Annotated in this window: 68 protein-coding genes and 1 tRNA gene; 37 read left to right on the top strand and 32 right to left on the bottom strand. The window is 63.9% G+C overall.

What is annotated here, in order from left to right:
- Nucleotides 1-106: 106 nt before the first annotated feature.
- Genes AC0L3A_RS03030 through AC0L3A_RS03040 form a run of 3 tightly spaced genes read left to right on the top strand, consistent with a single transcriptional unit; the run spans nt 107 to nt 2,690 of the window.
- The gene (locus AC0L3A_RS03030) at nt 107-583 is read left to right on the top strand and encodes a hypothetical protein (protein ID WP_473253579.1); all 477 of its coding nucleotides are present in this window, start codon (nt 107-109) and stop codon (nt 581-583) included.
- Nucleotides 522-1,889, top strand: coding sequence for an LLM class flavin-dependent oxidoreductase (locus tag AC0L3A_RS03035; RefSeq protein ID WP_007597009.1), 1,368 nt, complete (start codon nt 522-524; stop codon nt 1,887-1,889). Before AC0L3A_RS03030 ends, AC0L3A_RS03035 begins: the two co-directional genes overlap by 62 nt.
- A 15-nt stretch (nt 1,890-1,904) precedes the next feature.
- Nucleotides 1,905-2,690, top strand: coding sequence for a fumarylacetoacetate hydrolase family protein (locus tag AC0L3A_RS03040; RefSeq protein ID WP_473253580.1), 786 nt, complete (start codon nt 1,905-1,907; stop codon nt 2,688-2,690).
- Nucleotides 2,691-2,843: 153 nt separating this feature from the next.
- Here AC0L3A_RS03040 and AC0L3A_RS03045 read toward each other — a convergent pair whose 3' ends face one another.
- Nucleotides 2,844-3,299 (bottom strand): Lrp/AsnC family transcriptional regulator, encoded by a 456-nt coding sequence (locus tag AC0L3A_RS03045; RefSeq protein WP_007597013.1) that lies wholly within the window; start codon nt 3,297-3,299, stop codon nt 2,844-2,846.
- A gap of 152 nt (nt 3,300-3,451) precedes the next feature.
- Between AC0L3A_RS03045 and AC0L3A_RS03050 the strand changes: the two genes are divergently transcribed.
- Nucleotides 3,452-6,901, top strand: a complete 3,450-nt coding sequence (locus AC0L3A_RS03050; protein ID WP_007597015.1) for an indolepyruvate ferredoxin oxidoreductase family protein — start codon at nt 3,452-3,454, stop codon at nt 6,899-6,901.
- 75 nt (nt 6,902-6,976) lie between these two features.
- A complete protein-coding gene (gene iaaH, locus AC0L3A_RS03055) occupies nt 6,977-8,401 on the top strand; it encodes an indoleacetamide hydrolase (RefSeq protein WP_007597017.1) in 1,425 nt (474 codons plus the stop codon).
- Here iaaH and AC0L3A_RS03060 read toward each other — a convergent pair.
- On the bottom strand, nt 8,396-9,307 hold the full coding sequence (locus tag AC0L3A_RS03060) for a LysR family transcriptional regulator (RefSeq protein WP_007597018.1): 912 nt from the start codon (nt 9,305-9,307) through the stop codon (nt 8,396-8,398). The two genes, iaaH and AC0L3A_RS03060, sit on opposite strands and share 6 nt — an antisense overlap.
- A gap of 274 nt (nt 9,308-9,581) precedes the next feature.
- On the opposite strand from AC0L3A_RS03060, the gene AC0L3A_RS03065 reads away from it, so the two are divergent.
- From AC0L3A_RS03065 to AC0L3A_RS03075, 3 genes are all read left to right on the top strand, one after another.
- Nucleotides 9,582-10,763, top strand: coding sequence for an HlyD family secretion protein (locus tag AC0L3A_RS03065; RefSeq protein WP_007597019.1), 1,182 nt, complete (start codon nt 9,582-9,584; stop codon nt 10,761-10,763).
- 117 nt (nt 10,764-10,880) lie between these two features.
- Nucleotides 10,881-12,500 (top strand): MDR family MFS transporter, encoded by a 1,620-nt coding sequence (locus tag AC0L3A_RS03070; protein ID WP_007597022.1) that lies wholly within the window; start codon nt 10,881-10,883, stop codon nt 12,498-12,500.
- Between the two features lie 29 nt (nt 12,501-12,529).
- The gene (locus AC0L3A_RS03075) at nt 12,530-12,991 is read left to right on the top strand and encodes a carboxymuconolactone decarboxylase family protein (RefSeq protein ID WP_007597023.1); all 462 of its coding nucleotides are present in this window, start codon (nt 12,530-12,532) and stop codon (nt 12,989-12,991) included.
- Nucleotides 12,992-13,147: 156 nt separating this feature from the next.
- Here AC0L3A_RS03075 and AC0L3A_RS03080 read toward each other — a convergent pair whose 3' ends face one another.
- The 6 genes from AC0L3A_RS03080 to AC0L3A_RS03105 form a co-directional block, all read right to left on the bottom strand.
- Nucleotides 13,148-14,008 (bottom strand): D-amino-acid transaminase, encoded by an 861-nt coding sequence (locus AC0L3A_RS03080; protein ID WP_007597025.1) that lies wholly within the window; start codon nt 14,006-14,008, stop codon nt 13,148-13,150.
- Between the two features lie 187 nt (nt 14,009-14,195).
- The gene (locus AC0L3A_RS03085; RefSeq protein ID WP_007597027.1) at nt 14,196-14,927 is read right to left on the bottom strand and encodes an amino acid ABC transporter ATP-binding protein; all 732 of its coding nucleotides are present in this window, start codon (nt 14,925-14,927) and stop codon (nt 14,196-14,198) included.
- Between the two features lie 8 nt (nt 14,928-14,935).
- Nucleotides 14,936-15,628, bottom strand: a complete 693-nt coding sequence (locus AC0L3A_RS03090; RefSeq protein WP_007597029.1) for an amino acid ABC transporter permease — start codon at nt 15,626-15,628, stop codon at nt 14,936-14,938.
- Between the two features lie 4 nt (nt 15,629-15,632).
- Nucleotides 15,633-16,364 (bottom strand): amino acid ABC transporter permease, encoded by a 732-nt coding sequence (locus AC0L3A_RS03095; protein ID WP_007597031.1) that lies wholly within the window; start codon nt 16,362-16,364, stop codon nt 15,633-15,635.
- 115 nt (nt 16,365-16,479) lie between these two features.
- Nucleotides 16,480-17,391 (bottom strand): amino acid ABC transporter substrate-binding protein, encoded by a 912-nt coding sequence (locus tag AC0L3A_RS03100; protein ID WP_035995282.1) that lies wholly within the window; start codon nt 17,389-17,391, stop codon nt 16,480-16,482.
- 99 nt (nt 17,392-17,490) lie between these two features.
- On the bottom strand, nt 17,491-18,900 hold the full coding sequence (locus AC0L3A_RS03105; protein ID WP_007597034.1) for a M20 family metallopeptidase: 1,410 nt from the start codon (nt 18,898-18,900) through the stop codon (nt 17,491-17,493).
- A gap of 241 nt (nt 18,901-19,141) precedes the next feature.
- Here AC0L3A_RS03105 and AC0L3A_RS03110 point away from each other — a divergent pair, with 241 nt between their 5' ends.
- Nucleotides 19,142-20,521: an LLM class flavin-dependent oxidoreductase gene (locus AC0L3A_RS03110; RefSeq protein ID WP_007597036.1), complete on the top strand. Its 1,380-nt coding sequence runs from the start codon at nt 19,142-19,144 to the stop codon at nt 20,519-20,521.
- 161 nt (nt 20,522-20,682) lie between these two features.
- Here the strand turns inward: AC0L3A_RS03110 and AC0L3A_RS03115 are convergent, their stop codons facing one another.
- From AC0L3A_RS03115 to AC0L3A_RS03130, 4 genes are all read right to left on the bottom strand, one after another.
- On the bottom strand, nt 20,683-22,344 hold the full coding sequence (locus AC0L3A_RS03115; protein WP_007597037.1) for a thiamine pyrophosphate-binding protein: 1,662 nt from the start codon (nt 22,342-22,344) through the stop codon (nt 20,683-20,685).
- Between the two features lie 105 nt (nt 22,345-22,449).
- Nucleotides 22,450-22,953 carry a GFA family protein gene (locus tag AC0L3A_RS03120; RefSeq protein ID WP_473253581.1) on the bottom strand — a complete coding sequence of 168 codons (504 nt, stop codon included), beginning with the start codon at nt 22,951-22,953 and terminating at the stop codon, nt 22,450-22,452.
- A gap of 155 nt (nt 22,954-23,108) precedes the next feature.
- Nucleotides 23,109-24,236, bottom strand: a complete 1,128-nt coding sequence (locus AC0L3A_RS03125) for an alkene reductase (RefSeq protein WP_007597041.1) — start codon at nt 24,234-24,236, stop codon at nt 23,109-23,111.
- 121 nt (nt 24,237-24,357) lie between these two features.
- Complete coding sequence (locus AC0L3A_RS03130; RefSeq protein WP_007597043.1) at nt 24,358-25,854, bottom strand: aldehyde dehydrogenase family protein; 1,497 nt, start codon at nt 25,852-25,854, stop codon at nt 24,358-24,360.
- Between the two features lie 196 nt (nt 25,855-26,050).
- On the opposite strand from AC0L3A_RS03130, the gene AC0L3A_RS03135 reads away from it, so the two are divergent.
- On the top strand, nt 26,051-26,896 hold the full coding sequence (locus AC0L3A_RS03135) for an SDR family NAD(P)-dependent oxidoreductase (protein WP_007597044.1): 846 nt from the start codon (nt 26,051-26,053) through the stop codon (nt 26,894-26,896).
- Between the two features lie 132 nt (nt 26,897-27,028).
- On the opposite strand, the gene AC0L3A_RS03140 is transcribed toward AC0L3A_RS03135, so the two are convergent.
- The 6 genes from AC0L3A_RS03140 to AC0L3A_RS03165 all read right to left on the bottom strand — a co-directional run bounded on the left by AC0L3A_RS03140 (nt 27,029) and on the right by AC0L3A_RS03165 (nt 31,166).
- On the bottom strand, nt 27,029-27,235 hold the full coding sequence (locus tag AC0L3A_RS03140) for a hypothetical protein (protein ID WP_007615092.1): 207 nt from the start codon (nt 27,233-27,235) through the stop codon (nt 27,029-27,031).
- Between the two features lie 71 nt (nt 27,236-27,306).
- Nucleotides 27,307-27,720 (bottom strand): Rieske (2Fe-2S) protein, encoded by a 414-nt coding sequence (locus AC0L3A_RS03145; RefSeq protein WP_007597046.1) that lies wholly within the window; start codon nt 27,718-27,720, stop codon nt 27,307-27,309.
- A 15-nt stretch (nt 27,721-27,735) separates the two neighbouring features.
- Nucleotides 27,736-28,848, bottom strand: a complete 1,113-nt coding sequence (locus AC0L3A_RS03150) for an amidohydrolase family protein (protein ID WP_007597047.1) — start codon at nt 28,846-28,848, stop codon at nt 27,736-27,738.
- Nucleotides 28,849-28,862: 14 nt separating this feature from the next.
- Entirely contained in the window at nt 28,863-29,927 is a 1,065-nt protein-coding gene (locus AC0L3A_RS03155) for an amidohydrolase family protein (RefSeq protein WP_007597048.1), read from the bottom strand.
- A gap of 227 nt (nt 29,928-30,154) precedes the next feature.
- Complete coding sequence (locus AC0L3A_RS03160; protein ID WP_007597050.1) at nt 30,155-30,430, bottom strand: YiaA/YiaB family inner membrane protein; 276 nt, start codon at nt 30,428-30,430, stop codon at nt 30,155-30,157.
- Nucleotides 30,431-30,470: 40 nt separating this feature from the next.
- Nucleotides 30,471-31,166 carry a PspA/IM30 family protein gene (locus tag AC0L3A_RS03165; protein WP_473253582.1) on the bottom strand — a complete coding sequence of 232 codons (696 nt, stop codon included), beginning with the start codon at nt 31,164-31,166 and terminating at the stop codon, nt 30,471-30,473.
- A gap of 101 nt (nt 31,167-31,267) precedes the next feature.
- On the opposite strand from AC0L3A_RS03165, the gene AC0L3A_RS03170 reads away from it, so the two are divergent.
- The 3 genes from AC0L3A_RS03170 to AC0L3A_RS03180 all read left to right on the top strand — a co-directional run bounded on the left by AC0L3A_RS03170 (nt 31,268) and on the right by AC0L3A_RS03180 (nt 35,159).
- Nucleotides 31,268-31,876: a TetR/AcrR family transcriptional regulator gene (locus tag AC0L3A_RS03170; RefSeq protein WP_007597053.1), complete on the top strand. Its 609-nt coding sequence runs from the start codon at nt 31,268-31,270 to the stop codon at nt 31,874-31,876.
- Nucleotides 31,877-31,989: 113 nt separating this feature from the next.
- Nucleotides 31,990-33,444, top strand: coding sequence for a dihydropyrimidinase (gene hydA, locus AC0L3A_RS03175; RefSeq protein WP_007597060.1), 1,455 nt, complete (start codon nt 31,990-31,992; stop codon nt 33,442-33,444).
- A 95-nt stretch (nt 33,445-33,539) separates the two neighbouring features.
- Nucleotides 33,540-35,159, top strand: a complete 1,620-nt coding sequence (locus tag AC0L3A_RS03180) for an ABC transporter substrate-binding protein (RefSeq protein WP_473253583.1) — start codon at nt 33,540-33,542, stop codon at nt 35,157-35,159.
- Here the strand turns inward: AC0L3A_RS03180 and AC0L3A_RS03185 are convergent.
- Nucleotides 35,156-36,499, bottom strand: a complete 1,344-nt coding sequence (locus AC0L3A_RS03185) for a glycoside hydrolase family 3 N-terminal domain-containing protein (RefSeq protein ID WP_007597063.1) — start codon at nt 36,497-36,499, stop codon at nt 35,156-35,158. The two genes, AC0L3A_RS03180 and AC0L3A_RS03185, sit on opposite strands and share 4 nt — an antisense overlap.
- Before the next feature lie 182 nt (nt 36,500-36,681).
- Between AC0L3A_RS03185 and AC0L3A_RS03190 the strand changes: the two genes are divergently transcribed.
- The 3 genes from AC0L3A_RS03190 to AC0L3A_RS03200 are packed head-to-tail and all read left to right on the top strand — an operon-like array spanning nt 36,682 to nt 40,479.
- Nucleotides 36,682-38,172 (top strand): DUF4153 domain-containing protein, encoded by a 1,491-nt coding sequence (locus AC0L3A_RS03190; protein ID WP_007597065.1) that lies wholly within the window; start codon nt 36,682-36,684, stop codon nt 38,170-38,172.
- 19 nt (nt 38,173-38,191) lie between these two features.
- Nucleotides 38,192-38,896 carry a response regulator gene (locus AC0L3A_RS03195; protein ID WP_007597067.1) on the top strand — a complete coding sequence of 235 codons (705 nt, stop codon included), beginning with the start codon at nt 38,192-38,194 and terminating at the stop codon, nt 38,894-38,896.
- Nucleotides 38,893-40,479, top strand: coding sequence for an ATP-binding protein (locus tag AC0L3A_RS03200; protein ID WP_007597069.1), 1,587 nt, complete (start codon nt 38,893-38,895; stop codon nt 40,477-40,479). Before AC0L3A_RS03195 ends, AC0L3A_RS03200 begins: the two co-directional genes overlap by 4 nt.
- On the opposite strand, the gene AC0L3A_RS03205 is transcribed toward AC0L3A_RS03200, so the two are convergent.
- On the bottom strand, nt 40,476-40,616 hold the full coding sequence (locus AC0L3A_RS03205) for a hypothetical protein (protein ID WP_007597071.1): 141 nt from the start codon (nt 40,614-40,616) through the stop codon (nt 40,476-40,478). The genes AC0L3A_RS03200 and AC0L3A_RS03205 overlap by 4 nt on opposite strands.
- 70 nt (nt 40,617-40,686) lie before the next feature.
- Between AC0L3A_RS03205 and AC0L3A_RS03210 the strand changes: the two genes are divergently transcribed.
- The 7 genes from AC0L3A_RS03210 (at nt 40,687) to AC0L3A_RS03240 (ending at nt 49,757) form a co-directional block, all read left to right on the top strand.
- Nucleotides 40,687-41,265: an alpha-ketoglutarate-dependent dioxygenase AlkB gene (locus AC0L3A_RS03210; RefSeq protein WP_007597072.1), complete on the top strand. Its 579-nt coding sequence runs from the start codon at nt 40,687-40,689 to the stop codon at nt 41,263-41,265.
- 231 nt (nt 41,266-41,496) lie between these two features.
- Nucleotides 41,497-41,991, top strand: coding sequence for a hypothetical protein (locus AC0L3A_RS03215; RefSeq protein WP_007597073.1), 495 nt, complete (start codon nt 41,497-41,499; stop codon nt 41,989-41,991).
- Nucleotides 41,992-42,125: 134 nt separating this feature from the next.
- Nucleotides 42,126-43,055 (top strand): alpha/beta hydrolase, encoded by a 930-nt coding sequence (locus AC0L3A_RS03220; RefSeq protein WP_354128670.1) that lies wholly within the window; start codon nt 42,126-42,128, stop codon nt 43,053-43,055.
- A 212-nt stretch (nt 43,056-43,267) separates the two neighbouring features.
- Nucleotides 43,268-44,272, top strand: coding sequence for a TRAP transporter substrate-binding protein (locus AC0L3A_RS03225; protein WP_007597075.1), 1,005 nt, complete (start codon nt 43,268-43,270; stop codon nt 44,270-44,272).
- 5 nt (nt 44,273-44,277) lie between these two features.
- Nucleotides 44,278-46,281: a putative bifunctional diguanylate cyclase/phosphodiesterase gene (locus tag AC0L3A_RS03230; RefSeq protein WP_354201666.1), complete on the top strand. Its 2,004-nt coding sequence runs from the start codon at nt 44,278-44,280 to the stop codon at nt 46,279-46,281.
- A gap of 153 nt (nt 46,282-46,434) precedes the next feature.
- Nucleotides 46,435-47,817, top strand: coding sequence for an HlyD family secretion protein (locus AC0L3A_RS03235; protein WP_035993653.1), 1,383 nt, complete (start codon nt 46,435-46,437; stop codon nt 47,815-47,817).
- On the top strand, nt 47,814-49,757 hold the full coding sequence (locus tag AC0L3A_RS03240) for a glycosyltransferase (RefSeq protein WP_473253584.1): 1,944 nt from the start codon (nt 47,814-47,816) through the stop codon (nt 49,755-49,757). The genes AC0L3A_RS03235 and AC0L3A_RS03240 overlap by 4 nt, the downstream gene beginning before the upstream one ends.
- 604 nt (nt 49,758-50,361) lie before the next feature.
- Here AC0L3A_RS03240 and AC0L3A_RS03245 read toward each other — a convergent pair.
- Nucleotides 50,362-50,568 (bottom strand): response regulator, encoded by a 207-nt coding sequence (locus AC0L3A_RS03245; RefSeq protein WP_354128673.1) that lies wholly within the window; start codon nt 50,566-50,568, stop codon nt 50,362-50,364.
- Between the two features lie 404 nt (nt 50,569-50,972).
- On the opposite strand from AC0L3A_RS03245, the gene AC0L3A_RS03250 reads away from it, so the two are divergent.
- Complete coding sequence (locus tag AC0L3A_RS03250; protein WP_354128684.1) at nt 50,973-52,196, top strand: ABC transporter substrate-binding protein; 1,224 nt, start codon at nt 50,973-50,975, stop codon at nt 52,194-52,196.
- A 393-nt stretch (nt 52,197-52,589) separates the two neighbouring features.
- On the top strand, nt 52,590-53,681 hold the full coding sequence (locus AC0L3A_RS03255; protein ID WP_354128674.1) for an enolase C-terminal domain-like protein: 1,092 nt from the start codon (nt 52,590-52,592) through the stop codon (nt 53,679-53,681).
- Here the strand turns inward: AC0L3A_RS03255 and AC0L3A_RS03260 are convergent.
- Together AC0L3A_RS03260 and AC0L3A_RS03265 are read right to left on the bottom strand one after the other, a co-directional pair.
- Nucleotides 53,678-54,952 carry a lipase family protein gene (locus tag AC0L3A_RS03260; RefSeq protein WP_473253585.1) on the bottom strand — a complete coding sequence of 425 codons (1,275 nt, stop codon included), beginning with the start codon at nt 54,950-54,952 and terminating at the stop codon, nt 53,678-53,680. The genes AC0L3A_RS03255 and AC0L3A_RS03260 overlap by 4 nt on opposite strands.
- A gap of 202 nt (nt 54,953-55,154) precedes the next feature.
- Nucleotides 55,155-55,397, bottom strand: coding sequence for a hypothetical protein (locus tag AC0L3A_RS03265; RefSeq protein ID WP_035995285.1), 243 nt, complete (start codon nt 55,395-55,397; stop codon nt 55,155-55,157).
- A 100-nt stretch (nt 55,398-55,497) separates the two neighbouring features.
- On the opposite strand from AC0L3A_RS03265, the gene AC0L3A_RS03270 reads away from it, so the two are divergent.
- A complete protein-coding gene (locus tag AC0L3A_RS03270; protein WP_354201669.1) occupies nt 55,498-56,196 on the top strand; it encodes a DUF4440 domain-containing protein in 699 nt (232 codons plus the stop codon).
- 190 nt (nt 56,197-56,386) lie between these two features.
- Here the strand turns inward: AC0L3A_RS03270 and AC0L3A_RS03275 are convergent.
- Both AC0L3A_RS03275 and cpdR read right to left on the bottom strand, forming a co-directional pair.
- Nucleotides 56,387-56,461, bottom strand: a tRNA-Val gene (locus AC0L3A_RS03275).
- Between the two features lie 74 nt (nt 56,462-56,535).
- Nucleotides 56,536-56,895, bottom strand: coding sequence for a cell cycle two-component system response regulator CpdR (cpdR, locus tag AC0L3A_RS03280; protein WP_007597092.1), 360 nt, complete (start codon nt 56,893-56,895; stop codon nt 56,536-56,538).
- Between the two features lie 401 nt (nt 56,896-57,296).
- Between cpdR and AC0L3A_RS03285 the strand changes: the two genes are divergently transcribed.
- The 3 genes from AC0L3A_RS03285 (at nt 57,297) to AC0L3A_RS03295 (ending at nt 60,549) form a co-directional block, all read left to right on the top strand.
- On the top strand, nt 57,297-58,187 hold the full coding sequence (locus tag AC0L3A_RS03285) for an N-formylglutamate amidohydrolase (RefSeq protein WP_219680662.1): 891 nt from the start codon (nt 57,297-57,299) through the stop codon (nt 58,185-58,187).
- A gap of 538 nt (nt 58,188-58,725) precedes the next feature.
- A complete protein-coding gene (hisN, locus tag AC0L3A_RS03290) occupies nt 58,726-59,508 on the top strand; it encodes a histidinol-phosphatase (protein WP_219680659.1) in 783 nt (260 codons plus the stop codon).
- A gap of 75 nt (nt 59,509-59,583) precedes the next feature.
- Nucleotides 59,584-60,549, top strand: coding sequence for a Bug family tripartite tricarboxylate transporter substrate binding protein (locus AC0L3A_RS03295; protein WP_219680655.1), 966 nt, complete (start codon nt 59,584-59,586; stop codon nt 60,547-60,549).
- A gap of 8 nt (nt 60,550-60,557) precedes the next feature.
- Here the strand turns inward: AC0L3A_RS03295 and AC0L3A_RS03300 are convergent, their stop codons facing one another.
- Nucleotides 60,558-61,448: a LysR substrate-binding domain-containing protein gene (locus AC0L3A_RS03300; protein WP_007597112.1), complete on the bottom strand. Its 891-nt coding sequence runs from the start codon at nt 61,446-61,448 to the stop codon at nt 60,558-60,560.
- A gap of 89 nt (nt 61,449-61,537) precedes the next feature.
- Here AC0L3A_RS03300 and AC0L3A_RS03305 point away from each other — a divergent pair, with 89 nt between their 5' ends.
- Nucleotides 61,538-62,290, top strand: a complete 753-nt coding sequence (locus AC0L3A_RS03305) for a sulfite exporter TauE/SafE family protein (RefSeq protein WP_007597114.1) — start codon at nt 61,538-61,540, stop codon at nt 62,288-62,290.
- 6 nt (nt 62,291-62,296) lie between these two features.
- On the opposite strand, the gene AC0L3A_RS03310 is transcribed toward AC0L3A_RS03305, so the two are convergent.
- Nucleotides 62,297-62,929 (bottom strand): LysE family translocator, encoded by a 633-nt coding sequence (locus AC0L3A_RS03310; RefSeq protein ID WP_219680653.1) that lies wholly within the window; start codon nt 62,927-62,929, stop codon nt 62,297-62,299.
- 246 nt (nt 62,930-63,175) lie between these two features.
- Here AC0L3A_RS03310 and AC0L3A_RS03315 point away from each other — a divergent pair, with 246 nt between their 5' ends.
- Together AC0L3A_RS03315 and AC0L3A_RS03320 are read left to right on the top strand one after the other, a co-directional pair.
- On the top strand, nt 63,176-64,972 hold the full coding sequence (locus AC0L3A_RS03315; RefSeq protein WP_219680650.1) for an adenylate/guanylate cyclase domain-containing protein: 1,797 nt from the start codon (nt 63,176-63,178) through the stop codon (nt 64,970-64,972).
- Nucleotides 64,973-65,147: 175 nt separating this feature from the next.
- A complete protein-coding gene (locus AC0L3A_RS03320; protein WP_473253586.1) occupies nt 65,148-67,913 on the top strand; it encodes a di-heme-cytochrome C peroxidase in 2,766 nt (921 codons plus the stop codon).
- Between the two features lie 196 nt (nt 67,914-68,109).
- On the opposite strand, the gene AC0L3A_RS03325 is transcribed toward AC0L3A_RS03320, so the two are convergent.
- Nucleotides 68,110-69,057, bottom strand: a complete 948-nt coding sequence (locus AC0L3A_RS03325) for an alpha/beta fold hydrolase (protein WP_473253587.1) — start codon at nt 69,055-69,057, stop codon at nt 68,110-68,112.
- Nucleotides 69,058-69,276: 219 nt separating this feature from the next.
- Between AC0L3A_RS03325 and AC0L3A_RS03330 the strand changes: the two genes are divergently transcribed.
- Complete coding sequence (locus AC0L3A_RS03330; RefSeq protein ID WP_007597127.1) at nt 69,277-69,738, top strand: Hsp20 family protein; 462 nt, start codon at nt 69,277-69,279, stop codon at nt 69,736-69,738.
- Nucleotides 69,739-69,965: 227 nt separating this feature from the next.
- On the opposite strand, the gene AC0L3A_RS03335 is transcribed toward AC0L3A_RS03330, so the two are convergent.
- Complete coding sequence (locus tag AC0L3A_RS03335) at nt 69,966-70,712, bottom strand: hypothetical protein (protein WP_473253588.1); 747 nt, start codon at nt 70,710-70,712, stop codon at nt 69,966-69,968.
- A gap of 492 nt (nt 70,713-71,204) precedes the next feature.
- Between AC0L3A_RS03335 and gltB the strand changes: the two genes are divergently transcribed.
- Entirely contained in the window at nt 71,205-75,938 is a 4,734-nt protein-coding gene (gene gltB / locus AC0L3A_RS03340) for a glutamate synthase large subunit (RefSeq protein WP_473253589.1), read from the top strand.
- Nucleotides 75,939-76,081: 143 nt separating this feature from the next.
- Nucleotides 76,082-77,533 carry a glutamate synthase subunit beta gene (locus tag AC0L3A_RS03345; RefSeq protein WP_007597139.1) on the top strand — a complete coding sequence of 484 codons (1,452 nt, stop codon included), beginning with the start codon at nt 76,082-76,084 and terminating at the stop codon, nt 77,531-77,533.
- A gap of 214 nt (nt 77,534-77,747) precedes the next feature.
- Here AC0L3A_RS03345 and AC0L3A_RS03350 read toward each other — a convergent pair whose 3' ends face one another.
- Nucleotides 77,748-79,529: an outer membrane beta-barrel protein gene (locus AC0L3A_RS03350; protein WP_354129627.1), complete on the bottom strand. Its 1,782-nt coding sequence runs from the start codon at nt 79,527-79,529 to the stop codon at nt 77,748-77,750.
- A gap of 191 nt (nt 79,530-79,720) precedes the next feature.
- Between AC0L3A_RS03350 and AC0L3A_RS03355 the strand changes: the two genes are divergently transcribed.
- Nucleotides 79,721-80,728 carry a KpsF/GutQ family sugar-phosphate isomerase gene (locus AC0L3A_RS03355; protein WP_354129628.1) on the top strand — a complete coding sequence of 336 codons (1,008 nt, stop codon included), beginning with the start codon at nt 79,721-79,723 and terminating at the stop codon, nt 80,726-80,728.
- A 108-nt stretch (nt 80,729-80,836) separates the two neighbouring features.
- Here the strand turns inward: AC0L3A_RS03355 and AC0L3A_RS03360 are convergent, their stop codons facing one another.
- Nucleotides 80,837-81,388, bottom strand: a complete 552-nt coding sequence (locus AC0L3A_RS03360; RefSeq protein ID WP_473253590.1) for a carboxymuconolactone decarboxylase family protein — start codon at nt 81,386-81,388, stop codon at nt 80,837-80,839.
- Nucleotides 81,389-81,460: 72 nt separating this feature from the next.
- Between AC0L3A_RS03360 and AC0L3A_RS03365 the strand changes: the two genes are divergently transcribed.
- On the top strand, nt 81,461-81,799 hold the full coding sequence (locus AC0L3A_RS03365; RefSeq protein ID WP_473253591.1) for a winged helix-turn-helix transcriptional regulator: 339 nt from the start codon (nt 81,461-81,463) through the stop codon (nt 81,797-81,799).
- Between the two features lie 88 nt (nt 81,800-81,887).
- Here AC0L3A_RS03365 and AC0L3A_RS03370 read toward each other — a convergent pair.
- The coding region (locus tag AC0L3A_RS03370) for an IS3 family transposase (RefSeq protein ID WP_473253592.1) at nt 81,888-82,231 on the bottom strand (344 nt) is incomplete at its 5' end.

Genomic DNA, 82,231 nt, shown 5'->3' on the forward strand with positions numbered 1-82,231 from the left:
TTTGCAGCCCTGTATTGGTTTACGGGAGATTGATATCGCACCGGTGCTTTGAGACGATGGCTTCCAACAGGCACAGCCCGCCAAGGGCGAGACCTGAGGAAACGCCATGCCGATCGTCCAGGCCGACCGCCTCACGCGCATCAGCGCCGCGCTGCTTCGTGCCGCCGGAGCTTCCGCGGAAGAGGCCGACGCGATCGCATGCGACTGCGTCAACGCCAATCTCGCCGGCCACGATTCCCACGGCGTGATCGCTGTTTCCGCTGATGGCGATGCGCGAAGGCATGATCGGGATCGCGACGGCGGATTCCGGCCGCTCGCGGAAGCACGTGGCGGCCTTCGGCGGCAAGGAGGCACGGCTCGGCACCATCCGATCTCGATTGCGGTGCCGTCCGACCTCGATGCGCCGTTCTACCTGGACATGGCGACCTCTGCGGCGCGCGCTGGCGCGCGAGTACAGGCTCGATACGATCCTCGACCTGGCCTGACGGATTTCGGCCTGACGCAATTCGGAGAACAGCAGCATGACGCGGCAGATGGTACTGGTCGGCTTCCTTCAGGCCCAGAACTGCACGAATTTGCCTAGCTCGTGGCGGCATCCGGACTCGCGCGACGATTCGATGTCGGCGGACTATTATCAGGAGATCGCCAAAATCCTCGAAGCCGGCAAGTTCCACATGGCGTTCTTCGACGACCGGTTGGCGATGCCGGACCGCTACGGCAACGATCACGCCCACACCGTCGAATACGGCATCCGCTGCGTGAAGATGGATCCGCTGATCGTGCTGACCACGATGGGCATGGTTACGGAGAAGCTCGGGTTGGGGGCGACCGGCTCGACGACTTATTTCGAACCTTTCGACATCGCCCGCCGCTTCGCAACGCTCGACCTGATGTCCGGCGGACGCGCCGGGTGGAACGTCGTCACCTCGCTCAACGACGGCGAGGCACACAACATGGGGCGCGACTCTCATCCCGAACATGATTCCCGCTACGACAAGGCCGACGAATTCATGGAGGTCGTGCTCGGCCATTGGGACACTTGGGAGGACGGCGCGCTCATCATGGACAAGACGAGCGGCCGCTTCGCCGATCCAGCCAAGGTGAAGCGGCTCGATCACAAGGGCCCATTCTACAAGTCGCGCGGTCCCTTCACCGTGCCGCGCTCGGATCAGGGCCATCCCGTGATCATCCAGGCCGGCGCGTCCGGACGCGGGCAGCGCTTTGCAGGACGATGGGGCGAAGTAATCTTTACCGCTGCACGTAACCTCTCCGCCGCCAAGGACGGCTATGCGGCGGTGCGTAACGAGGCCGCGAAAGTCGGCCGCGATCCGGAGGCGATGTTCCTCTGCAACCTGACGACGCCGGTTTGCGCCGCGACCAAAGCCGAGGCCGAAGATAAGATGGCGCTGATCAACAAGCTGCCGCTGCAGATCGATGCGCTGTCGCTGCTGGCCGAAGCACTCAACTACGACTTCGCCTCCAAGGATCTCGACGAGCCGCTGACGACTGAGGAGTTGAAGAGCATGCAGGGCATTCTGGGCATCCGGGACGGCGTGCTCAAGAACTCCGGTAAAAGCAATCCGAGCGCGCGCGACTTCGTCACCTTCTCCGGCCGCGGTCAGGTCCAGGATGCGATGGTTGGCGGCCCCAAGGAGATCGCGGACAAGCTCGAAGAAATGTTCGTCGAGCACGGCTGCGACGGTTTTGTCATCGCCGCGACCTATGTGCCCGGCTCCTATGCGGATTTCGTGCAATATATCGTCCCGGAATTGCAGCGGCGCGGATTGTTCCAGAAGGAATATCGCGGCAAGACGCTGCGGGAAAATCTCGGGCTGAAGCGGCCGGCGGCCGGCGACTGGAAAGTGCAGCCGCGCGATGCCGCGGAATAACAACGGAGACACGGCATGCGCTGGCTGACATTCACGGCCGCGGACAAGACGTCCTGGGGATTCGTCGAGGGTGACCAAGTGATTGCGGTCGACGGCGATCCCTTCGGCGAATGGCAGCGGACCTCGCGCACGCATCCGCTGTCGCAGGTCAGAATCGAGCTTCCGCTGATTCCGCGCACCTTCTACTGCGTCGGCCTGAACTATCTGAAGCACCTGAAAGAGGCCGCCGACAAGCGGGGCGAAGTGCCGGCAGTGCCGGACAGACCAGAGATCGGCTATCGCGCTCAGAATGCGCTGATCGCACATGACGAGGACGTCGTGATCCCGTCCTTTGCGACGGACAAGATCCACTACGAAGGCGAACTCGTCGTCATCATCGGCAAGAAGGTCAAGCATCTCACGAAGCAGAATGCGATGGATTGCGTGTTCGGCTACACCATCGGCAACGACGTCGGCGAACGAAGCTGGCAGAAAGCCGACCGCAGCCTGTGGCGGTCGAAGAACGCCGACACGTTCAAGCCGATGGGCCCGTGGATCGAGACCGAAGTCGACCTCGCCCGTATGGAGACCATCGTTCGCGTCAACGGCGAGGAAACCAACCGCTTCCGCACCAACGACATGATCTTCGGCGTGGTGCCGTTCCTTGTCGAGCTATCCAAATACTTTACGTTATGGCCCGGCGACATGATCTGGATGGGCACCGACGGTGCGTCGCCCGACATCAAGCACGGCGATGTCGTGGAGATCGACATCACCGGCATCGGCACGTTGCGGAATAGATTCGTGCGGGAGGAGCGGTAGCCCACGTTGCACCAACAGTGTCGTCCCGGCGAAGGCCGGGACCCATGCGCCGCAGCAGATTTTTGATTAGGACTCGTCGTTACGGCTTCGCAAGGCAATTGGCATTCGTGGTTATGGGTCCCGGCCTTCGCCGGGACGACGAAGCGCTGCCTCTCAAAACGGTAGGATCACGCTGGTCTTGATCTCCTTCAGCACCACATTGCTTCTGACATAGCGAATGCCGGGAATGCGGAACATGAACTCGTCGAGAAATTTGTTGTAGGCCGTCATGTCCTGCACGACGACGCGCAAATGGTAATCGGCATCGCCCGTGGTCGCAAAGCACTCCAGCACCTCACGCCGCGTGGTCACCCGCGCGACGAACTCGTCGACGAATTTTGCGTCGTGCCGTTCCAGCGAGACGTGGAGGATCGCGGACATCGCGAAGCCGGCCTGCTCGCGCGCGACCAGGGCCGCATAGCCCTGGATGGCACCGCTCTCCTCCAGCGCGCGCACCCGGCGCCAGCAGGCCGAGGTGGACATGCCGACCGCGTCGGCGAGCTGCTGGTTGGTGGCGCGGCCGTCCTTCTGGAGATAGGCGAGAATCCGCGCGTCTTGGTCTTCGATCATGGAAAGCACCAAAATGGATTACTCTACCGCTTTGTAGATTATAACGGACAATTCTACCACAATGGATATCCTATTCGGGAAAATAGGTAGGACCTACCAGTTGCCGAGGCCTACCCTTCTCCCATCCGGCAAGGATGCCGCGGGAGGTCCGCATGGACGCCATTTCCTCACTCGACGCCTACCAGCTTTCCGACCGCTACGATCGCGAAGAAGGCCGCGTCTTCCTCACCGGCACGCAGGCCATCGTCCGCATCGCGCTCGACCAGGTGCGGCGCGACCGTGCCGCCGGGCTGAACACGGCGGGCTTCATCTCGGGCTATCGCGGCTCGCCGCTCGGCGGCATCGATCTCGAACTGTGGCGCATCCAGGAGCGGCTGAAGCGGGACCGCATCGAATTCCTCCCCGCGGTGAACGAAGACCTTGCCGCGACGGCGGTGCTCGGGTCGCAGCAGGTCGAGACGCAAGCTGACCGCGAGGTCGATGGTGTGTTCGGGCTCTGGTACGGCAAGGGTCCCGGCGTCGATCGCTCCGGCGATGCGCTGAAACACGGCAATGCCTACGGCTCCTCACCGCATGGCGGCGTTCTGGTGGTCGCTGGCGACGACCATGGCTGCGTCTCGTCCTCGATGCCGCACCAGTCCGACGTCGCTTTCATGAGCTGGTTCATGCCGACGCTCCACCCCGCAAGCGTCAGCGAGTATCTCGAATTCGGTGAATATGGCTATGCGCTGAGCCGCTTCACCGGCATGTGGGTCGGCTTCAAGGCGATCTCGGAGATCGTGGAATCCGGCGCCTCCGTCGCGCTGCGCCCGCCGCGCGCCTTCCACACTCCGGACGTCACGCCGCCACCCGGCGGCTTGCACTATCGCTGGCCCGATCTGCCGGGGCCGCAGATCGAGGAGCGGCTGGAGGCGAAGAAGCACGCGGTCTACGCCTTCGCAAAGGCCAATCCGATCGATCGTCACATCTACGATATCCCGGGCGCTACCTACGGCATCGTCACCACAGGCAAAGCCCATCTCGATCTGATGGAAGCGTTGCGGTTGATGGATCTCGACGAAGCGGCCTGCCGCAGCATCGGCATCGACATCTACAAGGTTGGCATGGTCTGGCCGCTGGCGCTGCATGACGCGATGGCCTTCGTGAAGGGCAAGCGCGAGATCCTCGTGGTCGAGGAGAAGCGCGGTATCATCGAAAGCCAGTTCAAGGAATATTTTTACGATTATCCGGGCGAAAAACCCGAGCGCATGGTCGGTAAGCACGACGAAACCGGCGCGCGGCTGATCTCCTGGATCGGCGAATTGTCGCCGCGCGCGCTCGCTGGGGTGCTTGCACGCCGTCTCGATCCGATGTTCCCAAGCCTTAATCTCGCCGCGCGCGCAGCCGGCTTGATGCCTGAGGCTGCGCGCACGATCAACGTCAGCGGTGCGACGCGCACGCCGTATTTCTGCTCCGGATGCCCGCACAACACATCGACAAAAGTGCCGGAGGGGTCGAAGGCGCTGGCCGGCATCGGCTGTCATTTCATGGCGAGCTGGATGGACCGCGAGACATCGTCCCTGATCCAGATGGGCGGCGAAGGCGTGAACTGGGCCGCCTCGTCACGCTTCACCGGCAACAAGCACGTGTTCCAGAATCTCGGCGAAGGCACCTATTATCATTCGGGCTCGATGGCGATCCGGCAGGCGATCGCGGCCAAAGCCAACATCACCTACAAGATCCTGTTCAACGATGCCGTCGCCATGACCGGCGGCCAACCCGTCGACGGCCCGATCAGCGTCCACGCCATCGCGCACAGCGTCCGCGCCGAGGGCGTTGCGCGCATCGCGTTGGTGTCGGACGATCCAGCGCAATTTTCGCCAGGCGACCTGCCGGTCGGCGTGTCCATCCATCCGCGCGAAGAGATGGACGATGTACAGCGCGAGCTGCGCGAGATTCCCGGCGTCTCGGTTCTGATCTATCAGCAGACCTGCGCGACAGAGAAGCGGCGTCGTCGCAAGCGTGGGCAGATGATCGATCCCAAACGCTTCGCCTATATCAGCGATCTCGTCTGCGAAGGCTGCGGCGACTGCTCGGTCGAATCCAACTGCCTCAGCGTCGAGCCCAAGGAGACACCCTTCGGCCGGAAGCGGCGGATCAATCTCTCGTCCTGCAACAAGGACTTTTCCTGCCTCAACGGGTTTTGCCCGAGCTTCGTCACCGTTGAGGACGCGACGCGCCGGAAGAAGGGCGCAAGCCGGACCGACGCGGTCGGCCACGCGGCCACACTTCCCCTGCCCACTCTCGCAACGCTCGACCGTCCCTATGATCTGCTCGTCACCGGCGTCGGCGGCACCGGCGTGATCACGGTCGGCGCGCTGATCGGCATGGCGGCGCATCTCGAACGAAACGGCGTCTCGGTGCTGGATTTTACCGGCTTTGCGCAGAAATTCGGGCCGGTGCTGAGCTACATCCGGTTGGCCGCGTCCCCCGACGCATTGCATCAGGTCCGTATCGACCAGGGCGCGGCCGATGCGCTCATCGGTTGCGACCTCGTCGTCAGCTCCTCGCCGAAGGCGTCCGGCACCTATCGGAAAGGCACGCGAGCCGCGGTCAACACCGCGGAGATGCCGACCGGCGAGGTCGTCCGCTTCCGCGACGCGGATCTCGCCTCACCCGCCCGCCTGCGCGCGATCGGCCAGGTGATCGGCGACGGCAATCTCGACACCATCAACGCCAACGCACTGGCGGAGCGTCTGCTCGGCGATGCCGTCTATGCCAACATCGTCATGCTGGGCTTTGCCTGGCAGCGCGGGCTGTTGCCGGTCTCGCTGTCGGCGCTGTTGCGCGCGATCGAGCTCAACGGCGTCGCGGTCGAAAGCAACAAGCAGGCTTTCGCCTGGGGCCGGATTGCAGCGGCCGACCCTGACTTCTTGCCGAAGGTGGACGAAGCGCCCAAGGCCGAGACGCTCGACCAGCTGATCGACCGCCGCGCCGACTTCCTCGCGGCTTATCAGAACGATGCCTATGCAGCGCGCTATCGAGCACGCGTTGCAAACGTTCGCAATGCGGAAGCCAACCTGAATAGCGAGAAGTTGACCGAGGCGGTTGCGCGCGCCCTGTTCAAGCTGATGGCCTACAAGGATGAGTACGAGGTGGCGCGCCTGCACATGCAGAGCGGCTTCCTCGACGAGCTGAAGCGCGAGTTCGAGGACGGCTTCAGCGTCAAATACCATCTCGCTCCGCCCTTCCTGCCGTCCGAGCGCGACGCCCGCGGCCGGCCGCGCAAGCGCGCCTTCGGCCAGTGGATCCAGCTGCCGCTCGCCGCGCTCGCGCGACTGAAAGGGTTGCGCGGGACAGTATTCGATCCGTTCGGCTACACCGTCGAACGCCGCACCGAGCGAAACCTGATCGCCTGGTATGAGGGCGTGATCGAACGGATGCTCGGCGAACTCGATGCGGCGCGCCTGCCCGATCTCGTCGTGATCGCCAAGGCGCCGATGGAGATCCGCGGTTACGGGCCGGTGAAGGACATCGCGATCGCGAAGGTGAAGCCGGCGGTCGAACGGCTTCTCGCCGATGTGATCGCAGCGTCGCAGGCAAAGTTGCGCGCCCACGGTTGACGTGATGCCGGCGAGGCTTCAGCCTCCTCGAATTCGAGGGCTCCATGATGGAGCCGGGCAAGCGGGTGACGCATCATGGATTTCGATCAGTTGACCCTGACCCAGGCCGCCGCCGACCTCCGCGCCGGCAAGGTGACGAGCACAGCACTCACGACGGAAGCGCTTGCCCGCGCCAAAGCCAATGCCGACCTCAATGCCTTCGTCACCCTGGACCAGGCCGGCGCCCTGAAGGTTGCTGCCGCATTCGACGCGACGGGCGACCGGACAAAACCGCTTGGCGGCGTGCCCATCGTGATCAAGGACAACATCGAGGTTGCCGGGCTGCCCTGTAGCGCGGGCACGCCGGCCCTGAAGGATTACGTTCCCACGGCCGACGCGCCAGTTGCGGCAAAACTGCGGGCCGCAGGCGCGGTCATCATCGGCAAGACCAGCATGCACGAGCTCGCCTTCGGCATCTCCGGCTACAACACCGCATTCAAGACCGCTGCCGAGTTCGGCGTGCGCAACGCCTATGACCGCGCCCTGATCGCCGGCGGCTCTTCCTCCGGGACCGGTACCGCGATCGGCGCGCGCATCGTGGCAGGCGGGCTCGGCACCGACACCGGCGGATCGGTCCGGGTGCCGGCTGCGCTGAATGGATGCGCCTCGCTGCGCCCGACCATCGGACGCTATCCGCAAGCTGGAATTGCGCCGCTCTCGCACACCCGCGACACCGCGGGTCCCATGGCCGCGACCATGGCGGATGTCGCGCTGCTCGACCGCGTCATTGCAGGCGGCGATGCCATCGCGCCGGCCGATCTGAAGCTGGTGCGGATCGGCATCGTAAAGGCGATGCTGAGCAATCTCGACGCCGACACCGACGCCGCATTCGAGGCGGCCGTCACGAAAATGAAGGCGCAGGGCGTCACCGTCATCGAAATCGAGATGCCGCTGCTCGCCGAACTCAACGGCCAAGTGAGCTTTCCCGTCGTGCTGTATGAGGCCTATGACGACATGGTCGCGTATCTCAGACACACCGGTACCGGCCTCAGCATCGCGGCGCTGGCAGCGGAGATATCCAGCGCAGACGTCAAGGGTACCTATGATGGGCTGGTGATCCCGCGCAAACTGCCCGCCCCCGATGGCACGCTGATTGACGCCAAGCCGATCTACGACGCCGCGATCAACACAGCGCGCCCCGCGCTTCAGGCGCTCTACAGCAGGACTTTCGCCGACAACCGGCTCGATGCCATCGCCTTCCCGACCACGCCGCGCGTCGCCATTGCCTCCAATCCCGATTCCAGCAGCCTCGAAAATTTCGGCCTGTTCATCCAGAACACCGATCCAGGCAGCAATGCCGGAATTCCCGGAATCCAGATCCCGATTGCGCTCGGCCCGGTCAGCAAGCTCCCGATCGGGCTCGAGCTGGATGGCCCGTCCGGAAGCGATCGCCGCCTACTTGCGGTCGGGATGGCACTTGAAAAAGTGTTCGGACGGCTGCCGGCGCCGTCCCGATCATGAATAGGGATTGATCAGCTTCTGCTGCTCAGCGCTATGATGCACGAGCATGTCGATGAAGGTCCTGACCTTTGCCGACAGATGATGGCGGTGTGGATAGACGGCATTCATCGACATCTCGACTGGACGATATTCGGGCAAGAGGCGCACGAGCCGACCGGCCTCGAGATCGTCGCGGATCAGAAATCCGGCCATCAGGCAGACGGCAGCGCCTTCCAGCGCCACCTTTCGCAAGGCCTCACCGCTGTTGGTGATGAAGCTGCCGGAGATGCGCACCGATGCCGGCGCGCCCTTGCGATCGAAGAAGCGCCAATCGTCGCCGAACGGATAATTCAAATGGCGCCCGCAATTGTGCGCGGCGAGCTCGTCGAGCTTCTGCACGCGACCGTGCTTGTCGAGATAGTCGTGCGAGCAGCACAGGACGTGGCGCCAGGTGGCCAGGCTGCGGACGATCAGGCTCGAATCCGGCGGCGCGGTCATGCGCAGAGCAACGTCATAACCTTCTTCGATGAGATCGATGTCGGCCTCGCCCATGCGCAGATCGATCTTGAGCTCCGGATAGGTCGACAGGAGCCTCGCCACCACGGGCGCGACGAACGGCACCATATGCGTGGCGACGTGGATCCGTAGCGTGCCGCGCGGCACCGACTGCAATTCGCTCGCGATGTCGTCGGCCTGTTTGATTTCGGCGAGTATCTGGATGCAGCGGTCGTAATAGGCCTTGCCGATGTCGGTGAGGCTGACCTTGCGCGTGGTGCGCTGAAGCAGCCTCACCCCGAGGCGGTCTTCCAACGCCTGGACGTGATTGCTCACCATGGTGGTCGACATGTTGAGCTTGCGGGCTGCTGCAGAGAAGCCGCCGGCCTCGGCCACCCGGCTGAAGACTTCGAGACTTGTCAATCGGTCCATACCGACTGATTATCCGCTCTTGGTCGATAATCGCAAGAAATTCTGTCCGATTATCCATCAGATCGTCTCGCGCGCGGATGGCGGACGGGTTAGCCGCAATCGCTCGACAGAGGCGGCAATCGCTCTGGGGCAGTCGCACCTCCGGCTCGGTAGACCATACGCGAAGGCGGGTCCCCGGACTATCCACTCTCAGCGGATAATCCTTCCGGTATTTCGCCGATTATCGATCGAGCGAAGAAGACCGATAGTCTCAGCCACCAGACAGGAGACTGCCATGTCCGAGATGCCCCGCACCGAAAACTTCCAGCAAGCGACTGAGATACTGCAAGCTTCTCCGCCGGTGCCGGTGCGTGGTCCGACCCGGAATATGGTCCGGCGGGCGGCGTTGGCGCTCGCGTTCCTCGCGGGCACAGCAGCGATTGTCCATTACGGACACGACTACTGGGTCAACGGCCGTTATCTCGAGACAACCGACGACGCCTATGTGAAGGCCGACTCCACGATCGTCGCGCCAAAAGTCTCGGGCTACATCGCCAAGGTGCTGGTCAGCGACAACGAAAAGGTCAAAGCGGGCCAGGTGCTGGCGAAGATCGACGACCGCGACTTCAAGGCGGCGCTCGACCAGGCCCGCGCTGATGTCGCTGCGGCGGAAGCATCGGTGCGCAACCTCGACGCCCAGCTCGAACTCCAGCAGCCGATCATCGAGCAGAGCACGGCCGATGTCGCTGCTGCGGACGCGAATCTGAAATTTGCGCAGGAGGAGCGCGCCCGCTACGACGATTTGATGAAGTCGGGCTCCGGCACGATTCAGCGCGCACAACAGACTGACGCTGCGTTGCGCGCCAGCAATGCACAGCTGCAACATGCCAGGTCGGGCCTCGTGGCCGCGCAACGCAAGGTCGACGTGCTCACCACCCAGCGCGCGCAGGCTACGGCCCAACTCGAACATGCGCGCGCGGTCGCGGAGCAGGCGACGCTGAATCTCTCCTACACCGAGATTACCGCGCCGGTCGACGGCACGGTCGGCGCCCGCTCATTGCGCGTGGGACAGTTCGTGCAGGCCGGCACGCAATTGATGGCGGTAGTGCCGCTCGATGCGGTCTATGTCGTGGCAAATTTCAAGGAGACGCAACTCACCCATGTCCGCTCCGGCCAGCCGGTCGAGCTGCACGTCGACAGCTTCCGCAACCAGACCCTGCGCGGCCATGTCGACAGCCTGTCGCCGGCGAGCGGCCTTGAATTCGCGCTGCTGCCGCCCGACAACGCCACGGGCAATTTCACCAAGATCGTGCAACGGGTGCCGGTGAAGATCGTGCTCGACGACCACAGCCTGACCGGCCTGCTGCGCCCCGGCATGTCCGCGGTGCCGACCGTCGACACCAAACAGGCCGTCATGGCCGAGCGCGAGACGGCAAAGCATCTCGCCGACAACGCGGCCCGTCCTAACGGCGGCTGAAGCCGGGAGGGTCCCGTGGGATTTTCAAATCCTGCCGGATGATCCTTCCTGCGCTTCTCCGATTATCGAAACCAACTGCTTGATCCATCCTGTCTCCGTAACCGAGACGAGGCCTCCATGAGCACGCTCCAAACGACCGTCAACGCCGCCTCCGCCGCCAAAATCCCCGCTTCAGTCGCGGCCCCCATAACGCCTGCCGTGTCGACCAAGACCTGGATTGCCGTGATCGGCGCGACGCTCGGCGCCTTCATGGCGGTGCTGAACATTCAGATCGTCAACGCGTCGCTCGCCGACATCCAGGGCGCGATCGGCGCCGGCATCGACGATGGCGGCTGGATCTCGACCTCTTATCTGATCGCGGAGATCGTGGTGATCCCGCTCTCGGGCTGGCTGGCGCAGGTGTTCTCGATCCGCATCTATCTCCTCACCAACGCGGTCCTCTTCCTGGTCCTATCGGCCGCCTGCGCGTTGGCGCAGGACCTGCCGCAGATGATCGTGCTGCGGGCGGTGCAAGGTTTTACCGGCGGCGTGCTGATTCCGATGGCGTTCACGCTCATCATCACATTGCTGCCGCGCGGAAAGCAGCCGGTCGGCCTCGCGCTGTTCGCGCTGTCGGCGACGTTCGCGCCCGCGATTGGCCCCACCATCGGCGGCTATCTCACCGAGAATTTTGGCTGGCAGTACATCTTCTACGTCAACGTCGTCCCGGGCGGGATCATGGTCGGCATGCTCTGGTACGCCCTCGATGCAAAGCCCATGAAGCTGTCGCTGCTGCGCGACGGCGACTGGGCCGGCATCATCACCATGGCGATCGGACTGTCGGCGCTGCAGACAGTGCTCGAGGAAGGCAACAAGGACGACTGGTTCGGCTCGCCCTTCATCGTCAAGCTGTCCGTCATCGCGGCCGTGGCCCTGATCGCCTTCCTGATCATCGAGCTCACGGTGAAGAAGCCGCTCCTCAACCTGCGTCTGCTGGTCCGCCGCAACTTCGGCTTCGGCATGCTCGCGAACTTCCTGCTGGGGATCGCACTCTACGGCTCGGTGTTCATCCTGCCGCAATATCTGGCCCGCATCCAGGGCTACAATGCCGAGCAGATCGGCATGGTGCTGGCCTGGACCGGCCTGCCGCAACTTCTGCTGATCCCGCTGGTGCCGCGGCTGATGCAGACGCTCGATGCGCGGCTCATCATCGGCGTCGGCTTCGTCCTGTTCGCGGCCTCCAACTTCATGAATATCTATATGACCGGCAACTATGCCGCCGATCAATTGCTCTGGCCCAATGTGGTCCGCGCGATCGGCCAGGCGCTGGTGATGGCGCCGCTGTCCGCGGTGGCCACGGCCGGCATCGAGGCGGAGAATGCGGGCTCGGCGTCCGGCCTGTTCAACATGATGCGCAATCTCGGCGGCGCCGTCGGCATCGCGCTGTTGCAGACCCTGCTGACCAAACGCGAGCAGTATCACTCCAACGTGCTGATGCAGTCGGTCTCGGTATTCGAGCAGTCCACCCGCACGAGACTGGAACAGCTCACGCAATATTTCATCAATCACGGCGTGCTCGACCGTGCGGATGCCGCGCATCGCGCCTATGTCGCGATCGGTCACATCGTCCAGAAGCAGGCTTACATCTTCGCCTTCAGCGACACCTTCTATCTGCTCGGCATGGCGCTGATCGTGGCGCTCGCCGCCGTCCTGTTCTTGAAGAAGCCCGGCCATGCCTCGGCCGGCGGCGCCCACTGACATCAACCCGGCAACCAAGGAGAACGACCATGAAACCCCGCATGAATTTCTACCAGGCCGCACCCGACACGATGAAGGCCCTGATGGGGCTGGAAGAGCAGATCCAGTCGACGGGCCTTGAGAAATCGCTGATCGAGCTCGTCAAGATCCGCGCGTCACAGATCAACGGATGTGCCTTCTGCATCAACATGCACACCGAGGACGCGCGCAAGCGCGGCGAGACCGAGCAGCGCATCTATCTGCTCAACGCCTGGCGCGAATCCCCGCTCTACACCGACCGCGAGCGCGCCGCACTGGCCTGGACCGAGTCGGTGACGCTGATCTCCGAGACGCACGCGCCCGATGACGTCTACGAGCAGGTCCGCGCGCAATTCTCCGATGCGGAGACGGTGAACCTGACCATGCTGATCGGCGCCATCAATGCCTGGAACAGGATCGCAATCGCATTCCGCGCGGTTCACCCGGTGAAGGTGAAGGCGTCGGTGGCCTGAGGTGCTGACGCATGAGGCCAAACTGCCTCCATGCATTCGACTGTCATGCCCCGGCTTGACCGGGGCATCCAGTACGCCGCGGCTTCTCGAGTCAAGCACTCCCGTCACGGCGTACTGGATCGCCCGGTCAAGCCGGGCGATGACGGCGGTGGACGGCTAAACCGCCGTCGCCTTGGCGAACTCCACGTAGATCTCGCGCAACCGCGCGGCAAGCGGGCCGGGCTTGCCGTCGCCGACCTTCTTACCGTCGATCGCAACCACCGGCTGGACGAACAACGACGCCGAAGTGGCAAAGGCTTCCTTGGCGGCGAGCGCCTCGGCGACCGTGAAGGAACGCTCTTCGACGCGGAGCTGGCGCTCTTCCGCCAGCGCCACCACCGCCTTCCGGGTGCAGCCCGGCAGGATCGCGTTGGAGTTCTTGCGGGTCACGATGACGTCGTCCTGGGTGAGGATGAACGCCGAGGACGAACCGCCTTCGGTGACGTAGCCGTCTTCGAGCATCCAGGCTTCGCCCGCGCCGGCCTCGGCCGCGGCCTGCTTTGCCAGCACTTGCGCGAGCAGTGCGACGCTCTTGATGTCGCGCCGCTCCCAGCGGATGTCGGGCACGGTGATCACGTTGATGCCGGTCTTGGCCGAGGCGGCGTTGATGATGTCCTTCTCCGACGTGAACATCACCAGGCTCGACTTGACGTCGCCCTTGGGGAAGGCGAAATCGCGGCCCTTGTCGGCGCCGCGGGTGACCTGGAGATAGACGAGACCGTTCTCGACCTGGTTGCGCGCGATCAGCTCTTTCTGGAGCTCGGTGATACGCTCGACCGTCTCGGGCAGCTTCAGCTGGATCTCGCCGACCGAGCGCTCCAGCCGCGCCAGATGCGAGGCATTGTCGATCAGCTTGCCGTCGAGCACGGCCGAGACCTCATAGATGCCGTCGGCGAACAGGAAGCCGCGATCGAGGACCGAAATTTTGGCGTCCGAGAGCGGGACGAATGAGCCGTTGACATAGGCGATCGGATCCAAGGCAGGTCTCCTGGGGAGGAAGGGATTTGGCGCGCTTATACGTGAAATGGGGGCGGCGATCACCCCTCTATTCGTCATTCCGGGGCATTCGCGCAGCGAATGAGCCCGGAATCCATTTCGCCTCGTACAATGCCGCCCGATGGATTCCGGGCTCGCGACTTCGTCGCGCCCCGGAATGACGGCGGAGTTAGTGGGAGAGAATCTTCGACAAGAACTTCTGCGCGCGGTCGCTGCGGGGCTTGCCGAAGAAATCGTCCTTCGGGGCGTCCTCGACGATCTCGCCGCGATCCATGAAGATCACGCGGTTGGCAACCTTGCGGGCAAAGCCCATCTCGTGCGTCACGACCATCATGGTCATGCCCTCATGGGCGAGGTCCACCATGACGTCGAGCACCTCGCTCACCATTTCGGGGTCGAGCGCCGAGGTCGGCTCGTCGAACAGCATGACAATGGGATCCATCGCGAGCGCGCGAGCGATCGCCACCCGCTGCTGCTGGCCACCGGACAGGTTCGCGGGATACTTTTGCGCCTGTTCCTTCAGGCCGACGCGCTCCAGCAGCTGCATGCCTTTCGCCATCGCCTTGTCGCGCGACCGGTCGAGCACCTTCTGCTGTGCGAGGCAGAGATTGTCGATGATCTTCAGATGCGGAAACAGCTCGAAGTGCTGAAACACCATGCCGACACGCGAGCGCAGCTTGGGCAGATTGGTCTTGGGATCGTTGACCTTGGTGCCATCGACGCTGATGTCGCCTTTCTGGAACGGCTCCAGGGCGTTGACGCATTTGATCAGCGTCGACTTACCTGATCCCGACGGGCCGCAGACCACGACCACCTCGCCCTTGGTGACGCTGGTGGTGCAGTCGGTCAGCACCTGGAAGCTCGGGCTGTACCATTTGTCGACGTGGCTGATCTCGATCATGACAGACTCTATCGAATGATGGCGATGCGCGCCTGCAGGCGGCGAACGCCGAAGGACGCAACACAGGAAATGGTGAAGTAGACGATTGCTGCGAACAGATACATTTCGACCAGACGGCCGTCGCGCTGCGCGACCTTGCTTGCCGCACCGAGGAAGTCGGTGATCGACAGCACGTAGACCAGGGAGGTGTCCTGGAACAGCACTATGGTCTGCGTGATCAGCACCGGCAGCATGTTACGGAAGGCCTGCGGCAGCACGACGTAGCGCATGGTCTGGGCGTAAGTCAGGCCAAGGGCGTTGGCTGCGGCCGGCTGGCCGCGCGAGATCGACTGGATGCCGGCACGCATGATCTCGGAGAAGTACGCGGCCTCGAACATGATGAAGGTGATGAGCGAGGATGCGAACGCGCCGACGCTGATCGGGCGCGACGCGCCGGTCACCCACTGCCCGATATAGGGCACCAGGAAGTAGAACCAGAAGATCACCAGCACCAGCGGCAGCGATCGCATGAAGTCGACATAGACCCCGGCGATTCGGCCCAGGATCTTGAAGCCAGACAGCCGCATCAGCGCGATGGCCGTGCCAAAGATCAGGCCGCCGAGCGCCGCAAGACCCGTAAGCATCAGCGTGAACGTCATGCCCTCGTAAAACAGATAGGGCAGTGCGCGACGGATGACCTCGAAATCGAAATTGCTGAACATGGTGTTATTTCCCCGTGATGTAGCCGGGGATCGCGACGTAGCGCTCGAGGAAGCGCATTGCGGTCACGACGACGGCGTTGACGAGGAGATAGAGAAGGGTCGCGGCGGTGAAGGCCTCGAACACCTGGAACGAGAATTCCTGCATGGAGCGCGCCTGCCCGGTCAACTCAAGCAAGCCGATGGTGATGGCCACAGCCGTGTTCTTGATGGTGTTGAGGAACTCGGACGTCAGCGGCGGCAGGATGATGCGGAACGCCATCGGCAGCAAAATGTAGCGATAAGCCTGCAAGGTCGTCAGGCCGAGCGCGGTCGCCGCCATCTTCTGGCCGCGCGGGAGCGATCCGATGCCGGCCTGCAACTGCACGGCGACGCGCGCCGACATGAAGAAGCCGATGCCGATCGCCGCCGTCCAGAACGGCGCATTGGGCAGCTGCTTCAGCCAGAGGCCGGCAGATCTCGGCAGCAGTTCCGGCAGCACGAAGAACCACAGGAAGAGCTGCACCAGCAGCGGCATGTTGCGGAAGAATTCGACATAAGCAAAGCCGAACCAGTACGCTCCCTTCGACGGCAGCGTGCGCATCACGCCGACGATCGAGCCCATGATCAGCGCGATGATCCATGCGAGCGCACCCGTCTTGAGGGTCAGCACCAGGCCCGACAACAGCATGTCGAGATAGGTGCCGGTCCCCATCGGGTTGGGCTCGAAGAAAATTCCCCAGTTCCAGTGGTAGTTCACGTGTCCCCCGCGCGAACGCGCCAGTCATGGATGTCCCGGCGCCTATGCAAATGTCCGGCCACCTTGGAGTCAAGATGGCCGGACACGATCCGGATCGAAAGATCGCGGTTATAGCTTACTTATAATCGTCCGGGTTCGGCGAGTCGGTTGGCTTGGCGAACTCGTTCTTCAGCTCGGCCGAGATCGGGGTGTTGAGATTCAGACCCTTCGGCGGGATCTTCTGGGTAAACCACTTGTCGTAGATCTTCTGGCCTTCGCCAGAGGTGTAGAGCGCGGCGGTCGCCGCATCGACCACCTTCTTGAACGGCGCGTCGTCCTTGCGCAGCATGATGCCGTAGGGCTCAGGCTTGGAGAACGCGTCCTTGGAGATGACGTAGTCGTCGGGCGACTTCGAGCCGGCTACGAGGCTCGCGAGCAGGATGTCGTCCATCACGAAGGCGACGGCACGATCGGTCTCGACCATCAGGAAGGATTCGGCGTGGTCCTTGGCCGGGATGATGTTGGCGCCGAGGCCTTTCGCAACATTGGCTTCGGTGAGCTGTTTGATGTTGGTGGTGCCGGCGGTCGAGACCACGGTCTTGCCCTTGAGATCGTCGATCGACTTCAGGCCGCTCGACTTCTTGAAGACGTAGCGGCTGGCGGTCAAATAATGGGTGTTGGTGAAGGCGACCTGCTTCTGGCGCTCGGCGTTGTTGGTGGTCGAACCGCATTCGAGGTCGATGGTGCCGTTCGCCATCAGCGGAATACGGGTCGCCGAAGTCACCGGGTTGAGCTTGACCTCGAGCTTGTCGAGCTTGAGCTCCTTCTTCACGGCGTCGACGATCTTGTAGCAGATGTCCATCGCGAACCCGATGGGCTTCTGGTTGTCGTCGAGATAGGAGAACGGGATCGAGGAGTCGCGGAAGCCGAGCGTAATGGCGCCGGTGTCCTTGATGTTCTTCAGCGTGCCGGTGAGCTCCTCGGCCCCGGCCTGGCTGACAGCGAAGGTCGCGGCGAGCGCGAGGCCGATGCTACGGAAATGTTTCACTTTTTGGTCCCCTTTCAGGATGATGCCGGCGGGATGCAAGCACAAATTGGGTTGGAATAGAATGTGACTTTTGGCTGGATCGCGGCTCCGGTTAACGGCTCAGGCCGGCGGGCGCGTTAGCGGTCTTGTTAGCGCGCTTGGCAATTCCCCGAGATCCCAGAACAGGCCGGCCATCACCGTCAAGGCCTCTTCGGTCAATGGCAGCAGGATGTGCTCATTGGGCGCATGCTGGGAGCAGCCGGGATAGGAGTGCGGCACCCAGATCGTCGGCAGGCCCAATATCTCGGAGAACACGTCGTTGGGCAACGAGCCGCCGAAATTCGGCAGCACCGCCGGCGCTTTGCCGGTGGTCTGGCGCACCGAATCCGCCGCCCATGTGATCCAAGGGCTGTCGAAATCCGTGCGCGAGGCGGCAAAGCTCTGCGCCGCCCGGACCTCGACCATCGGAAAGCCCTTCTGCACCAGGTGCGCGCGAACCGCCTCGATCAGCCCATCGATCTTGGTGCCGACCACGAAACGCAGTTGCAGCACGGCATTGGCGTGGCCGGGAATGGCGTTGGCCGGCTTCTCGATATTGCCCGACGACATCGCCAGCACTTCGAGCGTGTTCCAGGCATAGAGCCGCTCGGCCGCCGAAAGACCCTCCTCGCCCCAGTTCTCGGCTAACGCCGGCTCGTCCTCGGTCGGCACCACCTGCACGTCCGCAAGATAGCTGCGGATCTGGTTGGTGAGGCGCGGCGGCTTCAGCGCGTCCAGCTGAAGGCGGCCGTGGCCGTCGACCAGCGTCGAGATCGCGTTGACCAGAATGGTCGCGGGGTTGGCGAGCACGCCGCCCCAATTGCCGGAGTGATGGCCGCCGTCGCGAAGGTTCACATCGAGATGAATGCGGATGCCGCCACGGCAGCCGAGGAACAGGGTCGGACGGTCGGCGGACAGGCGCGGCCCGTCGGAGGCCATGAACAGATCGGCCTTGAGCGCATCGCGATTGAGATCGCAGACCTTGCCGAGATCCGGCGAGCCGATCTCCTCGCCCATCTCGAGGATGAACTTGGCGTTGAAGCCGAGCTTGCCGCCGCGGGCCTCGCGCACCGCGCGGAGTGCGGCCATGTTGATACTGTGCTGGCCCTTGTTGTCGGCGGTGCCGCGACCGTAAAGACGCGTGCCCGAAACCGTGGTGCGCCAGGGATCGCGGCCATCACGCCACTCGCCTTCCATGCCGTCGACGACGTCGCCATGGCCGTAGATCAGCACGGTCGGCGCCGTCTCGCTCTCGCGGTGTTCGGCGAACAGGAACGGCGCCTTGCCGCTGGGAGATTCGATCATCCGGCTTTCGAAATCGAGCGCGGCGAAAGCGGGCACCATCTCCTGTTCCAGATAGGCGCGCAGCTCGACGCTCCGGTTCGGATTCTGGCTCTCGGTCCGATAGGCGACGCGACGGTCGAGTTCAGCGAGGAACGCGCCGGATTTGAAATCGTCACGGGCGCGGGCGATGGCATCGGCTCTGGTCATTATTTTCTTTTTTAGGTTGCGAGACGAAGGAGCATACCCGATACGGGCAGGCCTCCGAAAGTGGCGGGGACTTCGATAGTCTTGGGATTTCGTTCTTGCTCTCTTGAGATTGGCTTGCCAAGCGCGGCAGCGCCGCTGATTTTGGCCTTGCCAACGTCGCGCTATATGCAAGAACTTCGCCAAGTTCGGGCGCAGCTCTATCATTCGAAGAGTGCCCGGTACAGGGCGCCGGGGGACCATCATGGCCAAGCAGATCAGGCTCAATGCATTTGCGATGAATTGCGTCGCGCACCAGTCACCGGGCCTTTGGACCCATCCGCGCGACCGCACTGCCGAATATACCCGCCTGCCCTACTGGATCGATCTTGCCAAAACGCTGGAGCGCGGCCGTTTCGACGGGCTGTTCCTGGCCGACGTGCTCGGCGTCTATGACGTCTACGGCAACAGTCCTGACGCAGCCTTGCGCAACGCGGCCCAGTCGCCCTCGAACGATCCGCTGCTGCTGCTGTCGGCAATGGCTGCGGTGACGCAGAATCTCGGCTTCGGCGTCACCAGCAATCTCTCCTTCGAGCCGCCCTATCCGTTCGCGCGGCGGATGTCGACGCTCGATCATCTCACCGAGGGACGTATCGGCTGGAATGTCGTCACCGGCTATCTCGACAGCGCCGCGCGCGGCGCCGGCAAGGACAAGCAGATCGGGCACGACGACCGCTACGAGATCGCGGACGAATATATGGAGGTCGTCTACAAGCTCTGGGAAGGGAGCTGGGAAGACGACGCCGTGCTGCGCGACCGCACGCGCGGCATCTTCACCGATCCCTCAAAAGTTCATCGCGTCAACCACGAGGGCGCGAACTGGCGCATCAACAACACCATTCATCTCAGCGAACCGTCGCCGCAGCGCACGCCGGTGCTGTACCAGGCCGGCACCTCGCCGCGCGGACGGAAGTTCGCAGCACAGCACGCCGAATGCGTGTTCATGTCGGGACCGTCGGCCAAGGTGATCGCGCCGCGCGTGTCGGCGATCCGTCAGGAGGCCGCCGCGTTCGGCCGCAATCCGGCGGAAATCCTGATGTTCTCGATGATGACGATCATCCTCGGGCGGACGGAGGCCGAGGCGAACGAAAAATATGCCGACTATCGCCGCCACATCAGCCCGGAGGGCGCGCTGGCGCTGATGTCGGGATGGACCGGAATCGACTTCTCCGGCTACGAGCTCGACCAGCAGGTGCGTCATGTCCAGAACGACGCCGGTCGCAGCGCACTCGATAACGTCACCCGCGCCGATCCCGATCGCGTCTGGACCGTGCGCGACGTCATCGAGCATGTCGGCGTCGGCGGCGCCGGCCCCGTCGTGGTCGGCACGCCGGAGATGGTCGCGGACAAGATCGAGGCGTGGTTCGAGGCGACCGATGTCGACGGTCTCAACGTCGCCTTCGCGATCTCACCTGGCGATTTCGAGGACATCGCCGATATGCTGGTGCCGGAGCTGACGCGCCGTGGGCGGTACAAGGCGGAGTACGCGCCGGGCACACTGCGCGAGAAGCTGTTCGGTGACGGGCGTGCAAGGCTGGGGGCGCCGCATCCGGCGGCGGGGTTCAGGGTGGGGAGGAAGGGGTAGCGTCTTAAGGTACGCTGTCATGCCCCGGCTTGACCGGGGCATCCAGTACGCCGCAGCGTCTCGACTCAATCACCGCCGCCTCTGGAATACTGGATCACCCGCCTTCGCGGGTGATGACGACTGAGAACGTGGCGGGCATCAGCGCCGCAAGTGACGCTGCCTCACACCTTCCCGTCCACCATCACCTCGATCAGTTTCGTCCCCGGCCGGCCAAACGCCGACGCCAGCGTCGCCTTCAACTCGCGGGGATCGCTGACCTTGATCGCCTCGCATCCCAGTGCCTTCGCCACGCCCGCGAAATCCACCGGCGGATCGACAAAATCCATGCCGACGTAATTGTCGTCGCCATGGAAGGCGAGCAGACGCTGCTTGATGATGCGATAGCCGCCATTGTTGGCAATGACCACATTGAGCGGCAGCTTGTGATGCGCTGCCGTCCACAGCGACTGGATTGAATACATCGCGCTGCCGTCGCCGGAGAAGCAGACCACGGGGCGATCGGGATTGGCGATGCTGGCGCCGACGGAGGCCGGCAGGCCCCAGCCAATGCCGCCCGAGGCAAGGCCATGATAGCCAAAGCGGTCGCGGTGCGCACGGAGCGCCGTGATCTGGCGGCTCGAGGTGAGGCCTTCGTCGACGAGGATGGCATTGGCGGGCATGGCCTCCACCATTTGCAGCACCAGCCAGTCCGGATCGATGGGGCTGCGGTCCGCGGCCTTGCCGATCTGCTCGACCAGCGCGGTGCGCCGCGCGGTCCAGTTCTTCGGCGCAAGCTCGGCGAGACGTTGCTTCGCACGTTGCGCCAGGGCAGCGCCGCCCATCTCCTTCAGCACCGGGATCAGCGCGCGCAGCGTTTCCTTCAAATCCGCCTTCAGCGCGATCTCGGCACCGTAATTCTTGGCGATCTCCCAATCGCCGAGGCCGATCTGCACGATGCCAAGGCCCTCCGGCAGCGCATCGACCTCGCTGTAGACCGACATTCGCAAGGGATCGCCGCCGAGCGCGATCAAGAGGTCGTAGGCCGCAAGTGTGTCGCGCGCGACTTTCTGGACACGTGCCAACGTGCCGACGAAGCTCGGGCTCTCCGAGAGGAAGTGCGAGCCATAGGGCGTCGAGGATTGGTAGGCAGCCGCACCGAGCACCTCGGCGAGTTCGGCGGCCTCCTTCAGCGCGTCGCTCTTCACCACCTCGTCCATGGTGACGATCACGGGACGCTCGGCCCTGAGCAGCCGCGCGGCGAACGCGTTTAGTGCCTCATCCGATGGCCTTGTGCGGGCATCAATGCGGGTGGAGCGGCCGAGATCGATCCCGGCCTCGCTGTTGAGGATGTCGCCGGGCAACGAAATGAACACCGGCCCGGTCGGCGGCGTGGTCGCGACTTTGGCGGCGCGGCGCACGATGCGCGGCAGATCCTCGAGGCGCGTCACCTCGACCGCCCATTTCACCAGCGGCTCGGCCATGCGGACCAGCGGTCCGTACAGCACCGGCTCCATCAGGCCGTGGCCCTGCTCCTGCTGACCCGCGGTCAGGATCATCGGCGTGCCCGTGAACTGGGCGTTGTAGAGCGAGCCCATCGCGTTGCCGAGGCCGGGCGCAACATGGACGTTGCAGGCGACGAGCTTTCCGGAGGCGCGGCTGTAGCCATCCGCGATCGCCACCACCAGACTCTCCTGCATCGCCATCACATAGGTGAGATCAGGATGGTCCTTCAGCGCATGCATGATCGGTAGCTCGGTGGTGCCGGGATTGCCGAACAGATGCGTGATGCCCTCGTCCTTGAGCAACGCGAGAAAGGCGGAGCGGCCGGTGATCTTGTTCTTCATGCTTCCTCCAGAGGCGGACGTTGCCGCAAGGACGGGCGCATGATGGCCGAAATCGCGGGAGGCGCGCAAGGAAGCGCAGTCATGGCTGCGTTGCGTGGGCGGGCGCTACATCTCCTCGCGCCCCAGCTCGAACGGATCCTCCCCGCCCGCCCGCTTCTTCTTTTTCGAGCGCTGCCAGACCACACCGGGAAAACCTTTCAACGGCACCAGCGGCTCGCCGGTATAGGCCCATTCCTGCAGCTCTTCGATGGCGATGTGATAGAGCGGCTGGCGGCCGGTGCGTTCCCTGAACAGCGCACGGGGGATGTTGACCATATGCGGCCCGCGCGGGCGCTCGTACGTGATCGGCGTGCCGCAATGCGCGCAGAAGCTGCGCGCGGTCTTCGTTGCCTTGTCCTCGTAGCGGGTCAGCGCCGTCTTGCCTGCGGTGATGCGAAACCGCTTCTTCCAGCTTCCGACATAGGTTGCATAGGCGGCGCCGTGGGCGCGACGGCTGGGGGCGGAGTGATCGTGCCAGGCCCAGCGTGCGGGCACGTCGATCTCGAAGGTGACCTTGCCGCAGAGGCATTGCCCGGTGGCTATACCTGCGGCGGCTGCGGCTTTGGCCATAGCACTTCCCCCATCGCTCGCAATGACGAAATTCGTGGTGTCCGTCGGGGCAACACAATAACTCCGTAGCCCGGATGAGCGAAGCGACATCCGGGAAGACCAGAGCTTGGGTGAAGACCCCGGATATCGCTTCGCTCATCCGGGCTACAGCAGTGTCAGACCGGCGTCAGTTCGTCATACACGGGATAATCCGTATAGCCCTTCTCCTCGCCACCATAGAATGTCGTACGGTTATACGGCGTGAGAGGGTAATCGTGCTGCAGGCGCCGCGGCAGATCGGGGTTGGAGATGAAGATGCGGCCGAAGGCGATGAGGTCGGCGTGGCCATCGGCGATCGCCGCATTCGCGGTTTCGCCGCTGAAGCCACCGGCCGTCATCAGCACGCCGCCGTAGAGCGGCCGGAACAGCAGCATCGCCGAGGGCACGTTCTGCCAATTGACTTCTGCGCGCCCCGAGCCGCTGGAGCGCGGTTCGATGAAATGCAGATAGGCTAGACCGAGCTTGTCAAGCGCCTTGACCACGTGCGTGTAGAGCGGCATCGGATCGGGCTCGCCGGAATCATTGGCAATGCCGTGGGGCGACAGCCGCACGCCGACGCGGCCCGCGCCCCAGACCTCGATCGCGGCCTCGGTCACTTCGAGCAGAAGCCGCGCGCGGTTCTCGATCGAACCGCCATATTGATCGGTGCGCTGGTTGCTGCGTGATTGCAGGAATTGCTCGAGCAGATAGCCGTTGGCGCCGTGGATCTCGACACCGTCGAACCCGGCGGCCAACGCGTTCTTCGCGCCCTGCCTGAACGCCTCGACGATGCCCTTGACCTCGTCCGTGTCCAGCGCGCGCGGCGTCTCGTAGTCGGAGATCTTGCCGTCGGCGGTCATTGCCTTCATGCCTTCGGCCCTGATCGGGATCGCCGAGGCCGAGACCGGCAGCTCCCCGCCGTGGAAGGAGGAATGCGAGACGCGGCCGACATGCCAGAGCTGGAGAAAGATGATGCCGCCCTTGGCGTGCACGGTGTCGACCACCTTGCGCCAGCCCGCGATCTGCGTCTCCGAATAGATGCCAGGCGTCGCCGGATTGCCGCGGCCGTGCGAGAGCACGGGCGAGGCCTCGGCGATGATCAGGCCGCCTTGAGTGGCGCGCTGACCGTAATATTCGGCGTTGAGCGGCCGCGGCGAAAAGCTCTCGCGCTCGGCCCGCATGCGCGTCAATGGCGCCATCGCGACGCGATGCGCGAGCTTGTACGGACCGACCTGCAACGGTTGAAACAACGCCTCGAATTTCATGCTGGTTCCAGAATGGCTAAGGAAGGATGCGCGTCATATAGCGAGGGGCGGCCACCCGAAAAGGCGCCGCCCCCACAAAAGCAGATATTCCCTGCCACGGAATCCGCGAAGAGAACAGGCCTCAGCCCGTCTTGATCCACACCGCCTTCACGTTGAGATATTCCTCGACGTGCTGCTTGCCGGATTCGCGGCCGTAGCCGCTCATCTTGTAGCCGCCGAAGGGGACTGCAGGGTCCATCGCCTGGTAGCAATTCACCCACACCGAGCCGGCGCGCAGGCGCTTCGCAACCGCATGCGCCTTGCTGACGTCCCGTGTCCACAGGCCCGAGCCAAGACCGAACGTGGTGGCGTTGGCGCGCTTGACCAGCTCGTCCATGTCCTTGAATGCGATCGCGGAGATGACGGGTCCAAAGATCTCCTCCTGCGCGATCCGCATATTGTCCTGGACGCCCGCGAACACCGTCGGCGAGACGAAGAAGCCTTTTGAAAGCGCGCCTTCGGTGACGCGGCCACCGCCGGCGAGCGCCTTGGCGCCTTCCTTCTGGCCGATGTCGAGATAGCTGGTGACGCGCTCGAGCTGCTGCTCGGACACCAGCGGTCCGATCTGGGTGTTGGGGTCGAGACCGTTGCCCACTTGCAGCTTCTTGCCGAACTCGGCGACGCGGCCGACGAACTCCTCGTAGATCGACTGCTCGACGAACAGCCGGGTGCCGGCGCTGCAGATTTGCCCCGAATTGGCGAACACCGCCATCGCGGCGCCCGGCACGGCGGCATCGAGATCGGCGTCCGCGAACACGATGTCCGGCGACTTGCCGCCGAGCTCGAGCGAGACACGCTTGAGGTTGCCGGCCGAGGCGCGAATGATCGACTGGCCCGTGACATGCGAGCCGGTGAAGGCAACCTTGTCGACGTCGTGATGTGCGGCAAGCGCCGCGCCCGCGGTCTCGCCAAAGCCAGGCACGACATTGATGACGCCGGGCGGGACGCCCGCTTCCATCGCGAGCTCGGCGATGCGCAGCGACGTCAGCGGCGCTTCTTCGGCGGGCTTGAGCACGACGGTGCAGCCGGTCGCGATCGCCGGGCCGATCTTCCAGATCGTCGCGGTCAGCGGACCATTCCAGGGAATGATGGCGCCGACGACGCCGATCGGCTCCTTCAGTGTGTAGGAGAAGATTTCGCCGGGCAGCGAGTTCTCGATGGTCTCGCCATGGATCGCTGTGGTCTGGCCGGCATAATAGCGCAACATGCCGACGGCGCGCAGACGATAGGCGCGGGTACGGCTGAGCGGCGCGCCCATGTCGAGCGTGTCGAGCTGCGACAATTCGTCGAAATTCTTCTCGACGAGGTCGGCAAGCTTCAGCAGCAGGTTCTGCCGCTCGAACGGCTTGACCTTGCTCCAGGGCCCTTCGAAGGCGCGGCGAGCGGCAGCGACCGCACGGTCGATATCTTCCTTGTCGCCCTCGGCAACGGTTGCGAGCAGTTCGCCGGTCGCGGGGTTATGGGTCTCGAAGCGCTTGCCGGAGGCAGCATCGACCCACTTCCCGTCGATCAGCATCTGCTTGTAGGACCCGTTGGCGAACGGGTGGCGCGTGATTGGAATAGCCTGCGACACAGCCATGGCTGAACTCCCTGTCAATGATTGATTGGTTCGATCTGGGCGGGATCGTTAGGTCGATAGAATACTGCGGTGCCGGACAGGCGTAAAGGAGAGGCGCAAAGTCGGTGCGGAACGAAGACCTCCCATGCCGACTTGTGCAGGGTCGCGCAAGTGTCGTGTTATGTCACGACCGAGCCCCTCCCCCGGAGACCGAACCATGCCGCATCCCGCGATCGTCAAAGACAATGTAGCCGTGATCACCGGCGGTGCGTCCGGCATCGGATTCGCCGCCGCAGCAGCCTTCGCGCGGAACGGCATGAAAGTGTGTATCGCCGATGTGGATCAAACGCGGCTGGCGGACGCCGCAACAAGACTCTCATCCCTGACGTCCGCCACACATGTGATGCCCTTCGCGATCGACGTCAGCAAGGCCGAGAGCGTGGCGGAACTCGAGCGCGCCGTGCGCGAGCGCTTCGGCGGCACCGACATCCTCATGAACAATGCGGGCATCCAGCCCGGCAGCACGTTGTTCGGCGAACCCGACAATTGGCAGCGCATTATCGGCGTCAACATGTGGGGCATCATCACTGGCTCGCGCATCTTCGCGCCCAACATGATCGCGCGCGGCAGGGCGGGGCTCATCATCAACACCGGCTCGAAGCAGGGCATCACCACCCCGCCCGGCGATCCCGCCTACAACGTCTCCAAGGCCGGCGTGAAGGCCTTTACGGAAGCGCTGCAGCACGAGTTGCGGAACACTGCGGGTTGCCGCATCACCGCGCATCTGCTGATTCCCGGCTTCGTCTTCACGGCCCTTACCGCGAAGGGCCGGACAGAGAAGCCGGCCGGCGCCTGGACGGCCGAGCAGACCGTGGATTTCATGTTGGCGCGGCTGGAGGCCGGCGATTTCTACATCCTGTGCCCGGACAACGACGTCCCGCGCGCGCTCGACGAAAAGCGCATGCTGTGGGCCGCCGGTGACATCGTGGAGAACCGCCCGCCGCTGTCACGCTGGCATCCGGACCATGCGGATGCATTCGCGAAGTTCGTGAAGGGGAATTAGGCTGTTTGATCCTCATGGTGAGGAGCGCGGAACGCGCGTCTCGAACGATGCAGGCCCGGTTGGGGCCCTCGACCCTTCGAGACGCCCGCTTCCGGCGGGCTCCTCAGGATGAGGGTTTACACAGGGGGCGCTCTACAGCGTCTCTTGCTGATGCCCGCAATTCTTGCAGGCGAACTTGATGCGGGTCTGGCCCTTTGGCGCCTGCACACGGTTCGGGGCGCCGCATTTACCGCAGACGGCCTCGATGCGGGTATCACCCTGCTTGACGACGACGGTTTTCTTTTCCATCGATTCGCGGATCAGGCGCTCAGCCTCCTCACGCAGGGATTGTTTCGACAAAGCTCGTCTCCGCCATAAATGCGGGCGAGGCTTATCCCACCTGCGGCAAAATCACAATCCGAAACGGCTGCTCAGACCTCCACAATCACGTAGCTGTCCTCGACATGCACCGGAAAGGTCTCGGCAACATACGGGCCTTTCTGGAGTTCCTCGCCGCGCTCCACAGCGACCGGATATGACCTTATCTTGACGCGCTTCGGATCGAACCACGACTGGCCGTTGCGCATGTCGAACTCCCAGCCGTGCCAGGGACAGCGCAGCATCTCGCCGACGCGCGAGCGCTGATAGATGCCGGGCTCGGGCGAGGTCAGCCGCGCCACGCACGCCGCTTTCTCCAGCGGCGCGCCTTCGTGCGGGCAGCGGTTCAGCAGCGCGAAGAACTCGCCATGGACGTGGAACACGACGATGTCGCGGCCCGCGACATCGACCACCTTGTTGCCACCGGGTGGGATCTCCGAGGTGGACGCGACGATGTGACGGGCCATACCGTGCAGACCTTCTCAGAACTTGTAGACCGCGCGGGCATTGGTGCTGAAGATCTTCTTTCGCTCGGCCTCCGTCAGCGGCGTCTTGAAGGCGAAGCGCGGATCGTCGAAATCCCAGTGCGGATAGTCCGACGAGAACAGGAGACGATCGATGCCAACCCATTCGATCAGAGAGCGCAGGTGGCGGGCTTCGTCAGGCTCGTCGATCGGTTGCGTCGTGAACCAGAAATGCCCGCGGACATATTCCGACGGCTTGCGCTTGAGATGCGGCACCTCGCTGCGGAAGCGCTCGAAATGCTGGTCCATTCGCCACACCGCGGACGGAATCCAACCGAAGCCGCCCTCGATGAAGACAAACTTCAATTTCGGAAAACGCTCCGGCACACCCTCGATCACGAGACTGGCAAGCTGCGCCGCAATGGTGTGCGCGTTGGACTGGTGTTCCTCGACGTAATAGGACGGCCAGCCGCCACCGGTCGGCGCATGCCCGCCATAGCCGCCGACATGGATGCCGAGCGGCAGACCTAGTTCCTGGGCACGCTCGTAGATCGGCCAGTAGCGGCGACGGCCCAGCGGCTCGTTGGCGCGCGGCGAGACGTTGATCTGGACGTATTCGCCGATTTTCGCGCAGCGTTCGATCTCGGCGATGGCGAGATCAACACCGTCCTGCCCGACCAGGATCGAAGCCTTCAGGCGCGGGTCGCGATGCGACCAGAACGCCAGCTGCCAATCGTTGATGGCACGCTGGATTGCGGCGCCGAATTCGAGGTTCTGCTGCGAGAAGATGAAGAGATCGAGCACCTGCAAAATCCCGAACTCAACGTCGAGCGGATCGAGATGCTGCTTCTGCATGAAGGCGAGATCCGAACCGGGCGGCCCGCCCGTCGGCGGCCACGCATCGCGGCGCGCGATCAGCGGCGAAGAGCGCGGATAGGGCGTGGTGAACAGATAGGGCGTGCGCAAATGGCTGCCATATTCCTTCAGATGCTGCTGCCAGCGCTTTGGCAGGAACTCGTTGAGATCGTCGAACGAATGCAGACTCGGATGGACGTCGCAATCGACGATGCGCAGCCGCGAAGCGGCGGGCTTCTCGTCTTCCCGCAGCGGGCGGTCGATGACCTCACTCATGCAAACCTCCAAGGTCAGTTAGCGAGCGACAGCCGCGGAAACGTCTCCAGCGGGTTGTCCACGCACATCTTCGAGATGATGCTGTTCGGCAGGTTCGGCGGGATCGGATCGTCGCCGTCGAACTGCCAATGCGGATAGTCGGACGCGAACAGGAACATCTTCTCAGAACCGATCTGGTCGATGATCTCCTCAACGCTTCTGACGTCACCCGGCGCATCGAACGGCTGCATGGTGACGCGAAAATTGTCGCGAATAATCGCAGCCGGCTCGCGCTCGACCCAGGGCACCTCGACGCGCACCCCGCGCCAGGTCTTGTTGGCTCGCCACATGAAGGCCGGCAGCCAGCTCACGCCGGATTCCATCAGCACGACTTTGAGATTCGGAAACTTGCCGAACACGCCCTCATAGATCAGGCTCAAGATCTGCGCCTGAAATGCCTGTGCCTCGACGAAGTAATATTCGTAGCGGTGCGACGGCCATCCGGCCGAGCTCGGCGCCTGCCGATATTGCGTGCCGGCGTGGATCGCGAGCGGCAGCTTGTACTTTTCCGCGAGCCGATAGACCGGCCAGAAATGCCGCCGTCCCAAGAGCGTCTCGCCCTGCGCCAGCACGAGGATAGAGACGAAGCGGTGATCGCCGGCGCGGCGCTCGATCTCCTCGACCGCCAGATCCGGGTCCTGCATCGGCACCACGATCGAGGCACGCAAGCGCGGATCGCGCGACAGCCACTCAGTGGCGATCCAGTCGTTGATCGCCTTGCAGAAGTCGGCCGCCATGTAGGGGTCGAACACGGCCTGCGCGCCATAGAGCACGTTGATGATCGCGTGACTGGCACCCAACTGCTCGAACGCGCCCTTCTGCACCATCGCGAGATCGGAACCGGGCTTTGTGCCGTTCGCCGGACGCCAGTCGGCGCGGCCGCTTAGCGGCATGCTGGGCGGATAGGAGGTGAGATCGAGCCCGTCGATGGCGCGGCTCACGACCTGCTCTTTCCAGTGATCGCTGAGATAGGGCAGTAGCGTCGTGCGCGTGCCACCAACCGCCGGGTGGATGTCGCAGTCGATCCGCGTCGCTGCCATGAGGTTCCTCGCCGAGATCTTGTAAGCACATCTTATTGGCGGCGTTCTTGTGCGCCGCCTGTGAAGACTGCCCCTGCCCGTGCGGTTGCGCAAGAGCGCACGCCCGCGCGATCGTCATGGCTCTGTTGCATTTCGCAGGCGCGATATGAGGTGTCGCGAACTGCGTTCCGGCGCCGAAGCCGCGGAGCGCATTGCTCCGCTGCTTCCTTGCGGATTGTCTATGCCCGTCAAGCGGCCTTGGAGACTTCCATCAGCAGACGTTCCGCCTTGGCATCCTCGATGCGGTTCACCATCCGGCTGCTTTCGTGATTGTCGCGGATGGTCTTGGTCAGGGTGACGCAGGTCTGGATCAGCATCACAACCCCCATGGTGAGATAGCCCTTCATCCAGAAATCGATCGGCAGGAAGAAGATGCCGATGGCGACGAGGAAGGCGGAGGCTGCAAAGGACACGTAAGTGAAGGTCACCCAGGCGCCGCTGTGGGGCTGGCCATTCTGGTTCATGATGGTCTCCTGTTGGTTCGAATGATGATGGGGATTGGGATCAGACAGTCGGCGTGCGCTTGGACTTCAACCGCGCCAGCACGTCGTCTGCGGTCGTCTTGAGCCGGGGGCCAAAACCCTGCTCGGCGAGTTTTTCGGCGGTGGCGCGCGGGCCGGTGGCCGCGTCGAGCTCGACCAGCGCGTCGTCAGCGGCCTGGGCTTCCATCTGCCGCTCACGAAGACGCCTCAAAGTGCTCTCCGCCTCCGGCAGCGTGGATTCGTAGGGGCGTGCCGCCTCGATGCCGCTGCGGCGAAGCGAGCGCACCGCTTCCGAGGCACGGGCGACGCGGCGGCCGCGGTCGAGCTCGGTGATGCGGGCTTGCGCGCTTGCGACGTGCCGCTTCAGCCGCGCAATCTCGGTTGCGAACAAGGCGCGTGCCGTCAGCGCTGCATCGCGATCGGCCTCCACGCCTGCGATGACTTCGGCGGCATCGTTGGCGAGATCCTCGCGGCCGCCGTCGAGCGCCGCAACCGCGCGCGTCTCGAGATCGGCGATGCGGGCGACGGTCGCCTCGAGCTTGCGACCTTCTTGCTGGTCCTGCGCGATCGCCAGCGCCAAGGTCCGTTTGCCACGCTCGAGGGCGGCTGCCGCGTCGCGCATCTGTTGATCGAGGATCAGAAGGGCCGTCCGGTCTTCCAGCTCCTCGCCGGCGGCGGCCACGCTGCCGCGGAAAAGTGTCACTACGGTCTTGAACATTGTTGGCTCCCTGTTATGAGCGCTGCTCACGTTTGTTTGTAGCAAGAAACTTGAACTTCGTTCAAGAAATGTTTGAGCAGCGCTCAGAAATTTGATTGCAAATGGCTAAGGCATTGGAACGCAGAGAGAAACTTCGATCCGATCTGATCTTGGCGGCGGAACGAATGATCGCCGAGAAGGGATTGGCGGGCCTGAAAACCCGCGATCTCGCCCGCGAGATCGGCTGCGCCAACGGCGCGGTCTACAATCTCGTCGCCGATGTGGACGAGCTGATCCTGCGCGTGGGCTCGCGCACTTTGCTTCGGCTCGACCAGGCCCTGAGCACGGCGGAAAGCGCGGGCGAGCCGTCGCCGCAGGGGAGGCTGGTCCGCATCGCCCTCGCCTATTGCGATTTCGCCGCGGAAAATCTCGAACTGTGGCGCGCTCTGTTCGAGCACCGCATGGACGCCGACAAGCCCCTTCCTGATTGGTCCATCGACGACCAGATGCAGCTGTTCCGCCACGTCCACGAGCCGCTGGCCGCGCTGTTTCCAAAACGCGGTCGGGAGGAGCTCGGCATCACTGCGCGCAGCCTGTTCTCGGCGGTGCATGGCATGGTGGCGCTGGGGCTGGAGCAGAAGCTGGTCGCGGTACCGCTACCGGCGCTTCGGGCGGAAATCGCGGGCTTGGTGCGCGCGATGATCGACGGGCTGATCGCGCGGGCGGCGTAGAGGCTGAGAGCGCACAGCTCAACTGTCGGCGGCGACTGGCTAAAATTTCACCTGTCACATCCCATGCAGCGCGCTTAGCTTCGCGAGGTCCACTTCCCTCTCCGGAGCATCCAATGCCCCTCCTCATCCGCGGCGGCACCGTCGTCAATCATGATCATTCGCGCCGCGCGGACGTGCTAATCGACGGCGCGACCGTCGTCGCGGTCGGGCAATCGCTCGACGCGCCCACCGGCAGCGAGATCATCGATGCCGGCGGCGCCTACGTCATCCCGGGCGGCATCGATCCGCACACCCATCTCGAAATGCCGTTCATGGGCACTGTCACCGCGGACGATTTCGAATCAGGGACTAAGGCGGCGCTGGCCGGTGGCACCACCATGGTGGTGGATTTCTGTCTGCCCGATCCCGGCCAGTCGATGCTCGCGGCCTATCAGGAGTGGCGGCACAAATCCGAGAAGGCGGCCTCCGACTACGGCTTCCACATGGCCGTAACATCCTGGTCGAAGCAGATCCATGACGAGATGGAGACCGTGGTCAAAACCTACGGCATCAACACCTTCAAGCACTTCATGGCCTACAAGGGCGCGCTGATGGTGAACGACGACGAGCTCTACAACTCGTTCGCCCGCTGCGCCCATCTCGGCGCCATGCCCGTCGTGCATGCGGAGAACGGCGACGTCGTCGCCCTGATGCAGGAGGCGCTGATCGCGCGCGGTGTCACCGGGCCAGAGGGACACGCGTATTCACGGCCACCGGAGGTCGAGGGCGAAGCCACCAACCGCGCCATCATGATCGCCGACATGACGGGGACGCCAGTCTACATCGTACACACGAGCTGCCGCGAAGCGCATGAGGCGATCGCGCGGGCACGCGCAGCTGGCAAGCGCGTCTATGGCGAGCCGCTGATCCAGCACTTGCTGCTGGACGCCGGTGAATATCAGAACAAGGATTGGGATCATTCCGCGCAGCGCGTGATGTCGCCGCCGTTCCGCGACAGGTCGCATCAGGATAGTCTTTGGGCCGGTCTCCAAGCCGGCTCGCTGCAAGTGGTCGCGACCGACCACTGCGCCTTCACTACCGAGCAGAAACGATTCGGGCTCGGCGATTTCAGAAAGATCCCGAACGGCACCGGCGGCCTCGAAGATCGTCTTGCGCTGCTGTGGACAGCGGGCGTTGCAACAGGACGGCTGACCAAGGAAGAGTTCGTCGCGGTGACCTCGGCGAACATCGCCCGCATCCTCAACATCTATCCGCGCAAAGGCGCGGTCGCCGTCGGATCGGACGCGGATGTCGTGGTTTGGGACCCCAAGGCGAGCAGGACCATCAGCGCGAAGCGGCAGATGAGCCGGATCGACTACAACGTGTTCGAGGGCTTTTCCTGCACCGGCGGACCGGCGGCGACGCTGTCGCGCGGCCGAATCGTCTGGAAGGATGGCGATCTGCGCGCCGAGGCCGGTGACGGCCATTATGTCGAGCGCCCGGCGTTCTCGCCGGTGCATGTCGCCAATTCCACTTGGAAAGAGCTGACCGCCCCGCGCGCCGTGCGCCGCGGAGCGGTGACGCCGTAGGACTGAGATCCGCACGGGATGCGACGCCGTGAAGCGCGGCCGATGGCATGCGCCTTGCCTCTTTATGGTGCAAATTTCTCAAGAGTGGGGCACCCATGAGCGCATCATCATTCGAACTAAACCGTCGCGGCGTGCTCGGCGGCCTCGGCCTCGCCGGAATGACCGCCCTCGCTCCGCGCTTTGCCACGGCGCAAGGGCGCAGCGAGACGCTGCTGGTGGTGCAGGAACTCGGGCCGAACTCGCTCGACATGCAGGGCGTCGGCTCCAACCAAACCGTGAACGGGCTGTCCTGGAATTGCTACGATCGCCTGCTGAGCTACGCCTCCAAGACGCTCCCCGACGGCACGCTGTCCTATGACCGCGAAACGCTCGCGCCTGAACTCGCCGAGAGCTTCGAGGTTGCGGCCGACGGCATGTCCTGCACTTTCAAATTGCGAAAGGACGCGAAATTCCACGACGGCACGGCGGTCACCGCGAAAGACGTCAAATGGTCGTTCGACCGCGCGGTGAAGGTCGGCGGCTTTCCGACCTTCCAGATGTCGGCGGGATCGCTGGAAAAACCCGAGCAGTTTGTCGTGGTCGACGATCACACCTTCCGCATCGACTATGTGCGCAAGGACAAGATGCTGCTGTTCAACGTCGCGGTGGTCGTGCCCTTCATCATCAACTCGGAGCTTGCGAAAAAGAACGCGACGGCGGAAGACCCGTGGGCACTGGCGTGGCTCAGGAACAACGAGGCCGGCGGCGGCGCTTACAGGATCGAAAGCTGGAAACCGGGCAGCGAGACCGTGCTGGCGCGCTTCGACGATTGGAAGAGCGGACCTCTCCCGAAGCTCCGGCGCGTGATCGCGCGCGACGTCCCTTCCGCCGGCACCCGCCGCGCCATGCTGGAGCGGGGTGATGCGGACATTTCCAGCGGCTTTGCACCGCGTGACTTCGAGCAGATCATCAAGGAGGGTAAGGTCAAGGTTTCGGGCGTGCCGATCCCGAACGCGCTCTGGTCCGTCGCGCTCAACACGGCAAAGCCGCCGTTCGACAATGTGAAGCTGCGCCAAGCCGTCGCCTGGGCGATGCCGTATGAGCAGATCCAGAACAGCGCGTTCTTCGGGCGTGCCGTTCCCATGTATGGCGGAGCAGCAGACGTCTCAAAGCCGGTCTGGCCGCAGGCGTTTCCCTACGTCACCGATCTCGACAAGGCCAAAGCGTTGATGAAGGAGGCGGGATTCGAAAGCGGCTTGGAGACAACGTTGTCGCTCGACACCGGCACCGCCACGGTCGGCGAGCCGACCGCGATCCTGATCCAGGAAAGTCTCGCCAAGATCGGCATCAAGGCGGCGATCGAGAAGATCCCCGGCGCGAACTGGCGCACGACGCTGAACAAGAAAGAGCTGCCTCTGGCGCTCAACCGCTTCAGCGGCTGGCTCGATTATCCCGAATACTACTTCTACTGGAATTTCCACGGCAACAATTCGATCTTCAACATCTCCTCCTACCAGAACAAGGAAATGGACGCGCTGATCGACAAGGCACGGTTCACCACGGATGCTGCCGAGTACGAAAAGGCTGTGAAGGATTTCATCGCGCTCTGCATGCGCGATGTTCCCATCATTCCGCTCAACCAGCCGATCCACGATGTCGCCATGCAGAAGGCCATCACCGGTTACGAGTTCTGGTTTCATCGCGAGCCGGACTACCGTCAGTTCGCGAAGGGCTAGTTTTGGCGGGCGACGCTCACGGGGCGTGAGGCGGCTCGCGCCTGCTCGGACGGGAAACCCCGCGCGAGCCGCGCGTGGCTCGCGCGCAGCATCGCCGTATCGAGCTTGCCCTGCCGCGATCCATCCAGGGCGCAAGCGAAAATCCGGTAGAATTGCGCGCCGTCATAGGCGACCAGCAGCAGATCGACGCCCGCGTTGATGGCCTCGACAACGGCCCGGCAGACGTCGTTCTGGTAGATCGCCCCCATCACGAAATCGTCGGTCATGACGACGCCCTGGTAGCCCCATTTGTCGCGAATGATCCCCTCGACGACGCGCTTCGAATGCGAGGCAGCTCGGTCGGGATCGACGGCCGTGAGCGTGACGTGCCCGACCATGAGCGCGCTGCGCGAATGCGACAGCACCTCGCGGAACGGAAGCCAGTCGGTTGCTTCCAACTCCTTCACCGGCGTGTCGAGATTGGCGCTGAAATGATGCGTGTCGGTGCGAACGCGGCCGATGCCGGGAAAATGCTTGAGCGTGGCACCGACGCCGGATTCTTCCAGCCCACGCACATAAGCGCTCGCGATCGCGCCGACGACGGCCGGATCGGTCGCAATCGCGCGCTGACCGATGAGTGTGTGAAAGTCGAGGCGATTGCGCCGGACCGGCGGTTTGAGATCGAGCACTGGTGCAAGATTGAGGTTGACGCCGAGCCCGGCGAGTTCACGTCCGTGGATGCGGCCGAACCCTGCCGCTTTGGCCTGCTGGTCATCGGGGGCAAGCCCGGCAAGCGTCGCCAGCGCCGGCAGCTTCGTCAACGGCGGCGCAAGATGCCCGACGATGCCGCCCTCCTGGTCCGCGGCGACGACCAGCGCCGGCAGGCCGGCGGCTCGCCGCTTGTCCTGGAGCGCCGCGATCTCGGCACGCAGCGCCTCCACGGTCCGCCCCCGGATGTTGTGCCGGGTGACGTAGATGCCGCCGATCAATCCTTGCTCGGCAAGGCGCGCGATCTCCGGGAAGGAGGAATAACCGACCATGAAGTGAGGTCCGAGCTGACGCGCCTCGGCCGCACTGACGGCAAGAACATCGTACTTGCGCAGTTCGAATTTCAGGTGCGCCGCCGACATCAGGAGCGGCGGTACGCACCAGACTATGACAAGGAGCCGGCCGGCGATCGTGCGCCAACGCCCGCTACGCAGCAGGATGAGCACAATCACGATGCTTGTGAGGACAAGCGCGATGTTTCCGGCGCCCCGCAGCACGAGCAGATAAGGATCGTTCTTGTTCGCGGCCGCAAATGCGACGAGAGGCGCGGCCAACCAGAGCAGGATGAGACCGATGCGATTGAGGAATTGCATGATGCGTCACGCCCAAGGTGATGAACGCACCTATCAAAGTGATTCGCGCCGCGTAAGGACCAAAAGGGCGCCTGCACATAATCTGCAAAAGACTCCTGAAATCGTGCAGACGACGATCCCGCCTTCTGCACAAACGACGTTCAAACTTCGTGATGCCGCCCATCACGAAAGGTCTTCCGGACATGACGAGCCTGGCTACGACGATCACCTCGGACCTCCAGCCGATCAGGCCTTCCTCGATTCCGCCCAAAGTCGGCCTCGCGCTGGTTCTCGCCGCGCTCGCCGACTGGCTGTTCTACGGCCAGCGGATCGGGCTATCGCTGACGCTCTTTGCGATCGCGACGGCTTTGGTATCGGCGCTCTTCAATCATACGACCCTGGATTTGCGGCGCGCCACGATCGGCGGGAGTATTCTCGTCGCCGGCCTCGTCCCGGCCATCGAGGAGGTCAACACGCTGTCCTTCCTGATCCTGCTCGCGTCACTAATGATTGCGCTCCTGCTCGCGACCAATCCGGAAACGACCGGGCTCCCTGAACGTGCCCGCGCGCTGCGCAACCTCTTCCTGCTCGGGCCCTTCAGGTTCTTCCTCGACGCGCTGCATATCTTCAGCATGTCGGGGTTCACCCGCGGCATCGCACTCTGGCTGATGCCTGCTGTGCTGAGCACCGTCTTCGTCGCGCTGTTCGCGGCCGCCAATCCGGTGATCGAGCAGTGGGTGTCTCTGCTCAATCCAAAGCTCATCCTCGACTATGTCAGCATCCCGCGCGTGCTGTTCTGGACCATGATGCTGGCGCTGGTCTGGCCGTCCATCCATGTGCGCTGGCGGCGCAAGACGATTGCCACAACGACGATCGTCGATGGCCCCGTGCCGCCGCCACTGCCGTCCCAAGTCTCGGCTGAGTTCCTGGGCCCCTCCACCATCCTGCGCTCGCTGATCCTGTTCAATCTGCTGTTCGCGGCACAGTCCATTCTCGACGGCATCTACCTCTGGGGCCATGTCGCGCTGCCGGCCAACATGACTTATGCGGCCTACGCCCATCGCGGCGCCTACCCGCTGATCGCCACCGCGCTGCTTGCCGCCGCCTTTGTGCTGGTCGCGATGCGTCCGGGCGGGCCGGCGGAGAAATCGAAGATCATGCGGCCGCTGGTTTATCTCTGGGTGGGGCAGAACGTTCTTCTCGTCGCCTCCTCCATCCTTCGCCTCGATCTGTACGTCGACATCTACATGCTGACCTATTGGCGCATCGCGGCCTTCATCTGGATGGGGCTGGTGGCGCTCGGACTGATCCTGATCGTCGCCCGCATCGTGCTCGACAGGTCAAACCAATGGCTCGTCGGCGCCAATCTGATCGCGTTAACGATCACGCTGTATGGCTGCTCGCTGGTGAACTTCGATGCGTTCATCGCCGACTATAATCTGAGCCACAGCAACGAAATGTCGGGTAAGGGCTTGAACATCGATGCCAACTACCTCTTCACACTTGGACCGCAGGCGCTGCCTGCCCTCGACAAGGTCATCGCTCATCGGTCGGACGACAACTGCCTTGTGTCGCGGCGCGATCGGCTTGTAGAAGTCCAGCTTCAGGATCTGGCCTGGCGGAGCTGGGGCTTCCGGAATTGGCGACTCCAGCGCAGGCTGGACGCGCTGGCGAAAGCTCGGCCGACGGGCTAACGAGGCAGCGGAGAGATTCTTGGCGCACCGCATTCTCATCGTCGACGACGAGGGTCACATCCGCGAGGTCATCCGCGTTGCCTTGAAGAAAGCCGGCATGGACGTGATCGAGGCGCGCGACGGCAAGGAGGCGCTGAGCCGCTTTGCCGCCGACAAGCCCGACCTGATCGTACTCGACATCGGCATGCCCGAGTTCGACGGCCTCGACGTCTGCCGCGAGGTGCGCAAAGCCTCTGACGTGCCGATCCTGTTTCTGTCGGCCCGCGACGAGGAGATCGACCGCATCCTCGGCCTCGAGATCGGCGGCGACGACTACGTGACGAAACCGTTCAGCCCGCGCGAGCTGGTGGCGAGGGTCAACGTCATCCTGCGCCGTCTCGGCCCGCGCAATGGCGAGGCCAAGGCGGGGCCGTCGGCCCTCGCGCAAGGCGGCCTTCTGGTCGATCCCGAGCAGCATGTCGCGTCCTTCGCCAGCACGCCGCTGAAGCTGACCGCGATCGAGTTCGGCATTTTGCGCGCGTTCCTGACTCGGCCGACCTCAGTGTTCAACCGCGAGCAGCTGATGCGGGCCGCCTATCAGCTCAACATCCAGGTCTCCGACCGCACCATCGACAGCCACATCCGCAACATCCGCGCCAAGCTCGCGGCGCTGGCCTGTGACAACGTCATCGAGACCATTCACGGCGTCGGCTTCAAGCTCGGCCGCTGCGAGAAGGACGCATGAGCGCGGCGCCCGACAAATGGCGGCCGTCGCTTACCCTGGTGATCTTCACGGTGCTGGCGACCGTCGGCGTGCTGCCGCTGGTCGGCCTGTTCTTCTTCCGTCTCTACGACAACCAGCTCATCCGCCAGACCCAGGCCGAGCTGATCGCGCAGAGCCGCGTGCTCGCGACGATCTATGCGCAGGAGGTCACGGCAAGGCTCGACAGTGGCCTCACGCTCGGCGCCGAGGTGCCGCCGAACGTGCTGCCTGACCCCGGCGACCAGGTCACCCCGATCCGCCCCGCGCTCGACCTCACCGCCAATGACTTGCTGCGGCGGCGACCCGAGGCGCTGGCGGCGGCCCAGCCGGCGCAACCCGCCTATGTCGAGATCGGCGCGAAGCTGACGCCGATCATCCGCGAGACCCAGAAGGTGACGCTGGCAGGCTTTCGCATCCTCGATCCCCAAGGCGTGGTGATCGCCGGGCGGCAGGAGGTCGGGCAATCGCTCGCCCATATCGAGGAGGTCGCCGACGCGCTGCACGGCCAATACCGCGCCACCTTGCGCAACCGCGTGCCGGACAAGCCGCCGCCGTCGATCTATTCCTTCAGCCGCGGCCTCGGCGTCCACGTGTTTTCGGCGATGCCTGTCATCGTCAACAACCGCGTCGCGGGGGTGATCTACACGACGCGGACCCCAAGCAACATCTTCGACCATCTCTACCAGGAGCGGGCCAAGTTCGTGCTGGCGGGGCTTGCCGTGATTCTCGGCACCATCGCGATCGGCCTCGTATTCTCGCGCACCATCACGCTGCCGATGCGCGAGCTGATCGATCGCGCCACCAGAATAGGCCGCGGCGACCGCGAGGCGTTCAGGCCGCTCCGACATTACGGCACACGCGAGTTCGCGCAACTCTCGCACAGCTTTCTCGGCATGGCCGAGCAGCTCGCAAGGCGCTCGGACTATATCGCGACCTTCTCGGCCCACCTCACCCACGAACTGAAATCGCCGCTGACCTCGATCAAGGGCGCCGCCGAGCTGTTGCAGGATTCGGTTCAGGGCAAAGCGGGAAGCCTGACGCCCACCGAGCAGGAGACGTTCATCGCCAATATCCTGTCCGACACAAAGCGGCTGGAAGCGATGGCGCAGCGGCTGCGCGAACTCGCGCGTGCCGAAAGCCTGCCGCAAAACGAACGCACCGAATTGGCGCCCGTGATTGCCGACCTCAGGAGCCGGTTTCCAGCGAGCTCAATCGAGGCCAGCGGCAGCCTTGACCTGATGATCGGCATGTCGGCTGAGAAGGCGCTGATCGTGCTGTCGCACCTCGCGGACAATGCGATGCGGCACAACGCCGGGACAATCAGGCTGGAGGCGATCGACGAGCGCACGACCCTGCTTCTGACTGTGAGCAATGACGGGGAGCCGATCTCGTCGCCGAACCGCGACAGGATCTTCGACGCGTTCTTCACCACCCGCCGCGACCAGGGCGGCACCGGGATGGGGCTCGCGATCGCGCGCGCGGTGATGGCGAGCCATGGCGGCTCGATCAGGCTCAAGCCGACCGAGGACGGCGCGGCATTCGAGCTCCAGTTTCCAATGGGCTAGATCGCGAACACCCAGGCGGCGACGATGGTGCCGATCGTGACCAGACCGGCGATGGTCCAGCCGGCGGCGTATTCCAGCTCAGGATGACCGGTCGCCCGCATGATCTCTGCCGGATCGGCGGTATGCTTCTCTGCCATGACAGCCTCGCACGTTACTTTCCGCGTCATATGTAAGTCGCATCAGCCACCATTAGGTTCCATCACGGAAATGCGAGGAAGGACGCAGCTTGGTTTGTTCGCCGATCCGCAAGCAGGGCCTGCCGGCCTTCGCTACACCGATGACTTCGTCGAGGCCGCCGCCGAGCAGGCGCTCATCGGCCGCATCGCAGCATTGCCGCTCCAGCGCTTCCAGTTCGGCGCCTTCGAGGGCAACCGCCGGGTGGCGTCCTTCGGCTATCGCTATGACTACACATTGCAGCGGCTGGCCGAGGCCGAGCCGATCCCGGACTGGGTCGTCCCCGCCGCACGGCAGGTCGAGGCATGGGCGGGGCTTGCCGCCGGCAGCGTGCGGCAAGTGCTCTGCACCGAATACGACGCCGGCGTCGGCATCGGCTGGCATCGCGACAAGCCGCATTTCGACAAAATCCTCGGCCTGTCGCTCGGCTCGTCCTGCAAATTCCGCTTCCGCCGCCGCGGCGGCGACAAATGGGAGCGCCACACGCTCGAAGCTCTGCCGCGCTCGCTTTACATGATGGACGGGGAGGCGCGGTCGCAATGGGAGCACAGCATCCCGCCGGTCGAGGCGCGCCGCTATTCCATCACCTTCCGGACGATGAAGCAGGCCTGAAGAGCGGGCCAAAACAAAAAAACGCGAAAACAACCCCATGCACAGTAGAACGGCCGTGTCGGCGCGAGGCTCGGCCCCGCGGCATAACCGTTTGACACCTCGGGGCAAAACAGCCGCACCGCGCAAAGGCGCAAGGCCCGGCGAACTTGCCTTCCAATTCGCGTTTACATGCTAAACTGGTTCCACGCGCCGCGCGGGAGGAAGCCGCGACTGCAGGTCCAGGGAGCCAAGATGAAGCCCGGTCGATTGATCCTCGCCTGCACCCTCGTTGTCGCTACCGCCTCCGGCGTCGCCGATGCCTCCGACGCGACGCCCGCAAAAGTCTCGGGCTCGACGGCGCTGGCGCTCGCGGGGGTGATCGCGCCGCTGTCGTCGGTCCTGTCCGGCGCCGAGAAGAAGGCGATGGCGATGCTGTTCGCCGCCAACAGCGACATTCCCTACAAGAAGCCGATCGTGGTGACCGCCGATCGAATCGTTTGTCGCGCCGGCAATGTCGACATCACCGTGCGGAACTGCGAGGTCACCTTCGGCAAGAAGACCAGGACGGTGAACGGCTCCACGGCCAGCGAGATCTTCGCCACCGAAGCACTGGCCGGCATTCCGTCCGACGGCGCCGCGGGATCGAATTTCGAGAGCCTGACCAAGCTGAGCTGCACGATCGACCCCAACGCAATCCGCCGGAAGGACGGCAGCGGGGCGGAGTGCACGTTTCAGCCGGGGAATTGAACCACGCGCGGAGGACGAGCCGAGAGAACCATGGGTGCCGTGAAATCGCCTCATGACCAGCTAACTAATAAGGCGAATTGAAAAGACGGGCCAAACGCGCGAGCCCATATCGGGCACGCAGGGCCAACACCGACATGAAGAATTTTCTCGCATTTTTTCTGACTCTGGGCCTGACGGCAGCCTCCGCACAAGGTCCCCTACCGATGCGGCCGGACGCGCCGTCCGATCTCGTCCGGGTGGGCCTCACCGACAACGACACCACCGCGGGCGGCACCGCGCGGCTGTGCGAGCAGGTCACCTTCTCGCGCGGCCTGCGCTACGGCGAGAGCGAAGCCAATGTGCTCGATGTCGCCACCGCCACGACCAAGGCGGATACGCCGCGGCCGGTGCTGCTGTTCGTGACCGGCGACACCTTCACCGGCGACCGCGCCGCGCCGGAGCTGTCGCGCCAGATCCAGGACCAAGCCATGTGCTTTGCCGCACGCAACGACATGGTCGGCGTGCGCGTCAACTATCGGCTGGCGCCCTCGGCGACGTGGCCGGCGGGTGCGACCGACGTAGCGGCGGCGCTGTCCTGGGTCCACGGCAATATCGACCTGTTCAACGGCGATGCCCGCGAGATCGTCGCAGTCGGCTACGGCGCCGGCGCCTTCCATGTCGCCACCCTGCTGGCCCATCCCGAACTCCAGACCGACCGCGCCGATGTTGCGGCAGTCGTGCTGGTGTCCGGGGTCTACCGCGCCGGCAAGGACGCGAGCGACAGCGAGAAGGCCTATCTCGGCAGCGACGCCAGCCAGTACAACAAGCGCTCGGTCTTCCCCGGCATCCTCAATGTCGACGTCCCGATCGTGCTGGCCTGGGCCGCGGATGATTCCGCCGGCGTCACGGCGCAGGGCGAGACCCTGAAGAAGACGCTCTGCGGCGCCGGCCATTGTCCGCGCAGCGCGCTGCTGCGGAGCCGCGACGGCATCGCGAGCGCCTTCGGTCTCGACGGCTCCGGCGACAGCCTCGCCGAGCCGACGCTGCTGCTGGTGCATCAGCTCGAGGCGCGCGGGCTGCCGTAGCGGCGTGCCGGGAGCACGCCGATACCGGCCACGCCTCGCCGACGTTAGCACGCCTTAAACCACGATTCGCGATCCTGGTCGCCGCCTGGAGCACCGCGTGCTATCTAGGAGAGTTACTTGAAGTAGTTCAATCTATGAGGGTCCGCTACAGACCGAGAAAATCGGCGTTTCGCACAACTGTGTGACCCGTCGCTGCCACGATCGGAAAACCGATGCTTACGTTGCTGGCACGATGCGCGGTGATCTCGTTTGCGTTGATTTCGACCTCAGCCGCCGAACCGGTCAAGCTCAAATTGGCCTTCTTCAGCTCCGACCGCTCGACGAGTTATCTCGCCGCGGTCAAGCCGTTCGTCGAGGCGGTCAACACCGAGGCCAGAGGCCAGATCGAAATTGAAACCTATTTCAGCGGCGCGCTTGGCAAGGATCCGGCTGAGCAGCCCCAGCTCGTGCTCGACGGTAGGGCCGACATCGCCTACGTCGTGACGGGGCTGACGCGCAACCGGTTTGCGGATAACGCAATCATCGAAATGCCCGGCCTGTTTGCGAGCATGCGGGAGTCCGTTGCGGTGTTCGGCCGGCTGATGGCCGCCAACGCGCTGCAAGGATACGATGACTACATCGTGATCGGCGCTTATGTCAGCGAGCCTGAGACGATCCACAGCAATATCGCGATCACGTCGTTGAACGATCTCAAGGACAAGAGAATTCGCGTCAACAATCCTGGCGAAGCCGCAGCGCTCGAAAAGCTCGGGGCGCGGCCTGTGCTCCTGCCGGTCAACAAGATCTCCGAAGCCATCGGCAACGGCAGCATCGATGGCGCCCTCGTGAACCCTGCTTCAGTGGTCGATTACGGCATCAAACGCGTTGCGACTTATCATTACCTTCTTGGTGTCGGCGGCGCGCCGCTGATGGTCTTGATGAATCGGAAGACGTTCAACCGGCTGCCGAAATCGGCGCAGGCGATCATCCTCAAATACAGTGGTGCATGGTCTGCCGGGCGCTTCATGGATACCTACGAAGCCGTGGAAAACAGCATCATGGGTGAGCTGAAGACCGATCCCAAACGCCAGGTGACCATACCCTCGCCGTCGGACCTCGATGCGGCCAATGCCGTGTTCGCGGCCGTTGCCGACGATTGGGCTTCGAAAAGTGAGCGCAATGCCGAGCTGCTGAAAACCGCTCGGGCCGAGCTCACGAAAATGCGATCGACGCGGTAGCACTGATGCCGTCACTCGCCAGGATCCGGCCTCAGCGAAACATCGTCACCATCGTCGCCGCGCTCGCCATTCTGTTGCTGGGCGCCGGGACCACCCTGAAAATCACGACCGAACATCTTCTCCGTCAAGATGCGACGTCGACCGCTCGTAGCTGGGCGAGGTTCCTTGCGGCCAGTGTCGCCGATCTCGAGCAGATCGCCGGCGGCGAGCAGCCTTCCGCCGCGAGCATGGCGTTCTTCCGGTCGGCGCGAAATTCCGGCGAGGTCTTTCACTACGAAATATTCAACCGTAATGGCTACTCCCAGTTCGTTTCGACCCGCGAAAAGATCGCGCTCGTCGACTTGTCTGAATATAGCCCCGATGCAGCGCGATCAGCGGTTGACGGTCAACCGATCATCGACGTCGGGGAGGGAAATTCGCCCGACCGACCGGCATTCTTCGCCCGCGCCTATGTCCCGATCCAGACCGACGGTCGCCTCACCGCTGTCGTTGCGGCCTACGTGGATGAAACCGAGCAACGCAAGAATGTCCACAATACGTTCCTGACCGCAGCCGTGTTTCTTTGCCTGCTGTCAGGTCTCGCCTTCTCCATTCCCGCAATTGCCTGGTATCGGGAAACAAAGGTGAAGCACGCTGACCGGCGCATCCGGTTTCTCGCCCATCATGACGCGTTGACCGGGCTGACCAATCGCCCGCAGCTGATCGAAAAACTGGAGAGCGCCATCGCTCGCCTGCCGATGCGGGGCAGCAGCCTTGCCGTACACTTCATCGACATCGACCGTTTCAAGGAGGTCAACGATTCGCTTGGTCACGACGGCGGCGATTTTCTGCTCAAGTCCATCGCCAAGCGTCTTCGCGCCGCGGTCAGGATCGACGACGTGGTGGCGCGGCTCGGCGGCGACGAATTCGTGGTCGTGCAGTGCGGCATCGCCGGCAAAGCTCAGGCCGAGTCGTTTGCGAGCCATCTCGCCGCCGCGATAAATGCGACCGTGAAATTCAAGCAGCACGAGATCCTCACCACCGCTAGCATCGGCGTGGCGCTGGCGACGGGGGAAGACACCAGCCCCGAGGGGTTGCTCAAGAGTGCTGACCTCGCGCTCTACGCGGCCAAGGCCGCCGGCCGCAACTGCATCCGGTTTTTCCTGCCCGAAATGGACACCGAGCTGCAAGCGCGCATCGAGCTTGAGAGGGCGATTCGCGAGGCGGTGCTGAATGATCGCTTCGAATTGCATTACCAGCCGCTCTTCGAAGTATCCCGGCGCCGCCTTGCCGGGTTCGAAGCGCTGATCCGGATGCCTGCGGCGGACGGAACCCTCATTCCGCCATTGACCTTCATTCCGGTCGCCGAGGACTTGCGGCTTATCGACAAGATCGGGGCGTGGGTATTGCGGGAGGCATGCCGCACGGCCGCGACCTGGCCGGCGCACCTGACCGTTGCAGTGAACCTGTCACCCGCGCAGTTCGTGGCGGGCAACATCGGTGACATCGTCGCCACCGCACTAACAGAGGCTGGACTCGCGGCGCACCGGCTCGAACTGGAGATCACCGAAAGCCTGCTGCTCGGCAACACCGAAACGATCATGGCGCAACTCCGGACGCTCAAGACGATGGGCGTTGCCATCGTGATGGACGATTTCGGGGCTGGCTATTCGAGCCTCAGCTATCTGTGGCGCTTTCCGTTCGACAAGATCAAGATCGATCGAGCCTTCATGCAGAGCCTCAACGGCCCCCATTGTCAGGTCGGGACAGTAGTGAAAGCGATCATCGCGCTCGGACGGGAACTGCACATGCGCGTCACGGTCGAAGGCGTCGAAACCGCCAACCAGGCAGCTTTTCTCGAGGCGGCCGAGGGTGATCAGGTGCAAGGCTTCTTCTTCGGCCGGCCGATCCCCGCCTCGGAGCTCGGCGCCAGCATTCTCGCGGACTTTGAGAAGGCAATGCCACCGGCTTCGCCCGCGCCGGCCCAAGCCACCAAGCTGCACCTCGTCAACTTATCAGCCGAACGGTAGCACCGACCCTGTTCCCGTTCGGCCAACGCGGCTCTTGGCGGCTCTCTATTGCAGACAGTTCTCTTGTTTCAACTAACTGTTTCAACACCAAGATTGCATTTGGGTCCGGCCGACGGCATCTCGCTCTGAGGTTGCGCGTTAGCTGTCAGGTGTATGATGCAAAACAAAACGCGTTTCGGTTCGACGCTCGAAAGCGGCGGTCCAGATATCGCGAAGCCTCTCGCGATGGACGGAAACCATGACGCGCACGGTTTGCAACGCGCGTTGGATGCGCGTCTCAGTCCCGGCAATACCGATGCCCCGGCAACTGGCGGCGCTGCGGCCGCGGATCTGGCGCAATCCAAGCCGAGCCGGACGCTTCGCCGATTTGTGAAGGCCGCAGCGGGCATCGCCATCGTCGCAGTATTCGGCTGGCTGCCGCTCAGGGCGCTTTTCCAGACGTCAAGCGTCGAAGCCGTCGTCAATTCCAGGCTCGTGACATTGAGGTCGCCGATCGACGGGAAGATTTCAGCGGGGGCCAGTCTGGCAGGCGATTTAGGCATCGTCGGCGAGGGCACTTTCATCCTTCGTGTCGTCAATCCGCGCGGAGACCGCGTGCGGCTCGATGATCTACGCAGTCAGATGTCTCGCCTCGAAAACGAAAGGCCGAGCCTCGTTTCGAAGATAGCTTCAGCCCAGGCGGCGCAGAAGGATCTGGCGCGTCAGGCGGCCCTGTTCACAGCGGGGCGCATCCGTCAGCTCGAGGCGCGCATCGCAGAAATCCAAACATCAATCGAAGCCGCCGCAGCGCGTCGCGAGGAGGCGGCGGCCGCGGTGGAACGAGCTTCATCGCTTATCAAATCGGGCAGCGTTTCGTCTGTCGAGCTTGGGCGCTTGACGCGGGATCAAACCATTGCCCAGCAAACCGAAATCGGCGCGCGCCGCCGCCTGGATGCAACCCAGGTTGAGCTCACCGCCGCGCGCGAGGGCACGTTCCTCGGCGACAGCTACAACGATCGTCCGAGCTCGGTGCAGCGTGAGGAGGAAATGCGGCAGCGGGCTGAAGGGCTCACCGCGGACGTAGCGCATGCTGATGCGCAAATCTCGTGGCTCGTCGGCGAGATTGAATCCGAACGATCTCGTTACATCAGCCGCTCCGAGGCGGACATCAAATTCCCCATCGCCGGCCGAATATGGGAGGTCATGACGGCGCCTGGAGAGGACGTCCGGGCCGGACAACCGCTCGTCCGTCTACTCGATTGTTCCGGTGCCGTGGTGACGGCGAACGTCACTGAGAGCGTGTATAACGGGCTGAAACTGGGATCTCTCGCACATTTCCGGCCGAGCGCCGGCGGGCCCGAATTGGCTGGCACCGTCGTCAATCTCACCGGCTCCGCAGGGGCCGCAGCGAACCTCGCCATTAATCCCGATGCGCTGAGCAAGGAACCGTATCGCGCGACGATTTCTGTCCCCGACCTCAACGATGGCTCCAACGATTGTCCGGTCGGGCGAACCGGACGCGTCATCTTCTCGGCAGACACGGCGAGAAAGCCATGATCGCCGCGCTGACGCCGGGCCTTATTGCGCTCGGGTTCTGCGTTGCCGTCCTTCCCTGGCTCAGGCACGAAAACTCCGCGGCGCGTTCGCTGATGATTTCAATCGTGTTGCTGCTCATGCTCCGTTATTTTGGATGGCGCATGACGGCAACGGTCCCGCCCGTCGGCTGGACCGCCGATTTCGCCGTGGGATTTCTGTTCCTCATCGTCGAGGCTGCATCGCTTGCAGCGGGTGCACTGTCGCTGGTATTTCTCAGCCGCACGACCGATCGTACGCCGCAAGTCGAAGCCAACGGGCGGTGGCTTGCCGGGCGGCAAGCTCCGCTGATCGACGTATTCGTTTGCACCTACAACGAGGAAACGTCGATCCTGGAGCGCACAATCATCGGCGCCACGGGAATGAACTATCCCAACTACCGTGTCTGGGTTCTGGACGACGGGCGGCGTGACTGGCTCGAAAAGCTTGCCGGCCAGCTCGGCTGCCGCTATCTGGCGCGCCCCGACAACACCGACGCCAAGGCTGGCAACATCAATCACGCCCTGCGGCATGTGGCGGAGCTCGCCGATCCCCCTGACTTCATTTCGATCCTCGACGCCGATTTCGTTCCGATGCCCGAATTCCTCGCCCGCGCGATGTGCTTGTTCGGCGATCAGCGCGTAGGCGTGGTGCAAACGCCTCAGCATTTCATCAATGCGGATCCGATCCAAACCAACCTGGCCGCGACCAAGGTCTGGCCGGACGAGCAGCGTTTCTTCTTCGATATTCTGATGCCATCGAAAGACGCTTGGGGCGTGGCTTTTTGTTGCGGCACGTCGTCGGTCATCAGATTCTCATCCCTCGTGAAAATTGGCGGCTTTCCGACCGACTCCGTGACGGAGGACTACTTGCTGACGCTGCGGCTGAAGGAAATTGGCGCGGGCACGGTGTACCTGAACGAACGTCTGACCTTGGGGCTGGCCCCGGAGGGCCTCAAGGAGTACATCACCCAGCGCAGCCGATGGTGTCTTGGCTTCATGCAGATCTTTCGCGGGCGAAGTGGCCCTTTTTCCCGAAGATCGCAGCTGGATGTTATCGACAGGCTGTCTCTCATCGAAGCATTCATGAGTTGGACCTCGACCTATGTCGTCAAGGTATTCGGTCTCGTCGTTCCGAGCCTTTATCTTCTCTTCGGCGTCAAAGCCGTCCAGGCGGATCTTTTCGAACTCCTCGGATATTTCCTACCCTTCTATGTCTGGTATTCGCTCACCATGGCCTGGATTTCCCGCGGACGCTCCATGGCGGTGATGTCGGATGTCGCTCAATACATTGCACTGCCGGCGGTTCTCAAGGCCGTGGCGGCGGGGCTGCTCAAGACGCAGGGGCACAAATTCAAGGTCACCGCAAAGGGCGGGGATCGCGATCAACGCTTCATCGAGTGGCCACTGCTCAGGGTATACGGCACCGCACTGGCGATTACGCTCGCGGGTATCGTCTATGCGTTCGTGCTTCATGTGCAAGGCGACATGATCGCCTATGGCAGCCTGGCGCTCGCCTGGAGTTTGTACAACGCGATCATTCTGATGATCGTCTGCTTGGTGTCGATCGAGCAGCCGCGGCGACGGAAGGCCGAGCGGTTCGAGCGAGATGAGCCGGTTCTTTTCAATCTCGGTGGCCGGCAGTTCATCTACCGTTTGGCAGACATGTCGATCACGGGCGCCCGCTTCGTGAGCGACAAGCCACCGCCAGTCGGGACCGCGGTTCATTGCACCCTCCAGGAAAGAAAAGTAGCTGCCCTGGTCGTGCGACGAACTGGGGATGGATTTGCGGTCCGGTTTGATGAAACCCTGAACACGCGCATCGATCTCATTCGCGCTTTCTATTCCGGTGACTACGTCAGTGCATTCACCGGCATACGCGCCGCTCCCGTCGGCAAAGCATTATTAATGCGGATCTTCGGGTGACTACGTCTACCACCGGCGGCAGGTAGAAGGGTTGGACAACATGGCTGTCCTAGCAGGCCTCATTTCCTCACAGCGAGGAGATTCGTAGCAAGGAGCATCGTATCCGAGTGCGGCGACTGAGAGCGCCCCGGCAAATCGAGCCTTCTGATACCCAATGCGATAACCGCCGAAGCTGAGCAATATTGAGCTGCGAATCGTCGTTGAGAGCACGTAGTTTTTTTGGGGGCGTCATGCCAAAGAGCGCGAAGAGATACGTAGCGCTGTTGGGAGGAAGGGATGATCACCGAGCGAAGACAGCCAACCCTTTGGCCCCGGAGTCTCGAAGACGAACTGCGAATGGAGCGCGCCCTCCACTCTCTCGAAAAGGAGACCAAGGACTTGAAAGAATTGGTCGTCCGTCTTTCGGAAACCCTCCTTCGACATGTTTGTCAAAGCGCAGCACTAAGATCGCTGAAGAATAGCGCTGAGCGGAACACTCAAGGTCGGACCGATCCATACTGAGCACGTCACCGTCCCTGCCAAGCCGAGCGCTGCAATCGGTTATTCTCAACCAACGCCCACGTCCAGGCTTTCGGCGCTCGATCGTTCCGGGTAGGGCGCGTTCCTACGTAGGCGCCCGCAATTCGCTGTGAAACCAAGCCAAGGTACGGGCCGATCTCATCGGGTCGACCAGATCGACCGCGATCTGATCGACGAAATCGCAAGCGGAACATTCGAAGGTACGAATGTCAAAACCGGCGGAGCCGGGCGTGATGCGCGCCAGCATCATTGTCGTCTGGCATTTAGGACAAGGCGTTCGTTGAATGGTCATGAGGCTTGCCTGGATCCGGCGGGAGCGCAATACTCTCTGTCATCGATGGATGCCAATGGGAGCGGTGATGGAACATGATGGAACGGCAAGCTCTGCTGCCACCGGTCAATATTGACCACCAGCCAAACTAAGGCCCGCTATCCCAAATGTGAACTTTCACAGATAGAATCATTTTTCATCGGCAACCTGCACTGTATCGTCCGGTTTCGCGACCGCGGGGTCGAGATCGAGTTCGAGGTCCGCGGACGGCCCGCCACGGTCGGCACGTCAATACGCTTGCCATTCCGTTCGGCCGGCAAGAAGCCCGCCGTCCGGCCACAGCTTTGACAAACGCTTGACGTAGATCAATCGCCTTGCTGCGGAGTGAGCCGACCTCGTTGGGGGCCAACGACAAGGTGTCGAGCATGCGCGTCACCGGCAGGCTGCTGTTCGTTCTGATCATCTCCTACGCCTCGCTCGGGGCGATGTCGCAGGAGCGCGCCGATCAACCCACCGCCGACAACGAAATCCGCATCGGCAATGTCATGCCGTATTCGGGACCGCTCTCCGAGTTCGGCGCCATTGGCCAGGCGGAAGCCGCCTATTTCGACATGGTCAACGCGCGCGGCGGCATCAACGGCCGCAAGATCCGCTTTATCACCCGCGACGACAATTCTGATCCGAACAGCGCGCTGGAGCTGACGCGCAATCTCGTCGAGAAAGACGACGTGCATTTGATGTTCGGCTCGTTCGGCACGCCGGGCAATATCGCCGCGCGCTGGTATCTGAACGAGAAGAAGATTCCGCAGCTGTTCGTCGCCTCCGGCGACGAGGAGCTGAGCCAGGCCAAGGCGTTTCCCTGGACCATGGGCTGGCAGCCGTCGTTCCGGTCGGAGGGGCGCATCTACGCCAACTATCTCCAGGCCTATTATCCCAGGAAGAAGATCGTGGTGCTCTGGCAGAACGACCAGTTCGGGCGTGCGCTTCTCAAGGGCATGGAGGAAGGCCTTGGCGATCTGAACCGTCTCGTCCTCGTCGACATCGCCTTCGACATTGCCGACGAGCATCTCGACGGACACGTCTCGATCCTCAAGCGCGCCGGTGCCGATATTTTTGTCTTTCTCGGCGTGCCGTCGACGGCGTCCAAGGTGATCAAGTTGGCGGCGGCACTGAAATGGCGCCCGGTCTTTATCGTCAACGACGCCTCCGCCTCGATTGCCAACGCGATGGCGCCGGCAGGCCTAGAGAATTCCTCCGGCGTGATCTCGGCGGCCTTCCTGAAGGATCCTAGCGATCCCGCATGGAAGGACGATCCCGCCATGAAGGACTGGTTCGCCTTCATGGACAAATACCATCACGACGAAAGCACCAACAGCAGCGCGGCGCTCTATGGCTATGCCGCGGCCGAGGCGCTGACGCAGGTGCTGAAGCAATGCGGCGATGACCTCTCGCGCGAGAACATCATGCGTCAGGCGGCTTCGCTGAGGAATTATCAACCCTCGGTCGCGCTGCCCAACATCAGGATGAACACCTCGCCGAACAGCTACCTGCCGATCAGGCAGATGCGGCTGGTCCAGTTCGACGGCCGCTCCTGGCAACCCTTCGGCGATGTGATCGAGACGGCCTTCACGGAAGGCGCGGCGCGGTGAGCTGACTCGGGCAGGGCAGTTGCCCGCTTGAGGGAGCGTCGGCGTTTATCGCATCGAAGGGAGAGGTGCGCTCCCTCCCCCGCTTGCGGGGGAGGGTTGGGGAGACGGTGCATCCGCAATCGAGAGCCCCCAAGAGGAGAAAGCCCTCACCCGGCGCGCGGGACGATGCTTCGCATCGCCCGGACGGCGCCGACCTCTCACGCAAGCGGGAGAGGCGACGCACCTGCGTGTTGGCAGAATCCGGGCACGCCCGGACTGAATTCGGCTTCTCACGCCGGCTTCAACTCCCGCGCAACCCCATTTTATGGTGGTCGCGGTCGGCGGCTTTTCGTTTCATCACGGATGTTTAAGATCGGCACGAACCTGCATTCACTCCGCCGGGAGATCCACCAAATGACCGAGACCATCCGTATCAAGCGCTTCAATGCGCGCCCCGTCATCGTGCCGATGAACCTCCCGCTCAAGACCTCGACCGGGGCTGTCGCAAAAGCGCCGCTGGTGCTGATCGACTGCGAGACCGACGTGGGCGTGCGGGGGCACGCCTATCTGTTCTCGATCACGCCCTCGGCCTTGAAGCCGTTGGCGGCGATGGTCGCGGAAATGTCAGAGCTGCTTGCGGGCGACGAGCTGCTGCCGTTCGAGATCGAGCGCAAGCTGACCCAGCGCTTCACCCTGCTCGGCCTCGCCGGCCTGCAGCGGCTGGCGCAATCCGGCATCGACATGGCGGCCTGGGACGCGTTGGCACGCGCACGCGGCCTGCCGCTGGCGCGGCTGCTCGGCGGCGCGCCAAAACCGGTCAGGGCCTACAATTCGAAGGGGCTCGGCATCATGCCGGCGGATGCCGCGGTGGAGGAAGCCCACAAACTGCTGGCCGAGGGCTTTCAGGCCGCAAAGATCCGCGTCGGCCGCCCCGATGCACGGGAAGACCTGAAGGTGGTGCGCGCGGTGCGCAAGGCCGTCGGCGACGACGTGACCTTGATGTGCGACTACAACCAGGCGCTGACGGTGACCGAGGCGATCCGCCGCGGCGAGATGCTCGACGACGAGGGGCTGACCTGGATCGAGGAGCCGATCCGTCACGACGATTATGAGGGCAACGGCCGTATCGCGGACGCGCTGCGCACGCCGGTCCAGATCGGCGAGAATTTCGACAGCGCGTTCGCGATGCAATCCGCGCTCTCCGCCGAGGCCTGCGACTTCGTGATGCCCGACGTGCAGCGCATCGGCGGCGTCACCGGCTGGCTGCGCGCCGCCGCACTGGCGCATGCCGCCGGCGTCGAGATGTCGACGCATCTGTTCTCGGAAGTCAGCGCGCATCTTTTGTGCGTAACGCCCACCGCGCACTGGCTCGAATATGTCGACTGGGCCGACGCGGTGCTTTCAACGCGGCTGATCGTCAAGGACGGCTTTGCCCTGCCGGGCGAGGAGCCCGGCAACGGAATTGTGTGGGACGAGGCGGCGGTGAAGAAGTATCTCGTGAGCTAATCGTTGAAAGCGATGCCCTTCGCGGCCTCGCCCGGAGCGCCGGGCTCGGCAATTCCCGCGCAATTGGCCTGCGGCTTTTGTCCGGCGAGCATGCCGCGGAAGAACGCGAGCGCATCCGGGAAGGCCGCGTTCAGGCCGCCATTGTGCGTCGCGCCGGGATAAGTCTTCCAGACCACCTCGTTGCCGGCCGCGCACAGCGCCGCGACTTCGGCATATTGCCGTGTCGAGACCAGCGTGGAATCGGCAAGACCGGTCCCGAGCAGCACCGGCACCTTCAGCCGCACGGCCTTCATGTCCGTGATCGGCGTCAACCGCGCCAGCACATTGGCGATGGGCTCGACATAGACGTTCTCGGCGGTAATGCCGTCCTTGCGCGCGACCTCGCGCATCTCAGGCGTGCAGCTTTCACGCGCCGCTTTCAGGACCGGCTTGCCCTTGTCGGAGACGAGATCGTCGGCGGACGGCGCACCATCCGGCAGCGAGCCGCCGAGCATCATCAGCGACGTATAGATCGGCGAAGCGATCGCGGTCGTCTGCGGCGGCTTATAGGGGCCATCGGGGAACGTGGACACCAGGCCCGTCGCCACGGTGGCGATCAGCGGCACGTCGGGCGCGTAGCTTTCCGCGATCACGGTCGCGCCGATTGCGGCGCCCGAGCCTTGCGATTGTCCGGTGACGAAAACCTTTGAAGCGAGCTTGTCGCGATACGCGGCGAGCGCAGCACGCGCGCCGTCGAGCACGGAGCGCCCTTCCGCCTCCCAGATCAGATACGGATGCGGCCCCGCGCCGCCGAGCCCCTGATAATCGGTCGCCACCACCGCAAACCCGTTCTCGAGCCAGCGCTGGATGTAGGTGGCATCGCGCGGCTTGTGCCCGGTCCAGGACGGCGCACAGGAATCCGACACGCCGAGCGTGCCGTGCGCCCACGCGACCAGCGGCCAGCCTCCGGCCGGCGGCTCGCCCTTGGGCAGATAGACCGTACCGCTCACCGGCACGATACCGGCGTGCCAGCGCACATCCGTGGATGTGTAGAGGATGCGCTCGGCGACACCGGCGCTCGTGATCTCCGGCTGCGCAAGCATCGCCTCCCTGCGCAGCATCACGCCGGGGCTTTCTGGGAGGGCTTGGGGCCAGCGATAAAAGCCGGACAGGTCCTGATCGCCGACTTTCGGTCCCACCGGCAGCGACGAATCCGCGTGGGCTTGCGCCATCGCGAGGCCTGTGACGACGGCGAGCGCCATCACGAATTTCGGACTCGGGGTTTTGAACATCGGCGTCTCCAGTTCCCTTGCAGTGTGCCGCATTTTTGTTGGCGGGTTGATTGCCGCAGCAATGCACTTTCCGCGTCGATTATGGAGACGATCGTGCGCGGGTCCAAGTCTATTTGAGGCAAGTCTATTTCAGGCAAGTTTTTTGCAGACACGTCTTTTCGGACACGTCTGTTCAGAGATGGGCAGATGCCGGTCTGCGTAGCTACCAGGTCTCCGCGCCGGGGATTTTCTTGCGCACCGCCCGGCGCTGGATCCAGATGCAACGGCGCACGGCCGTATTGGAGCGGCCGACCGCGGATATTCCTTGGCCGGCCTGCAGCAGTGGCGCCACGTTTTCGCGCAGCGCGCGGCAGCGCTGGAGCTCAGCCTGCCAGTCGATGATGGCTGCGTCGGCCCGCGACGCCATCAGCGACAATATCGCCACGGCAAGACAGCTCCCTCGCATGGTGCGCATTCCCTTCACCGTGATGTGGCCGGATCGCGCCAGGCGGCATCGTGGCCCGGATGTCATCCGAGCTAATGACACTGCAAGACGATAACTCAACTTGACGCCGGCGGCGAGAGCTTGCCGGTTACGTCCCGCGGCATCCGACAGCCTGATCCAACGCATCTGTGATGCAGCTGTGAGCTCTGATCGCGCGATCCTGAAAAATCAGCGAAGCGATCAATGGTATGACAACCAGCATTCAAAACGCCAGCCGGCAAACAACGAGGTGAACATGATCCTTCCCAGGAAGTTTTTGGCCAGCGCCGGGTCACGACCGATTGCGCGACGCCCCCATCTTGCCGTGATGACCGCAGCGCTGTTTTTCGCCGCAACGTTCTGGCCAGCGGGACCTGCGCGCGCTGCCGCAAATGATGCCGAGGCGCGAGCCATCTTCGACAAGTTCATTGCCGCGCAGAATGCGCATAGCGCAAACGATGTGAAGGCCATGCTCTGGAATTCGCCGAGCACGCTGTTGTTTGCGAGAGGGATCGAGACCAGAGGCCGTGATCCGATCGCCGACCGCTTCAAGGCGTATTACGAAGGCACCTGGCACCTCGAACCCGACATGTCGAAATTCCACGTCGCCGTGATCTCGAACGAGGTCATGCAGGTCCTCGTGCCGATCGTCTTTACGCGCGGCCTTCCGGGCAAGCCGCCACAACAGAACACGTTTCTGATCAGCCAGACCTACGTTCAGGATGCGGACGGCTGGCACGTCGCCTCCATCCTTCCGGTCGCGAATACGGAACTGAAATAGGGGGATTTAGCGGCGGTATGTCGGCTAAGGAGGCTGCCGCTCCAGTCCGTCTCCGCTCTTCGAGCTACGCCGGACACGCTTCGCCGCAATCAGATTGGTGGCTTGCCGAGCCGTAGCTCGCGGCGGGAGCCCGCCTGCGCCCCTTGGGCTTCGGCGTGGCATCCTTCACTCGGCTATCGCGAGCGAAGGATGGTGGGCGCGACAGGGATCGAACCTGTGACCCCTACCATGTCAAGGTAGTGCTCTCCCGCTGAGCTACGCGCCCTAGATGTCGTCTAGATCGGGTCGGGTCCCTATAACGGCTCAGGGGAGCCGGTGCAAGGACGGAAGGCGGCCGATTTAGGCCGCCAGCATCTTGTTCACTTCGCTGACCAATTCGCGCAAATGCACAGGCTTGGACAGCACCTTGGCGTTCTTGGGGGCGTCCGAATCCGAGTTCAGGGCGACCGCGGCGAAGCCGGTGATGAACATGATCTTGATGTCGGGGTCGAGTTCCGAGGCCCGGCGGGCGAGCTCGATGCCGTCCATCTCCGGCATCACGATGTCTGTGAGCAGCATTTCGAACGGCTCTTCCCGCAGCCGCTGATAGGCGGCCATGCCGTTATCGTGGGACGAGACCTGAAAACCGGCGTTTTCCAGCGCCTTGACCAGGAAACGGCGCATGTCGTTGTCGTCTTCGGCGAGCAGGATCTTTGGCATGGCGGAAATGTCGAATCCCCAGAGGATATCAGCAGAGGTCACTAAGCCCGACGGAGGGTAAATTTGGGGTGAAAATCTTTACCCTCAGCCGGCCGTGCTTGCCGGCCCCTTGTGAACCTGAAAGCAGTTCGAAGCAATCGAGCCGTACTTGCCGGTCCCCACCTCGCTGCCCGCAGGGTTAAGACATGTTCCAGCACAGATCTCATCTTTTCGCTTGGCAGGATGGTTGCGATTCCGGACAATGACGACACATAAGAGCCGCCCGATCGGCCGAATCAATGCGTTGAGGCCGGTGCCGGGCTTGTTGGATCGTGCGGCGCCAAGGGTGAAGCCTGATACCAACGGGCAAAGCCTGATTGCCAAGGGACGAAGCCTGACACCAAGGGACGAAGCCTGAGAAGATGACCCGGTTTGACGGCGACAAGTCGCCAGCCTTCGAGATCGTTGAGCCCGCGCAATGGCGCGCGCCTGTTATCTTCAACTCGCCCCATTCCGGCTCGACCTATCCGGACGAATTTCTCAGCGCCTCCAGGATCGACCTGCCGACGCTGCGGCGTTCCGAAGATTCCTTCATGGACGAGCTGATCGGCCATCTCAGCGAGCGCGGCTTTCCGACCGTGCGGGTCAACTTTCCGCGCTCCTATGTCGACGTCAACCGCGAGCCCTACGAGCTCGATCCCCGGATGTTCACCGGGCGCCTGCCGAGCTTTGCCAACACCCGCTCGATGCGGGTTGCCGGCGGACTTGGCACCATTCCGCGCGTGGTCGGCGACGGCCAGGAGATCTATCGCGAGCGCATCCTGGTCGACGACGCGCTGGGGCGGATCGAGACGTTGTACAAGCCCTATCATCGCGCGCTGCGCCGGCTGATCAACAGGGTGCACCAGATGTTCGGCACCGTCGTGCTGGTCGACTGCCATTCGATGCCCTCGGTCGGCGTCTCCCGCGACGAGCCGCGCCGGCCCGACATCGTGATCGGCGACCGCTACGGCACGAGCTGCACGCCGCTATTGCCCGACCGGGTCGAGGAGACCATGGCCGGCCTCGGCTATTCGATCGGCCGCAACAAGCCCTATGCCGGCGGCTTCATCACCGAGCATTACGGCAACCCGGCCAGTGGCCTGCACGCCGTGCAGCTCGAGCTCAACCGCGCAATCTACATGGACGAGCGGCGGCGCGAGCGCAGTCCACGCTTTGCGCAAGTGGCGTCGGACTTCGGCGTGCTCGCCGACGTGCTGGCGACTACGATCCCGTTCGGCGATCTCGGCCCGTTCCAGGCCGCGGCGGAATAGGCGCAACGTTTTTCTTCTAACGATTGTGTTGGGTGCGATCAGCGCGAACGCGTTTCGCGGCGCGCATTGAAATGAAAGCCGATGCTGAGAGAAAGCAGAGGCTGAAAGAAAAAAGGGCCGCTTCTAATGAAGAAGCGGCCCAAGTCTAGGGAGGAAACGCCCAAGGAGGGCAGCAGTAACGCGAGAAGCGCTACCGCACCGCAACAATATGCGGCCGCGACGCACAAAGTGCAAGGGCTTTCGAGCGATTTCCCATGCAATGAGGACATAGCTCGGTTGCTTCCAGAGAAACCCAGATTCAGTTCCTTTGATAAGGAAATTCAATGGGTTGATAGTCATTTGCATACGAACAAGGCAGGCCCGGAACTAAGGTTTCAACTCAATGATCGATATTTGCCCAGCGGGTGTCTTCGACGAGGCGAATGCTTCCCGCATCCAAAATACCAGGGTGCAAAAGCAAGACAGCGCTGCACGATTCTTCCGATTTGAGCTAGGCAGGAGTGAGCTTCACCCGACTTTCGCTTTTTGAGGATACGCCGTGACGGTGATCGATTTCTCCGCCTTCATCGGACGGCTCGCCACCGCCTCCGGCGAAACCATCCTGCCATTCTTCCGCACCTCGCTGTCGATCGAGGACAAGAGCAAGACTAGGGAATTCGACCCCGTGACCGAGGCCGATCGCGCTGCGGAGGCGGTGATGCGGCGTCTGATCAAGGCCAACTTTCCCCAGCACGGCATCGTCGGCGAGGAATTCGGCAACGAGCGCGAGGATTCGGACTATGTCTGGGTGCTCGACCCCATCGACGGCACCAAATCCTTCATCGGCGGCTTTCCGATCTGGGGCACCCTGATCGCGCTCCTGCACAAGGGCACGCCGGTCTACGGCATGATGCACCAGCCCTTCATCGGCGAACGCTTTTCCGGCGACAGCGGCTCCGCTCATTATAAAGGCCCCTCCGGCGAGCGCCGGCTCCAGGTCCGGCGCTGTGCTTCGCTGTCGGAGGCGACGACCTACACCACCAGCCCGCTGCTGATGAACGAGCGCGACCGCGCCATCTTCGGCCGCATCGAGCAGGGCGCGCGGCTGTCGCGCTATGGCGGCGACTGCTACTCCTATTGCATGCTGGCGGCAGGTCACGTCGATCTCGTGGTTGAGACCGAGCTGAAGCCTTACGACATCGCAGCCCTGATCCCGATCGTGACCGGCGCCGGCGGCGTCGTCACCACCTGGGAAGGCAAGCCGGCGCAGGGCGGCGGCCGTATCGTCGCGGCCGGCGACGCCAGGGTTCACGAAGAAGCACTGAAACTGCTCAACGGATAGGCGATCTATTGTTTGCGCATGATCCTCTCGGAAAACCGCTGCACACTTTTCCGGATCATGCTTCAGGGAGCCTGCATGAAAACCCGGCGTAGGCTCCTCCTCGCATTCCTGCTTCTGTTTCCGACGCTCGCCTCCGCCCAGAATTTCCCGGCCAGGCCGATCAAGCTGATCGTGCCGTTCCCGGCCGGCGGCCCCAACGACATCATCGCGCGGGTGATCGGCCAGCGTATGTCGGAGCTGTCAGGGCAGCCGGTTCTGATCGACAATCGCGGCGGCCAGGGCGGCGTGCTCGGCACCGATGCCGTCTCCAAGGCTGCACCCGACGGCTACACCATCGCGATCTCCAGCGCCGGCGCGTTGGCGATCAGCCCGAGCATGGAAAGGGTCGCCTACGATACGCTCAACGACCTCACACCAGTGACGCTGGTGGCGACCGTGCCGGAAATGCTCGTTGTCGCCACCAACGTTCCCGCAAAGGACATCGCGGAATTGATCGCGCTCGCCAAGGCGCAGCCCGGAAAGCTCAACTTCGCCTCCTCCGGCCCCGGCAGCCTGCCGCATCTCGCCGGCGAATTGTTCAAGCTGACGGCGAAGATCGGCATCGTGCACGTGCCCTATCGCGGCGCGGCGCCCGCCGTGAACGATCTGCTGGGCCAGCAGGTGCAGATGACGTTCCTGGATCTCCCCGTGCTGCTGCCGCAGGTCAAGGCGGGCGCCCTGCGGCCGATCGCGGTGGGCTCCGCCGAGCGTTCGCCGACGGCGCCTGACGTGCCGACCACGGCGGAAGCCGGCTTTGCCGATCTGCGCATCGAGAACTGGTACGGCATGGTGGCGCCGAAGGGCACGCCGAAGGAGATCGTCGCGGCGCTGCATGCCCTCGCCACGAAGGCGATGGCGGATCCCGCGGTGAAGGAAAAGCTCGCCGCCCAGGGCGCGACGCTTGTCGGCGATGAGCCGGAGCATTTTCGCAGCTTCATCGCGGACGAGACCAAGAAATGGGCGAAGGTGATCAAGGACGCTGGCGTGGAGACCGCGAGGTAGCGCAGAGCTCACACTGCCGCAGACCGCAAATGCTCCACCAGCATCTTTGCCGGGCGCGGCAGCGTCTTGAAGCTTCGCGCGCAGATCACGAGTTTGCGGTTGGCCCAGGTATCGCGCAGGCGGACCATGGCAAGCGGCATCAGTTTCGCGCAGCGGCGGGCCGCGGCTTCGGGCACCAGGGCAACGCCGACATCGGCGGCGACCATCTGGCAGATCGCGTCGAAATCGCGCAGGCGTGCGCGGTAATGCGGCCGCATGCCGAGCCGAGCGGCGTGCTTCGAAATATGCACCTGAAGCGCGGTGGCGCTGGTGAGCCCGACGAAGTCGCAAGCGCCCGCCTCCTGGAAATCGATCGCGCGGCGGCCGGCGAACGGGCCGCGCCTGGACGTCACCAGCGTCAGGCGATCCTCGCTGAAGGCGAATCGCTCGATATGATCGGGCAGCGCGTGCTCGGCTGCGAAGCCGAGATCGGCCGCGCCCGCAGTGATCGCGGCCGCGATGTCGGTGCTCTCGCGCTCCTCGATGTCGATGGCGACGTCGCGATGCTCGCGCAGGAAGCCGGCAAGCGCCTTCGGCAGATGCTCCGAGAGGCCGGAGGTATTCGCGAGGAAATGCACGCTCGCGCGCACGCCGCTGGCAAAGCCGGCGAGATCGCCCCGCATGGCGTCGATCTGGTGAATGACGAGACGGGCGTGATCGAGCAGGCTCTCGCCGGCCGAGGTCAACTCAACGCCGCGGCGCCCGCGCTTGAGCAGCGCGACGCCGAGCGCATCCTCCAGCCCCTTGATGCGCGCGCTGGCTGAGGCTAGCGCCAGATGCGACCGCTCCGCGCCGCGGGTGATGCTGCGCTGGTCGGCGACCGCGATAAACAGCTGGAGGTCGACGAGGTCGAAGCGCATCCCGGGTCCCTCCAGCCTTCGCTCCAGACGAAGGCTTTCTCCGTAAGCTACAGATTGTGCCGACGCGCGGCATCGGTCAATGTGCAGATATGATCGACCCGCTCCTCATTCTCATCGCCGCCATCTTCCTGCTCGCCGGCTTCGTCAAGGGCGTGGTCGGGCTTGGCCTGCCGACGGTGTCCATGGGACTGCTCGCCGTGAGCATGGCGCCGAGCCGCGCGATCGCCATCGTGATCGTGCCCGCCATCGTCACCAACATCTGGCAGACTTTCGTCGGCCCCCATTTGCGCGACATCCTGCGGCGGCTGTGGCCGCTGATGATCGGCACCGTGATCGGGTGCTGGCTCAATGCCGGCGCGCTCACCGGCCCGCATGCGCGCTACGGCACGATCGTGCTCGGCGTCCTGCTCGTCATCTACGCGATCATCGGGCTGAACAAATTCCAGTTTCACGTTGCGCCAAAGAACGAGAAATGGGTCGGTGGCGTCGTCGGTGTGGTCACCGGCGTGATCTCGGCCTCGACCGGCGTGCAGGTGATCCCCTCGATGCCGTTCATGCAGGCGATCGGCATGGAGAAGGACGAGCTGGTGCAGGCGCTCGGCGTGTTCTTCACGACGGCGACATTGGCGCTCGCCTTCAACCTCACCGCGGGCGGATTGCTGACGCCGGCCAATGCGGTGCCGGGCGCCGTCGGCATGGCGTGCGCGTTTGCCGGCATGTACATCGGCCAAACGGTGCGGGCGCGGATGCCGGCGGAAGCGTTTCGCCGCTGGTTCCTGATCGCGATGATCCTGCTCGGCCTCTATCTCGCCGGCAGCGCGCTGCTGAAGGAATTCGCGTAAAAGAAGTTACCGCGTCTCCAGCATGGCGACGCGGACGCCGAGATAGATGAAGAGGCCGCCGAGGGCACGGTTGACCCAGGCGATCGCGCCTTCGGAGCTCCGCAGGCGGTGGGCGGCCCTTGCCGCGAACGCCGCCAGCACCAGGCACCACAGCGTTCCCGTGCAGATGAAGATCAGGCCGAGCGTCAGGAAGGCGAGCGGCTTGTGCGCCGAGTCGGCTGCGACGAATTGCGGCAGGAAGGCCAGGAAGAACAGCGCGACCTTGGGATTGAGCGCGTTGGTGAAGACGCCCTGGAGGAATACCCTCCGCAGCGAGCTCTGCACCGGCTCGTCGATGGCCGAGGCCGGCACCGGGCGCGACCACAGCATCTGAAGCCCGGTCACGACGAGATAGGCCGCTCCAACCAGCTTCAGGATCGAGAACGCGGTCGATGAGGCCATCAGCAGGGCCGAAAGCCCGATCGCGGCGCCCGCGACATGGAAAAAGCAGCCGCAACTGATGCCCAGCGCGGCCGCGGCGCCACCTCGCCAGCCCAGCTGCATGCTGCGGCCGATCACATAGACCGTATCGGGCCCCGGCGTGATGTTGAGCAGCACGCCCGACAGGACGAAGAGCCAGATTTCGTGAATGCCCAGCATGTGTGACGTACCTCCGCCGCCCAACCGTGGCCCAAGAGGCCGGCTTAGTGGGTTCGCTCGTCCCCGTCCACTGCCGGGATTGCCGAGGATTTACCTCGAATTTGCAATGCGGTTCGTACTTTCGCTCGGCCTCATCTGCTCTATAAGGAACGGGTTCTTTGAACGCGGGATTCGAGGCGACGGCCACGCCGTGGCCGGTCCTCGATCTCTTCCAAGTCTCTTGCAAGTCTCTTGGAGCTCCGGAATATGGAAAGACGTCTGGCTGCCATTGTCTGCGCCGATGTCGCCGGCTATTCGCGCATGATGGGCACCGATGAGGCCGGCACCCATGCCGCCTTCAAGGCCCATCGCAGCGCGATCCACCCCATCATCCTCAATCACGGCGGCCGCGTCGTCAAAAACACCGGCGACGGCTTCCTGCTGGAATTCCCCTCGATCGTCGGCGCCACCGAGGCCGCGATCGCGATGCAGACGCTGATGGCGGAGCGCAATCACCATCTGCCCGCCGATCGCGCCATGCAGTTCCGCCTCGGGATCCATATGGGTGATGTCATCGCCGACGAGGACGAGGTCTTCGGTGACGATGTCAACATTGCCGTCCGCCTCGAAGCCGTGGCGAGCCCCGGCGGCTTCGCGATCTCGGCCAAGGCCTACAAGGAGGCCGGCAAGCATCTCACCGTGCCGCTGGTCGATGCCGGCAACCACCGCTTCAAGAACATCAAGGATCCGATCGGGGTCTGGACCTGGACGCCTGAGGGTGCACCGGCGCTTGCGCCCGCGCTGAGGGAGGCATCCGCCCTCTCGCAGCAGTACCGCACCGCGATCGTCGGCGTGCTGCCTTTTGCCAATCTCAGCGACGCCCAGGACGAGTATTTCTCCGATGGCCTGACCGAAGATTTGATTCACGCGCTGTCGCTGCAATCCTTCTATCGCGTGCTGAGCCGCAACTCGACGTTCGTGTTCAAGGGCAACAACGTCAGCACCCGCCTGATCGCGCGGGAGATCGACGCTAGCTATCTGATCCAGGGTTCGGTGCGGCGTGCCGGAGCCAAGATCCGCGTCACCGCAGAGCTGATCGCGCCGGAGACCGGCGAGCAGCTCTGGACTGGCCGCTACGACCGCGACATCGGCGATCTCTTCGCGATGCAGGACGAGATCACCACCAACCTGTCCGCCGCCATCGCCACCGAGATCGTCCGGGCCGAGGCCTCGGCGCCGGCGCGGCTGTCGACCGACGTCACCGCCTGGGACCGCTTCCTCAAAGGGCTGTCGCACTATTATCGGCAAACCAAGGAAGACCTGGCCATCGCCGTCGACCTGTTCCGGGAGGCCATCAGGCTCGAGCCCAAGCTGTCGATTGCGCATGCCTATCTCGCCACGATCCAGATCCAGAGTATCCATTTCGGCTGGGTCAAGGGCACGCGCGAGATGTGGGCCGAGGCGATGAAGCTTGCCGAAACCAGCGTCCGGCTCGACCCGCGCTCGTCATTTGCGTTCTCGATCCTGTCCTGGACCCACGCGCTGGAGGGCCATTACGAGGCCGCGATGGATGCCGCCAAACGCGCCGTCGCGCTCAACCCCTACGACAACGGCGCGCGCGGCGTGCTCGGCATCTGCCATTTCGCCGTCGGCGAGCACCGCGAGGCGATCGAGCTGTTCTCGATGGCCGCACAGCGCGACAACAGCGATCCGCGCTACCAATGGGCCGCACTGAACGCCTTCAGCCATTATTTGCTGGGCCAATATGACGCGACCCTGTCATGGGCTCGAGAGCAACTCTACATCAACCCGAACCATTTGCAGGCGCTGGCAATCCGCGCCGCGGCGCTGGCGCAATTGGGGCGGGGCGACGAGGCGATCGAGGCGACCCGCGTGCTCATGGCTAATTACCCGACACTCAATGTCGACCGCCATTTGCGCAATTTCCACTGGAAGCGGCCCGAGGACCTCGCCCATTACCGCGCCGGACTCTTGAATGCGGGCGTGCCGCTCGGCAAACTGACCCTGGTCTTGAGCGACGTCAAACGCGTCGCCGAATCCTGAGGGCCAGCCGCGGCCACCCGGCAATGTCCCCTCCGCCTTTATTGACACGACAGTGAATTCAGCCACACTCCGCTACACGCTGAAGTAGTATAACGTGTTGTCGGTTTGTCAGGACTTTCCGCGCTCTATCGCCGCGTCTGTATTTCACGATTCGCCGTTTTCAGGATTTTGGGCCATGCATGACTCCGCTCCGAAGCCCCCCTTCGCCCCCTCGATCCAGGTCTCGCCGAACAATCCGTGTCCATTCCTCCGCGGCCTCGTCGGCGAAGGGTTTGTTGACGGCGGAACCGTCCCGCTCGGCACGCTGTCGCAAACGATCGCGAATGCAAGCGGCGAGACCGGGCTGAAGAAGGTCTCGGCCCGCATCCAGGTCCGCGGCGTCGCGCTTATCGCCAACGGTCTTGGTCACGTCCTCAAGAGCATATTTTCGGGCGCGCAGCTCGACGCGTTGCGTGGCGGCCCTCTCGACAAGCGCGGTGCCGGCTCGCGCGTGCTCGGCGTCGACGGCAAGGTCGATGAGGACGAGCTTGCGCGGTTTGCGAGCTTCGGCCGGACCTACCAGGATCCGAACGGCGGCGGCTCCGAGCCCGGTCTCAACGCCTCGGAAATCGGCGTCTTCATGCGCGACAACCTCAAGCGCGCCGGCAGCGCCGCGCGCTGGTACTACCCCCTGCTGATGAAGTTCGAATGGCCGATCCTCCTGAAGATCGTGGGCAAGGGCGCGGGTGAGGACCGCTATCTCAGCGTGGCCGACGTGCGCACTCTGTTCAACGAGCGGCAATTCCCTGCTCGCATCAATCAGCGGCTCGTCTCGCAGCCGGTGCTGTCGACCTGCCAGCGCGTGGTGCGGGGCGCCCTCAAGGTTGCGGCCCTGCTCGTCGCCCTCGGTCTCGCCTTGCTCGTTGCGGTCGCCGAATTCCCCGACCAGGTGCGCGCCATGCTGCCGCAAAAGGGAATTCTCGTGAATCTCCTGCCGCCGCCCTTGCCCGCGGTCCCCGAGACGAAGGCGGCCTTTTGGCTCGAACAGAACTGGTCGCTGAAGGACAGGCACTGGTTTCACCATGCCAGCCAGGGCACCGCGACCTTCCCGGTGCCCTATGAATGGTTCATGGCCCTGGAGCAGCCGCGCCTGCATCTGTTCTCGCGGCCGGGCATGATGACGGACAGCGCCTATCTCGAGCGCTTCGGGTTCATCCCGAGCCCGCAGTCGATCCAGACCGACGCGACGTCACTGCGCCGCTTCGGCTACGCCAATGTCTACGAGACGACGCAGGTGCCGGACTGGTCGACGAGGTGGACGCCGGCGGAGAACGTCGACGGCCTGCCGGTCGGCTTCGCACGAATGACCGGGGTCAGCGATCCCGCGACGGGCCGTCGCGAAGAGGACAAGATCGGACTGACCTGCGCGGCCTGCCATACCGGCCAGATCCACTACCAAGGCGTGGACGTGCGTTTCGACGGCGGTCCGGCCATGACCGATCTGAAGAAGCTCGAGCTCTCCACCGGCCTGTCGATCGCCTACACGCTTTACGTGCCGTTCCGCTTCCAGCGCTTCGCCGATCGCGTGCTCGGCCCCGATGCCAGCAAGGCTGACCGCGCCGCGCTCAAGCAGAAGCTCAGCGCGATCGGCAACTTCCTGATCGACTGGGCGCAAACCCAGCAAAAGACGATTGAAGGCAAGAAGACCTGGAACGGCCGGCAGCAGAGTGACACCGAGGAAGGGTTCGGTCGCCTCGACGCCCTCAATCGCATCGGCAATCAAGTCTTTTCGCAGGATCTCGCGCTGAGCGGGCTTAAGGGTTTCGAGAAGAACCTGCACGCCCAGGACGCCCCGGTCAGCTATCCCCCGATCTGGACCGTGCCCTGGTTCAAGTTCGCCCAGTACGACGCCTCGATCGAGCAGCCGCTGATCCGCAACGCCGGCGAAGCCCTCGGCGTGACGGCGCTGCTCAACCTGTCCGACGCCTACCCGGAGGACAGGCTGTGGCGGTCCTCCGTTCATATCAACACGCTCGGCTGGATCGAGGACATGCTCAGGGGGCCAGATCCGTTCAAGACGGCAGATCCCTCCACCGGTCCGAAGTTCGGCGGCCTGCTGGCGCCGAAATGGCCCTCTCAGATCCTTGGCGACAATTGGAGGCTCGATCAGAAGAAGGTCGACAATGGCCGCAAGATCTACGCCGAGATGTGTTCCGGATGCCATCTGCCGGCGATCGACACCCCGGCTTTCTGGTCGTCGGGCCATTGGGAGCCGAGCGGCGACAGCAAGGTGCTGAACGCGGTGACGATCCCCCTCGACGAGATCAAGACGGATCCCGAACAGTCGCTCGTGCTCAGCAACAGGATCGTCGATTTGCCCGGCTTCCTGAAGGTGAATACGGCCGACCTCCAGAAATGGTGGCAATGCGATGTCTCGACCGCGAGTTCGCCGACCGAGATGGTTTATGCGCTGGGGCTCATGACGGTGGTGGATCTCGTCGCCCGCAAATGGATGGACGACGAGAAGACTCCGGACGCCGAGCGGGCGAAATTGTGGAATCTCGCGCGCAAGAACTGCCTCAATCCGGTGGGTGGGGCACGCTATCGGGCACGGCCGCTGAACGGCATCTGGGCCACGGCGCCCTATCTGCACAACGGTTCGGTGCCGTCTCTCTACTGGTTGCTGAAGCCTGCGAGCGAGCGCCCGCAAAAATTCTGCATGGGCCGCCACGACTATGATCCCGTGACCGTCGGCTTTGCGGTCGCGGCCAACGAGAAATGCAAGACGGGTGAAACCGAGTTCTCGGCGGGGTCGGACAAGGATCCGATCCAGGGCAACAGCGTGCTCGGCCATTCCTTCGAGCGCAAACCGGGCGAGGAAAAACGTCCCGGCGTCATCGGCCGCGTGTTCAAGGACGACAACGAGCGCTACGATCTGATCGAGTATCTGAAGACGCTGTAGTCGAGCTCTGTCCCAAGCAGGCCGCCCTCATCCTGAGGAGCCCGCGCAAAGCGGGCGTCTCGAAGGATGGCCGCGGGCGAGAGCCGGGCCTTCATGGTTCGAGACGCGCGTTCCGCGCTCCTCACCATGAGGGTCTTGCGAACTAAGCGGGGCGAGGGAGCGCACCTCGCGCGCAGCAGCCATTCACTTCAAATCCTCACTTGAACAGCGGCGTGCCCGGCACGAAGGCGTCGAAGGCGGCCCAGAATTGGGAACGGTAGCGGTCCTGCTCCTGGAGGATCTCGTGCTTGGAGCCGGCGATCACGAGATGGGAGCCGGCGCGCAAATGATAGGCGAACTCCTCGATCGCCGCGATCGAGACCACGGTGTCGCTGGAGGCCGCCAGCATCAGGATCGGCTGACGGATCTCGGACGGGTAGTTTTTGCCCCTGAAGGTGTTCATCGCGCGGAAAGCGGTATCGGCCCAGGCGACCGTCGGTGACGCCAGCCCGAGGGTCGGATCCTCCTCAAGGATCGCGGCATTGCGCGCATAGCGCACGGGATCGCTGGTCAGCGGATTGTTGATGAAGGGATTGAGCCCGGTGATCTGGTCGCTGCCGCCGGGGACATAGCGGCCGCCCATTCCCAACACGCGCATCGTCTTCAGCAGAGCCCGCGCCGGAAACGAGGTGGCGCGGCCGGGCAGGTCGATCATCGGCGCCGACAGCACCATGCGGTCGAACCAGCGCTTGCCCGCATGCGCCACCCGCAGCATCACGGTGCCGCCCATGGAGTGGGCGAGCGCGAAGAAGGGCGGCGGGCAATCCGGCAGCACCACCTGCTGCACGAAGGTCTCGACGTCGATCTCGAAATCGGCGAAGTCGCGGACATAGCCCTTGCGCGGATCGCGCAGGCGGCGCGAGGAGTGGCCCTGCCCGCGCCAGTCGATCATCGCCACCGCAAAGCCGCGGTCGCGCAAATCGCGCACGGTCTCGAAATATTTCTCGATCTGCTCGCTGCGCCCGGTGAAGACGCAGACCGTGCCCTTGCGGTTCGCCGGTGGCGCCCAGCGCGCAAAGCGCAGCTCGACGCCATCGGGGGTCTTGATGGTACCGCTGACGACGTCTTCGGGAACGGGATTGGATGGTATCGAGACCAGCGTCATGATGAGGAGGGCTTGGGCACGAAGTGCTGCAAATCAGGGGGCGGGAGCGCCGAAAAGGCTAAGTATCCGCCCTCTTGAACGCCGTTCTCCTCAACCCATATCACCTTGGTGCAGGCCGCTACCAGTGTTTCGGAACCGGAACATCAGGCTGCACACAGACGAAAGCCCGGCCCGATTGGCGGGCGGGTTACCAACAGTCGCTCAATGGAGGACTTGACCATGCGTACCTACGACCTGACCCCCTTCTACCGTTCCACCGTCGGCTTCGACCGCCTCTTCAACCTGCTTGACCAGGCCGGTTCGGACGGCAGCCCCGGTTATCCCCCCTACAATATCGAGCGCACCGGCGAGAACGACTACCGCATCACCGTTGCGGTTTCGGGCTTTGCCAAAGATGAGCTCTCCATCGTCGCGAAGGAAAACACGCTGACGATCAAGGGCGAGAAAGTCGCCAACGAGAACTCGAAGGCCGAAGTGCTGTACCGCGGCATCGCCGCGCGTGCCTTCGAGCGCGCGTTCCAGCTTGCCGACTTCGTGCAAGTGAAGAACGCCTCGCTCGAGAACGGGCTGCTTCACGTCGATCTCGTCCGTGAGATTCCCGAAGCGAAGAAGCCCCGCCAGATCGCGATCAACACCGGTGCGCAAGGCGCACAGGTGATCGAGAACTCGGTAGCCGCGTAAATCACGTCGGCCACTTCCAAGTTGCGAAAACGCCCCGGTGCCCCGGGGCGTTTTTTTATGTCGTCCCGGCGAAGGCCGGGACCCATAACCACAGGGATTAGTGTGGCGAAGACTTGCCGTTCGGTACTCCTACCACGAATAACCGAGGGACCTCGCGGTATGGGTCCTGGCCTTCGCCAGGGCGACACCGTTGGTGTGATGCGGGCCACCGCATCAAACGCCCACGCTTAGTCCAGCCCTTGTGCCGCCGGCATCTCCTGTGTCGGCAGGATCGTCGCGGCAGGCTTGGCCTGACCTACGGTCGGCGCGGCGGCTTGCGGTGGGACCTCAGCGGGCTTTGCCGGCACGGCCGCCACGGTCTGCGTGGTAGGTTGAGCCTGCGCTGCCTGCGCCGCCGCGGGTTCGGCTGGCTTGGCGGCGACCGGCGCCTCGCGTGGCGGAGCCGCCTTCGGGAGCGGGACGGAGCGGCTGGCGACATGTGGGATCGGGGCCGGTGGGCGTGGCGGACCATTGCGGATCATGGTTGGCGGCGGTAGCGCGCTTTGCGGGCGGTAAGGCGCAACCGCAGGCTGCTCGTAGCCCGGCGCCATACCGTAGGCGTCGGCAGCCGGCATGAAGCGCAAAATCCTTCCGTCGCGGGCATCGATCACCAGCCGGCCGTCCTCGCCCCGGCGGTCAATCACCGCGATGGTGTAGACGCCGCCGCGCAGGCGCGGGATGCCCAATGGAGAAAAGCCGTTTTCGCGCAGCACCGCGTAGACCTCGGTCGATGGCAGCAGCACCGAGGCCGGCCCGCGTTCTTCGTAGCCATAGCCATAGCGCGGCGGCGGGGGCGGCGCGGCCTCCGGCGGCGCATAGGGCCCGTCGAAATCCGAGACCGCGATCATCGCCCCTCGCGCTGGAACTTGCGCTTGTGCGGCGGTCGCGGCCAGCGCCAGCGCGGCGGCAGCCATCCATCCTGTGAAAAACTTCATGATCGAGACGCTCCTGTCAGGCCCCCGGATGGATCGCACTCTTTCGCTTCTTGCGGCGTGGCGCGGCTTCCGAAGGGTTGATCAGAAGCTTCATTGGGGATTCCGGCGTCGGCGGGGCCGGATCAGGGCGCGTTTGCTTCAAAAGCGGGGCCGCGCAACTTTTGGAAAGGGATCGATTGATCTATGGGGAATCGGGACTTGCGCGCGCTTGTGTGATAGACAAAAATTTGGCAAGGTGGCGGTTAGGACAGGAAGACTGTCTCAATTTTGCTTGCGGTTCCGGCATAGGGATTGCAACGAAAGTCGGTGCTTTCGAGCGCCAAGAAGGCAACAGGCAAAGCCGTTCTCGGGGACGAAGAACGCCTTGGCCTGAATTTAAGAAAATGCGGCTCGCGAGCGGACGAGCGGTGACCCAGAAGCGGGTGCCGCGGGACGCCCAAGGTGCGCCGAAGATGGCGGTGAGGCAGCTTGCCGCATGGAGAGGACGAGGACATGAACGGGTCGCAAGTCGAGCGCGGAAACATCGTGGCAGAGCAACTGTCGGCGACGGTCGCCTCGAAAACGACTGATCCGATTCAGGAACACAATTCACGCCCGCCGGCCGTAGGCTTGTACGATCCGAGCCTGGAAAAGGATTCCTGCGGCGTCGGCTTCATCGCCAACATCAGGGGCAAGAAGTCGCACGAGATCGTCGCGGACGCGCTCAGCATCCTGTGCAACCTCGAGCACCGCGGCGCCGTCGGCGCCGACCCGCGCGCCGGTGACGGCGCCGGCATTCTGGTGCAGATCCCGCATGCTTTCTTCAGCCGCAAGGCGAAGGAACTCGGCTTCGCGCTGCCCAATCCCGGCGAATACGCCATCGGCGCGCTGTTCATGCCGCGCGACACCGCCTGGCGCAACGTCATCAAGAGCATCATCGCCGACCAGATCAAGGAAGAGGGCCTGACGCTGCTCGGCTGGCGCGACGTGCCGACCGACAATTCCTCGCTCGGCGTCACCGTGAAGCCGACCGAGCCCGCCTGCATGCAGGTGTTCATCGGCCGCAACGGCACCGCCAAGACCGAGGACGATTTCGAGCGCCGGCTCTACATCCTGCGCAAGTCGATTTCGCAAGCGATCTATCAGCGCCGCGACCGCGGCCTCGCCGGCTATTATCCGTGCTCGATGTCGTGCCGCACCGTGATCTACAAGGGCATGTTCCTCGCCGATCAGCTCGGCAAGTACTATCCCGATCTGCACGAAAAGGATTTCGAGAGCGCGCTGGCGCTCGTTCACCAGCGTTTCTCGACCAATACCTTCCCGGCGTGGTCGCTGGCGCATCCCTACCGCATGATCGCGCATAACGGCGAGATCAACACGCTGCGCGGCAACACCAACTGGATGGCGGCGCGCCAGGCCTCGGTGAGCTCCGAGTTGTACGGCAAGGACATCAACCGGCTCTGGCCGATCTCCTACGAAGGCCAGTCGGACACCGCCTGCTTCGACAACGCGCTCGAATTCCTGGTGCAGGGCGGCTACTCGCTGCCACACGCCGTCATGATGATGATTCCGGAGGCGTGGGCCGGCAATCCCTTGATGGATGAGAAGCGCCGCGCCTTCTACGAATATCATGCCGCCCTGATGGAGCCGTGGGACGGCCCCGCCGCGATCGCCTTCACCGACGGCCGCCAGATCGGTGCCACGCTCGACCGCAACGGCCTTCGTCCGGCGCGCTATCTCGTCACCAAGGACGACCGCATCGTGATGGCGTCCGAGATGGGCGTGCTGACGATTCCCGAGGACCAGATCATCACCAAGTGGCGCCTGCAGCCCGGCAAGATGCTGCTGGTCGACCTCGAGCAGGGCCGCCTGATCCCCGACGACGAGATCAAGGCCGAGCTCGCCAGGAGCCATCCCTACACCGAGTGGCTGGAGCGAACCCAGATCGTGCTGGAAGAGCTGCCGAAGGTGCCGACCACCGGCGTGCGCTCCAACCTGTCGCTGCTCGATCGCCAGCAGGCGTTCGGCTACAGCCAGGAAGACATCACCATCCTGATGACGCCGATGGCCTCCACCGGCGAGGAAGCCGCAGGCTCGATGGGCAACGACACGCCGATCTCGGCGCTGTCGGCCAAGGCCAAGCCGCTGTTCACCTATTTCAAGCAGAACTTTGCGCAGGTCACCAACCCGCCGATCGACCCGATCCGCGAGGAGCTGGTGATGAGCCTCGTCTCCATCATCGGACCGCGGCCGAACCTGTTCGACCTGCAAGGCCTTGCCACCACCAAGCGCCTCGAAGCACGCCAGCCGATCCTGACCGACGCGGACCTCGAAAAGATCCGCTCGATCTCCGAGGTCGCGGAGTCGCACTTCAAGTCGCGCACGCTGGACACCACCTTCCACGCCGGCCTCGGCGCGGCCGGCATGGACCAGGTGCTGGACGAGCTCTGCGCGCGCGCCGAGAGCGCGGTGCGCGAGGGCGTCAATATCATCATCCTGTCCGACCGCATGGTCGGCACCGACCGGGTTCCGATCCCGTCGCTGCTGGCCTGCGCCGCCGTGCATCATCATCTGATCCGCACCGGGTTGCGCACCTCGGTCGGCCTCGTCGTCGAATCCGGCGAACCGCGCGAAGTGCATCACTTCGCCTGTCTGGCCGGCTACGGCGCGGAAGCGATCAATCCGTATCTGGCGTTCGAGACCATCATCGCGATGAAGGACCGCCTGCCCGGCTCGCTCGACGACTACGAGATCGTCAAGCGCTACATCAAGTCGATCGGCAAGGGCCTGCTCAAGGTGATGTCCAAGATGGGCATCTCGACCTACCAATCCTATTGCGGCGCGCAGATCTTCGACGCCATCGGCCTGAAGGCGGAATTCGTCGGAAAATTCTTCGCCGGCACGCATACCCGCGTCGAGGGCGTCGGTCTTGGCGAGATTGCCGAAGAGGCGGTGCGCCGTCATGCCGACGCGTTCGGCGATGCGCTCGTGTACAAGACCTCGCTCGATGTCGGCGGCGAATATGCCTATCGCAGCCGCGGCGAGGACCATGCATGGACCGCCGAGTCGGTGGGGCTGCTGCAGCACGCCGCGCGCGGCAATTCGCTGGAACGCTACCGCGCCTTCGCGAAGATCCTCAACGAGCAGTCGGAGCGTCTCCTGACGCTGCGCGGCCTGTTCAGGATCAAGAACGCGGACGAAGAGAAGCGCAAGCCGGTGCCGCTCGACCAGGTCGAGCCGGCCAAGGACATCGTCAAGCGTTTCGCCACCGGCGCGATGAGCTTCGGCTCGATCTCGCGCGAGGCGCACACCACGCTCGCGATCGCCATGAACCGGATCGGCGGCAAGTCGAACACCGGCGAGGGCGGCGAGGAAGCCGACCGCTTCAAGCCGCTGCCGAACGGCGATTCCATGCGCTCGGCGATCAAGCAGGTCGCCTCGGGCCGCTTCGGCGTCACCACGGAGTATCTCGTCAACTCCGACATGATGCAGATCAAGATGGCGCAGGGCGCCAAGCCCGGCGAAGGCGGCCAGCTGCCCGGCCACAAGGTCGATGCGACCATCGCAAAGGTCCGGCATTCGACGCCGGGCGTCGGCCTGATCTCGCCGCCACCGCACCACGACATCTACTCGATCGAGGATCTGGCGCAGCTGATCTACGACCTCAAGAACGTCAACCCGGACGGCGCGGTCTCGGTCAAGCTCGTCTCGGAGATCGGCGTCGGCACGGTGGCCGCGGGCGTGGCCAAGGCGCGCGCCGACCATGTCACCATCGCGGGCTTCGAGGGCGGCACCGGCGCTTCGCCGCTCACCTCGATCAAGCACGCGGGATCACCGTGGGAGATCGGCCTCGCCGAAACCCACCAGACGCTGGTGCGCGAGCGGCTGCGCAGCCGCATCGTGGTCCAGGTCGACGGCGGTTTCCGCACCGGCCGCGACGTCGTGATCGGCGCGCTGCTCGGCGCCGACGAGTTCGGCTTCGCCACCGCGCCCTTGATCGCGGCCGGCTGCATCATGATGCGCAAGTGCCACCTCAACACCTGCCCGGTCGGCGTCGCGACCCAGGACCCGGTCCTGCGCAAGCGCTTCACCGGCCAGCCCGAGCATGTGATCAACTACTTCTTCTTCGTCGCCGAGGAGGTCCGCGAGATCATGGCCTCGCTCGGCTTCCGCAGCTTCAACGAGATGATCGGCCAGGTGCAGCTGCTCGACCAGACCAAGCTGGTCGCGCACTGGAAGGCCAAGGGCCTCGACTTCTCCAAGCTGTTCGTCAAGCAGAAGGAAGAGAAGGGCCAGAAGATCTATCACTCCGAGCGCCAGAACCATCATCTGGAAGCGGTGCTCGACCGCACGCTGATCGAGCAGGCGACGCCTGCGCTCGACCGCGGTGCGCCGGTGAAGATCGAGGCCCAGATCAACAGCACCAACCGCTCCGCGGGCGCGATGCTGTCGGGTGCGGTCGCCAAGATCTACGGCCATGCCGGCCTGCCGCATGAGACCATCCATGTCAGCCTCAAGGGCACCGCCGGCCAGGCCTTCGGCGCGTGGCTGGCGCAAGGCGTCACCTTCGAGCTCGAAGGCGAGGCCAACGACTATGTCGGCAAGGGCCTCTCGGGCGGCAAGATCATCGTCAAGCCGCCGGCCAACAGCGGCATCGTGCCGGAAGAGAGCATCATCGTCGGCAACACCGTGATGTACGGCGCCATTCAAGGCGAGTGCTACTTCCGCGGCATCGCCGGCGAGCGTTTTGCCGTGCGAAATTCCGGCGCCGTGGCGGTGGTCGAGGGCGCGGGCGATCATTGCTGCGAATACATGACCGGCGGCATCGTGGTCGTGCTCGGCAAGACCGGGCGCAACTTCGCGGCCGGCATGTCGGGCGGCATCGCCTATGTGCTGGACGAGACCGGCGACTTCGACAGGCTGTGCAACATGGCGATGGTCGAGCTCGAGCCGGTGCTGTCGGAAGAGCTGATCAACGCCGGCACCTATCACCACTCCGGTGACCTCGAGGCGCACGGCCGGGTCGACGTGTTCAAGGACCTGCTCGCCTCCGACGTCGAGCGGCTGCATGTCCTGATCACCCGCCATGCCAAGGCGACCGGCTCCAGGCGCGCTGCCGACATCCTGGCCAACTGGAAGGACTGGCTGCCCAAATTCCGCAAGGTGATGCCGGTCGAATACCGGCGCGCGCTGCGCGAGATGGCCGCCAACGCGGACGCCGAGCCGAAAATCGCGATCGGGGCTTAGGACATCAGCGCCCGTCATTGCGAGCGCAGCGAAGCAATCCAGACTTTCTACTCGGAAGCAGACTGGATTGCTTCGTCGCAAGAGCTCCTCGCAATGACGGTGAGGAAACAACAAACGATTAGACGGCAGGGACTTCGGGTTTAATGGGCAAGATCACGGGTTTTCTCGAAATCGAACGGCATGACCGCAAGTACACCCCGGTCGCCGAGCGCGTGAAGCATTTCCACGAGTTCGTCGTTCCCCTCTCCGAAAAGGAAACGCGCGACCAGGCCGCGCGCTGCATGAACTGCGGCATTCCCTATTGCCACGGCACCGGCTCGGTCTCGCCCGGTACACCGGGCTGCCCGGTCAACAACCAGATCCCGGACTGGAACGACCTCGTCTACCAGGGCAACTGGGAAGAGGCCTCGCGCAATCTGCACTCGACCAACAATTTCCCGGAGTTCACGGGGCGCATCTGTCCGGCGCCGTGCGAAGCCTCCTGCACGCTCAACATCGACGACAACCCCGTCACCATCAAGACCATCGAATGCGCGATCGTCGACCGCGCCTGGGACAATGGCTGGCTGAAGCCCGAGGTCGCCGCCCACAAGACCGGCAAGAAGGTCGCGGTGATCGGCTCGGGTCCGGCCGGCATGGCCTGCGCGCAGCAGCTCGCACGCGCCGGCCACGACGTGCATCTGTTCGAGAAGTTCGCCAAGGCCGGCGGCCTGCTGCGCTACGGCATCCCCGACTTCAAGATGGAAAAGGGCGTCATCGACCGCCGCGTCACGCAGATGGAAGGCGAAGGCGTCACCTTCCACTACAACAGCCATGTCGGCGTCGACGGCAATGTCGATCCGCGCGAGATGCTCAACGAGTACGACGCCGTCGCGCTGACCGGCGGCGCCGAAGCCCCGCGCGACCTGCCGATCCCCGGCCGCGACCTCGCCGGCATCCACTACGCGATGGATTTCCTGCCGCAGCAGAACCGCCGCGTGTCCAATGAACCGTTGAACGGCGTCCAGGAGATTCTGGCCGGCGGCAAGCATGTCGTCGTCATCGGCGGCGGCGACACGGGATCCGACTGCATCGGCACCTCGCTGCGCCAGGGCGCGCTCTCCGTGACCCAGCTCGAGATCATGCCCGCTCCGCCCGAGCACGAGAACAAGGGCCTGACGTGGCCGAACTGGCCGCTGAAGATGCGGACGTCCTCGAGCCAGGCCGAAGGCGCGGTCCGCGAATTCGCCGTGCTGACGCAGAAGTTTTCGGGCGATAACGGCAAGGTCAAGAAGCTGCATTGCGTGCGCGTCGACGACAAGTTCAAGCCGATCGCCGGCACCGAGTTCGAGCTCGACGCCGACCTCGTCCTGCTCGCGATGGGCTTCGTCCATCCCGTGCACGAGGGCCTTTTGAAGCTGCTGTCGGTCGAGCTCGACCCGCGCGGCAACGTCAAGGCCAACACGCTCGACTACCAGACCTCACGCCCGAACGTGTTCACCGCCGGTGACATGCGCCGCGGCCAATCGCTGGTGGTCTGGGCCATCCGCGAGGGCCGGCTGTGCGCCAGGTCGATCGATACGTTCCTGATGGGGAAGACGGATCTGCCGCGCTGAACTTTGCGCGAGCCGCGCAAGCTCGGAGTCAGGCAATAAATCCGCTGTCGTCCTGGCGAAAGCCAGGACCCATACCGCGTGATCCCTCGATCGTTGGCCGGTCGCAGTACCAAACGACGAGTCTTCGCCAAACTACTCCCTGGGGTGATGGGTCCTGGCTTTCGCCAGGACGACACCTCGGGCTTGGTATCGCCAATGGCAACGGCCACACGCGCTAATTCTGCAGCCTCACCCCGACCATCGCCACCGTGCCCTGCGAGCTTGACCCCGCCTGGTTCGAATCCAGGATGTCGTGGCGCAGCGTGCCCTTGATCCAGATGTTGCGGTTGAGCTTGTAGATCAGATTGCTTTCGAACGAGTAGGTCTTGTCGTTGCGATTCTGGCCCTGGTAGTCGTAGGTGCCGTAGGTGAATTTGCCGACGGCAGTGAGCCAGCGGCGGAAGTCGTGATCGACTTCGACCCCGTAGGTATGCACCAGCACGCCGGAGGAGCCGGGGATAGTGGTCTCGGCGATCTGCGTGTCGGTGGCGAATTTCACCGTGGTGAGGCCGCTTGCATTCCAGATCAGCGAGCCCGAGGTCAGGAAGCCGGCGAGCTGGCTCAAGCGCGGATCGACGTAGTTGCGCGCGGAATAGCCGACCGAGACCTCGCCGGTGAGGATGCGCGAGAACTCGAAGGACGTGCCGACCTTGGCGTAGCCGCCGTTCGAATCGCGGAAGAAGCCGTTGCGGTCGGCGGCCTGGTCATGGACGCGGGTGTCGCCCTGGATCTCGACGAACGGCTTCAGCCCCGGCTTGAGGTCGTAGGAGAAGCGCCCCACGCCGCCATACTGGTTGAAGTCGCGGTCATCGTTGCTGAAGGTCGAGCCGTCGGTGAGTTTCGAGTTGGTGTAGGCGGTGCGATCGACGGTCGCGCCAGCCGCGACCTGGAAGCGGTTGAAGGTCTGGTCGAAGCCGACGGTCGTGCCATAGGTGGCATAAACAGGAAATTTCTGCAGGCCGGCCTGCACGTTCGGGCTGCCGGGATTATCGGTGGCGAGCCGCAGGCGCAGCTGCGAGGTCAGCTTGAGATCGCGATTGACGTCGATGCGGCCGTCGACATGGCCGGTGAAATCGGGGCGGTCGACCTCGACCGGCGAGGGCGAGGCAAAGCCGTCGATCGTCGCCGGCATGTTGTTGGTGTAGCCCGAGAACGAGCCGCGCAGATCCGCGACCAGCGCGTGGCGCTCCCAATCGGACGCCACGAGCAGGTCGGGCGCGACGACATAGGCCGGCGAGCCGACCGGCTTGTTCAAGCGCGCCGGGTTGGTGTCGTAGCCTGTGGAGAGCTCGAGCCCGCCCTTGATCAGGAAGCTGCCGGCATAGTCGCCGACCGCGCCGAATGCATCCTCGTCGAGCTTGAGGCGGCGGCGCAGCGGCTGGCCGGGCACGTTGCCGGCCAGCGCCGGCGGCACCGGTGTCTTGTGCGCGGTCTCGGAGGGCGGCGGCGCGATGCGCGGCGGGCCGAGCGTTCGCTCCGGCGTTGCCGGCGGCACCGGCGAGCCGGGGCCGACCGGGCGCTTCGGCTTCGGCTGTCCGGGATAGAGCTTCGGCTGCTGTCGCTTGCGGTTGAGCGAATCGTAGCCGGAGGCGCTGGCGCCATTGGCGGCAGGCAGGCCGTAGAGCGGGACCTGGTTGGTCGGGTTTGGGTTGGTCGGGTTTTGGCTGTTCGGGTTCTGGCCTGGGCGCGCCGGCGCCTGCTGGCGCTTGCGCAAATCGGCATTGGGATCTGGCAGCGTCGGCAGTGCATCCGAGGGTGCCTGCGGCACGCCCGCGGTCCGGCGCGTCGGCAGCGTGTCGGGCGATGCGAAGCCACCGCGGTTAGGACTGAACAGATCGGGGGTGAGGCTCTGGGCCGCCCCGGGGGCGCTTCCGAGGACCGTCAGCGCAAAGCACGGCAAAGCCGCGCGCAGAAAATGCGCGCGCTTGCTCCGGCTCGTGCCTGGAGACGACCCCACGATGGAAGAACTCCAACGAAATCAAACACTTTCGCGATCATCCCAGCCGATCGGCGGGAACTATCGTTAATGGAGTTAAAACAATTATGGTTAACGACCGGTTGAGGGTTGGGGCGCCCTCGTCGCCTCGAAGGCCGTGGCGTGCTAAGCAGGCGCCAACGGACGAACGCCCCTCCTCCCTGGACCAGAACATGCCGAGTTCGAAACCGCTGATGACCCAATCATCCGGCCCCATTCCCGACAGCGTCGAATCCGCACTCCGCACGCTGGAAACGGAGAGCGGCGGTATCAACGCGCTCGCCGCCGCCCTGCGCGGCCCGCTGGGCGCGAGCTTCGCCCAGGCGGTCGATCTGATCCGCAACGCGAAGGGCCGCGTCATCGTCACCGGACTCGGCAAGTCGGGCCATATGGGCCGCAAGATCGCGGCAACGCTGGCCTCGACCGGCACGCCCGCCTTCTTCGTGCACACCGCCGAAGCCGCCCATGGCGACCTCGGCATGATCACCACCGACGACGTCATCATGGCGCTGTCCTGGTCCGGCGAGCAGCCGGAGATGAAGACGCTGGTGAACTATTCCGCGCGGTTCGCGATCCCCATGATCGCGGTGACGTCGAACGCGGCGTCCTCGCTCGGACAAGCGGCCGACATCGTGATCGAGCTGCCGAAGGCGCGCGAGGCCTGCCCGCACAATCTGGCGCCGACCACCTCGACCCTGATGCAGGCCGCGATCGGCGATGCGCTCGCGATCGCCCTGCTCGAAGGCCGCGGCTTCACCGCGCTGGAGTTCGCGCATTTCCACCCCGGCGGCAAGTTAGGGGCGATGCTGAAGTTCGTCCGCGACTACATGCGCACCGGCGCGGAGATCCCGGTCAAGCCGCTCGGCACCAAGATGTCGGACGCGGTGATGGAGATGTCGGCCAAGGGCCTCGGCTGCGTCTGCATCATCAACGATGCGGCCGAGGCTGTCGGCATCATCACCGACGGCGACCTGCGCCGTCACATGCGGCCGGACCTGCTGACGGCATCGGTCGATGACGTCATGACCAGGCAGCCGAAAACCGTGCCGCCCTCGATGCTGGCCACCGAGATGATCGAGGTGCTGAACACCCGCAAGATCACGACGCTGGTGGTGACCGAGGCGGACAAGGTGGTGGGCATCGTGCACCTGCACGATCTGCTGCGGGCGGGCGTGGCGTAGCGCACGCGCGCTCTCCTCCGTCATTGCGAGCGTAGCGAAGTAATCCAGACTGCCTCCGCGGAAAGACTCTGGATTGCTTAGCTACGCTCGCAATGACGACGGTTAAAGCTACGCCGGAAATCTTGCCGCCGTCTCCTCCAGCGGCAACCGCAGTCCGTTCGCCAGATACGAGACCGTGCGGTAGAAGCCGCACAGCAGCATGATCTCCAGGATCTGCGCCTCGTCGTAATGCGCCGACAGCGCGGCGAACTCGGCGTCGTCAAGCGTCGCACGGTGATGCAGCGCGTCGATGGCGGCGATCAGCGCCTGCTCGGCCGGGGACCAGCACGGCGACGCCGCATCGCCCTGCACGGTGGCACGCACCTCGTCAGAGGTGAGCTTCGCGGGCGCCGCGAAGACCGCGACGTGCACGCCCCATTCATATTGGCATTTGTTCAGCGCGCAGGTGCGGTCAATGACGATCTCGCGCTGGCGCAACGAGAGCGGGCCGGGATCGAGCAGGCCGGCGGCGCGAAATTTGTCCCAGGCGCGGGTTTGGCCCGCCATCACCCGGAACAGCAGCAGCGGCGGCGCACCGCGCATGATGCGGTCGAACTGCGCCTGGATCTCCGGGGGATAAGGCGGGGTGAGCGGGGCAATGCGCGGCGTGGCCTGGGACATCGGCCGTCTTCCTTGCTACATTTACTGTAGCATTACGCTACACTATTTGTAGCGACACGCAAGAGGCCGACAATGGCGAAACAGACCACTTCCAGATCGCGCGGCGTCCGTGGCTCGCGCACCGGGCGGCCGATCATGGTGCTGCTCGACCTCCTGGGACGACGCTGGAGCCTGCGGATCCTGTGGGAATTGCGCGATGCCCCCCTCACCTCGCGCGCATTGCGCACCGCCTGCGACGAGGCCTCGCCGACGGTGCTGCAGGCGCGGCTGGACGATTTACGCGAGGCCGGGTTCGTGGCGCTCGGCGAAGCCAGCGGTTACGGGCTGACGGCGCTCGGACGGGAATTGTGCGAGACGTTCATGCCGCTGCATAGGTTTGCGGAGAGGTGGCGCAGCAAGAGCGGCGCGTAAGTCTGGCGATGCCGTCCCGACAAGCTCGTCATTGCGAGCGAAGCGAAGCAATCCAGAATTGATCTTCCCCCAAAAAAGTGGACATGGATCAAGCCGATTTTAGCTCCATCTCGACCGGGCTGATATAGCCGATGGCCGAGTGTCTTCGGGTCTGATTGTAGAAGCCTTCGACGTAAGCGAAGATGTCGCGCTCGGCTTCATTGCGGGTCTCATATTGACGGTGATGGATCAGTTCGGTCTTGAGGGTGTGGAAGAAGCTTTCCATCGGGGCATTGTCGTAGCAGTCGGCTCTGCGGCTCATTGAAGGCCGGAAGCCGGCGGCTTGCAGTGCTTGGCGGTACTCGGTTGAAGCGTATTGTGTGCCGCGATCGGAATGATGGATCAGCCCGGGACCTGGTCTTTGCGCCTTGATCGCCATTCGTAATGCGGCGA

It is taken from the genome of Bradyrhizobium sp. MI1.3 (assembly GCF_055811695.1).

Coding starts and splice junctions, on each gene's coding strand:
- AC0L3A_RS03030 (WP_473253579.1), top strand. CDS start 107: ATGCCGATCGTCCAGGCCGACCGCCTCACGCGCATCAGCGCCGCGCTG.
- AC0L3A_RS03035 (WP_007597009.1), top strand. CDS start 522: ATGACGCGGCAGATGGTACTGGTCGGCTTCCTTCAGGCCCAGAACTGC.
- AC0L3A_RS03040 (WP_473253580.1), top strand. CDS start 1,905: ATGCGCTGGCTGACATTCACGGCCGCGGACAAGACGTCCTGGGGATTC.
- AC0L3A_RS03045 (WP_007597013.1), bottom strand. CDS start 3,299: ATGATCGAAGACCAAGACGCGCGGATTCTCGCCTATCTCCAGAAGGAC.
- AC0L3A_RS03050 (WP_007597015.1), top strand. CDS start 3,452: ATGGACGCCATTTCCTCACTCGACGCCTACCAGCTTTCCGACCGCTAC.
- iaaH (WP_007597017.1), top strand. CDS start 6,977: ATGGATTTCGATCAGTTGACCCTGACCCAGGCCGCCGCCGACCTCCGC.
- AC0L3A_RS03060 (WP_007597018.1), bottom strand. CDS start 9,307: ATGGACCGATTGACAAGTCTCGAAGTCTTCAGCCGGGTGGCCGAGGCC.
- AC0L3A_RS03065 (WP_007597019.1), top strand. CDS start 9,582: ATGTCCGAGATGCCCCGCACCGAAAACTTCCAGCAAGCGACTGAGATA.
- AC0L3A_RS03070 (WP_007597022.1), top strand. CDS start 10,881: ATGAGCACGCTCCAAACGACCGTCAACGCCGCCTCCGCCGCCAAAATC.
- AC0L3A_RS03075 (WP_007597023.1), top strand. CDS start 12,530: ATGAAACCCCGCATGAATTTCTACCAGGCCGCACCCGACACGATGAAG.
- AC0L3A_RS03085 (WP_007597027.1), bottom strand. CDS start 14,927: ATGATCGAGATCAGCCACGTCGACAAATGGTACAGCCCGAGCTTCCAG.
- AC0L3A_RS03090 (WP_007597029.1), bottom strand. CDS start 15,628: ATGTTCAGCAATTTCGATTTCGAGGTCATCCGTCGCGCACTGCCCTAT.
- AC0L3A_RS03105 (WP_007597034.1), bottom strand. CDS start 18,900: ATGACCAGAGCCGATGCCATCGCCCGCGCCCGTGACGATTTCAAATCC.
- AC0L3A_RS03110 (WP_007597036.1), top strand. CDS start 19,142: ATGGCCAAGCAGATCAGGCTCAATGCATTTGCGATGAATTGCGTCGCG.
- AC0L3A_RS03115 (WP_007597037.1), bottom strand. CDS start 22,344: ATGAAGAACAAGATCACCGGCCGCTCCGCCTTTCTCGCGTTGCTCAAG.
- AC0L3A_RS03120 (WP_473253581.1), bottom strand. CDS start 22,953: ATGGCCAAAGCCGCAGCCGCCGCAGGTATAGCCACCGGGCAATGCCTC.
- AC0L3A_RS03125 (WP_007597041.1), bottom strand. CDS start 24,236: ATGAAATTCGAGGCGTTGTTTCAACCGTTGCAGGTCGGTCCGTACAAG.
- AC0L3A_RS03130 (WP_007597043.1), bottom strand. CDS start 25,854: ATGGCTGTGTCGCAGGCTATTCCAATCACGCGCCACCCGTTCGCCAAC.
- AC0L3A_RS03135 (WP_007597044.1), top strand. CDS start 26,051: ATGCCGCATCCCGCGATCGTCAAAGACAATGTAGCCGTGATCACCGGC.
- AC0L3A_RS03145 (WP_007597046.1), bottom strand. CDS start 27,720: ATGGCCCGTCACATCGTCGCGTCCACCTCGGAGATCCCACCCGGTGGC.
- AC0L3A_RS03150 (WP_007597047.1), bottom strand. CDS start 28,848: ATGAGTGAGGTCATCGACCGCCCGCTGCGGGAAGACGAGAAGCCCGCC.
- AC0L3A_RS03155 (WP_007597048.1), bottom strand. CDS start 29,927: ATGGCAGCGACGCGGATCGACTGCGACATCCACCCGGCGGTTGGTGGC.
- AC0L3A_RS03160 (WP_007597050.1), bottom strand. CDS start 30,430: ATGAACCAGAATGGCCAGCCCCACAGCGGCGCCTGGGTGACCTTCACT.
- AC0L3A_RS03165 (WP_473253582.1), bottom strand. CDS start 31,166: ATGTTCAAGACCGTAGTGACACTTTTCCGCGGCAGCGTGGCCGCCGCC.
- AC0L3A_RS03170 (WP_007597053.1), top strand. CDS start 31,268: ATGGCTAAGGCATTGGAACGCAGAGAGAAACTTCGATCCGATCTGATC.
- hydA (WP_007597060.1), top strand. CDS start 31,990: ATGCCCCTCCTCATCCGCGGCGGCACCGTCGTCAATCATGATCATTCG.
- AC0L3A_RS03180 (WP_473253583.1), top strand. CDS start 33,540: ATGAGCGCATCATCATTCGAACTAAACCGTCGCGGCGTGCTCGGCGGC.
- AC0L3A_RS03185 (WP_007597063.1), bottom strand. CDS start 36,499: ATGCAATTCCTCAATCGCATCGGTCTCATCCTGCTCTGGTTGGCCGCG.
- AC0L3A_RS03190 (WP_007597065.1), top strand. CDS start 36,682: ATGACGAGCCTGGCTACGACGATCACCTCGGACCTCCAGCCGATCAGG.
- AC0L3A_RS03200 (WP_007597069.1), top strand. CDS start 38,893: ATGAGCGCGGCGCCCGACAAATGGCGGCCGTCGCTTACCCTGGTGATC.
- AC0L3A_RS03205 (WP_007597071.1), bottom strand. CDS start 40,616: ATGGCAGAGAAGCATACCGCCGATCCGGCAGAGATCATGCGGGCGACC.
- AC0L3A_RS03210 (WP_007597072.1), top strand. CDS start 40,687: ATGCGAGGAAGGACGCAGCTTGGTTTGTTCGCCGATCCGCAAGCAGGG.
- AC0L3A_RS03215 (WP_007597073.1), top strand. CDS start 41,497: ATGAAGCCCGGTCGATTGATCCTCGCCTGCACCCTCGTTGTCGCTACC.
- AC0L3A_RS03220 (WP_354128670.1), top strand. CDS start 42,126: ATGAAGAATTTTCTCGCATTTTTTCTGACTCTGGGCCTGACGGCAGCC.
- AC0L3A_RS03225 (WP_007597075.1), top strand. CDS start 43,268: ATGCTTACGTTGCTGGCACGATGCGCGGTGATCTCGTTTGCGTTGATT.
- AC0L3A_RS03230 (WP_354201666.1), top strand. CDS start 44,278: ATGCCGTCACTCGCCAGGATCCGGCCTCAGCGAAACATCGTCACCATC.
- AC0L3A_RS03235 (WP_035993653.1), top strand. CDS start 46,435: ATGATGCAAAACAAAACGCGTTTCGGTTCGACGCTCGAAAGCGGCGGT.
- AC0L3A_RS03240 (WP_473253584.1), top strand. CDS start 47,814: ATGATCGCCGCGCTGACGCCGGGCCTTATTGCGCTCGGGTTCTGCGTT.
- AC0L3A_RS03245 (WP_354128673.1), bottom strand. CDS start 50,568: ATGACCATTCAACGAACGCCTTGTCCTAAATGCCAGACGACAATGATG.
- AC0L3A_RS03250 (WP_354128684.1), top strand. CDS start 50,973: ATGCGCGTCACCGGCAGGCTGCTGTTCGTTCTGATCATCTCCTACGCC.
- AC0L3A_RS03255 (WP_354128674.1), top strand. CDS start 52,590: ATGACCGAGACCATCCGTATCAAGCGCTTCAATGCGCGCCCCGTCATC.
- AC0L3A_RS03260 (WP_473253585.1), bottom strand. CDS start 54,952: ATGTTCAAAACCCCGAGTCCGAAATTCGTGATGGCGCTCGCCGTCGTC.
- AC0L3A_RS03265 (WP_035995285.1), bottom strand. CDS start 55,397: ATGCGAGGGAGCTGTCTTGCCGTGGCGATATTGTCGCTGATGGCGTCG.
- cpdR (WP_007597092.1), bottom strand. CDS start 56,895: ATGCCAAAGATCCTGCTCGCCGAAGACGACAACGACATGCGCCGTTTC.
- AC0L3A_RS03285 (WP_219680662.1), top strand. CDS start 57,297: ATGACCCGGTTTGACGGCGACAAGTCGCCAGCCTTCGAGATCGTTGAG.
- AC0L3A_RS03295 (WP_219680655.1), top strand. CDS start 59,584: ATGAAAACCCGGCGTAGGCTCCTCCTCGCATTCCTGCTTCTGTTTCCG.
- AC0L3A_RS03300 (WP_007597112.1), bottom strand. CDS start 61,448: ATGCGCTTCGACCTCGTCGACCTCCAGCTGTTTATCGCGGTCGCCGAC.
- AC0L3A_RS03305 (WP_007597114.1), top strand. CDS start 61,538: ATGATCGACCCGCTCCTCATTCTCATCGCCGCCATCTTCCTGCTCGCC.
- AC0L3A_RS03310 (WP_219680653.1), bottom strand. CDS start 62,929: ATGCTGGGCATTCACGAAATCTGGCTCTTCGTCCTGTCGGGCGTGCTG.
- AC0L3A_RS03315 (WP_219680650.1), top strand. CDS start 63,176: ATGGAAAGACGTCTGGCTGCCATTGTCTGCGCCGATGTCGCCGGCTAT.
- AC0L3A_RS03320 (WP_473253586.1), top strand. CDS start 65,148: ATGCATGACTCCGCTCCGAAGCCCCCCTTCGCCCCCTCGATCCAGGTC.
- AC0L3A_RS03325 (WP_473253587.1), bottom strand. CDS start 69,057: ATGACGCTGGTCTCGATACCATCCAATCCCGTTCCCGAAGACGTCGTC.
- AC0L3A_RS03330 (WP_007597127.1), top strand. CDS start 69,277: ATGCGTACCTACGACCTGACCCCCTTCTACCGTTCCACCGTCGGCTTC.
- AC0L3A_RS03335 (WP_473253588.1), bottom strand. CDS start 70,712: ATGAAGTTTTTCACAGGATGGATGGCTGCCGCCGCGCTGGCGCTGGCC.
- gltB (WP_473253589.1), top strand. CDS start 71,205: ATGAACGGGTCGCAAGTCGAGCGCGGAAACATCGTGGCAGAGCAACTG.
- AC0L3A_RS03345 (WP_007597139.1), top strand. CDS start 76,082: ATGGGCAAGATCACGGGTTTTCTCGAAATCGAACGGCATGACCGCAAG.
- AC0L3A_RS03355 (WP_354129628.1), top strand. CDS start 79,721: ATGCCGAGTTCGAAACCGCTGATGACCCAATCATCCGGCCCCATTCCC.
- AC0L3A_RS03360 (WP_473253590.1), bottom strand. CDS start 81,388: ATGTCCCAGGCCACGCCGCGCATTGCCCCGCTCACCCCGCCTTATCCC.
- AC0L3A_RS03365 (WP_473253591.1), top strand. CDS start 81,461: ATGGCGAAACAGACCACTTCCAGATCGCGCGGCGTCCGTGGCTCGCGC.